General features: G+C 63.1%; 109 protein-coding genes, 1 other RNA gene and 2 pseudogenes (2 of these 112 only partly in view). 27 read left to right on the top strand and 85 right to left on the bottom strand.

All coding sequences use genetic code 11. The features are described 5' to 3' along the window. The 16 genes and pseudogenes from ftsA to rsmI all read right to left on the bottom strand — a co-directional run. Positions 1-927, bottom strand: partial view of a cell division protein FtsA gene (gene ftsA / locus F474_RS08055; protein WP_097088927.1) — the 5' portion only. Its footprint begins 333 nt before the window's first position; 927 of the gene's 1,260 nt are visible here — the first part of the coding sequence; it begins with the start codon at positions 925-927; the stop codon falls past the left edge of the window. Positions 928-942: 15 nt separating this feature from the next. Continuing rightward, complete coding sequence (locus F474_RS08050) at positions 943-1,809, bottom strand: cell division protein FtsQ/DivIB (RefSeq protein WP_097088925.1); 867 nt, start codon at positions 1,807-1,809, stop codon at positions 943-945. Positions 1,810-1,813: 4 nt separating this feature from the next. Continuing rightward, positions 1,814-2,770 (bottom strand): D-alanine--D-alanine ligase, encoded by a 957-nt coding sequence (locus F474_RS08045; RefSeq protein ID WP_097088922.1) that lies wholly within the window; start codon positions 2,768-2,770, stop codon positions 1,814-1,816. Continuing rightward, positions 2,762-4,185: pseudogene (murC, locus tag F474_RS08040) on the bottom strand (UDP-N-acetylmuramate--L-alanine ligase); the annotation flags it as partial. The gene F474_RS08045 and the pseudogene murC, both read right to left, overlap by 9 nt. A gap of 13 nt (positions 4,186-4,198) precedes the next feature. After that, complete coding sequence (gene murG, locus F474_RS08035) at positions 4,199-5,269, bottom strand: undecaprenyldiphospho-muramoylpentapeptide beta-N-acetylglucosaminyltransferase (RefSeq protein WP_097088918.1); 1,071 nt, start codon at positions 5,267-5,269, stop codon at positions 4,199-4,201. Beyond that, positions 5,259-6,473 (bottom strand): putative lipid II flippase FtsW, encoded by a 1,215-nt coding sequence (gene ftsW, locus F474_RS08030; RefSeq protein WP_097088916.1) that lies wholly within the window; start codon positions 6,471-6,473, stop codon positions 5,259-5,261. Before ftsW ends, murG begins: the two co-directional genes overlap by 11 nt. Then, the gene (gene murD, locus F474_RS08025) at positions 6,470-7,816 is read right to left on the bottom strand and encodes a UDP-N-acetylmuramoyl-L-alanine--D-glutamate ligase (RefSeq protein ID WP_097088914.1); all 1,347 of its coding nucleotides are present in this window, start codon (positions 7,814-7,816) and stop codon (positions 6,470-6,472) included. The genes ftsW and murD overlap by 4 nt, the downstream gene beginning before the upstream one ends. Before the next feature lie 5 nt (positions 7,817-7,821). Next, a complete protein-coding gene (gene mraY, locus F474_RS08020) occupies positions 7,822-8,904 on the bottom strand; it encodes a phospho-N-acetylmuramoyl-pentapeptide-transferase (protein ID WP_097088911.1) in 1,083 nt (360 codons plus the stop codon). Next, positions 8,904-10,271, bottom strand: a complete 1,368-nt coding sequence (gene murF, locus F474_RS08015) for a UDP-N-acetylmuramoyl-tripeptide--D-alanyl-D-alanine ligase (protein WP_097088909.1) — start codon at positions 10,269-10,271, stop codon at positions 8,904-8,906. Before murF ends, mraY begins: the two co-directional genes overlap by 1 nt. Next, on the bottom strand, positions 10,264-11,727 hold the full coding sequence (locus F474_RS08010; RefSeq protein ID WP_097088907.1) for a UDP-N-acetylmuramoyl-L-alanyl-D-glutamate--2,6-diaminopimelate ligase: 1,464 nt from the start codon (positions 11,725-11,727) through the stop codon (positions 10,264-10,266). The genes murF and F474_RS08010 overlap by 8 nt, the downstream gene beginning before the upstream one ends. Continuing rightward, the gene (locus F474_RS08005; RefSeq protein ID WP_097088906.1) at positions 11,727-13,469 is read right to left on the bottom strand and encodes a penicillin-binding protein 2; all 1,743 of its coding nucleotides are present in this window, start codon (positions 13,467-13,469) and stop codon (positions 11,727-11,729) included. The genes F474_RS08010 and F474_RS08005 overlap by 1 nt, the downstream gene beginning before the upstream one ends. Then, on the bottom strand, positions 13,466-13,759 hold the full coding sequence (ftsL, locus tag F474_RS08000; RefSeq protein ID WP_097088903.1) for a cell division protein FtsL: 294 nt from the start codon (positions 13,757-13,759) through the stop codon (positions 13,466-13,468). The genes F474_RS08005 and ftsL overlap by 4 nt, the downstream gene beginning before the upstream one ends. Next, a complete protein-coding gene (gene rsmH, locus F474_RS07995) occupies positions 13,756-14,703 on the bottom strand; it encodes a 16S rRNA (cytosine(1402)-N(4))-methyltransferase RsmH (RefSeq protein ID WP_097088901.1) in 948 nt (315 codons plus the stop codon). Before rsmH ends, ftsL begins: the two co-directional genes overlap by 4 nt. Continuing rightward, complete coding sequence (gene mraZ, locus F474_RS07990; RefSeq protein WP_097088899.1) at positions 14,700-15,155, bottom strand: division/cell wall cluster transcriptional repressor MraZ; 456 nt, start codon at positions 15,153-15,155, stop codon at positions 14,700-14,702. Before mraZ ends, rsmH begins: the two co-directional genes overlap by 4 nt. Positions 15,156-15,462: 307 nt before the next feature. Then, positions 15,463-15,824, bottom strand: an RNA gene (gene rnpB, locus F474_RS07985) — RNase P RNA component class A. A 41-nt stretch (positions 15,825-15,865) separates the two neighbouring features. Next, entirely contained in the window at positions 15,866-16,747 is an 882-nt protein-coding gene (rsmI, locus tag F474_RS07980) for a 16S rRNA (cytidine(1402)-2'-O)-methyltransferase (RefSeq protein WP_256577840.1), read from the bottom strand. 139 nt (positions 16,748-16,886) lie between these two features. On the opposite strand from rsmI, the gene F474_RS07975 reads away from it, so the two are divergent. The 4 genes from F474_RS07975 to F474_RS07960 all read left to right on the top strand — a co-directional run bounded on the left by F474_RS07975 (position 16,887) and on the right by F474_RS07960 (position 20,294). Then, positions 16,887-18,659: a penicillin-binding protein activator gene (locus tag F474_RS07975; RefSeq protein WP_097088895.1), complete on the top strand. Its 1,773-nt coding sequence runs from the start codon at positions 16,887-16,889 to the stop codon at positions 18,657-18,659. Further along, complete coding sequence (locus F474_RS07970; RefSeq protein ID WP_097088894.1) at positions 18,656-19,030, top strand: YraN family protein; 375 nt, start codon at positions 18,656-18,658, stop codon at positions 19,028-19,030. The genes F474_RS07975 and F474_RS07970 overlap by 4 nt, the downstream gene beginning before the upstream one ends. Positions 19,031-19,125: 95 nt before the next feature. Then, entirely contained in the window at positions 19,126-19,719 is a 594-nt protein-coding gene (locus F474_RS07965; protein WP_097088893.1) for a phosphoheptose isomerase, read from the top strand. Next, a complete protein-coding gene (locus F474_RS07960; protein WP_097088891.1) occupies positions 19,716-20,294 on the top strand; it encodes a BON domain-containing protein in 579 nt (192 codons plus the stop codon). The genes F474_RS07965 and F474_RS07960 overlap by 4 nt, the downstream gene beginning before the upstream one ends. A gap of 137 nt (positions 20,295-20,431) precedes the next feature. Here the strand turns inward: F474_RS07960 and F474_RS07955 are convergent, their stop codons facing one another. The 4 genes from F474_RS07955 to rplM all read right to left on the bottom strand — a co-directional run bounded on the left by F474_RS07955 (position 20,432) and on the right by rplM (position 22,498). Then, positions 20,432-20,854: a ClpXP protease specificity-enhancing factor gene (locus tag F474_RS07955; protein WP_097088889.1), complete on the bottom strand. Its 423-nt coding sequence runs from the start codon at positions 20,852-20,854 to the stop codon at positions 20,432-20,434. Positions 20,855-20,868: 14 nt separating this feature from the next. Then, positions 20,869-21,486, bottom strand: coding sequence for a glutathione S-transferase N-terminal domain-containing protein (locus tag F474_RS07950; protein ID WP_097088887.1), 618 nt, complete (start codon positions 21,484-21,486; stop codon positions 20,869-20,871). A 176-nt stretch (positions 21,487-21,662) separates the two neighbouring features. Next, positions 21,663-22,055, bottom strand: a complete 393-nt coding sequence (gene rpsI, locus F474_RS07945) for a 30S ribosomal protein S9 (RefSeq protein WP_097088885.1) — start codon at positions 22,053-22,055, stop codon at positions 21,663-21,665. A 14-nt stretch (positions 22,056-22,069) separates the two neighbouring features. Continuing rightward, on the bottom strand, positions 22,070-22,498 hold the full coding sequence (gene rplM / locus F474_RS07940) for a 50S ribosomal protein L13 (RefSeq protein ID WP_097088883.1): 429 nt from the start codon (positions 22,496-22,498) through the stop codon (positions 22,070-22,072). 294 nt (positions 22,499-22,792) lie between these two features. Here rplM and F474_RS07935 point away from each other — a divergent pair, with 294 nt between their 5' ends. Beyond that, a complete protein-coding gene (locus tag F474_RS07935) occupies positions 22,793-23,791 on the top strand; it encodes a GlxA family transcriptional regulator (protein ID WP_097088881.1) in 999 nt (332 codons plus the stop codon). 13 nt (positions 23,792-23,804) lie between these two features. On the opposite strand, the gene zapE is transcribed toward F474_RS07935, so the two are convergent. From zapE to F474_RS07920, 3 genes are all read right to left on the bottom strand, one after another. Then, on the bottom strand, positions 23,805-24,899 hold the full coding sequence (gene zapE, locus F474_RS07930; RefSeq protein ID WP_097089044.1) for a cell division protein ZapE: 1,095 nt from the start codon (positions 24,897-24,899) through the stop codon (positions 23,805-23,807). Between the two features lie 87 nt (positions 24,900-24,986). Further along, positions 24,987-26,333, bottom strand: coding sequence for a tryptophan--tRNA ligase (locus F474_RS07925; protein WP_097088879.1), 1,347 nt, complete (start codon positions 26,331-26,333; stop codon positions 24,987-24,989). Positions 26,334-26,348: 15 nt separating this feature from the next. Beyond that, positions 26,349-26,984: an alpha/beta hydrolase gene (locus F474_RS07920; RefSeq protein ID WP_176510738.1), complete on the bottom strand. Its 636-nt coding sequence runs from the start codon at positions 26,982-26,984 to the stop codon at positions 26,349-26,351. 148 nt (positions 26,985-27,132) lie between these two features. Here F474_RS07920 and F474_RS07915 point away from each other — a divergent pair, with 148 nt between their 5' ends. Then, complete coding sequence (locus tag F474_RS07915) at positions 27,133-27,573, top strand: YhcB family protein (RefSeq protein WP_097088876.1); 441 nt, start codon at positions 27,133-27,135, stop codon at positions 27,571-27,573. Between the two features lie 120 nt (positions 27,574-27,693). Here the strand turns inward: F474_RS07915 and cysN are convergent, their stop codons facing one another. The 3 genes from cysN to F474_RS07900 form a co-directional block, all read right to left on the bottom strand. Next, a complete protein-coding gene (gene cysN / locus F474_RS07910; RefSeq protein ID WP_097088874.1) occupies positions 27,694-29,595 on the bottom strand; it encodes a sulfate adenylyltransferase subunit CysN in 1,902 nt (633 codons plus the stop codon). Between the two features lie 18 nt (positions 29,596-29,613). Continuing rightward, positions 29,614-30,531, bottom strand: coding sequence for a sulfate adenylyltransferase subunit CysD (gene cysD / locus F474_RS07905; protein ID WP_097088872.1), 918 nt, complete (start codon positions 30,529-30,531; stop codon positions 29,614-29,616). 139 nt (positions 30,532-30,670) lie between these two features. After that, the gene (locus tag F474_RS07900; protein WP_097088870.1) at positions 30,671-31,429 is read right to left on the bottom strand and encodes a Nif3-like dinuclear metal center hexameric protein; all 759 of its coding nucleotides are present in this window, start codon (positions 31,427-31,429) and stop codon (positions 30,671-30,673) included. A 106-nt stretch (positions 31,430-31,535) separates the two neighbouring features. Here F474_RS07900 and algW point away from each other — a divergent pair, with 106 nt between their 5' ends. Beyond that, positions 31,536-32,708: a Do family serine endopeptidase AlgW gene (gene algW / locus F474_RS07895; protein WP_097088868.1), complete on the top strand. Its 1,173-nt coding sequence runs from the start codon at positions 31,536-31,538 to the stop codon at positions 32,706-32,708. Between the two features lie 25 nt (positions 32,709-32,733). On the opposite strand, the gene pdxJ is transcribed toward algW, so the two are convergent. The 11 genes from pdxJ to rpoE form a co-directional block, all read right to left on the bottom strand. Further along, positions 32,734-33,477, bottom strand: coding sequence for a pyridoxine 5'-phosphate synthase (pdxJ, locus tag F474_RS07890; protein WP_097088866.1), 744 nt, complete (start codon positions 33,475-33,477; stop codon positions 32,734-32,736). A 33-nt stretch (positions 33,478-33,510) separates the two neighbouring features. Then, positions 33,511-34,194 (bottom strand): DNA repair protein RecO, encoded by a 684-nt coding sequence (recO, locus tag F474_RS07885; protein ID WP_097088864.1) that lies wholly within the window; start codon positions 34,192-34,194, stop codon positions 33,511-33,513. A 12-nt stretch (positions 34,195-34,206) separates the two neighbouring features. Next, positions 34,207-35,103: a GTPase Era gene (era, locus tag F474_RS07880; protein ID WP_097088861.1), complete on the bottom strand. Its 897-nt coding sequence runs from the start codon at positions 35,101-35,103 to the stop codon at positions 34,207-34,209. Continuing rightward, positions 35,096-35,788, bottom strand: coding sequence for a ribonuclease III (gene rnc, locus F474_RS07875; RefSeq protein WP_097088858.1), 693 nt, complete (start codon positions 35,786-35,788; stop codon positions 35,096-35,098). Before rnc ends, era begins: the two co-directional genes overlap by 8 nt. Further along, positions 35,785-36,162, bottom strand: a complete 378-nt coding sequence (locus F474_RS07870) for a DUF4845 domain-containing protein (protein WP_097088856.1) — start codon at positions 36,160-36,162, stop codon at positions 35,785-35,787. The genes rnc and F474_RS07870 overlap by 4 nt, the downstream gene beginning before the upstream one ends. Before the next feature lie 28 nt (positions 36,163-36,190). Next, positions 36,191-37,045, bottom strand: coding sequence for a signal peptidase I (gene lepB, locus F474_RS07865; RefSeq protein WP_097088853.1), 855 nt, complete (start codon positions 37,043-37,045; stop codon positions 36,191-36,193). A gap of 9 nt (positions 37,046-37,054) precedes the next feature. After that, a complete protein-coding gene (lepA, locus tag F474_RS07860) occupies positions 37,055-38,851 on the bottom strand; it encodes a translation elongation factor 4 (RefSeq protein ID WP_097088851.1) in 1,797 nt (598 codons plus the stop codon). A gap of 136 nt (positions 38,852-38,987) precedes the next feature. Continuing rightward, positions 38,988-40,406, bottom strand: coding sequence for a DegQ family serine endoprotease (locus tag F474_RS07855; protein WP_256577839.1), 1,419 nt, complete (start codon positions 40,404-40,406; stop codon positions 38,988-38,990). Positions 40,407-40,583: 177 nt separating this feature from the next. Next, on the bottom strand, positions 40,584-41,549 hold the full coding sequence (locus F474_RS07850) for a MucB/RseB C-terminal domain-containing protein (protein ID WP_097088845.1): 966 nt from the start codon (positions 41,547-41,549) through the stop codon (positions 40,584-40,586). Between the two features lie 9 nt (positions 41,550-41,558). Beyond that, a complete protein-coding gene (locus F474_RS07845; protein ID WP_097088843.1) occupies positions 41,559-42,152 on the bottom strand; it encodes a sigma-E factor negative regulatory protein in 594 nt (197 codons plus the stop codon). Positions 42,153-42,183: 31 nt separating this feature from the next. Beyond that, positions 42,184-42,765: an RNA polymerase sigma factor RpoE gene (gene rpoE / locus F474_RS07840; RefSeq protein WP_003252049.1), complete on the bottom strand. Its 582-nt coding sequence runs from the start codon at positions 42,763-42,765 to the stop codon at positions 42,184-42,186. Between the two features lie 530 nt (positions 42,766-43,295). Here rpoE and nadB point away from each other — a divergent pair. Next, on the top strand, positions 43,296-44,900 hold the full coding sequence (gene nadB, locus F474_RS07835) for an L-aspartate oxidase (RefSeq protein WP_097088841.1): 1,605 nt from the start codon (positions 43,296-43,298) through the stop codon (positions 44,898-44,900). A 3-nt stretch (positions 44,901-44,903) separates the two neighbouring features. Here nadB and F474_RS07830 read toward each other — a convergent pair whose 3' ends face one another. From F474_RS07830 to F474_RS07815, 4 genes are all read right to left on the bottom strand, one after another. After that, complete coding sequence (locus F474_RS07830; protein WP_097088839.1) at positions 44,904-45,608, bottom strand: SDR family oxidoreductase; 705 nt, start codon at positions 45,606-45,608, stop codon at positions 44,904-44,906. Positions 45,609-45,691: 83 nt separating this feature from the next. Then, the gene (locus F474_RS07825) at positions 45,692-46,600 is read right to left on the bottom strand and encodes a LysR substrate-binding domain-containing protein (protein ID WP_256577838.1); all 909 of its coding nucleotides are present in this window, start codon (positions 46,598-46,600) and stop codon (positions 45,692-45,694) included. Then, a complete protein-coding gene (locus F474_RS07820) occupies positions 46,593-47,051 on the bottom strand; it encodes a protein YgfX (RefSeq protein ID WP_097088837.1) in 459 nt (152 codons plus the stop codon). The genes F474_RS07825 and F474_RS07820 overlap by 8 nt, the downstream gene beginning before the upstream one ends. After that, the gene (locus tag F474_RS07815) at positions 47,035-47,289 is read right to left on the bottom strand and encodes a succinate dehydrogenase assembly factor 2 (protein ID WP_097088835.1); all 255 of its coding nucleotides are present in this window, start codon (positions 47,287-47,289) and stop codon (positions 47,035-47,037) included. The genes F474_RS07820 and F474_RS07815 overlap by 17 nt, the downstream gene beginning before the upstream one ends. Before the next feature lie 157 nt (positions 47,290-47,446). Here F474_RS07815 and F474_RS07810 point away from each other — a divergent pair, with 157 nt between their 5' ends. Continuing rightward, complete coding sequence (locus F474_RS07810; RefSeq protein ID WP_097088833.1) at positions 47,447-48,388, top strand: folate-binding protein YgfZ; 942 nt, start codon at positions 47,447-47,449, stop codon at positions 48,386-48,388. Between the two features lie 44 nt (positions 48,389-48,432). Beyond that, positions 48,433-49,245 (top strand): HDOD domain-containing protein, encoded by an 813-nt coding sequence (locus F474_RS07805; protein WP_097089037.1) that lies wholly within the window; start codon positions 48,433-48,435, stop codon positions 49,243-49,245. Between the two features lies 1 nt (position 49,246). Here the strand turns inward: F474_RS07805 and F474_RS07800 are convergent, their stop codons facing one another. After that, positions 49,247-50,620 (bottom strand): sensor histidine kinase, encoded by a 1,374-nt coding sequence (locus F474_RS07800; protein WP_097088831.1) that lies wholly within the window; start codon positions 50,618-50,620, stop codon positions 49,247-49,249. Further along, a complete protein-coding gene (locus F474_RS07795; RefSeq protein ID WP_097088828.1) occupies positions 50,613-51,281 on the bottom strand; it encodes a response regulator in 669 nt (222 codons plus the stop codon). The genes F474_RS07800 and F474_RS07795 overlap by 8 nt, the downstream gene beginning before the upstream one ends. Before the next feature lie 193 nt (positions 51,282-51,474). Between F474_RS07795 and F474_RS07790 the strand changes: the two genes are divergently transcribed. Genes F474_RS07790 through F474_RS07775 form a run of 4 tightly spaced genes read left to right on the top strand, consistent with a single transcriptional unit; the run spans position 51,475 to position 55,499 of the window. Beyond that, complete coding sequence (locus F474_RS07790) at positions 51,475-52,461, top strand: tripartite tricarboxylate transporter substrate binding protein (RefSeq protein WP_097088826.1); 987 nt, start codon at positions 51,475-51,477, stop codon at positions 52,459-52,461. 46 nt (positions 52,462-52,507) lie between these two features. Next, positions 52,508-52,966 (top strand): tripartite tricarboxylate transporter TctB family protein, encoded by a 459-nt coding sequence (locus F474_RS07785; protein WP_097088824.1) that lies wholly within the window; start codon positions 52,508-52,510, stop codon positions 52,964-52,966. A 3-nt stretch (positions 52,967-52,969) separates the two neighbouring features. After that, positions 52,970-54,484: a tripartite tricarboxylate transporter permease gene (locus F474_RS07780; protein WP_097088821.1), complete on the top strand. Its 1,515-nt coding sequence runs from the start codon at positions 52,970-52,972 to the stop codon at positions 54,482-54,484. Next, on the top strand, positions 54,477-55,499 hold the full coding sequence (locus F474_RS07775) for an AbrB family transcriptional regulator (protein WP_097088819.1): 1,023 nt from the start codon (positions 54,477-54,479) through the stop codon (positions 55,497-55,499). Before F474_RS07780 ends, F474_RS07775 begins: the two co-directional genes overlap by 8 nt. On the opposite strand, the gene ung is transcribed toward F474_RS07775, so the two are convergent. The 7 genes from ung to ppc form a co-directional block, all read right to left on the bottom strand. Further along, entirely contained in the window at positions 55,490-56,188 is a 699-nt protein-coding gene (gene ung, locus F474_RS07770; protein WP_097088818.1) for a uracil-DNA glycosylase, read from the bottom strand. The genes F474_RS07775 and ung overlap by 10 nt on opposite strands. A gap of 95 nt (positions 56,189-56,283) precedes the next feature. Next, entirely contained in the window at positions 56,284-56,667 is a 384-nt protein-coding gene (locus F474_RS22630) for a hypothetical protein (RefSeq protein WP_165830284.1), read from the bottom strand. A 163-nt stretch (positions 56,668-56,830) separates the two neighbouring features. Further along, on the bottom strand, positions 56,831-57,691 hold the full coding sequence (locus F474_RS07760) for a DUF72 domain-containing protein (protein ID WP_097088816.1): 861 nt from the start codon (positions 57,689-57,691) through the stop codon (positions 56,831-56,833). After that, positions 57,688-58,020 (bottom strand): hypothetical protein, encoded by a 333-nt coding sequence (locus F474_RS07755; protein WP_097088814.1) that lies wholly within the window; start codon positions 58,018-58,020, stop codon positions 57,688-57,690. Before F474_RS07755 ends, F474_RS07760 begins: the two co-directional genes overlap by 4 nt. Positions 58,021-58,201: 181 nt before the next feature. Beyond that, positions 58,202-58,867, bottom strand: a complete 666-nt coding sequence (gene tsaB, locus F474_RS07750; protein ID WP_097088812.1) for a tRNA (adenosine(37)-N6)-threonylcarbamoyltransferase complex dimerization subunit type 1 TsaB — start codon at positions 58,865-58,867, stop codon at positions 58,202-58,204. 85 nt (positions 58,868-58,952) lie between these two features. Then, positions 58,953-59,600 (bottom strand): adenylate kinase, encoded by a 648-nt coding sequence (gene adk, locus F474_RS07745; RefSeq protein ID WP_097088809.1) that lies wholly within the window; start codon positions 59,598-59,600, stop codon positions 58,953-58,955. A gap of 251 nt (positions 59,601-59,851) precedes the next feature. Next, a complete protein-coding gene (gene ppc, locus F474_RS07740; protein ID WP_097088807.1) occupies positions 59,852-62,482 on the bottom strand; it encodes a phosphoenolpyruvate carboxylase in 2,631 nt (876 codons plus the stop codon). Between the two features lie 133 nt (positions 62,483-62,615). On the opposite strand from ppc, the gene F474_RS07735 reads away from it, so the two are divergent. The 3 genes from F474_RS07735 (at position 62,616) to F474_RS07725 (ending at position 64,315) form a co-directional block, all read left to right on the top strand. Further along, the gene (locus F474_RS07735) at positions 62,616-62,951 is read left to right on the top strand and encodes a pilin assembly protein (protein ID WP_097089035.1); all 336 of its coding nucleotides are present in this window, start codon (positions 62,616-62,618) and stop codon (positions 62,949-62,951) included. 144 nt (positions 62,952-63,095) lie between these two features. Beyond that, on the top strand, positions 63,096-63,491 hold the full coding sequence (locus F474_RS07730; RefSeq protein ID WP_097088805.1) for a DUF4398 domain-containing protein: 396 nt from the start codon (positions 63,096-63,098) through the stop codon (positions 63,489-63,491). Positions 63,492-63,538: 47 nt separating this feature from the next. Further along, positions 63,539-64,315, top strand: coding sequence for an OmpA family protein (locus F474_RS07725; protein WP_097088803.1), 777 nt, complete (start codon positions 63,539-63,541; stop codon positions 64,313-64,315). A gap of 94 nt (positions 64,316-64,409) precedes the next feature. On the opposite strand, the gene F474_RS07720 is transcribed toward F474_RS07725, so the two are convergent. The 11 genes from F474_RS07720 to F474_RS07670 all read right to left on the bottom strand — a co-directional run bounded on the left by F474_RS07720 (position 64,410) and on the right by F474_RS07670 (position 77,259). Further along, positions 64,410-65,075 (bottom strand): polysaccharide lyase family 7 protein, encoded by a 666-nt coding sequence (locus F474_RS07720; RefSeq protein WP_097088801.1) that lies wholly within the window; start codon positions 65,073-65,075, stop codon positions 64,410-64,412. 220 nt (positions 65,076-65,295) lie between these two features. After that, positions 65,296-66,798, bottom strand: coding sequence for a lysine--tRNA ligase (lysS, locus tag F474_RS07715; RefSeq protein ID WP_097088799.1), 1,503 nt, complete (start codon positions 66,796-66,798; stop codon positions 65,296-65,298). 112 nt (positions 66,799-66,910) lie between these two features. Beyond that, positions 66,911-68,006 (bottom strand): peptide chain release factor 2 gene (gene prfB, locus F474_RS07710; protein ID WP_097088796.1). Its coding sequence is split into 2 segments (ribosomal slippage): positions 66,911-67,933 and positions 67,935-68,006, totalling 1,095 coding nucleotides; the frame shifts between segments, so codons are not numbered across the junction. A gap of 82 nt (positions 68,007-68,088) precedes the next feature. After that, on the bottom strand, positions 68,089-69,096 hold the full coding sequence (locus tag F474_RS07705; protein ID WP_097088794.1) for a PleD family two-component system response regulator: 1,008 nt from the start codon (positions 69,094-69,096) through the stop codon (positions 68,089-68,091). Positions 69,097-69,150: 54 nt separating this feature from the next. Beyond that, the gene (locus F474_RS07700) at positions 69,151-70,161 is read right to left on the bottom strand and encodes a chemotaxis response regulator protein-glutamate methylesterase (RefSeq protein ID WP_097088792.1); all 1,011 of its coding nucleotides are present in this window, start codon (positions 70,159-70,161) and stop codon (positions 69,151-69,153) included. Next, positions 70,158-72,467, bottom strand: a complete 2,310-nt coding sequence (locus F474_RS07695; RefSeq protein ID WP_097088790.1) for a hybrid sensor histidine kinase/response regulator — start codon at positions 72,465-72,467, stop codon at positions 70,158-70,160. Before F474_RS07695 ends, F474_RS07700 begins: the two co-directional genes overlap by 4 nt. Further along, positions 72,464-73,147 carry a chemotaxis protein CheW gene (locus F474_RS07690; protein ID WP_097088789.1) on the bottom strand — a complete coding sequence of 228 codons (684 nt, stop codon included), beginning with the start codon at positions 73,145-73,147 and terminating at the stop codon, positions 72,464-72,466. Before F474_RS07690 ends, F474_RS07695 begins: the two co-directional genes overlap by 4 nt. Beyond that, the gene (locus tag F474_RS07685; RefSeq protein ID WP_097088787.1) at positions 73,144-74,409 is read right to left on the bottom strand and encodes a protein-glutamate O-methyltransferase CheR; all 1,266 of its coding nucleotides are present in this window, start codon (positions 74,407-74,409) and stop codon (positions 73,144-73,146) included. The genes F474_RS07690 and F474_RS07685 overlap by 4 nt, the downstream gene beginning before the upstream one ends. Continuing rightward, complete coding sequence (locus F474_RS07680; RefSeq protein ID WP_097088785.1) at positions 74,402-74,884, bottom strand: chemotaxis protein CheW; 483 nt, start codon at positions 74,882-74,884, stop codon at positions 74,402-74,404. Before F474_RS07680 ends, F474_RS07685 begins: the two co-directional genes overlap by 8 nt. Position 74,885: 1 nt before the next feature. Continuing rightward, the gene (locus F474_RS07675) at positions 74,886-76,508 is read right to left on the bottom strand and encodes a methyl-accepting chemotaxis protein (protein ID WP_097088782.1); all 1,623 of its coding nucleotides are present in this window, start codon (positions 76,506-76,508) and stop codon (positions 74,886-74,888) included. Between the two features lie 115 nt (positions 76,509-76,623). After that, positions 76,624-77,259: a tellurite resistance TerB family protein gene (locus tag F474_RS07670; RefSeq protein WP_097088780.1), complete on the bottom strand. Its 636-nt coding sequence runs from the start codon at positions 77,257-77,259 to the stop codon at positions 76,624-76,626. 323 nt (positions 77,260-77,582) lie between these two features. On the opposite strand from F474_RS07670, the gene F474_RS07665 reads away from it, so the two are divergent. Continuing rightward, on the top strand, positions 77,583-79,250 hold the full coding sequence (locus tag F474_RS07665) for a glucan biosynthesis protein D (RefSeq protein ID WP_097088778.1): 1,668 nt from the start codon (positions 77,583-77,585) through the stop codon (positions 79,248-79,250). Positions 79,251-79,317: 67 nt separating this feature from the next. On the opposite strand, the gene F474_RS07660 is transcribed toward F474_RS07665, so the two are convergent. The 4 genes from F474_RS07660 to F474_RS07645 all read right to left on the bottom strand — a co-directional run bounded on the left by F474_RS07660 (position 79,318) and on the right by F474_RS07645 (position 84,610). Further along, positions 79,318-81,015: an FAD-binding oxidoreductase gene (locus F474_RS07660; RefSeq protein WP_097088776.1), complete on the bottom strand. Its 1,698-nt coding sequence runs from the start codon at positions 81,013-81,015 to the stop codon at positions 79,318-79,320. Positions 81,016-81,137: 122 nt separating this feature from the next. After that, positions 81,138-82,244 (bottom strand): NADH:flavin oxidoreductase/NADH oxidase, encoded by a 1,107-nt coding sequence (locus tag F474_RS07655; protein ID WP_097088774.1) that lies wholly within the window; start codon positions 82,242-82,244, stop codon positions 81,138-81,140. Positions 82,245-82,304: 60 nt separating this feature from the next. After that, complete coding sequence (recJ, locus tag F474_RS07650) at positions 82,305-84,014, bottom strand: single-stranded-DNA-specific exonuclease RecJ (protein ID WP_097088771.1); 1,710 nt, start codon at positions 84,012-84,014, stop codon at positions 82,305-82,307. Positions 84,015-84,067: 53 nt separating this feature from the next. Then, positions 84,068-84,610 carry a YaeQ family protein gene (locus F474_RS07645; protein ID WP_097088769.1) on the bottom strand — a complete coding sequence of 181 codons (543 nt, stop codon included), beginning with the start codon at positions 84,608-84,610 and terminating at the stop codon, positions 84,068-84,070. Positions 84,611-84,768: 158 nt separating this feature from the next. Here F474_RS07645 and F474_RS07640 point away from each other — a divergent pair, with 158 nt between their 5' ends. Continuing rightward, positions 84,769-85,644 carry a TIGR02285 family protein gene (locus F474_RS07640; protein WP_097088767.1) on the top strand — a complete coding sequence of 292 codons (876 nt, stop codon included), beginning with the start codon at positions 84,769-84,771 and terminating at the stop codon, positions 85,642-85,644. A 159-nt stretch (positions 85,645-85,803) separates the two neighbouring features. Here F474_RS07640 and F474_RS07635 read toward each other — a convergent pair whose 3' ends face one another. The 12 genes from F474_RS07635 to ffh all read right to left on the bottom strand — a co-directional run bounded on the left by F474_RS07635 (position 85,804) and on the right by ffh (position 95,308). Then, a complete protein-coding gene (locus F474_RS07635) occupies positions 85,804-86,094 on the bottom strand; it encodes a DUF3509 domain-containing protein (protein ID WP_097088765.1) in 291 nt (96 codons plus the stop codon). 114 nt (positions 86,095-86,208) lie between these two features. After that, entirely contained in the window at positions 86,209-86,595 is a 387-nt protein-coding gene (locus F474_RS07630; RefSeq protein ID WP_097088762.1) for a response regulator, read from the bottom strand. A 138-nt stretch (positions 86,596-86,733) separates the two neighbouring features. Continuing rightward, positions 86,734-88,143, bottom strand: coding sequence for a threonine synthase (gene thrC, locus F474_RS07625; RefSeq protein ID WP_097088760.1), 1,410 nt, complete (start codon positions 88,141-88,143; stop codon positions 86,734-86,736). Positions 88,144-88,185: 42 nt separating this feature from the next. After that, positions 88,186-89,490, bottom strand: a complete 1,305-nt coding sequence (locus F474_RS07620; protein WP_097088759.1) for a homoserine dehydrogenase — start codon at positions 89,488-89,490, stop codon at positions 88,186-88,188. Positions 89,491-89,569: 79 nt separating this feature from the next. Next, on the bottom strand, positions 89,570-90,304 hold the full coding sequence (gene dsbC, locus F474_RS07615; protein ID WP_097088756.1) for a bifunctional protein-disulfide isomerase/oxidoreductase DsbC: 735 nt from the start codon (positions 90,302-90,304) through the stop codon (positions 89,570-89,572). Positions 90,305-90,409: 105 nt separating this feature from the next. Then, entirely contained in the window at positions 90,410-91,306 is an 897-nt protein-coding gene (xerD, locus tag F474_RS07610) for a site-specific tyrosine recombinase XerD (protein ID WP_097088754.1), read from the bottom strand. Between the two features lie 4 nt (positions 91,307-91,310). Continuing rightward, positions 91,311-91,718, bottom strand: coding sequence for an acyl-CoA thioesterase (locus F474_RS07605; protein ID WP_097088752.1), 408 nt, complete (start codon positions 91,716-91,718; stop codon positions 91,311-91,313). 91 nt (positions 91,719-91,809) lie between these two features. Continuing rightward, the gene (gene rplS, locus F474_RS07600; protein ID WP_097088750.1) at positions 91,810-92,160 is read right to left on the bottom strand and encodes a 50S ribosomal protein L19; all 351 of its coding nucleotides are present in this window, start codon (positions 92,158-92,160) and stop codon (positions 91,810-91,812) included. A 9-nt stretch (positions 92,161-92,169) separates the two neighbouring features. Then, positions 92,170-92,955, bottom strand: coding sequence for a tRNA (guanosine(37)-N1)-methyltransferase TrmD (trmD, locus tag F474_RS07595; protein WP_097088748.1), 786 nt, complete (start codon positions 92,953-92,955; stop codon positions 92,170-92,172). A 3-nt stretch (positions 92,956-92,958) separates the two neighbouring features. Further along, on the bottom strand, positions 92,959-93,495 hold the full coding sequence (gene rimM / locus F474_RS07590) for a ribosome maturation factor RimM (RefSeq protein ID WP_097088746.1): 537 nt from the start codon (positions 93,493-93,495) through the stop codon (positions 92,959-92,961). Positions 93,496-93,500: 5 nt separating this feature from the next. Then, positions 93,501-93,752: a 30S ribosomal protein S16 gene (rpsP, locus tag F474_RS07585; protein WP_097088744.1), complete on the bottom strand. Its 252-nt coding sequence runs from the start codon at positions 93,750-93,752 to the stop codon at positions 93,501-93,503. 179 nt (positions 93,753-93,931) lie between these two features. Next, the gene (gene ffh, locus F474_RS07580) at positions 93,932-95,308 is read right to left on the bottom strand and encodes a signal recognition particle protein (RefSeq protein ID WP_097088742.1); all 1,377 of its coding nucleotides are present in this window, start codon (positions 95,306-95,308) and stop codon (positions 93,932-93,934) included. Between the two features lie 176 nt (positions 95,309-95,484). On the opposite strand from ffh, the gene F474_RS07575 reads away from it, so the two are divergent. From F474_RS07575 to F474_RS07565, 3 genes are all read left to right on the top strand, one after another. Next, entirely contained in the window at positions 95,485-96,297 is an 813-nt protein-coding gene (locus tag F474_RS07575) for an inner membrane protein YpjD (RefSeq protein WP_097088740.1), read from the top strand. A 10-nt stretch (positions 96,298-96,307) separates the two neighbouring features. Then, complete coding sequence (locus F474_RS07570) at positions 96,308-97,534, top strand: transporter associated domain-containing protein (protein WP_097088738.1); 1,227 nt, start codon at positions 96,308-96,310, stop codon at positions 97,532-97,534. Positions 97,535-97,751: 217 nt separating this feature from the next. Next, a complete protein-coding gene (locus tag F474_RS07565; RefSeq protein WP_097088736.1) occupies positions 97,752-99,056 on the top strand; it encodes an MFS transporter in 1,305 nt (434 codons plus the stop codon). A gap of 67 nt (positions 99,057-99,123) precedes the next feature. On the opposite strand, the gene purT is transcribed toward F474_RS07565, so the two are convergent. From purT to F474_RS07540, 5 genes are all read right to left on the bottom strand, one after another. Further along, complete coding sequence (gene purT / locus F474_RS07560; protein WP_097088734.1) at positions 99,124-100,305, bottom strand: formate-dependent phosphoribosylglycinamide formyltransferase; 1,182 nt, start codon at positions 100,303-100,305, stop codon at positions 99,124-99,126. A 78-nt stretch (positions 100,306-100,383) separates the two neighbouring features. Then, complete coding sequence (locus F474_RS07555) at positions 100,384-100,851, bottom strand: VUT family protein (protein ID WP_097088732.1); 468 nt, start codon at positions 100,849-100,851, stop codon at positions 100,384-100,386. A gap of 43 nt (positions 100,852-100,894) precedes the next feature. Beyond that, positions 100,895-101,092 carry a DUF1289 domain-containing protein gene (locus F474_RS07550; protein WP_097088730.1) on the bottom strand — a complete coding sequence of 66 codons (198 nt, stop codon included), beginning with the start codon at positions 101,090-101,092 and terminating at the stop codon, positions 100,895-100,897. Beyond that, positions 101,089-101,616 (bottom strand): gamma carbonic anhydrase family protein, encoded by a 528-nt coding sequence (locus F474_RS07545; protein WP_097088728.1) that lies wholly within the window; start codon positions 101,614-101,616, stop codon positions 101,089-101,091. The genes F474_RS07550 and F474_RS07545 overlap by 4 nt, the downstream gene beginning before the upstream one ends. A gap of 21 nt (positions 101,617-101,637) precedes the next feature. Next, positions 101,638-102,237: a CoA pyrophosphatase gene (locus F474_RS07540; protein WP_097088726.1), complete on the bottom strand. Its 600-nt coding sequence runs from the start codon at positions 102,235-102,237 to the stop codon at positions 101,638-101,640. 122 nt (positions 102,238-102,359) lie between these two features. On the opposite strand from F474_RS07540, the gene F474_RS07535 reads away from it, so the two are divergent. From F474_RS07535 to F474_RS07515, 5 genes and pseudogenes are all read left to right on the top strand, one after another. Next, complete coding sequence (locus tag F474_RS07535; protein WP_097088724.1) at positions 102,360-102,914, top strand: NUDIX hydrolase; 555 nt, start codon at positions 102,360-102,362, stop codon at positions 102,912-102,914. Positions 102,915-103,123: 209 nt separating this feature from the next. Next, positions 103,124-103,543, top strand: a pseudogene (locus tag F474_RS07530) (murein L,D-transpeptidase family protein); the annotation flags it as partial. A gap of 121 nt (positions 103,544-103,664) precedes the next feature. Next, positions 103,665-105,326 (top strand): ShlB/FhaC/HecB family hemolysin secretion/activation protein, encoded by a 1,662-nt coding sequence (locus F474_RS07525; protein WP_125483371.1) that lies wholly within the window; start codon positions 103,665-103,667, stop codon positions 105,324-105,326. A gap of 33 nt (positions 105,327-105,359) precedes the next feature. After that, on the top strand, positions 105,360-109,904 hold the full coding sequence (locus F474_RS07520) for a hemagglutinin repeat-containing protein (RefSeq protein ID WP_097088718.1): 4,545 nt from the start codon (positions 105,360-105,362) through the stop codon (positions 109,902-109,904). A 99-nt stretch (positions 109,905-110,003) separates the two neighbouring features. Beyond that, the gene (locus F474_RS07515) at positions 110,004-110,798 is read left to right on the top strand and encodes an SDR family oxidoreductase (RefSeq protein ID WP_097088716.1); all 795 of its coding nucleotides are present in this window, start codon (positions 110,004-110,006) and stop codon (positions 110,796-110,798) included. Here F474_RS07515 and F474_RS07510 read toward each other — a convergent pair. The 3 genes in view from F474_RS07510 to F474_RS07500 are tightly spaced (at most 11 nt apart) and all read right to left on the bottom strand, a layout consistent with a single transcriptional unit that may run on beyond the window. Beyond that, positions 110,795-111,652, bottom strand: a complete 858-nt coding sequence (locus F474_RS07510) for an HlyD family secretion protein (RefSeq protein ID WP_097088714.1) — start codon at positions 111,650-111,652, stop codon at positions 110,795-110,797. The genes F474_RS07515 and F474_RS07510 overlap by 4 nt on opposite strands. Before the next feature lie 11 nt (positions 111,653-111,663). Continuing rightward, positions 111,664-111,864, bottom strand: a complete 201-nt coding sequence (locus F474_RS07505; protein ID WP_097088712.1) for a DUF1656 domain-containing protein — start codon at positions 111,862-111,864, stop codon at positions 111,664-111,666. Next, a protein-coding gene (locus F474_RS07500) for an FUSC family protein (RefSeq protein ID WP_097088710.1) crosses the window boundary here: on the bottom strand, positions 111,854-113,080 show its 3' portion. 927 nt of this gene lie beyond the right edge of the window; 1,227 of the gene's 2,154 nt are visible here — the last part of the coding sequence; its start codon lies beyond the right edge, outside the window; its stop codon occupies positions 111,854-111,856. The genes F474_RS07505 and F474_RS07500 overlap by 11 nt, the downstream gene beginning before the upstream one ends.

The raw sequence follows: 113,080 nt of genomic DNA, 5'->3' as shown, positions 1-113,080 counted from the left end.
CTGGATCAGGGTGAACAGCTCGTCGTAGCGGGGCTCGACCACTTCGGCCAGGGCCTGACGTGACAGTTCCCGCGGCGGGCGATCGCCGACGCTCGGCACCTTGATGGTTTCACCGGCGCCTGCAAGTTTTGCCAGGCAGCAGGCATAGCGGATCTTGATCTCTTCGGCGTACTGGGTCGGGGTACGCAGCGCCATGGCGATGTCGTTGGTAACCTGGTCGCCGGCGATCGGGATCACCGCGGTATGGCGAATGGCCCCTTCGGTGAAGATGGCGATGTCGGTAGTGCCACCCCCGATGTCCACCAGGCACACACCCAGCTCTTTTTCGTCATCGGTAAGCACCGAGTAGGCCGAGGCCAGCTGCTCGAGGATGATGTCGTCGATTTCCAGGCCGCAGCGGCGCACGCATTTTTCGATGTTCTGCGCAGCGTTCACAGCGCAGGTCACCACATGCACCTTGGCCTCCAGGCGTACACCCGACATGCCCAATGGCTCGCGGACGCCTTCCTGGTTATCGATCACGTAGTCCTGCGGCAGCGTGTGCAGCACGCGCTGGTCGGCAGGGATGGCCACCGCCTGAGCGGCATCGAGCACGCGCTCGAGGTCGGCAGTGCTCACTTCACGGTCGCGAATGGCAACGATGCCGTGGGAGTTAAGGCTGCGGATATGGTTGCCGGCAACGCCCACGAATGCCGAGTGGATACGGCAACCGGCCATGAGCTGTGCTTCTTCGACCGCGCGCTGGATCGACTGCACCGTCGACTCGATGTTGACCACCACGCCTTTTTTCAAACCACGGGAAGGGTGGGTGCCGATACCGACGATTTCCAGGGTACCGTCCGCCGCAACTTCGCCTACCAGCGCCACCACCTTGGACGTGCCGATATCGAGCCCGACGATCATTTTTCCGCTATGCGCGTTTGCCATTGTCCTGCCTCTTCCTCAATTCTTCGCCACGGCCGCCTGGGCCTGCGGGGCTGCGTTCGGGTCGCGCCAGCCTACGGCCAGGCCGTTGGAGTAGCGCAGGTCGACGCGAGCGATATTTGTCATCTGGTCTTTGAGCGTCTTGTCGTAGATGGCAATGAACCGGCGCAACTTCTCCACCAGATGATCACGCCCCAGCAGCAGCTCCATGCCCGGGCCGGCAGGGCCGGCACCGGTGGTCAGGAACCAACTGCCACGTTCGCGCAATTCCAGCCGGGCAATGGAAAAGCCCATCGGCCGGAGCATCTGGCTCAACACCTGGTACTGCTGCATTACCTGTTGCTGCGCCCGCTGCGGCCCATAGAGCTGCGGCAGGTGCTCGTAGTTGGCCAACTCCCGTGGCGCGAACGCCTGGCCCTGGTTGTTCAGCAACTGATCATCGCCCCAACGGGCGACTGGCAGTTGCTCCTCCAGGCGGATCACTACCTGATCTGGCCACACCCGACGTACTTCGGCGTGGGCAATCCATGGCATGGTCTGAAGGTCCGCGCTCAGCCCGTTCAGGTCGATGCTGAAAAACCGCGAATTCACGTAAGGCGCGATGCGCTGCTGCACCGCTTCCTGGCTGATGTAGCTCAGGTCACCCTGCACATTGATGTGGGTGATAGGGCGGTCGATGTAGGGCATGGCGTACTGGGTGCCATACCAGCTGCCAGCGCCGAGGCCCGCAACCAGAAGCGGCCACAGCAGCTTTTTCAGCCAGCCGGTCCCTGGGCGCGGGATACGCGCGCTCAAGGGCTCTTTGGCCACCATGCGGCTGGCGCCCCGAGGGGGCGCCTTGCGGCTGGGCAGCGGTTGCTGATGACGAATCGACGCGCCACGCATGTCTTTAACCCCGTGCCGCTACGCTGGCGGCAAGAATGGAAAGCACCAGTTGTTGGAAATCCAGGCCGGCGGCGCGAGCGGCCATCGGTACCAGGCTGTGATCGGTCATGCCGGGGGAGGTGTTGACCTCCAGCAGCCAGAATTCACCGTTTGCGTCCTGCATCACGTCCACCCGCGCCCACCCTGCGATGCCCAGCGCCTTGCAGGCCTGCAGGCATAGCTCAGCCAGTGCCTGCTCACGTTCGGGCGAGAGGCCGCAGGGCACACGATATTGAGTGTCGGAAGCCAGGTACTTGGCGTCGTAGTCATAGAATGCGTGGGAGGTACCCAGCGCAATGGCCGGAAGGGGCTGATCACGCAGAATGGCCACTGTGTATTCAGGGCCGTCGATCCATTGCTCGACCAAAACGTTCGAATCGTAGGTGCTTGCGTCTTTCCAGGCTTCGACCAAAGCTTGCAAACCCATCACTTTGGCCATGCCGATACTGGAGCCTTCATGGGCGGGTTTGACGATCAAAGGGAAGCCCAGTTCCTCGGCAGCGCAAAAACAGTCCGATTCGCTCGCAAGCACTGCGTGGCGTGGGGTAGAGATGCCCAAGCTGGCCCACACTTGCTTGGTGCGCAGCTTGTCCATCGCCAGCGCCGAAGCCAGAACTCCGCTGCCGGTATAAGGAATGCCCAGGCACTCGAGCAAGCCCTGCATGCTGCCGTCTTCGCCGCCACGGCCGTGCAGGGCGATGAAAGCACGGTCGATGTGCTCGCGCTGCAGCACCTGAAGCAGGTCATCGCCCACGTCGATGCCGAATGCATCGACCCCGGCGGCCTGCAGTGCCTGCAGCACCTGGGCACCAGAATTCAGCGAGACCTCACGTTCGGCGCTCTTGCCACCGTAGAGCACGGCGACGCGGCCGAAATCCGACGGCGTCATGTTGGCGATCAGTTGCGCGTAGTCGGCCATCATGCCTCCTTCGCCGCTGCGAACAGCGGGCTTTTCAGCAGCTGAGGCGCGATGGCACCGACATCGCCCGCCCCTTGGCACAGCAGGATGTCACCGGCGCGCAACACCGGCCGAACCACGGGAGCGAGCTCGGTGCCACGCTCGACGTAGATAGGGTCGAGCTGGCCGCGCTGGCGGATGCTGTGGCACAGCTGGCGGCTGTCGGCGCCAGGAATGGGTTCTTCACCTGCGGGGTAGACTTCCATCAACAGCAGCACATTGGCGTCGCCCAGCACTTGTACGAAATCGTCGTACAGGTCGCGCGTGCGGCTGAAGCGATGGGGCTGATACACCATCACCAGCCGGCGCTCCGGCCAGCCGCCACGAATGGCGTTGATCACCGCCGCGACCTCGCGTGGGTGGTGACCGTAATCGTCCACCAACATCACGCTGCCGCCTTCCACGGGCAGCTCGCCGTACACCTGAAAGCGCCGGCCTACGCCCTGGAAGCCCGACAGCCCCTGGACGATCGCTTCGTCGCTGATGCCTTCATCCGTGGCGATGGCGATCGTGGCCAGGGCGTTGAGCACGTTATGGTTGCCCGGCATGTTGACCGACACCTCAAGCGGCTCGCGGTCGCGGCGCAATACCGTGAAGAAGGTACGCATGCCTTGCTGGCGAATATTGATGGCGCGCACGTCTGCCTCTTCGCTTACCCCGTAAGTGACGGTAGGGCGAGCCACTTGCGGCAGAATCTCGCGCACGACAGGGTCATCGAGGCAGACCACCGCCAGGCCATAGAACGGCAAGTTGTGCAGGAACTCGACGAAGGTTTTCTTCAACTTGTTGAAGTCGCCTTCGTAGGTCGCCATATGGTCGGCGTCGATGTTGGTGACAACTGCCACCAAAGGCTGAAGGTGAAGGAAGCTGGCGTCGCTTTCATCGGCTTCGGCAATCAGGTAACGGCTGGTGCCGAGCTGGGCATTGGTGCCCGCAGCGGTCAGCCGGCCGCCAATGACGAAGGTAGGATCAAGCCCGCCCGCGGCAAACACCGAGGCGATCAGGCTGGTGGTGGTGGTCTTGCCGTGGGTACCGGCTACCGCAATGCCGTGGCGATAGCGCATTAGCTCCGCAAGCATCTCGGCGCGCGGCACCACAGGAATCCGCCGCTCCAAGGCGGTAGCCACTTCTGGGTTGCTTTTGTTCACGGCGCTGGAGACCACGAGCACATCGGCCTTGGCGGCGTTTTCCGCCTGGTGGCCGATGAAGATTTCGGCGCCGAAGGTCTTCAGGCGTTCGGTTACTGCCGACGCTTTCAGGTCAGAACCCGATACTTGGTAACCCAGGTTCAACAGCACCTCGGCGATCCCGCACATCCCTACCCCGCCGATGCCGACGAAATGAATGCGACGGATGCGGCGCATCTCGGGCTGGGCCATGGCTTTCTGGCTTTCAACCATGGGCCACCTCCAGGCAGGTTTCCACTACGGTGCGGGTGGCGTCGGGCTTGGCCAGGCGGCGTGCGGTGCTCGCCATGGCGCTGAGTTTTTCCGGTTGCATCAAAACCTCTTTCAGGCGCGCAGCAAGATCTGCGGCGCCGGTTGTCGCTTGTGGCAGCACGAAGGCAGCGCCTTCCCGGGCCAGGTAATCGGCATTGCGTGTCTGGTGGTCATCGATGGCATGGGGCAACGGCACCAGCATCGAGGGGAGCCCTGCGGCGGCCAGCTCGCTGATGGTCAGCGCACCTGCGCGGCAGATGACCAGGTCTGCCCAGGCGTAGGCCTGGGCCATGTCGTCGATGAAAGGCTCCACCTGGGCCTCGACGCCGGCTTCGCGGTAGCGGTCGGCCGTCGCCTGGCCATGCTGCTTGCCGGCCTGGTGGAACACTTCCGGGCGATACGCCTCCGGCACCTGCGCCAGCGCTTGCGGCACCAGCTTATTGAGGGGCTCGGAACCCAGGCTGCCGCCCATCACCAGCAAGCGCGGGCGGCGCCCTTCCAACCGCTGGCGCGGGGTTTCAAGAAACAGCTCCGGGCGCACCGGGTTACCGGTGGTGCGGCGCTTGGCCTGGGCTTTGAAGGTTTCCGGGAAGGCCTCGCACACGCGTGCGGCCAAAGGCACCAGCAGGCGATTGGCAGTGCCGGCCACGGCATTCTGCTCGTGCACGATCAACGGTACGCCTGCCAGGCGCGCGGCCAGGCCGCCCGGGCCGCTGACGTAGCCGCCGAACCCGACGACGCAAACTGGCGAAAGCTTACGGATTACCGCCCGCGCCTGGCCCAGTGCCTTGAGCAACACGAACGGTGCCTTGAGCAGGGAGCTCACACCTTTGCCGCGAAGCCCGCTGACATTGATCAGGTGCAGCTGGAAGCCTGCCTTGGGTACCAGGTCGTTCTCGATACCGCGCGGCGTGCCGAGCCAGTGCACGCGATAGCCGCGCGCCTGGAAGTCACGTGCACAGGCCAGCGCAGGGAAGACGTGCCCGCCGGTACCTCCAGCCATGATCAGCACATTACCGGCCATGATGAGGCTCCTCGGCGAAGTCGCTCTCATCGAACTCCACCTCTTCGCTGCCCAGGTACGTCCGGCTCTCCCACTCGATGCGCAGCAGCAAGCCCAGGCACGCGCAGCAGATCACCAGCGAGCTGCCGCCGTAACTCAGAAATGGCAGGGTCAGGCCCTTGGTTGGCAGGCGGCCCACGTTCACGCCGACGTTGATCAGGAATTGGCCGATCCACAGCATCGACAGGCCGTAAGCGCTGTAGGCCGCGAAATATTGCTTGGCCTTTTCGGCCCACAAACCGATGTACATGCCGCGCACGCATACGAACACGAAAAGCGCCACGGTGCACAGCGAACCCACCAGGCCCAGTTCCTCGGCCAAAACAGAGAATACGAAGTCGGTGTGCGCCTCAGGGAGGTAAAACTGCTTCTGTACGCTGTTGCCCAGCCCCACGCCCAGCCACTCGCCGCGGCCGAAGGCGATCAGCGCCTGGGTCAGCTGGTAGCCAGAGCCGAACTGGTCAGCCCAAGGGTCGGTAAAGGAGGTCAGGCGCGCCATCCGATAGGGCTGGGCATAGACCAGCGCCACGACCGCCAGCACCCCACCGATCACCAGCATGCCGAACCGCAACATACCCACGCCGCCAAGAAACAGCATCGCACCGGCGGCGCCCATCATCACGACCGTGGCACCGAAGTCTGGCTCCATCAGCAGCAGGAACGCCATAGGCAACAGCACGATCAGCGGCTTGAGAAAGCCCATCCAGCTCTCGCGAACTTCCTGTTGGCGGCGCACCAGGTAACCGGCCAGGAACAGCACCACGAACACCTTGGCAATCTCTGAGGGCTGAACGTTGAAGGCACCGAAACCGATCCAGCGCATCGACCCGTTGACTTCACGGCCCAGGCCCGGCACCAGCACCACCATCAACAGGCCGAAGGCTGCGAGCAGCAGCAATGGGCCAAGCCGCTGCCAGGTGGCCACGGGGATCATCATCATCACCCCTGCCGCGCCCAGGCCGATCACCAGGTAGATGATGTGCCGGATCATGTAGTACAGCGGGTTGCCCATTTGCGCGGCAGCCACTTCGGATGACGCGGAAGTGATCATCACCAGGCCCAGGCCCAGCAGCGCCAGGCAACCGGCCAGCATCGGGAAGTCCAAGTCGATGCCGCGGTTGCTGATCAGTGGCGACGGGTACGGTTTGATGATGTTGAAGATCATGGCAGGGCCCTCACCGCTTCGGCGAACAACCGACCGCGTTCTTCGTAATTCTTGAACATGTCCAGGCTGGCGCAGGCCGGCGACAACAGCACTGCGTCGCCCGGCTCCGCAAGCTCGGCGCCGCGAAGCACGGCTTCGTCCAGCGACTGCACCGCTACCTGCCTGCAGGCACCGTCGAGCACCTGCCCCAAACGCGGGCCGTCACGGCCCAGCAGCACCACCGCGCGGCAATGGGCCGCAACGGCAGGTTTGAGTGCGGCGAAATCGGCGCCTTTGCCATCACCGCCTGCTACCAGCACCACTTTGCCGGGAATATCTGCACCCAGCCCTTCGATGGCTGCCAGCGCCGCACCGACATTGGTTGCCTTGGAGTCGTCGTACCAGGCAACGCCTGCACGCTCGCGCAGCCATTGGCAGCGATGCGGCAAGCCAGTGAAGGCCCGCAGCGCGGCCAACATGGCAGGCATCGGCAGCCCGGCAGCGTGGCCAAGGGCAAGCGCCGCCAGGGCATTGGCATGATTATGCGCGCCGCGCATTTTCAGCTCGCTGACCGGCATCAGCCGCTCGAACGCATGGGCCAGGTATTTCTCGCCATTCTCTTCTCGCAGGCCGAAGGCGTTGAAGTCTGGCGCGTTCAGGCCAAAGCTGAAGCTGCGTACGCCCTCGACCAGCAGCGGCCGGGTCAAGGCGTCCTGGCGATTGACCACCACCTGGCGTGCGCCCCGGAAGATGCGGTGCTTGGCCAGGTGATAGGCCGGCATGCCGCTGTAGCGGTCCATGTGGTCCTCACTGACGTTCAACACCGTGGCCACTTCAGCATTGAGCTGGTGCGTGGTTTCGAGCTGAAAACTCGACAGCTCCAGCACGTACAGTTCGATGTCATCTGCCAATAGGTCCAGCGCTGGGGTGCCCAGGTTACCGCCCACCGCTACGCGCTTGCCTGCCGCCACCGCCATGTCACCCACCAGGGTGGTCACGGTGCTCTTGGCATTGGAGCCGGTGATGGCGATGACAGGCGCGTTGGCGTGGCGAGTGAACAGGTCGATGTCACCGGACATCAACACCCCTCGTGCGGCCGCTTCCTGCAAGGCAGGGGTAGCCAAAGCCAGGCCAGGGCTGACGTACAGCTCGCTGGCGCGACAGAGGAAATCCACATCCAGTGCGCCGCAGCGCACTTCGACCTGAGGGTAGTCGCGGCGCAGGGTCTCGAGCTCCGGCGGGTTCGCGCGAGTGTCGGCCACGGCGAAGCGCACGCCCTGGTTCGCCAGGAAGCGAACCAGGGACATGCCGCTCTTGCCGAGGCCGACAACGATGCGGAACTGGTCAGAAGCGATCAGGGACACGGTGCCTACCTCAGCTTCAACGTGGCAAGGCCAATCAGCACCAGCACCACGGTGATGATCCAGAAGCGGACGATCACGCGTGGCTCAGGCCAGCCTTTGAGTTCGAAATGGTGGTGGATCGGCGCCATGCGGAACACGCGGCGGCCGGTCAACTTGAACGACGCGACCTGGATCACCACCGACAGGGTTTCCATCACGAACACGCCACCCATGATGAAAAGCACGATCTCCTGGCGCACGATCACCGCGATGGTGCCCAGTGCAGCGCCCAGCGCCAGTGCACCGACATCGCCCATGAACACCTGCGCGGGGTAGGTGTTGAACCAGAGAAACCCGAGGCCCGCACCGATCAGCGCACCACAGAACACAATCAGCTCGCCGGCACCGGGCACATAGGGAATCAGCAGGTATTCGGCGAACTTCACGTTACCGGAGAGGTAGCAGAAGATGCCCAGCGCCCCGCCCACCATCACCGTGGGCATGATGGCCAGGCCGTCGAGGCCGTCGGTGAGGTTCACCGCGTTGCTGGAGCCGACGATCACCAGGTAGGCAAGCACCATGAAACCGGCGCCCAGCGGGATACTGGCGTCCTTGAGCATGGGGATGATCAGCGTCGTATCGATCGGATTGTTTGAGGTCTTGAACAGGAAGATGGCTGCGCCAAGGCCGAAGACCGATTGCCAGAAGTATTTCCAGCGGCTCGGCAAGCCCCGGGAGTTCTTCTCGATCACCTTGCGATAGTCGTCGACCCAGCCGATGGCACCGAACAGGAACGTCACCACCAACACGACCCAGACGAAGCGGTTGGACAGGTCCGCCCACAGCAGCGTGCTGATGCCAATGGCTGAGAGAATCAGGGCGCCGCCCATGGTGGGGGTGCCGGATTTGGAAAGGTGCGATTGCGGCCCGTCATTGCGCACCGCCTGGCCGATCTGGCGGATCTGCAGGGTACGAATCATCCACGGCCCCAGCCACAGCGCGAGGATCAGCGCAGTCAGCACACCCAGAATCCCGCGCAGGGTCAGGTACTGGAAGACCGCGAAGCCCTTGTAGAACTGTTGAAGGAATTCGGCCAACAGCAACAGCATCAGTGTTTCTCCCCGCCGGCACCGCACAAGCTCGCCACGACGTTTTCCATCGCAGCGCTGCGCGAGCCTTTGATCAATAGAGTGGTTTGGCTGCCAAGCTCGGCCCGAACGGCCTCGATCAGTGCAGCCTGATTATCGAAATGGCGGGCTTTCGGGCCGAACGCAGCGACTGCGTTGGCCATCAATGGGCCAACGGCGTACAACGCATCGACCTTCCCTTGGGCATAGGCGCCGACTTGGCGATGGCCTTCGGCCGCCCAGTCACCCAATTCGCCGATATCTCCGAGCACGAGGACCGTGCGGCCGGAAAAGCCGGCGAGTATATCAACAGCCGCGCACACCGAGGAGGGGTTGGCGTTGTAGCTGTCATCGATCACCAGCGCCCCTTCGGCGGTCATCTTGACGACGGTGCGCCCTTTCACTGGCTGCACGTTGTTGAGCCCACGGCCGATTACGTCCAGAGCGACGCCCATGGCACTGGCGGCGGCTGCCGCAGCTGTTGCATTGAGCACATTGTGACGGCCAAGCAGGTTCAGCTGCACCTCGACCTGGCCCGCAGCACATGCAAGGGTAAAGGCCGGGCAACCGCGCTCGTCGTTATGGAGGTCGAGGCTGCGGAAGTCAGCTTCAGGCTTATTCAAGGAAAAGGTCAGTACACGGTGGTTACCGGCACGCGTGCGCCAGGTCTCGAACGCCTTGTCGTCCAGGTTCAATACTGCAGTACCGCCCTGCCCCAGGCCCTCGAGAATCTCACCCTTGGCCTCGACGATTTTGTCCGGGCCGCCGAACTCGCCCACATGGGCGGTACCTGCGTTGTTGATCAGTGCTACCTGGGGTTGGGTCAGGCCAACGGTATAGCGGATCTCGCCGATACGGGAGGCACCCAGCTCGATGACCGCTGCGTGATGCTCGGGTGAGAGCTCGAGCAAGGTCAAAGGCGCGCCAAGGTCGTTGTTGAGGTTGCCGCGCGTGGCCAATGTTGGCCCCTGTTCACGCAGGATCGCGGCGAGCATTTCCTTGACGGTAGTTTTACCGCTGGAGCCGGTGATAGCGGCCACCGGCCCGGTGAACGCGCGACGGTTGAGCGCGCCGAGCTCACCCAGGGCCAGACGCGTGTCGGCCACCACCAGTTGAGGCAGTGGCGCACCCGGTACTTCCTTCTGCACCAATGCGGCGGCCGCGCCCTTGGCGGCAACCTCGGCCAGGTAATCATGACCATCGAAACGTGGGCCGGCCAAGGCAACGAAGAGCTGGCCGGCACCAATGGCGCGGCTATCGATACTCACACCGGTGAAAGGCATGTCGGCACCTACCAGGCGGCCTTGCAGGGGGCCGGCGATAGCGCTGAGTGTCAGGGCCTCAAGCATGATCGGCCTCCCATTTTGCCAGCGCCTGCTGAGCCCGTTGCACATCGGAGAAAGGGTGGCGCACGTTGTCGATCTCCTGATAGTTCTCATGGCCCTTGCCAGCGATCACCAGCAGATCACCTGCCGCAGCCTGGCCGATCGCCTGGTCGATCGCTTCACCTCGGCCCGAAATGAATGCCACCGCGCTGGCGTTGGCGAAGCCGGCCCGAATGTCGTCGAAGATGACCTGAGGTGCTTCAGTGCGGGGGTTGTCATCGGTCACCACCACCCGGTCGGCCAAGCGCTCAGCGATGGCAGCCATTTCCGGGCGCTTGCCGCGGTCACGATCGCCACCGCAACCAAATACGCAGACCAGTTGGCCCTGCACGTGCGGGCGCAGCGCCTGGAGAATCTTTTCCAGCGCATCGGGTGTGTGGGAGTAGTCCACAACGACACGCGGCACGCCGTTGCCGCCCAGCTGCTGCACCCGCCCCTCAGGGCCTTTGAAGCGGGCCACGATGTGAAGGATTTCATCCATCGGATGCCCCAAGGCAACGAGCACGCCGACCGCAGCCAGCACGTTGCTCAGGTTGAAGCGGCCCAGTAATGGGCTGCGCAGGGTATGGCGGCCATAAGGTGTCGCAAGCAACGCCTTCACGCCGTGATCCCCAAAGTCGGCATCACGGCAGAACAGCGTGGCGCGCTCGTCTTCCAGGCTGTAGGTGATCAGTTTCGACTCGTGCTCACGCCCGGCGAGCACACGCCCGAACGGATCGTCGAGGTTGATCACCCGGTGGCCCAGCTCGGGGCGTGTGAACAGTTTTGCCTTGGCCTCGCCATAGGCTTGCAGAGTGCCGTGGTAGTCGAGGTGGTCACGTGTCAGGTTGGTGAACACCGCCACGTCGAACGGAAGCGCCGCCACTCGGTGCTGGTCCAGCGCATGGGACGAGACTTCCATGGCCACCGCACGGGCACCCGCCTTGCGCAGGTCAGCCAGGTAAGCCTGCACCGAGACCGCGTCGGGGGTCGTCAGCTTGCCGGCCTGGATCGCCCCGACGAAGCCGCAGCCGAGGGTGCCGAGGGTACCGCACCGGTTGCCCAATGCATCCAGGCCCTGCGCGATCAGTTGCGTGGTTGTGGTCTTGCCGTTGGTGCCGGTCACGCCAATCAAGTCGAGATGGCGGCCCGGCTCGTTGTAGAAGCTGCCTGCGATAGCCGACAGCTGCGCCACCAACCCCTTCACGGGGATCAGCGGCACATTGGTCAACGGCAGCACCGTAGCCCCCTCGCTCTCATAAGCGACGGCAGCCGCACCATGAGCGAGCGCTTCCTCTATATGGTCACGGCCGTCGGCACGGCCGCCGGGGACCGCCAGGAACAGGTCGCCAGGACGCACCTGCCGGCTGTCGAGCGTCAGTTCACGGATCGATGGATTCTGGCTGGCCTGGGTGAACAGGTGGGTCAGTTGCTGGCTCATCAGCCGCGCCCTCCCTTGGCCTGGGTCGCCGGGGCATTGGCTGCCTGCTGGGGCGGCAGCGGCTGCAGATTATCAGGTGGCACGTTCATCAGGCGCAGCGTGCCAGACATGACCTTGCTGAACACCGGCGCCGATACCAGGCCACCGAAATAACCGCCAGCGCTGGGTTCGTCGATGACCACCACGATTGCATAACGCGGGTCGCTCATCGGGCCAAAGCCTGCGAACAGCGAACGGTAGGCGTTCTCGGTGTAGCCACGCGAGCCGACGGTCGCCTTGCGCGCGGTACCGCTCTTGCCTGCCACGTGATAGCCCGGCACCTGAGCACGATAAACGCCGCGCGGCGCTTCGATGACTTGTTGCAACATGCCCTGGATGGTGTCGGCCACCTTCTCCGGGATCACCTGGGTGCTGGCGGGGTCTTTGTCGACCTTGAGAATCGACAAGGGCACCAGCCGGCCATGGTTGGCCAGAGTGGCGTAGGCATGCACCAGTTGCAGGGCGGTTACCGACAGGCCGTAGCCATAGGACAGGGTCGCGGTTTCAGCCTTGTGCCATTCGCGGTGATTGGGCAGGTTGCCCACACGCTCACCCGGAAAGCCAAGGCCGGAATACTGCCCAAGGCCCACCGAGGCCATGACGCGGTAGATGTTTTCACCCCCCACGTCGAAGGCCACCTTGCTCATGCCAACGTTGGAGGAGTTGATCAGGATGCCGGTCAGGTCGAGCACCGGGCCTTCGGACTTGGACACGTCCTTGATGGTGTAGCGGCCCAACTGCAGCGAGCCAGGGTACACCTCGACCTTGTCCGTCGGTTTCCAACGGCCAGTTTCAAGCGCAGCGCTCATCGACAGGGGTTTCATGGTCGAGCCTGGCTCGAACACGTCGATGATGGCGCGGTTGCGCATGGCTGCCGGGATCATGGTGCGGCGGTTGTTGGGGTTGTAGGTGGGCATGTTGACCATGGCCAGCACCTCGCCGGACTTCACGTCCATGATCACCAGGCTACCGGCCTTGGCCTGGTTTTCCTGGATGGCCTTGCGCAGCTCGCGGGTAGCCAGGTATTGCAGGCGCAGGTCAATGGACAAGGCCAGGGTTTTCCCGGCCTTGGCATTCTTGGTGACCTGCACGTCGCGGATCAGGTGGCCGCGCCGGTCCTTGATGACCTGGCGCCGGCCCGGCACACCGGCCAGCCAATCCTCGTAGGCCAGCTCCACCCCCTCGCGGCCGTGATCATCCAGGTCGGTAAAGCCGACCATGTGCGCCGTGGTGTCACCTGCCGGGTAGAAACGGCGAAATTCCTCGATGCTGTACACACCGGGGATTTTCAGATCCATCACCGCCTGGCCCTGTTCGGGGGTCAGGCCGCGCACCAGATAGATGAATTCCTTGTTGGCGTTCGCTTCAAGCCGCTCGCTCAACTGCGCAGGGTTCTGCCCCAACGCGCGGGCGAGGTCAGGCCAGCGGTTCTTGTCGTTCTGCATTTCCTTGGGGTTGGCCCACAAGGTACTGACAGGGGTGCTGACTGCCAGCGGCTCGCCGTTGCGATCGGTGACCAGGCCCCGGTGGGCTGGAATCGGGATATGCCGCAAGCTACGGGCGTCGCCCTGCCCTTTCAGGAAGTCGTGATCGATCAATTGCAGGTTGACGATCTGTGCACTGATGCCCAGCACCATTACGCCCAGCAGGCCGAGAACGATGCGAAACCGCCAGGGGTAGAGTGCGCCTTCGAGCTTCATCATGGCGACACCATCCGGATCTCGGCGGCATCGGGTACACGCATCTTCAGTTGCTCGGTCGCCAGCGTCTCGATGCGGCTGTTGGCGGTCCAGGTACTCTGCTCAAGGATCAGCCGGCCCCATTCCGCTTGAGCCTTGTCGCGATCGTTGAGCTGGGTATAAAGGGTGTTGAGCAACTGCCGATTCAGGTGCGCGCTGTAAGCGACCGCAATGGAAGAAGCCAGTACGCCGATAAACAGCAGCAGCAGCAAGCCGGTGCCCCCGGGTAGGGGCTTGTCGAAGCGCTTGCTCATCGGAGCTTCTCCGCAACACGCATGACCGCACTGCGCGCACGGGGGTTGGCCGCAAGCTCTGCTTCGGAAGCGAACTGCGCCTTGCCCAAGGTGCGCAGCACTGGCTCAAATGGCTGGATGCGAACCGGTAGGTTGCGTGGCAGGTTGTCGGCTTCGCCCTTTTCCTGGCGGCGCATGAACAGCTTGACGATGCGGTCTTCCAGCGAATGGAAGCTGATGACTACCAGCCGGCCACCTACCTCGAGGGCATCCAACGCCGCCTGAAGCCCTGTTTCGAGGTCACCCAGCTCGTTGTTCACATGAATGCGCAAACCCTGGAATGCACGGGTTGCAGGGTGCTTGTTCTTTTCCCAGGCCGGATTGGCGTCCTTGAGCACCTGCGCGAGATCGGCAGTGCGTTCGAAGGGCTCGACCTCCCGCCGCTGCACAACGGCTCGAGCCATGCGCTTGGCGAAGCGCTCCTCGCCATATTCCTTGAATACACGCGCGATCTCGTCTTCGCCAGCGGTGGCTATGAACTGCGCAGCACTAACGCCCTGAGACGGGTTCATGCGCATATCCAGGGGGCCATCGTTCAGAAAGCTGAAACCGCGCAGCGGGTCGTCGAGTTGTGGCGACGAAACGCCGAGGTCAAGTAGCACGCCGTTGACCTTGCCCGCCAGCTCCAGTTCTGCAGCGACTTGCCCCAGCTCGGCGAAACTGCGCTGCACAATGACGAAGCGGCCGTCTTCGGCCGCCAGCGCTTGCCCGGTTGCAATCGCCAGAGGGTCTTTGTCGAACCCGATGAGCCGGCCCTGGGGCCCAAGCTGGCCAAGTATCGCTCGGCTATGCCCGCCCCGGCCGAAGGTCCCATCCATATAACAGCCACCCGCACTCACGGCCAAGGCATCGACGGCCTCGCCCAGCAGAACTGTGACGTGGGTAAAGCAGCTATCGGTGTTCACAGGATCAGATCACGCAAGTCTTCGGGTATGCCACCCGGTTGTTGAATCGCCTCGAGGTCGGCTGCGGAAACTGCGTTCCAGGCGTCCTCGTCCCACAGTTGAAACTTGTTCAGTTGCCCCACGAGCATCGCCCGCTTGTCGAGCTTGGCGTACTCACGTAAACGCGGGGGCACCAGGAAACGGCCACTACCATCGAGCTCCAGGTCTACCGCATTGCCAATCAGCAGACGCTGCAGGCGCTTGACGTCATCACGCAAGGAGGGCAAAGCCCGGAGCTTGGTTTCAATGATTTCCCACTCATCGAGCGGGTACACGTTCAGGCAGGGGTCGACAGTGTCGATAGTGATGATCAACTGGCCGGAGCTGCGCGAATTGAGCTCGTCACGATACCGGCTCGGCATGGCTAGCCGCCCCTTGGCATCGAGACTGATCGCATTCGCTCCGCGAAACACTATTGATTACCCCGTTCGAGTTCCCATCGCGCCCATTTTCCCCACTTCGTGCCACTTTCCACCACTGGCGCACACTATAGGAACCCACTCCCTGCATCGTCAAGGCGCGCACAGGCGGAAAACCCTTATAGATCGGTCATTTAGCGCGCAAATAACGGATAAACGGCAGGAAATGGAGACCCATTGACTCGGCCAAGCTTCGCAAGTCAATGAATTCCGGGGGAAACTTAAAGTAATACGTGAGGTTCAAGAATGTTTCGGAATTAAAACGAATGTTTCTGCTACCGAATGAGCAGAAGGGAAGAGGGTGAAGAGCCGATCTGTAAGCCGGGTTCTGTCGAGGACAGTCATTCCTCTACGGTGGCCATCACTGGACACCTTTAGCAACCTACCCGGTTCCGGCGCGGGCCACGCCTAATGGAACCCTATTTGGTCTTGCTCCGAGTGGGGTTTACCTTGACCACGGACTGTTACCAGCCGCGCGGTGCGCTCTTACCGCACCTTTTCACCCTTACCGGCGCCGAAGCGCTTAGGCGGTTATTTTCTGTGGCACTTTCCGTAGGCTCGCGCCCCCCAGGCGTTACCTGGCACTCTGCCCTGCGGAGCCCGGACTTTCCTCCCCCGCCTTATTGCGGAACAAAAGGCGGCAGCGACTGTCCGATCGACTCTTCAGGGCGCAAGGTTACGGCAATGCAGGCGGCGGTTCAACCTCAAACGCCTGGGGCTGAGCCCTTGCGCTCCACACCGGCCTGATACAAGGCGTTCTTGCGCACCCCTGTAATGCCCGCCGCCAGGGCAGCCGCCCGCTTGAGTGGCATTTCTTCAAGCAGCAGGTCGAGCACGCGCAGGGCCTCGGCGCTGACGGCCTCTTCGCCCTCCGGTGCGGTGTAACCCTGAACAAGCACCACGCACTCCCCGCGCTGCTGATTGCTGTCGGCTTCCACGAAAGCATGGAGCTCCGCCAGCGGGAGGCCTTTGAGCGTTTCGAACGCCTTGGTCAATTCTCGCGCCAGCACCGCGGGGCGATCCGCGCCGAAGGCCTGGGCCATGTCCGCCAGCGACTCCAGGATACGATGAGGTGCTTCATAGAAAATCAGTGTGCGTGGCTCCCGGGCCAATGCGTCAAGGCGTGCGCGGCGCCCGACCGCCTTGGCAGGCAGAAACCCTTCGAAGATGAACCTGTCAGAAGGCAGCCCGGCCGCTGATAGCGCCGCGATCACGGCGCAGGCCCCTGGCACGGGCACCACCTTGATACCCGCCTGGCGGGCCTGGCGTACCAGGTGATAGCCAGGGTCTGAAATCAGTGGGGTGCCCGCATCGGAAACCAGGGCCACATCATCCCCTGCCGCCAGCCGCGCGAGAAACCGCCCACCCTCGTCACGCTCGTTGTGATCATGGCAGGCCGCCAAAGGCGTCTGAATTCCGAAATGCTGCAGCAAGCGCAGGCTGTGGCGCGTGTCCTCCGCGGCGATCAAGGCAACGTCCTTGAGCACTCGCAGCGCCCGCGCAGTGATGTCATCGAGATTACCGATGGGCGTAGCAACTATATAAAGTGTGCCGAAAGTTGAATCCGCAGGCGCTGAAGCAGTCACATCCACACCTTGAAGCCAGGAAAAGCCGGCATTGTAGCAGTGCCAGGCAATGGCCGCGCCTTCATGTCGCCGCCATCGCGCCGGGGCCGCCCCTTGGTTACAATTCCCGTTCAATCGCCCACGTATCAGGAAGATGTTCATGACAGCTTGTTTGCGGCCGATCTGGGCCTTGTGCCTTGCCGTACTGCTGGCCGCGTGCGCCAGCTCGCCCTCGTCGCAGCTCGGCGAGCTGCCCCGCACACCTGACGCCAGCGTCGAGCAGCTGCTCCAGCAGGCCAGCAGCGCCAGCAACCCCGAGGCAGCCGCCCTGCTGCGCTTGTCTGCCGCTGATAAGGCACTGCAACAAAAAGACACCGCCCGCAGTACGCAGATTCTCGGGCAGGTCGACATCGCATCGCTCAAGCCCGCGCAACAGGTGTTCGCCAGCACCTTGCTCGCGGAGGTCGCACTCGCCCGCGGCGACGCCAAGGGGGCACTGGCCGCATTGCAGCATCCCAGCCTTCAGCACCTCGGCGAGCTGCCAATGGAGCAGCAGATCCGTACCGGCAAAGTCAGGGCCCAGGCCCTTGAAGCCGACAACCAGCCGCTGGCCGCTGCACGCGAGCGCGTCTTCATCGGGCCAATGCTGAGCCCACAAGACGCCAGCGCCAACAACGAAGCCATCTGGTCGCTGATGACGGCACTGCCCGCCGATCAACTGCAGCCCACCGGCAACGACGACCTGGCAGGTTGGCAAAGCCTTGCCCTGGCGACCCAGACACCCGGTACGCTCGATCAGCAAAAAGCAGCTATCACGGCATGGCAGGCGCAACATCCCAACCACCCGGCGGCCCATGCCCTGCCACAGGCACTTCAGCAGTTGATGTCGCTAAACAGCCAGCCAGTGACCAAGATCGCCCTCTACCTACCACAGCAAGGCCAGTTGGCTGGCGTTGCGCGAGCGCTGCGTGACGGTTTCATGGCCGCGCACTTCCAGGCTCGTGAAGCTGGCCAGCCCGCGCCGGCCATCGAAGTGTTCGACAGCTCCCGGCTCACCAATATCGACGACTTCTATCAACAGGCCAAGGCTGCCGGCGCCCAGCTGGTCATTGGCCCGCTGGAGAAGAACCTGGTCAAGCAACTGGGCAGCCGCCCGCAGCTGCCGATCACCACTCTGGCACTCAACTACAGCGACTCGACCCAGTCTGGCCCACCCCAGCTCTTTCAGTTCGGCCTGGCCGCCGAGGATGAAGCTCACGAGGTCGCCCGCCGCGCGCGTGCCGACGGCTATAGCCGCGCTGTGGCACTGGTGCCCAAGGGCGAGTTCGGCGAGCGCGTGCTCGCTGCCTTCCAGCAGGCCTGGACGGCAGAAGGCGGCACATTGGTGGGTTACGATCAAATCGACCAACCGGTGGCCATGGCTGGGCAGATCGCCCGCCTGCTGCAGGTTCGCCAGACTGGCAACGGTCAAGGCACTCACCGCCAGGATGTCGATTTCGTCTATCTCACTGCTACCCCTCAGCAAGCCCAGCAGATCAAGCCGACGCTGAACTATCAATTCGCTGGCAGCCTGCCAGTCTATGCGACGTCTCACGTATACAGCGCCAGCGGTGACACAGCCCAATACAACGACCTCAACGGCGTGCGCTTTTGCGAAACGCCCTGGCTGCTCGACACCAGCGACCCGCTGCGCCAGGCAGTCGTTCGCCAATGGCCGCAGGCCGCCGGCAGCCTCGGCCGCCTTTATGCAATGGGTGCCGACGCCTACGCACTGGCGTCTCGCCTAGATCAGCTCAAGGCATTACCGAACAACCGCGTCCAGGGCGAGTCAGGCAGCCTGAGCATGGGTGCCAACCAGCGTATCGAACGGCAACTGCCTTGGGCCGAGTTCAGCAACGGCCAGGTCAACCGCCTGCCGGACACCGCTCATTGACGGCAAAGCTTGATCGCCAACGCCGAGGCAAGGACGCCGAAGCCTACGCCCATGCATTGCTGACAGCGCATGGGCTCACACCTATCAGCTGCAACTGGCACTGCAGAGGCGGCGAATTGGATCTGGTCATGCTAGATGGCGATACAGTAGTATTCGTCGAAGTACGCTATCGCCAGTACGGGCAATGGGGTGGTGCACTGGAAAGCATCGATGCACGCAAGCGCCAACGCGTGGTTCTGGCAGCCGAGCATTTTCTCCATCGGTACCCTCAATGGGCCGAGCACCCCTGCCGCTTCGATGTCGTGGCCGTGGAAGGCAATCAGCCTTCACCGCCTGGCACGCATTGGATCAAGAATGCCTTCGATAGCTGAACACCGCTTGCGGCCAAGCGCCGCCCTTTTCCGCACCACGCTTCATGGCCGGCCGGCCAGGCTCTAACGCCTGCCCTGCCCTTAAGGTTAATCTGATGGACATGCAATCCCGAATCCGCCGCCTGTTCCAGGCCAGCATCGACGCCAAGCTCCAGGCCATGGACGTACTGGCCCCTCACATCGAGCTCGCAAGCCAGGTCATGGTCAATGCGATGCTCTGCGACGGCAAGGTACTGGCCTGTGGCAACGGCGGGTCGGCAGCTGATGCTCAGCACTTTTCCTCTGAGATGCTCAACCGCTTCGAGCGCGAACGCCCTGGCCTTCCGGCCATCACGCTCACTGCCGACACCTCTACGTTGTCGTCCATCGCCAACGACTACAGCTACAACGAAGTCTTCTCGAAACAGATCCGCGCCCTGGGCCACGCCGGCGATGTGCTTCTGGCGATCTCCACCAGCGGCAACTCCGCCAATATCATCCAGGCCATTCAGGCAGCCCACGATCGCGACATGACTGTGGTCGCCCTGACAGGGCGGGATGGGGGCGGCATGGCATCGCTGCTATTGCCAGAAGACGTGGAAATCCGTGTACCCTCGCAGGTGACGGCTCGCATCCAGGAAGTCCACCTGCTGGCGATCCATTGCCTGTGTCACCTGATCGACAGTCAATTGTTCGGGAGTGAAGAATGACCCCTAGCCGCATCGGCCTGCTGGCCATCACCCTTTGCGCCGCACTCAGCGGCTGCACCTCGGTTCTGACCGCCACACGTGACGATGGCATTACCGATGACCGTGGCACCCGCACATTGGGCAGCAAGATAGATGACTCGCTCATCGAAACCAAAGTGGGGGTGAATATCTCCAAGGCCAGCCCTGACCTGGCCGAAGGTTCACATATCGTGGTCAGTAGCTACAACGGCGTCGTGCTCGTCGCCGGCCAGACCCCCCGCGAAGATCTCAAACAACTGGCCGGGCAAGTAGCTGGTCAGGTTCAGAAGGTTAAAACCGTTCACAACGAGCTTCAGGTGATTCAGCCTTCTTCGCTCCTGGCGCGCAACAACGACGCTTGGCTCACCACCAAGATCAAGTCGCAGATGTTCGCGGACAACAGCATCCCAGGCTCACGCATCAAGGTGATCACCGAAAACGGCATCGTCTATTTGCTGGGCTTGGTCACTCAGCAGGAAGCCACTCGCGCGACCAACCTGGTTCAGGGTGTCAGCGGGGTGCAGCGCATTGTGAAGCTATTCGAATATATCAACTGATTAGCGCCACGCCGGCCAAAAACGACAATGCCAGTCAGTTGAGCTGACTGGCATTGTCGCTTCTGCACCAGATTAAGCAGCAGGCTCAAACCTGAGACCCGCCACCACAACCTGCCTGCCTCGGAAGGCCGCCTCTTTTACTTCACCACTTTCAAGCTCGGCTTGCCGCTGGGCCGAGGCGGCTGTGGCGGGCTGGGCTCGTCATCAGACCCCTGCTCCTCATCACCCAGCACCTCATCATCCTCAAGCACCGGCTCAAGCTCAAACACCATACCCTGGCCGTTCTCACGAGCGTAGATACCCAGAATGGCTTCAACCGGCACAAAAAGGCTGTGCGTAACACCGCCGAAACTGCCTTCGAAACTGACAGCCTTGTTGTCCATGTGCAAATGCCGAATAGCACTCGGCGACACGTTCAGGACGATTTGACCGTCGCTGGCGTAGCCTTGCGGCACCTGTACCTGCGGGTGCTCGGTAGTCACAAGCAAATGTGGGGTGCATTCGTTGTCGACGATCCACTCGTACAACGCACGGACGAGATAAGGGCGGCTCGAGTTCATAAAGGCTCCTGAAATTAGCGCATTTCTCGCTCAGCCGCAGATAGGCTGGCCCTGAAGGCCTCACGGGCGAACTGGCGATCCATATAGTCAAGCAAGGGCTTTGCCGGGCGCGGTAGCTCGATACCCATCGAAGGCAAACGCCACAGGATGGGTAGAAGGCAGCAATCGACCAAGCTGAAGTCTTCACTTAGAAAGAAGGGTTTGTCGGCAAACAGGGGAGACACCCCGGTCAGGCTTTCACGCAACTGCTTGCGCATATCAGCCCTGGCCTTTTCAGGCGTTCGCACATCAAGCAGCGGATCAACCAACGAGCACCAATCACGCTGAATCCGATGCATCAGCAGGCGGCTGTTGCCTCGGGCGACCGGGTAGACCGGCAACAACGGCGGATGGGGATAACGCTCATCGAGGTATTCCATCACCACCATCGGCTCATACAGCGCCAAGTCGCGGTCGACCAAGGTCGGGACGCCGCCGTAAGGGTTAGCCTCGGCCAGCGCCGTAGGCAGGCGCCCAGGTACTACATCGATGATTTCAGCGCCGACCTGTTTCTCGGCCAGCACGATGCGCACACGGTGAGAATAATGATCGGCAGGGTCGGAGAAACAGGCTAACCGGTTGGTCGCGCCCATGCGGCCCTCCACGATAAACATTTGAACAAAAGCACCCAGAGGCGCTGGCAATAAGGGCGAATCTTACACTATTGCGCCCCACCCCGCCTTATTACGACGTTTGCCCGGCTCCAAAATGCAGAAACCCGGCACAAGGGCCGGGTTTCTGTACAAGCCAGAGGCTTGAAGGCAGCGAATTAACGCTTGGAGTATTGCGGACGCTTACGCGCTTTACGCAGACCGACCTTCTTACGCTCAACTTCACGGGAGTCGCGGGTAACGTAGCCAGCCACGCGCAGGGCTTTGCGCAGGGACTCGTCGTACGCCATCAGCGCGCGAGTGATACCGTGACGGATCGCACCGGCCTGGCCGCTTACACCGCCGCCAGCTACGGTAACGTAGATGTCGAACTTTTCAGTGTTTTCGGTCAGTTCCAGAGGCTGGCGAACCACCATCCGAGCGGTCTCACGACCGAAGAAGGTGTCCAGCGGACGGTTGTTGATCGAGATCTTGCCAGTGCCTGGGCGCAGGAAGACGCGAGCGGTTGCGGTCTTGCGACGGCCAGTGCCGTAATTTTGAGTCGCCGACATAGTGAACTATTCCGTTAAATCTTCAGTTCTTGGGGCTGCTGAGCGGTGTGAGGGTGGTTGGCACCCGCGTAGACCTTCAGCTTACGGTACATGTCGCGACCCAGCGGGTTCTTAGGCAGCATGCCTTTGACCGCGGTTTCGATAACACGCTCAGGGGCCTTGTCGATCAACTTCTCGAAGTTGATTTCCTTGATACCGCCCGGGAAGCCGGAGTGGGAGTAGTACATTTTGTCGGAAGACTTGGCACCGGTGACTCGCACCTGCTCGGCATTGATCACGACGATGTAGTCGCCGGTGTCAACGTGAGGGGTGTACTCAGCCTTGTGCTTGCCGCGCAGGCGACGAGCGATTTCGGTGGACAGACGACCCAGGGTCTGGCCAGCGGCGTCGACGACGAACCAGTCGCGCTTTACTGTTTCCGGTTTAGCAGTAAAAGTTTTCATTCTTTATAGCCTCAGGGGCCGCCCTGCAAAAATAGACGGCGGAGCTTACTGAATAGTGCTTGCTTTGACAAGTCAAAGGCAGCCGAAGCCAGACGCAATTTGGGGGCTCGGGTCGGTGCGTCGACGTACGGCGTCTCTTACCGGGGGTGCATCACTTCCGCCCATAAAGAGCTGGCGAATTATCCGGATTTTTCTGCAAATGGCAAGCCTTGCCAGGGATCACTGGACAACCCCGCCCAAACATAAGACGATCTGGCCGCAACGTGACCACTATCACCTACAAGAACAACAGCCATGACCATCTTCACACCTTCGCTGCGCCGGGTCAGCATCCTGGCCACCGACAAGGTCTTCGCCTCCACCCTCATGCAGGCCAAGGACTTCTTTCACCTGGCGGCCCTGCGCCATAGCCTGAACCTCGACCAAGGGCTCAAGCCGGCCTTCGACATCCTGCTCTGCAGCCCGGACGGCCAGCCTGTCGATACGTTCAGCGGCGTGCGCGTGGACGTCGACGGCGGCCTTGCCGACACCGACGTGATCATCCTCCCAGCCTTCTGGGAGAGCTTCGAAAAGCTCCTGGAACGCTACCCGCAGGTGGTGCCTTGGCTGAAAGCCCAGCACGCGCGGGGCGCGGTATTCTGCGGCGAGGCCAGCGGGGTGTTCTGGCTGGCCGAGGCGGGCCTGCTCGATGACTGTGAAGCCACCACCTACTGGCGGTTCTTCGACAGCTTCAGCCAGCGCTTCCCCAAGGTGAAACTCAACCCGGACAAACACCTGACCGATGCCGGCAACCTGTATTGCGCCGCCGGCATGACCTCTGCCAGCGACCTCTACATTCACCTGATCGAACGCTTCTGTGGCCTGCGCGTGGCGCAGGGAGTAGCGCGCGATATTCTGTTCGAAGTACAGCGCAACTACTCCCCAGGGCGAATCGGCTTCGGCGGCCAGAAGCTACATCACGACCCGGCGATCCTGCAGATCCAGCAATGGCTCGAGGAGCACTACTCGGAGAAATTTCGTTTCGAAGACGTCGCGCGCGACCATGGGATGAGCATTCGTAACTTCATGCGGCGCTTTCATACCGCCACGGGCGACAAGCCACTGCACTATCTGCAGCGCCTGCGCATCGAGACTGCCCGCAGCCTGCTTTCGACCACACGGCGCAGCGTCAAGGCGATCAGCTACGAGGTAGGCTACGACGACGCCAGCTTCTTCGCCAGGCTGTTCCGCCAGCACACCGGCCTGACCCCGCATGCCTACCGCCAGCAATTGATGCCGGCGGGCGCAGCCTGAGGCACAACCCAGCTCAGGGCTTGTGAGCCCTGGCCAGGAACTCGTGGGATTGCATTTCCAGCAGGCGGCTCAAGGTGCGCTGAAACTCGAAGTTCAGGCGCCCACCGGAATACAGGTCCTTGAGCTCGACCTCGGCGGAAATGATCAGCTTGACGTTACGGTCGTAAAACTCATCGACCATGTTGATGAAACGCCGTGCGATGTCGTCGGTGGTCACGCTCATCTGCTCAACCTCGCTGAGCAGCACCGCGTGGTAGATCTTGCCCAGCTCGATGTAATCGTTCTGGCTGCGCGGGCCGTCGCACAGGTTGCGAAACTCGAACCAGGCGACATCATCACAGGTACGCAGCGCTTTGATCTCGCGGTTCTCGATCATCAGTACGTCGTTCTCCACGACCTTTTTCGAGTCGGCCGTCAGCGCCCGGAAGCTCTCACGCATGCTGCGCTCGGCCGCTTCATCCAGCGGGTAGTGAAACAGCTCGGCTTGCTCCAGGTGGCGCAGGCGGTAATCCACACCACTGTCGACATTGACCACCTCGGTGTTCTGCTTGATCAGCGCGATGGCGGGCAGGAAGCGCGCGCGTTGCAAGCCGTCCTTGTAAAGGCCGTCGGGTACGATGTTGGAGGTGGCCACCAGCGTAACACCGTGCTTGAACAGTTCCTCCATCAAAGTACCCAGGATCATCGCGTCGGTGATATCCGAGACGAAGAACTCATCGAAACAGATCACCCGCGACTCCTGTGCGAAGCGCTTGGCGATCACGGTGAGGGGGTTCTTCTCGCCGCCGAGGGTCTTGAGCTCCTCGTGCACCCGCTTCATGAAGCGGTGAAAGTGCGTTCGGGTTTTTTCCTGAAACGGCAAGGCATCGAAGAAGGTATCGACCAGGTAGGTCTTTCCGCGGCCCACTCCACCCCAGAAGTACAGGCCCTTGACCGGCACTGCATCTTTCTTTCCGAACAGCTTGCCGAACAGCCCGGCCTTTGCCGACTGCGCAGCGATCAGGTCATCGTATAGCCGCTGCAGGTGGCGAACGGCCTGCTCTTGAGCGGCGTCATGAAAAAAGTCAGGACGCTTGAGGTCCTCTTGGTATCGTTCTAGGGGGGTCATATTCTTGAACAAGGCGATCAAAACCGGGGCCGTCACTTTAAAGGCGGCCCGGGCTGCGCGCAATCACACGTGCGGCAAGTCGTCGCGTCAGGCCTGCGGTGCCAAGGCCTCGTGCAACGCCTGGATACCGGCATCGCGCGCGGGCTCATCGGCAAAGGCCGGGCTCACCGCCACACACTCCCCTTCAAGCCACAGGCCGAAAGCCAGGCCGTCGGCGCGCACATCCAGCTCGCCGCCCTGTTGCAGCTGCTTGCTGACCGCCCCTGCTGCCTTGCCATCGGCAAAGCTACGCGATAACAGCAGTTGCGAGCCGTCAGCGGCCAGCAGCCTGAAGCGGAAGCTACCGTCAGCATCGCGGAAGCTGACGAAACGCGCGGCCTTGCTGGCTTTTTTCTTTTCGCCGGTGGCGAGGGCGACCTGGCCCTTGAACGAGCGCAAGCCAACCGCCTCGCGCAGCGTCTGCAGAAAGGGCGTGGCGCTCTTGCGCGCCTTGGCGGCGCCCTGCTGCAGGATGTCTTCGAGCTCGTCAGGGCGTGCCATCAGCTGAATGTAGCGTTCGCGAGGCTGGGCAAGCTCGGCATCGAGCAGCTCGAACAGCCGCTGCTTGGCCTCGCCCCAACCCAGGCCGTCGACCAGTTCTGCACGAAAGGCCGCCGCCTGCTCACGGCTGGCGAAGGCGCTGTAGAGCGTGAACAGGTGCGAAGCGTCAGGATCTTTGGGTTCGCCCGGTAGGCGGGAATCGGTGACGATGCGGGCAATGCTGTCCTTGAGCTGCTTGGCACCGGCGAACAGCGGGATGGTGTTGTCGTAGCTTTTCGACATCTTGCGGCCATCCAGGCCCGGCAAAGTGGCGACACTTTCTTCGATCAGCGCCTCGGGCATCACGAAGAAGTCCTTGCCATTACCGAACAGGTGGTTGAAGCGCGCGCCGATATCGCGCGCCATCTCCACGTGCTGGATCTGGTCACGGCCTACCGGGATTTTGTGGGCATTGAACATGAGGATGTCTGCTGCCATCAGAACAGGATAGCTGAACAGCCCCATAGTCACGCCCGCATCCGGCTCCTCGCCCTGCTCCAGGTTTTTGTCCACTGACGCTTTGTAGGCATGCGCACGGTTGAGCAGGCCCTTGCCGGCCACACAGGTCAGCAGCCAGGTCAACTCTGTGATCTCGGGGATGTCGGACTGCCGGTAGAAGGTCACGCGCTCTACGTCCAGGCCCGCAGCCAGCCAAGTCGCCGCGATTTCCTGGCGCGAACGCAGGATACGCGCCGGGTCGTCGCACTTGATCAGCGCGTGGTAATCAGCGAGGAAATAGAAGGAGTCAGCGTCGCTCTGGCGGCTGGCGACGATGGCGGGGCGGATGGCGCCAGCGTAGTTGCCCAGGTGCGGGGTGCCGGTGGTGGTGATGCCGGTAAGAATACGGGTGGTCATGTTCGGATCGATCGTTCAGGAAGCCAGGCGGGGCAAGACCAGATCCTTCAGATCCGTCAGCTTGCCGTGAAAGAAGTGGCCGCATTCTGCCACTTTCAGGAGTTCATGGGGGCGAGAAAGCTGCTCGGACCAGTCGTAAACCGCCTGGGGCTCGACCACTTCATCGGCCTCGGGCTGAATCACCGTCATCGGCACCTGCGCGGGCAGCGCGTGCTCAGCGCTCAGCCGCATGACCGCGGGCGCGCACATGAACAGGTGCGATAGCGCCGCTCCGCTGCGCTCCAACCGCCCCGCCAGCGCTGCGGCCACGAAGCCGCCGAAGGAGAACCCCAACAGGGTCAGAGGCACCCCTGGGTGCTTGATGCGCAGCCAGTTGGCGGCCGCCTGGGCGTCGTCAACCTCGCCGCTGCCCATGTCATGGGTGCCGGCGCTGCTGCCAGTGCCACGATAGTTGAAACGAAGTGTAATAAAGCCGGCGTCACGAGCGGTGCGCTGAAGAGTGGAGATCACCTTGTTGAGCATCGTCCCACCCTGTACCGGGTTGGGATGGCACAACAGCGCAATGCCACGGGCGTCGGGCACTTCCAGATACAAGGCTTCGAGCTGGCCCACGGGGCCATCGAGCATCAAAGGGTTTTCGCGGATCAGCAAGGGGGAGCTCCGTGACCCTTTGTGGGGTCTATTCGTCTAGCTGTTGGATTATGCCTGGCATATCTGCCAACCTATTGCCGGCCCTGCCGTGTACAGGCCCGGCGCAAGCCGTTAACGTAAAGCAAAGCCGTTTATAGAGGAAGGACTCGTGGAACTCTCGCTTTTAGTTTGGTTGCTCCCGACGCTGGCCTTGGTGGTGGGTGTCGTGATCGGTTTCCTCATTGCCCGCCTCGCACCGAACGCTGTGCCCAGCAGCACCCAGCGGCAGCTGGATGACATCCAGGAAAAGTTCGACAACTACCAGCATGAGGTGGTCACCCACTTCAACAGCACGGCGATCCTGGTCAAGAAGCTCACCCAGAGCTACCAGGAAGTGCAGGAGCATCTGGCCGAAGGCGCCGATCGCCTGGCCACCGACGACTTGACCCGCCAGCGCCTGCTTGCAGCCCTGCACCCAGAGGCAGCCCCAGTGCGGGACCGCGAGCGCCTGAGCCGCCCGCTCAGCGATGAAGTTCCGAAGGATTACGCGCCCAAGGCGCCTGACTCGCCCGGCATGCTCGATGAGCAGTACGGTTTGAAACGCAAATGAAAACGGGGCCGAAAGGCCCCGTTCTCGTTTATGCTCGCCGCGTGGCAAGCCGCCCTCCCCCGGTGTTGAACTGCATCGAGCCTTAGGTGGGAGGCCGGCTTGCCGGGCGGTGGGCGGCTGCTAAACCGCGCCGCGCTGGCGCAGAACGTCCAGCACCGCCTTCACACCCTCTTCGACGCTCACCGACTGGGTATCGATGACCAGGTCCGCATTGAGCGGTACGTCATAGGGGAAAGAATCGCCCGGGATGTTATCCCCGCCAGCAGCGTACAGCCCCTGCGGGTCGCGCTGGGCGCAGATCGAAGGCGAAGCCTGTACGTACACGGTAATCACCCGCTCCGGCCCGATCAGCGCACGGGCCTGTTCGCGGCCTTCGGCATCCGGGGCGACGAACGCCGCCAGCGTAATGAGCCCGGCCTCGTTGAACTGGCGCGCCACATGTGCAGCACGGCGCCAGTTCTCGGTGCGGCCTGCGCGGTCCTGCGGCAAGCCCTTGTTCAGGTCATGGCGCAGGTTTTGGCCATCGAGCACGTATACCGCACGCCCCATGTCGAACAGGCGCCGTTCGAGTGCATAGGCCAGGGTGCTCTTGCCCGCCCCAGAGAGGCCGGTGAACAGCACAGTGGCCGGCTGCTGGCCGAAACGCAGTGCGCGCTCACCGGTGGCGACGTGTGCGCCCTTGCCGTGCCCAGCCGCCGTACCGTGCGGCACCACTGGCGGGGCGATGATCATGCCGGCGCCAACGGTGCCATTGGTGAGGCGGTCGATCACGATGAAGGCACCGGTGGTACGGTTGCTTTCATAGCCGTCCAGGGCGATGGCGGCGTCGAGGCTGACCTTGACCCGGCCAATCTCGTTGAGCTTGAGCTGGCTGGCTTGGTTCTTCTCCAGGGTATTCACATCCACCTGGTGCATGATCCCGGCGATCGACCCTGGTACGTAGCTGGTGGCGCGCTTGATGTCGTATTTCTTGCCCGGCAGCATGGGCTCTTCAGCCATCCATACCAGCATGGCCTCGAACTGGTCGGCAACAGGCGGCACGTTATCGGCGTGAACCAACAGGTCGCCACGAGAGATGTCGATCTCGTCTTCCATGGTCAACGTCACGGCCTGGCCGGGGCCGGCCTGTTCCAATTCACCTTCGAAGGTGACGATGGACTTGACCCGGCTGCTCTTGCCCGAAGGCAATACGACGACTTCATCGCCTTTGTGCACGACACCGCTGGCCAAGGTCCCGGCAAAGCCACGGAAGTTGAGGTTCGGGCGGTTGACGTACTGCACCGGGAAGCGCAGGTCGGTCAGGTTGCGATCGGCTGCCACCTCCACGGTTTCGAGGATGTCCATCAGCGTGGGGCCTTCGTACCACGGCGAGCGCTCGCTGCGGTTGACCACGTTGTCACCCTTGAGGGCCGACATTGGCACGAAATGCAGGGTTGTGGGAGCCAGGCCTATGGCCTCGGCGAACGCCAGGTAGTCGGCCTGGATGGCATCGAACACGCCTTGATCGAAACCTTTGAGGTCCATCTTGTTGATGGCCACCACAATGTGCTTGATCCCAAGCAGGCTAGCGATATAGCTGTGGCGGCGGGTCTGGGTCTGCACGCCGTAGCGCGCATCGACCAGGATGATCGCCAGGTCACAGGTGGATGCACCGGTGGCCATGTTGCGGGTGTACTGCTCATGGCCGGGCGTATCGGCGATGATGAACTTGCGACGGGCCGTGGAGAAGTAACGGTAGGCCACATCGATGGTGATGCCCTGCTCACGCTCGGCCTGCAGGCCATCGACCAGCAGCGCCAGGTCGACTTCCTCACCGGTGGTGCCGGATTTTTTCGAATCCCGTGTAATCGCCTCGAGGTGGTCCTCGTAGATCATCTTGGAGTCGTGCAGCAGGCGCCCGATCAGGGTGCTCTTGCCGTCGTCGACGTTGCCACAGGTGAGAAAGCGCAGCAGCTCTTTACGCTCGTGCTGGGCCAGATAAGCGAGGATGTCTTCGCTGATCAGATCGGATTGGTGCGACATGATGAAAAACCCTGAAGTTTAGAAGTAGCCCTGGCGTTTCTTGTCTTCCATCGAGCCTGCGGCATCGTGGTCGATGACCCGGCCCTGGCGCTCGGACGTACGCGTCAGCAACATTTCCTGAATGATGTCGGTCAGGGTATCGGCTTCGGATTCCACCGCACCGGTCAGCGGATAGCAGCCCAGGGTACGGAAGCGGACCTTCTTGTTGACGATGCGCGCTTTCTCTTCATCGCTCAGGTACTCGAGGATGCGGTCGTCGTCGATCATCAGCAGGGTGCCGTTCTTTTCGATCACCGGCCGTTCGGCGGCGAAGTACAGCGGCACGATCGGGATCCCTTCGAGGTAGATGTATTGCCAGATATCCAGCTCGGTCCAGTTCGACAGGGGGAAGACACGGATCGACTCGCCCTTGTTGACCTTGCCGTTGTAGATGTTCCACAGCTCGGGGCGTTGGTTTTTCGGGTCCCAGCGGTGTTTGCTGTCACGGAAGGAATACACGCGCTCCTTGGCGCGCGACTTCTCTTCATCACGGCGGGCGCCACCGAAGGCTGCATCGAAACCGTACTTGTCCAGCGCCTGCTTCAGGCCCTGGGTTTTCATGATGTCGGTGTGCTTGGAGCTACCGTGCGTGAACGGGTTGACGTTCTGCTCAACGCCTTCCGGGTTGATGTGGACCAGCAGGTCGAGGTTCATGTCCTTGACCATTTGGTCGCGGAACTTGTACATCTCCTGGAATTTCCAGCGGGTATCGACGTGCAGCACCGGAAACGGCAGCTTGCCTGGGAAAAAGGCTTTGCGCGCCAGGTGCAGCATCACGGCCGAATCCTTGCCGATCGAATACAGCATCACCGGGTTGTCGAACTCGGCGGCCACTTCACGAATGATGTGGATGCTTTCCGCCTCCAACTGTTTGAGGTGCGTCAGTTTGTCGACCATGGCTACTCACGGGTAAAGGCTTTACGTTATGACGGCCGGCGGGCCGTGTTCGAACGGCGCACTTTATCACAGGCCCTGTGTATATCCAGGCGAGGGGTTAGACCGGAAAGGCATTAGCATATGCCGGCTGGTTTCGCCCTCAAATGGGGTTGGGGCAGTCGATGAACACATGCTCCACGGCGAAGCGCCGCGCCAGGTATTCACCCAGTGCCTGCACCCCGTAGCGCTCGGTGGCGTGGTGCCCGGCTGCGATGAACGACACCCCGTTCTCGCGAGCGCTGTGGTAGGTCTGCTCGGACGCTTCACCCGTGAGATACAGGTCGACGCCCGCGGCGATGGCCTGGTCGATATACCCCTGCCCGCCGCCGCTGCACCAGCCAATACGCTGCACGGCCCGCTTGCCCTCCACCAGCAACGGTGCACGGCCCAGCACCCTCTCCACGCGCGCAGCGAACTCCTGAGCACTGACAGGCTCCGGCAACGCGCCGGCCAGCCCCACCACTCGCGGGTTGGCAGGGTCTAGCGGCCCCTCGACCTCGATGCCCAGGTGCAGCGCCAGTTGAGCGTTGTTGCCTACCTCCGGATGTACATCCAGTGGCAGGTGATAGGCCAGCAAGCTGATGTCGTGCCGCAATAATGCCTTGAGGCGGCGCTGTTTCATCCCCGTGATGCAGGGGTTCTCGCCCTTCCAGAAATACCCGTGGTGCACCAGCAGCAGGTCGGCGCGAGCCTCGATCGCGGCGTCTACCAGCGCCTGGCTGGCGGTCACACCGCTGACGATGCGCATCACTTGGGGCCGCCCCTCGACCTGCAGGCCGTTGGGGCAGTAGTCCTGGATGCTCGCCGCGTTGAGATAGCGGTCCGCTTCCTGAACCAGGGTATCGAGTGCTACGGCCATGGGAAGTCTCCGGAAAAAGGCTCTGCCAGGGGCGCCAAGCGCCCGTATAATGCCGGCCATTATGCGGTGCGCAAGCCCCGCCCCGCCAACCCTTCGGAACTGCTCCATGTTCAAGGCATTACGCTATCTTGGCTGGCCCCTGCTCACCGGTGTGCTGTTCGCGCTGCTGATCATCTTTCGCTTCCCGCAGTGGGTGGGGTTGCCCAGCCAGGATGTGAACCTGCAGCAAGCGCCGCAGACCGCCACCGTCACCCAGGGCCCGGTCTCCTACGCCGACGCCGTTGCTGCGGCCGCCCCTGCGGTGGCCAACCTCTACACCACCAAACAGGTGAACAAGACCTCGCATCCGTTGTTCGAAGACCCGCAATTCCGTCGCTTCTTCGGAGACAACATGCCCCGCCAGCGCCGCTGGGAGTCAAGCCTGGGCTCGGCGGTGATCATGAGCCCGGAAGGCTACCTACTGACCAACAACCACGTCACCAGTGGTGCCGAGCAGATCGTGGTGGCGCTCAAGGATGGCCGTGAAACCCTGGCACGGGTGATCGGCAGCGACCCGGAAACCGACCTTGCAGTCCTGAAGATCGACCTGAAGAACCTGCCATCGATCACCATCGGCAGCTCCGACAACATTCGCATCGGCGATGTGGCGCTGGCCATTGGCAACCCCTTCGGCGTCGGCCAAACCGTGACCATGGGCATCATCAGCGCCACCGGCCGCAACCAGCTAGGCCTGAACACGTACGAAGACTTCATCCAGACCGACGCGGCGATCAACCCGGGCAACTCCGGTGGCGCGCTGGTCGATGCCAACGGCAACCTCACGGGCATCAATACCGCGATCTTTTCCAAGTCAGGCGGCTCCCAAGGCATTGGCTTCGCCATTCCGACCAAGCTGGCTCTGGAGGTGATGAAGTCGATCATCGAGCACGGCCAGGTGATCCGCGGTTGGCTCGGCATCGAAGTCCAGCCGCTGACCCCCGACCTGGCACAGTCCTACGGAATGAAGGACAAGCCCGGGATCGTGGTATCAGGTGTGTTCAAAGGCGGCCCGGCGCAAAAGGCTGGCTTGCAGCAGGGTGATGTCATCGTGGCAATCAATGGCGAGCCTGCCGCCGACGGGCGCAAGTCGATGAACCAGGTCGCCCGCACGCATCCCGGTGAGCGCATTGGTATCGAGGTAATGCGTAACGGTAAATCGTTGAAGCTGACTGCCGAGATCGGCCTGCGCCCGCCGCCAGCACCGGCGGCGAACCCAGAGCAGGGTCAGGACCAGAACTAGGGCCGGCGCGCGCCGCGCCAGCCGATTACCGGCATGCGGCGGCGACGATCAGTGCCTTCATCTCGGCCACGGCGGCTGGGAAGCCAACGAACAATGCATGGGCCACCAACGCGTGGCCGATGTTCAGTTCGTTGATGCCCGCGATGGCGGCGACCGCCTCCACATTGTGATAGTGCAAGCCATGGCCGGCATTGACGATCAGCCCCTGCTGCAGGCCTAACGCCACCCCGTCGGCAATGCGCTTGAGCTCTGCGGCTTCTTCGCCGGGCGTATGGGCATCGGCGTAACGGCCGGTGTGAAGTTCGATCGCCGGCGCACCTACCGCTCGCGAAGCTTCGATTTGCCGCGGGTCGGCGTCGATGAACAGCGAAACCTCGCTGCCAACCGCACTTAAACGTTGCACGGCTGCTTCGATACGAGCGCGTTGCCCGGCGACATCCAGCCCGCCTTCGGTGGTGAGCTCCTGGCGAGTCTCGGGCACCAGGCACACATGGGCCGGGCGCAGGCGCTCGGCGAACGCGAGCATCTCCTCGGTCACGCCCATCTCGAAGTTCATGCGGGTTTGCAGCACATCCTTGAGCAGCAGCACGTCGCGATCCTGGATATGCCGGCGATCTTCGCGCAGGTGCACGGTGATGCCATCGGCGCCAGCCTGCTCGGCGTCCAGCGCCGCCTTGACCGGGTCAGGGTAGCGAGTGCCGCGGGCTTGGCGCAGGGTGGCGACATGATCGATGTTCACGCCCAGCAGGATGCGATTGGTGTTGGTCACGACGGGTCTCCTGTGTGTCGAGCGCACAGGATATCAGGGCTTGCGGAACAGTTCGCGGCTCACCAGCGGGCGGCCGCCCAGATGGGCAGCCAACGCCTGGCGCATCAGCCGCTTGGCAGCGGCCAAGGCACCAGGGGCTTCCCAATTCACTTCAGCCATCGCCAACAGATGCTGGCCGTCGAACACTCCCGGCTGGAACGCCGGCACCGGCTCGAGCCCGGCCTCCGGCCTGAGGCAATATAACCGGCCGGCCTCTATAGGTTCGCCATGCACGTCCTGATCCAGAGCGAAGGCGTATCCCAGTTCGTCGAGCAACCGCCACTCGAAACTGCGCAACAGCGGCTCCAGGCCTCGACCTTCAGCCAGTGCCTGCAAGGTCAGGCAGTAATGCTCGTACAGCGCGGGCTGCGCCACCTCCGCTGGCAGCAGGCGCACCAGCAGCTCGTTGAGGTACAGGCCGCTGAACAACGCATCGCCCAGCAGCCAATGGCCGTTGCCCATCGGCTCCATGCGGCCTACGGTGCGTAATTCGCCGCGCCCGCGCAGCTCCACCTCCAAGGGCACGAAGGGGCGCGCCAGGCTACCCACCTTGCCGCGAGCGCTGCGCAGCACGCCACGCACAACGCCCTGCGCCGACATGAAGTCGACCAGGGCACTGGTTTCACGATAAGGGCGGGTGTGCAGCACATACGCCTGGCGAGTATCGACAAGGCTCATGCGCGCGAGGGATCAGTCCGTGTATCCCAGCGAACGCAGGGCGCGCTCGTCGTCAGACCAGCCACCCTTTACCTTCACCCACAGGTTGAGCATCACCTTGGCGTCGAACAGGGTTTCCATGTCCTTGCGCGCTTCGGTGCCCAGGCGCTTGATGCGCTCACCCTTGTCACCGATGATGATTTTTTTCTGGCCGTCCCGCTCTACCAGAATCAGCGCATGGATGTGCAAGGTACGGCCCTGCTGCTTGAACTCTTCGATTTCGACGGTGACCTGGTACGGAAGCTCGGCGCCCAGCTGGCGCATGATTTTCTCGCGCACCAACTCGGCGGCCAGGAAGCGGCTGCTGCGGTCGGTGATCTGGTCGTCTGGGAAGAAATGCTCACCTTCAGGCAGCAAGTTGCCGATCACGGCCTCGAGGCTATCGAGGTTGTGCCCTTGCTGGGCGGAAATCGGCACGATCTGAGCCTTGGGCAACTGCTCCTGCAACCATTGAAGGTGAGGAATGAGGTCGGCCTTGTCGTCCATGCGGTCGACCTTGTTGACCGCCAGAATCAAAGGCCCTTCCACGTACTGGACGCGTTCGAGCACCAGTTGATCCTCGTCGGTCCAGCGGGTACGGTCGACGACGAAGATCACCACGTCGACGTCCTTCAAGGCAGCCGACGCGGTCTTGTTCATATAGCGGTTCAGGGCCTTGTCATTGGCCTTGTGCATACCGGGGGTATCGACATACACCGCCTGCACCGGGCCTTCGGTCTTGATGCCAAGCATGGTGTGGCGAGTGGTCTGGGGCTTGCGCGAGGTGATCGCCAGCTTCTGGCCAAGGATGTGGTTGAGCAAGGTGGACTTGCCCACGTTCGGCCGACCAACGATGGCCACGTAGCCGCAGCGGGTAGGGGTATCACTCATGGTTGCCATTCTCCACGCCCAGGGCGATCAGCGCCGATGCGGCGGCCACTTGCTCGGCGATACGCCGGCTGGCACCTTGGCCGCGGCTTTTTTCGTTTAGCAGCACCACTTCGCATTCGACGAAGAAGGTGCGGCAGTGCGGCTCACCCTGGATATCGACCACCTCGTATTTGGGCAGATCGCAACCACGCGACTGCAGAAACTCCTGCAGCCGGGTTTTGGGGTCTTTGTTGGTATCGACCAGGGTCAGGCGCTCGAACTCACCCGCCAGCCAAGCCAGCACGCGGGCGCGAGCCACCTCCATGCCAGCATCCAGATAGATGGCGCCGATCAGCGCCTCCAGGGCATCGGCAAGGATCGACTCACGGCGGAAGCCGCCGCTCTTGAGTTCGCCGGAGCCCAGCCGCAGGTAGTCGCCCAATTCGAAGCCGCGGGCCAACACCGCCAGGGTTTCCCCCTTGACCAATCGTGCGCGCAGCCGGGAAAGCTGACCTTCACGGGCCTGCGGAAACCGCTCGTACAGCGCCTCCCCCACGACGAAATTGAGGATTGCATCGCCCAGAAACTCCAGGCGCTCATTGTTGCGCCCGGCAAAGCTGCGGTGCGTCAGGGCCAGGATCATCTGGTCCTGATCCTGGAAGGTGTGGCCGAGCTGTCGCTCGAGCCGGCTTAACGAAACACTCACTGGCTGGTCACGCTCGTATCGTGCTTGAACACCAGAACCAGGTCGATATTGCCGGCCAGGTGTTCACGCTTTTCATAATTGAGATGGGCATTGATTACGCCACCTTGTTCTTCGACGACCAGCACCTGGTGGAGGTCCAGCCCGGAAATGCCATTGACGGTCAGGCCTCGCTGCACATGAGCAATGAAGTCGCCGGGGCCATCGAGGCGCTCATCCTTGTTGGCACCGGCGTTGTCCATCACCTTCTTCAGGGACCAGAAGTCCATGTAATGCGGTACCACCTTCAGCCCGATGGAGAACACGAAGGCCAGCAGTGCCAGGGCGAGAAGCCACCCAACGAGCGAAAGCCCCTGTTGACGCGCGACACTGTTCATCCTTGCCTCCGTGGCGCCAAGGCGCCGGTCACTTGATCATGCCGACCCGCAAGAACGAAGGGAAATGGCTGAACACCGGGCTCGGCCAGCTCATCCATATCGCGAACGCCTTGCCGACGATGTTTTCGTCCGGGACCATGCCCTGCATGTCACGAGGAATGCTGGGGTCATCCCAGTAGCGGCTATCGTTCGAGTTGTCGCGGTTGTCGCCCATCATGAAGTAATGCCCGGCGGGCACGGTCCACTGGCTGCCCGCCCTTGTCGGGCGTATGGCTTTGTGGATCAGGTGCTCGACATCGCCGATGCGCTCCTTGTACACAGCGATGTCTCCCAGTTCGGGGTCATAGGCCGTAGACAGTTGCTGGTCGGTGATCAATTGGCCATTGACGTACAGATGCTTGTCGTCAGTGTAGCGAATAGTGTCGCCCGGCAAGCCGATGACGCGCTTGATGTAGTTGACGCTCGGGTCGGAGGGGTAACGGAACACCATCACGTCGCCCCGGGCAGGCTGCCCAACCTCGATGACCTTCTTGTCGATCACCGGCAGGCGAATACCGTAGGCGAATTTATTCACCAGAATGTAATCGCCCACTTCCAGCGTCGGAATCATCGAGCCGGACGGAATCTGGAAGGGCTCGACCAGAAAAGAACGCAGCACGAAGACGATGAACAACACTGGGAAGAACGATTTGCCGTACTCCACCAGCACCGGCTCCTTGCCAAGCTTCTCCAGCACCTGCGGCTCGGGCTCGGCGACGCTGCCTTCATAGCGGGCGATCGCGGCCCGGCGCCGCGGCGCCAGGTAGACCAGGTCAAGCAGGCCGAGTACGCCACACACGGCTACGGCAATAACAAGCAACAGCGGTAGATTCAATGACGACATAGGACCTGATCATTCCAACCTGAGCACAGCAAGGAAGGCCTCTTGTGGAATCTCCACGTTGCCTACCTGCTTCATGCGTTTCTTGCCGGCCTTCTGCTTTTCGAGCAGTTTTCGTTTACGGCTTACATCGCCGCCGTAGCACTTGGCCAACACGTTCTTCCTGAGGGCCTTGACAGTGGTCCGGGCGATCACCTGGCCGCCAATGGCTGCCTGGATGGCCACATCGAACATCTGCCGAGGAATCAGCTCTTTCATCTTCTCGGTCAACGCACGCCCTTTGTAGTGGGCGTTGTCGCGGTGCACGATCAATGCCAACGCATCGACCTTGTCGCCGTTGATCAACACGTCCAGACGCACCAGGTTCGCCGACTGGTACCGATCGAAATGGTAGTCGAGCGATGCATAGCCACGGCTGGTGGACTTGAGGCGGTCGAAGAAGTCCAGCACCACTTCGTTCATCGGCAGGTCATAGCGCACTTGCACCTGGCTGCCGAGGAACTGCATGTCGCGCTGCACGCCGCGCTTTTCGATGCAGAGCGTAATCACGTTGCCCAGGTGTTCCTGTGGCACCAGGATGGTTGCCTGTACGATCGGCTCGCGGAAGTCCTCAACCGAAGACACATCCGGCAGCTTCGACGGGTTGTCGACGTAAATCGTTTCGCCGTTCTTGAGCTTGAGCTCGTAGATCACGCTTGGGGCGGTAGTGATCAGGTCGAGGTCGTACTCACGCTCCAGCCGCTCCTGGATGATCTCCATGTGCAGCATGCCAAGGAAGCCGCAGCGGAACCCGAAGCCCAGAGCGTCGGAGCTTTCCGGGGCGTACTGCAAGGAGGAGTCGTTGAGGGTGAGCTTCTGAAGCGCCTCGCGGAAATCCTCGAAGTCGTCGGAACTGGTAGGGAACAAGCCCGCGTATACCTGTGGCTGGATGCGCTTGAAGCCTGGCAACACGGCTACTTCGGGCGTGCTGGAAAGCGTCAGCGTGTCGCCCACCGGCGCACCGCCGATGTCTTTGATACTGGCAATGATAAAGCCCACTTCACCAGCCTTGAGCTCGGCGGTGCTGGTGTGCTTGGGCGTGAACACACCTACCGAGTCGACCAGGTGCACCTTGCCGGTGGACTTGACCAGGATCTTGTCGCCTTTCTTGACGCGGCCCTGGCGAACACGCACCAGCGAGACCACGCCCAGGTAGTTGTCGAACCAGGAGTCGATGATCAGCGCTTGCAGCGGCGCATCGATCTCGCCGGTAGGCGCCGGGATGACCTTCACCAGCTGCTCGAGCACTTCGATCACGCCCATGCCGCTCTTGGCGCTGCAGGGCACGGCATCGGTAGCATCGATGCCGATGATCTTTTCGATCTCGTCCTTCACCCGATCGGGTTCGGCCTGGGGCAGGTCCATCTTGTTGAGCACCGGCATCACTTCCAGCCCCTGCTCGATGGCGGTGTAGCAGTTAGCGACCGACTGTGCTTCAACGCCCTGCCCTGCATCGACCACCAACAGCGCGCCTTCGCAGGCCGCCAGCGAACGGCTGACTTCGTAAGTGAAGTCGACGTGGCCGGGGGTGTCGATGAAGTTCAGTTGGTAGGTCTTGCCGTCTTGCGCCTTGTAATTAAGCGTGACGCTGTGGGCCTTGATAGTGATGCCACGCTCGCGCTCCAGGTCCATGGAATCGAGCACCTGGGCTTCCATCTCGCGATCGGCCAGGCCACCGCACAGCTGGATGAAGCGGTCAGCCAGCGTCGACTTGCCGTGGTCGATGTGGGCAATGATGGAAAAGTTGCGGATATGGCTCAAATCACTCACGGATCAGCACTCGAAATGGCTTGGGGCCGGGCGCCCGACGAAAATAGCCGGGCATTGTAGCAGCTACAAGCTCGAAGCTGTAAGTCTGAAGCTGCAAGCAGCCAGGCGCCCGCTTGCAGCTTCAGAGTGGAGGCTTTTACTGCGCCAGCTTGAAGGTAATGAAGCTGGCGCGGCCCTGACGAACCACACGCATCGACACCGAGCGGTTTTTCGGCAGCGCCTTGGCAACCTCGGTGAACTGCTTGGCTGAGGTGACCGCCTGGTTGTTCAAGTGAGTGATGACATCGCCTGGCTGTAGGCCAATCAGCGCGGCCGGGCCGTCCTGAACGTCCTTGATCAGCACACCGTTCTGCACATCGAGCTGCTTTTTCTGATCGGCGGTCAGCTCGGCGACCGAAACGCCAAGGCGGTTGCTGTCGCGCTGGATCTGGCCGTCAGGGCCAGCGCTGGCGCCGTCTTCGCTGTCGTCATCCGGCAGCGCACCCACGGCGACCTCGATAGTGCGGTGCTTGCCTTCACGCACCACGTCGAGATTGGCCTTGGCACCAGCCTTCAGGCCGCCCACCAGATGGGGCAGGTCTGCAGACATGTTGATCGGCTGGCCATTGAGGCTGAGGATCACGTCACCGACCTGCAGGCCTGCCTTGGCGGCCGGGCCATCGGGCATCACTTGGGCCACCAGTGCACCCGCAGGCTTGTCGAGCCCGAAGGATTCAGCCAGGTCACGATTGACCTCCTGAATCACCACGCCCAGCCAGCCACGGTTGACCTTGCCACCCTTCTTCAACTGATCCGCCACATCCAGCGCCACATCGATCGGAATTGCGAAGGACAGCCCCATGAAGCCACCGGAGCGAGTGAAGATCTGCGAGTTGATGCCCACTACCTCGCCGTTCATGTTGAACAGCGGGCCACCAGAGTTGCCCGGGTTGATGGCCACGTCGGTCTGGATAAATGGCACATAGGAATCGTTCGGTAGGGTGCGCCCCTTGGCGCTGACGATGCCTTTGGTCACCGAGTGGTCGAAACCGAAAGGCGAACCGATGGCCAGGACCCATTCCCCAACCTTGAGCTTGTCGGAGTCGCCCAGCTTCACGGTGGGCAGGTCTTTGCCATCGATCTTGAGCAGAGCCACGTCGGTGCGAGGGTCGGTGCCGACCAGCTTGGCCTTGAGCTCGCTACGGTCGGAGAGACGCACTACGATCTCGTCGGCGTCTTGGATGACGTGATTGTTGGTCAGCACGTAGCCATCAGGGGAGATGATGAACCCCGAGCCCAACGACTGCGCCTCACGCTGGCGATCGCCACGAGGCGAACGATTGCGCGGCATGTTCCGCTCGAAGAACTCGCGGAACATCGGCGGCAGCCCTTCTAGGTCGGGCATCTGGCTGGACGCCACGCCACGGTCGGGGAGTTTCTGCGTGGTACTGATATTGACGACCGCCGGCGAAGCCTGCTCGACGAGGGTAGTGAAATCTGGCAACGCCTCAGCCTGTGCGGTAGCCAAGTGGCCCAGCATCAGCACAGCGGCGAACAGTGAGAGGTAGTGTTTCATGCGAGGTATCGACATACGGCTCCCGTGCACACGAGCGTGATTGAGCATTGGGGCCCGAGCCCCGAACGCATTGACCTAAAAAACAGGAGAGTTTGCAACAATAGCTTCGCACCTTTCATTTAGTGTTTTGCAACATGAAATGAATTTAAGGCCGCGCGCTTCGCCGATAGGTGGCGATCATTGCCTGGCCTGGGTTTCCAGAGGGTGCATCGACAGGGCAATTCGTTCCGCCGCGCCCAGTGGTACCTCGCCCACGACAGTGATCATGACATCACCTTTAGGCGTAACCTGGCGACGCGAAACGGCGACGGTAGCCCCTAATTGAGCCCGCGCATCGCTAGCCTCCCCCGTCACAGGCTCAAGAAACACCGAGACATTCGCCAGCCCATCGCTGTACATCAGGTGGGTCACTGGCAAGTGGCTGGCCTCATCAGGCCGAACACTGCTTGCGGTGAGCTCGAAGCCGGCGGGTAGCCAATCTGGGCGCCAGCCCAGCGACGCCGCCGGAACAACCTCGGCAGCGGGCGCGCGAGCGTCACGAACCGCCACGCAGTCAACACTGGCAGCCATGTCCTGCGCGCTCGGAGGGCTAGGGTCGAAATGGGTGAACTGAAAACGCTCTAGCAATTGGCCACGTTCGTTGATAAGCAGCGATTTGAGGGCTAACCCCGTTTGCTGATCAAGGTACAGTTCCAAAGCATAGCGGTTGGGGTCGTGCGGGCTGAGCGTGACAATCACCGCCGGCCGGCCGGCCACGCGGGAATAGCCAGCGACTTTCAGGTCGTACCAGCTCATGAGGGTCAGCGGGTCTGAAAAGCCACCCACAACGCCGGGGGGCATACTCATCGGTTGGGAGGCGCCAGCACTTATGCATGACGGGGTGGCACCGACGCGGACCACTTCCTGCGCCGGCCCATCCAGTTGAAGGATGCGCTCGGTGAAACCCGTACGCGTAGCATGATGCCAGATTGAGTGGGTGGAAAAACTGCCACCCTGCTCATACACGAACGTACCCTGATACCCCTGCTGAAACTGAGCTTTATCCAGACGCTCAAGCCACTGCGTCGCATCGGTGGCTGCCTGAGCCTTGATGGCCAGGCAGCCTGCAATCAATAAGCCACAGAAGAGGGGCAACGCGCGCAAGGCTGATCCTTAGCGGTTTTCCGTGCTCGCAGCGCGGGCGTAAGGCAGGGAAGACTCGGCACCCTTCATGGCTGCTTCCTGCGCGTGCTGACGCAGGTAACCCTGAAGGTGCTCACCTTGCCAGCCGGCTTGGTTCTCCAACACGCCATTGGCCATCGGCCCCTTGGCCGGCTCGGCGCTTTCGGTGTAGTTCGCCAGCACCGCAGGACCATGCGCCTGAGGAGCCACAACGCCCGGCTGGGCGGCCTGCTGTTGGGCAAGCTGCGCGCCGTTGATGTCGTCCTGGTTGTACAGGCGAACACCGGCGAGCACCGCAAAAGTCACCGAAGCAGCGACCGCCAGGCGGCCAAGGCTGCGCCAGCGGCGCGGTTGGGATTGTGCAGGCTGCGCTTCGTCTGCCAAAGCGGCGGACACGGCTGCTGCCAGGTCCAGACGCGGGTTGAGCAAGTCCTTGTGCATTGCAGCGCGGGCAATCTGATAACGGGACCAGGTGGCACGGTTTGCTTTATCGTCGATGGCATTCAACACACGACGTAATTCGAGTTCGTCCGCTTCGTTATCCATTACCGCGGACAGCGATTCCTGCAATGCTTCACGACTCATGGCGGTTCCTCTTTGGGCTGTTGCCGCTGTCTCAGGTTTCCTGCAGCAAGGGCTGCAGAGCTTTGTCGATGGCTTCCCGAGCGCGGAAAATCCGAGAGCGCACGGTGCCCACCGGACACTGCATCACGCTCGCAATGTCCTCGTAACTCAAACCGTCGAACTCACGCAGCGTCAACGCCGTACGCAGGTCCTCGGGCAGCTGCTGGATGGTTCGATGGACAGTGCCTTCGATCTCATCCCGCAACAACGACCGCTCCGGAGACTCGAGATCCTTGAGGCCATGGTCGCCGTCGTAGAACTCCGCATCCTCAGAACTTACATCGCTATCCGGAGGCCTGCGTCCACGAGACACCAGATAGTTCTTCGCCGTGTTGATGGCGATACGGTAAAGCCACGTATAGAACGCGCTGTCACCGCGGAAGTTGCCCAGCGCTCTGTACGCCTTGATGAACGCTTCCTGCGCGACGTCCTGAGCCTCATGGGTGTCGTGCACGAAGCGCACGATCAACCCGAGTATCTTGTGCTGATACTTCAGCACCAATAGATCGAACGCTCTGCGGTCGCCGCGCTGTACGCGCTCGACCAGCTGCTGATCTTCTTCCTGGGTTAGCATGAACACTCCTCGTTGTGCTCGCTGGAGCACCGCAAAGGCCGCGTATCAGGCTTGCAACCATAGACTCGGGCTTTTCGCAAAAGTTCTCCCCTCCAGCAAGTTTCCGTGGCCAACACTGCAAGGCTTTACGGAAAACGCAGCGCCGCCAGAGGCAGCCTGCGCTCTATCTTTATATTGACGCTCCGCCAGGCGTCAGCATCGATCGCAGGGCGGGCGCTGCGTCCGTTCGAAAGCGCAACCCCCTATGGATTGCGACGCCTCAAAAAAAGTTCCACCACCTTTGTAGCCGATTTCCTACACCGCAAGTGCAATACGCAATAGAGGGAGGACGGTTTTAGAGTGGCGGCACAGGGGGCGGCGCTGCTATAAAGAGCCCGTTTAGCCAGGCCCTTTGATTCCACGGTGCCACTAGGGCGCGCGCTCGTATTCTGCCGCCAGCTGTCGCGGTACGCCAGTGCCGGTTTGCCAAGGTGTGGTCCCTGTCAATAAGAAGCCGCTCAATTCCCACAGTGGCCCTATGGAACACGAGCATGAGTCAACATTTGCAATTCGATGTGCTGGTCATCGGCAGCGGCGCTGCGGGCTTGAGCGTGGCCTTGACCCTTCCCGACCACTTGCGTGTTGCCGTCTTGAGCAAGGGCGACCTCGCCAATGGCTCGACCTATCGCGCCCAGGGCGGTGTTGCAGCGGTATTGGACGACCGCGACACCGTCGACTCACATGTGCAGGATACCCTGGTTGCCGGCGGCGGCCTGTGCAATGAAACGGCGGTACGCTTCACCGTCGAGCACAGCCGCGAGGCCATCGAGTGGCTCATCGAGCAAGGCGTGCCCTTCACCCGAGACGAAGACACGGCCCCGCAGGAGCGGCATTTCGAATTCCACCTCACTCGCGAGGGTGGCCACAGCCAGCGGCGTATCATTCATGCAGCGGACGCCACGGGCGCAGCGATCTTCGACACCTTGCTCGCACGCGCGCGCCAACGCCGCAACATCTGCCTGCTTGAACAGCGGGTAGCGGTAGACCTTATCACCGCCCCGCGCCTTGGCCTGGAAGGTGAGCGCTGCCTGGGCGCCTACGTGCTGGACCGCGCCAGCGGCCAGGTCGATACCTTGGCGGCTCGCTTCACTGTGCTCGCCACCGGCGGGGCGGCCAAGGTCTACCTTTACACCAGCAACCCCGACAGTGCCTGCGGCGACGGCATCGCCATGGCCTGGCGCGCCGGCTGCCGGGTGGGCAACCTGGAGTTCAACCAGTTCCACCCCACGTGCCTGTACCATCCTCAGGCCAAGAATTTTCTGATCACCGAGGCGCTGCGAGGTGAAGGTGCGGTGTTGCGCCTGCCCAACGGCGAACGCTTCATGCCGCGCTTCGACCCCCGTGAAGAACTCGCCCCCCGCGATGTAGTGGCGCGCGCCATCGATCATGAAATGAAGCGCCTGGGCCTGGATTGCGTCTACCTGGACATCACCCACAAGAGCCCCGAGTTCATCAAAGGGCATTTCCCTACGGTATACGAGCGCTGCCTGAGCTTTGGTATCGACATCACCCGCCAGCCCATCCCGGTGGTGCCGGCCGCGCACTACACCTGCGGTGGCGTGCTGGTCGACGCTGATGGCCGAACCGACTTGCCCGGCCTTTACGCCGTAGGGGAAACCAGCTTCACCGGGCTGCATGGCGCCAACCGCATGGCCAGCAACTCTCTGTTGGAGTGCTTCGTTTACGCACGTTCCGCCGCATTGCACATCGAACATCATCTGGCCGAGGTGGCCACGCCCCCTACTCTTCCCGCCTGGGATGCCAGCCAGGTGACCGACTCGGACGAAGACGTGATCATCGCCCACAACTGGGACGAGCTGCGCCGTTTCATGTGGGACTACGTCGGCATCGTTCGCACGACCAAGCGGCTGCAACGGGCAGCGCACCGGGTCAAATTGCTGCTAGGCGAGATCGACGAGTTCTACAGCAACTACAAAGTCAGCCGCGACCTCATCGAGCTGCGCAACCTGGCTTGCGTGGCGGACCTGATGATCCGCTCGGCGCTGCAGCGCAAAGAAAGCCGGGGGCTGCACTACATGCTCGACTACCCCCAGCAATTACCCCAGGCCTGCGATACGGTGCTGGTTCCCCGCTAACGCTCAAATGCTGCGGGTCACGCCGCCATCGACCTTGATGTTCTGCCCGGTGATGTAGGCAGCACCGCTGCTTGCGAGAAAGGCAATGGTTGCAGCGATCTCATCACTGTGGCCATAGCGGCCCAGCGGAACGCTGTCGCGGCGCTGCTCCGTGGCCGGCAGGCTGTCGATCCAGCCGGGCAGCACGTTGTTGATACGAATATTATCCTTGGCATAGGTGTCGGCGAAGATCTTGCTGAATGCCGCCAAGCCACTGCGAAACACCGCAGAGGTCGGGAACAGGTCGACCGGCTCGAATGCCCACGCCGTAGAAATATTGATGATCGCACCACCGCCCTGGCGCTGCATGATCGGGGTGACCAAGCGGGCCGGGCGGATGACATTGAGCAGGTAGGTTTCCATCCCCAGGTGCCAATCGTCGTCGGTGATATCCAGGATCGGCGCACGTGGGCCGTGGCCGGCACTGTTGACCAGCACATCCACCCGCCCCCACTGGGCCATGGCCACATCCACCAGCCGTTGTAGATCTTCAACCGACCGATTGCTGCCGGTGACGCCGACCCCACCCAGCTCTTGAGCAAGCGCCTCACCCTTGCCAGAGGATGACAGCACCGCCACCTCGAACCCATCAGCGGCCAGGCGCCTCACCGTGGCCGCCCCCATGCCGCTGCCTGCGGCTGTGATTATTGCAACTTTCTTCTGTGCCATATGGCCTCCCACGTCGCATTGGCTGGATACAGGCAGCAGCCTAGCAGTGAGCTGCAGCCGGCAGAGAGGCAGCCGGCGCTGGCTTAGGCGATAGAAAAACTACTGCTCAGTGCCGCCTGCTCACGTAGCCACTGCCTGAGGTATGCCAGCGCTTGGGCAGGGTGGCCCTTTCGCGGCCAGGTGAGGTAGAAATGCTTGTCGACTGTCAGGGCCTGATCGAACACCTGCACCAGGCGGCCGCTGCACAGGTCTTCATGCACGAAGAGGTCAGTGACGAGCGCCACACCCTGGCCGGCCAAAGCCGCCTCGATGGCCAGCGCGGTCTGGTTGAAGCGCAGGTTACGCTTCGCGGCCTGCGCCCGGCCAAAAAGCCGGGCGAGGTAGCCAGGCCAGAAATTGTGGGCATCGTGCAATAGAGCCAGCCCTTGCAAGTGGTCAAGATCACTTGGCGCCCCGCCAGCAGCGAGCAGCGCAGGGCTCGCAACCGCAATCACACGCTGCTCGAAGAGCAGCTCGGCGTCGATGCCGGGCCCAAAAGGCGGGCGGCCATAACGCACTGCTATATCCACGCCGTCGGTGTGAAACCGTGACAACTGGTCGGTGGCCAGCACTCGCAGGTCGACGCCGGGGTGGGCCTGGGTAAACGCGCCCAGGCGGGGAATGAGCCATTTCGAGGCGAAGCTTGGGGTTACGCTGATGGTCAGGCTCGCCGGCTGTGGGCGCAGCGCTCGGGTGGCCTCCTGCAGCATCGCCAGCGCATCCCGCACACTCGTGCTGTAACGGCGGCCGGCATCGGTCAACCCCAGGCCCCGCGGTAGCCGGTCGAACAACCTTATGGCCAGCGCTGCTTCAAGCCCCCGGACCTGCTGAGCCACCGCGGCCTGGGTCACGCCCAGTTCATCTGCCGCCAGGCGAAAATTCAGATGCCGCGAGACCACCTCGAACACACGCAGCGCGTTGAGTGAGGGCAGGCCGGCGAATGGCTCAGGCACTGGCCGGTACCGCCCAGCGCCTGCGCCCGAATCGCAGATGCACCCTCAGGCGTCGATGGGCGTCGGCGGGCAGGCTCCCGGGCAACACGCAGACGCTGCGCACCCACCCTCGCCCGCCTATGCGGTAGCGCACAACTACCAGCGAACGCAAGGCGATGATGTCTCGGCGCAACTCTACCGAATGCCAGCCACGCGCTTGGCTGTAAAGCCACCAGCCGCGGCGGTCGTGCCGCAGCCCGGTGACTGACTCGCGGTGAGCCAACAGCACATGACGAGGCAGGCCCCAGGCGGCACACGCCAGGCAGGCAAGGGCCAACAAAACTTTGAGGATGAAGGGCAAGGCAAGGCTCAGGCTGGCGAGCACCGCCAGCGCCAGCATCAGCAGGCTGGCACCCAACAGCCGCGGCGAGGCACGCCAGCGGCACGTGAAGGCTTCACTTGGGCTGGACACGGTCCAGAATCATGCGAACCATGCGCTGCAGCTCTGGGTCGGGGGACTCACCGCGCTCCATGAACCAGACGAACATGTCCTGGTCTTCGCACTCCAGCAGGCGGCGGTACAGGTCGCGGTCGGCCTCATTGAGCTGGGCATAGGCTTCCTGTACGAAGGGCACCAGCAGCACATCAAGTTCAAGCATGCCACGCCGGCTGTGCCAATACAGGCGGTTGAGTTCTACGCTGTCGACCATGAGGCCCTCCTCGGAAAGTCGAGCATTATAGCGCTGCCCGCAGGCTGCGACACACTTGCCGAAGCGCCGTGCAGTAACATTGTTCATCCACACTCGGTAGGTTTTTTGTTCCACGGGCCTTATCATGGCGGCCAATCATTACGAGTGCCACGTGTCCATGGCCGATTCTGCCTTCTTCTGCCCGCTGCCTCACGAAGGCGTGCTCGCCGTTCGCGGCTCCGATGCACGCAAGTTCCTGCAAGGCCAGCTGACCTGCAACCTCAATTACCTCGACGAGCACACCGCCAGCCTGGGCGCACGCTGCACGCCCAAGGGCCGCATGCAGTCGAGTTTTCGCATCCTGCTCGACGACGGCGGGTGCCTGTTGGCCATGGCCAGTGAGCTGCTTGGCCCGCAATTGGCTGACCTGAAAAAATATGCAGTCTTCTCCAAGGCCACCCTCACCGATGACAGCGCACTCTGGCAGCGCTTCGGCGTGCAGGGCGGCGAAGCGGCGTTGGCTGCACTGGGGCTGGTGCTGGGTGACGGTGAAAACGCCGTGGCCCGTGCCGAAGGTCGGATCGCGGTGCGTGCCAGTGCAGGCCGCGTAGAGCTTTGGGTGCCCGCCGAGCAGGCGGAGGCTGCCCTTCAGGTACTCGGCACGCACCTGCCAATGGGCTCGCTCGACGCCTGGCTGCTCGGCCAGGTGCGCGCTGGGGTCGGGCAAGTGTTCGAAGGCACTCGCGAGCTGTTCATCCCGCAGATGATCAACCTGCAGGCGCTGGGCGGCGTGAGCTTCAAGAAAGGCTGCTACACCGGTCAGGAAATCGTCGCGCGCATGCAGTACCTGGGCAAGCTCAAGCGTCGGCAGTATCGCCTGCGCCTGGCCAGCAGCAACCTGCCCGCACCGGGCACACCGCTGTTTTCGCCCGTGCACGCCAGCGCTGTGGGCGAAGTGGTGCTGGCAGCTCCCGCCGAGGGCGGCGTCGAGCTGCTGGGCGTGCTGCAGGCCGATGCTGCCGAGAGTGGGGAAATCTACTTGGGCGAAGCCGGTGCCAATCCACTGGCCCTGCTCGATCTGCCTTACGAACTGGATCGCGACCGCGAAATCCAGCGCTGATCGTTGCTGTTCTGCAGCCCAGGGGGCATAGGTTAGAGTCGATGATCACCACGCTGGCTGAAACGGTTCAAAACGATCTGCTCGAGGCCATCGAGCACGACAGCCTCACCTTGCCCACCTTGCCCGAAGTGGCACTGGAGATCCGCCGTGCGGCCGAAGACAGCGAAATCAGTGTCAGTGCCCTGAGCCGCGTTATCGGCCGCGACACTGCGTTGAGCGCGCGCTTGATCAAGGTAGTCAACAGCCCGCTGCTGCGCCGCCATAGCGAGGTCACCAGCCTGCATACCGCCATCACTCGGCTTGGGGTGAACTACACCTCGAACCTGGCCACCGGGTTGGTGATCGAGCAGATCTTCAACGCACGCTCACCGGCAGTGGAGCGCACGATGCGCGAGTGCTGGGCCACCAGCGTTGCCGTGGCGGGCCTGGCCTATGAGCTGAGCCGCCGCACCCACAAGCTCAAGCCCGACCAGGCGGCCTTGGCCGGCATGGTGCATTTGATCGGCATGCTGCCCATTCTTACCTACGCCGAAGACCACAACGACCTGTTAGCCGACCCGGTGTGCCTGAACCACATCATCGACAACATCCACCCCCTGATCGGCAGCAAGATCCTGCGCAGCTGGGATTTCCCGCGAGCGCTGGCCGACGTGCCGCTGTTTCATCTGGACGTCCAGCGCGAGCAGGCCGCCGCTGACTACGCCGACCTGGTTCAGGTCGCGTCGCTGCTGAACCGCCCGCTAGAGCAAAGGCCCACCCTGAACAAGCTGCCGGCCTGGCAGCGGCTTGGCATGGACGACCTCGACCCGCCGTTGCTGAGCAGCGAAGTGCAGCAGGCCAAAGCCTTCCTGGCCTGAATCACGGGAATGTCACGCGCACCCGCAGCCCGCCGCTTGCGCCGTCATGCAGGCTGATTCGCGCGCGGTGGGCACGGCAGATCTCGCCGACGATCGCCAGCCCCAGCCCGGTTCCTTGCCCCCCGTGCCGATAGAACCGCTCGAATACACGATCGCGTGCGTCAGCAGGTATGCCGGGGCCGTCGTCCTCCACTTCCAGAATGCCCGGCGCCAGCGCCCGCAGAATTACAGTTCCGCCGGGCGGCGTGTGTGCCAGGGCGTTGTCCAGCAAGTTGCTGAGCAGCTCGTGCAACAGCGTCGCTTCCCCGCGTATCTGCACCTCGGGTTCAGCTTCCAGAGCCAGGGCGATACCGCGGGCATGGGCCAACGCCGCCATGGCCAGGCCCTGTTCGCGGGCCAGCTCATCCAGTGACAACCAGGCTACCCCGCCCTCGGCAATGGCCCTTGCGCCGTGCTCAACACGGGCCAGTGACAACAGTTGATTGGCCAGGTGAGTGAGCCGATCAGTGCCTTCCACGCTGGCCTGCAGCGTAGCGCGCCACTGCTCGGGCGCCTCGCCCCGCAGGCCTAACTCCATGCGGGCCTTGAGCGCGGCCAGCGGCGTGCGCAACTCGTGGGCGGCGTCGGCGATGAACTGCGATTGGCGCTCGAACTGCTGGCGCAGCCGCTCGGTGAAATGGTCGATGGCTTCGACCAAAGGCTCCAGCTCGCGCTGGGCATCCACGCGAGGCAACGGTTGCAGGTCGTCCGGCTGGCGCGCCTCCACCGCCGAGCGCAGCCGCTCCAGCGGGCGCAATGCGCCGCTCACCGTGATCCACACCAACAACACCGCGCCGGCACCCAGCATGCCAAGGCGCAACAAGGTGTCGGCCATCAGCCCGCGAGCCATACGTACGCGGGCCTCTTCGGTCTCGGCAACGCGTATCTCCGCCATGCCGACCATGTTCGGCTCGCTCACCGCCTTGAGCAGGCTGACCACCCGCACGTCCTGGCCCTGGTAACGCCCGTTGTAAAAACGCGCCAGCGCCGGGTAGTCATCGGTTCGCGGCGTATCGGCCGGGGGTCCGGGAAGGTTTTCGTAGCCTGAGATCAAACGGCGATCGATACCGTTGACCTGGTAGTAGATACGCCCGGCGCTGTCATAGGCGAAGGTGTCCAGCGCCACATAGGGCACATCAACACTGAGGCTGCCATCGCGCTGGGTCAGGTTGGCGGCGATGGTGCGCGCCGACGCCAGCAGGGTGCGGTCGTAAGCGGTGTCGGCGGCCTCGCGCCCGTTCCAGTAGGCCGAGAGCCCGCTGGCGAACATCAGCACGGTGAGCAACCCCACCAGGTTGCGAAGCAGCCGCCAGCGCAGGCTGCCTGGCTCACGCATCGCGCGCCTCCAGCAGATAGCCCAAGCCGCGGAAAGTAACGATCGCCACCGCCTGGCCCAGCTTCTTGCGCAGCCGGTGCACGTAGATCTCGATGGCATCGGCGCTGGCGTCCTCGTCCAACCCGAATACCTGGCTGGCCAGCTGCTCTTTGCTCATGACTCGCCCTGGCCGGGCAATCAGTGCCGCCAGCACCGCTTGCTCGCGTGAAGTGAGCACCAGCGGCTGGCCCTGCAGGGTAAAGCGCCGGCTATCGACTTCATACACCAGTTGCCCGCAGCGCTGGCTGCGTTCTCCCCCGAGCAGTGTGCGGCGCAGCAGGGCCTTCACCCGGGCTTCGAGTTCGCTCAGTTCGAAAGGCTTGGCCAGGTAGTCGTCGGCCCCCAGGTTGAGGCCATGCACACGGTCCTTCACGTCGCTGCGGGCGGTGAGCATCAGCACCGGCAAGTGCTGGCCGCGGTCACGCAGGCGCTGCAGTACCTGGAAGCCGTCCAGCCGCGGCAGGCCGACGTCGAGCACGGCCATGGCGTAGTCTTCGCTGGCCAGGGCGTGGTCGGCAGCCAGGCCGTCATTGAGCACGTCGACAGTCAAACCCTCTCCCTTGAGCATCTGGGCCAGGGTCTCTGCCAACTGTGGGTGGTCTTCGACCAGCAGCACGCGCATGCTTGTTCTCCGTTGTTCTAGCGGCTCGCTGGGGGCGAGTTTACCGGGCTGGCGAGCAACGCCAAGCCGGGTGAGGAGCGCAACTGCAAATATTTCAGATTGAAAGGCTGGTGAAAGGTTGGTCGTTTAGCGTCAACTGACGGCCCCCATGGGCCGGCCGAACCTCACAAAAACAACAAGAGTCGGAGACGTCATGAAGACTTTCTTGCGCCCCCTCGCACTGGCACTCGGCTGCACAGTGCTGGCCCCCTCACTGATGGCCGCCGAAGAACCCAAACGCCCCGAATGTATCGCCCCAGCTTCCCCGGGCGGCGGGTTCGACCTCACCTGCAAACTGGCGCAAAGTGCGCTGGTCGACTCCAAGATCCTGAGCAAGCCGATGCGTGTCACCTATATGCCAGGCGGCGTGGGTGCAGTGGCCTACAACGCCGTGGTTGCCCAACGCCCGGCCGATGCCGGCACGCTGGTGGCGTGGTCCAGTGGCTCGCTGCTCAATCTTGCCCAGGGCAAGTTCGGCCGCTTCGACGAAAATGCCGTGCGCTGGCTGGCCGCCGTCGGCACCAGCTACGGCGCCATCGCGGTCAAGAAAGACTCGCCGTACAAGAACCTCGATGACTTGGTCCAGGCCTTGAAGAAGGACCCCGGCAGCGTAGTGATCGGCTCTGGCGGCACCGTCGGCAGCCAGGACTGGATGCAGACCGCGCTGGTGGCCAAAGCTGCCGGCATCGACCCACGCAAGCTGCGCTACGTTGCCCTGGAAGGGGGCGGCGAGATCGCCACCGCCCTGCTCGGTGGCCACATCCAGGTGGGCAGTACCGACATCTCCGACTCCATGCCGCACATCGAAAGCGGCGACATGCGTATTCTGGCGGTGTTCTCCGACAAGCGCCTTGACGAGCCGGCGATGAAAGACATCCCGACCGCGAAGGAACAGGGCTACGACATCGAGTGGCCAGTGGTGCGTGGCTTCTACCTGGGGCCTAAGGTCACCGACGAAGAATACGCCTGGTGGAAGGCGTCCTTCGACAAGCTGCTAGCCTCCGAGGATTTCGCCAAGCTGCGCGACCAGCGCGAGCTGTTCCCCTTCGCCATGACCGGCCCGGAACTGGACGCCTACGTGAAGAAACAGGTGGCCCAGTACAAGTCGCTGGCTCAGGAATTCGGCCTGATCCAGCAGTGACAGCCCCCAGCGCCCGGGCTGCCGGGCGCCCCTGGAGACACTCCCCATGCTTGTACAACGTGTGTTCGCCGCGGCCATGCTGGCCGTGTGCGCGGCGCTGGCAGTGATGGCCTGGCCCTACCAGGCGCCGTTTTCCTACGAACCGGTCGGGCCCCGCGCCTACCCCTTGCTGATGCTGGGCTTGATGGGGGCGGCGCTGCTGTATCTGTTGATTCGCCCCACCCCTATTGCCCACAGCGAAGACGAACCACCGCTCGACGGCCCGACCCTCAAGAAGATCGGGGCCTGCACGGTGCTGCTGCTGGTGTTTGCCGGGCTGTTCGAACCGCTGGGCTTCATCCTCGCCAGCGCCCTGATCGGCATCCCGATGGCACGCCTGTACGGCGGCAAATGGCTTCCGAGCATTATGATCGTTGGCGCCATGAGCGTGCTGCTGTACCTGCTTTTTGACCGCGTCATGGACGTGCCGCTGCCGCTGGGTGTGCTCAGCGCCCTGGAGAACTGAACAATGGACACTCTTGGATACCTGGGCCAGGGCTTCGGCGTGGCCATGACCCCCTACAACCTGGTCACCGCCCTGAGCGGTACCCTGATCGGCACCGTGGTCGGCCTGTTGCCAGGCCTGGGCCCGATCAACGGCGTGGCACTGCTGATCCCCATCGCCTTTGCTCTGGGCTTGCCGCCTGAATCGGCGCTGATCCTGCTGGCAGCGGTGTACCTGGGCTGCGAGTATGGCGGGCGCATCAGCTCGATCCTGCTCAACATCCCCGGTGAAGCCTCTACCGTGATGACCACCCTGGACGGCTACCCCATGGCTCGCCAGGGCCTGGCGGGCGTTGCACTGTCGTTGTCGGCCTGGAGCTCGTTCATCGGCGCCCTGATCGCCACCTGCGGCATGGTGCTGTTCGCCCCGTTGCTGGCTAAGTGGGCGATTGCCTTCGGCCCTGCGGAGTACTTCGTGCTGATGGTGTTCGCCATCGTCGCGCTGGCTGGCATGGCCGGCAATCGGCCGCTGAAAACCTTCATCGCCGCGCTTATCGGGCTGTTTCTCTCGGCAGTGGGCATCGACGCCAACAGCGGCGTATACCGCTTCACCGGCGACAATATTCACCTGGCTGACGGCATTCAGTTCGTGGTGCTGGTGCTGGGGCTGTTCTCGATCAGCGAGATTTTCCTGCTGCTGGAAAAAACCCACCATGGCCACGCGGTCGTCAAAGCCACCGGGCGCATGATGTTCAACCTCAAGGAGGCTGCCTCCGTCGCCACCGTGAACCTGCGTTGCGGCCTGCTGGGCTTTGTGATGGGCGTGCTGCCCGGTGCCGGCGCTACCCTGGCCAGTGCTGTGGCCTACATGACCGAGAAACGCATCGCCGGCGACAGCGGCCGCTTCGGCCAGGGCGACGCCCGCGGCCTGGCAGCACCGGAAACCGCCATCGGCGCCTCGGCCTGCGGCGCGCTCGTGCCGATGCTGACCCTGGGCGTGCCGGGTTCGGGTACTACGGCAGTGATGATCGGCGCCTTGACGCTCTACAACATCACCCCTGGGCCGTTGCTGTTTCAACAACAACCCGACATCGTTTGGGGCCTGATTGCCTCGCTGTTCATCGCCAACATCATGCTGGTGATTCTGAACATCCCGATGATCCGTATCTTCACGCGCATCCTCGCAGTGCCGAACTGGGCGCTGGTGCCGGTGATCGCAATCATCACCGGGATCGGTGTGTACGCAGTGCACGCCACCACCTTCGACCTGTTCCTGATGGTTGGCATCGGTATCTTCGGTTATATCCTGCGCAAACTCGATTTCCCGCTGTCGCCGCTGCTGCTGGGGTTCATCCTCGGTGGGCTGATGGAGCAGAACCTGCGCCGGGCGCTGTCGATCTCCAATGGCGAGATGAGCATCCTCTGGAACAGCCCGATCAGCATGGGTGTATGGGCGCTGGTGGTGGTGATGCTGTTGATGCCGCTGCTACGCATCTGGCGCAAACGCAGCAAGGCACGCCGCGCACTGGCCAATGCCTGACCTGCGAAGCACCTGGTACGCAACGCCACTGGTGGGCCTTGCCGGTGGCTGGTTGGCCAGCCTCGTCGGCTGGCCACTGCCATACATGATCGGCGCATTGCTGGCCGTGATTCTGGTGCGCTGCCTCACGCCCTGCCAGCTACAGGAAATCCCCCACGGCCGTAAGGTGGGGCAATGGGTGGTGGGCATTGGCATCGGCTTGCACTTCACCCCTACCCTGATGGAGCAGGTGCTCGCCCACTGGGGGCCAGTGCTGGCGGGGGCGCTGATCACCACGGCGTCCAGCGTGCTGGGCGTGTGGCTGATGCTGCGCAGCGGTGAAGACCGCCCTACGGCCTTTTTCGCCAGCATGCCCGGCGGTTCGGGCGAAATGGTCAACCTGGGCGCACGCAACGGTGCCCAGTTGGGCCAGGTTGCAGCAGCGCAAAGCCTGCGTGTGTTGCTGGTGGTGCTGTGTGTGCCGGCGCTGTTCACATTCCTGCTGGGCGAAGGCACGCTACCGGCGCACAGCCTGGCAGTGCGCTGGGGCTGGCTGGCGATGCTGTTTCCGCTGGGTGCTCTATTGGCGTGGGCCTGGCAGCGGCTGGGCCAGCCTAACCCCTGGCTGTTCGGCCCGCTGCTGGTGGCTGCCGCCGCAGGCGTCGCCTTCGACCCCGTCACGCGCCTGCCAGACGGTGCCAGTGCGGTAGGCCAGTGGCTGATCGGCAGCGGCCTGGGCTGCCATTTTTCCCGCCAGTTCTTTCGAAAAGCGCCGTTATTCCTGGCCCGCACACTGGTAAGCACGGCGCTCACCATGCTGTTGGCTGCCCTGGCCGCCTGGGTGTTGCATGCTGTGACCGGGCTGGACCTGCGCTCGCTGACTTTGGGCATGATGCCCGGCGGCATCGCCGAGATGAGCCTGACCGCCGAAACCCTGGCCCTTTCAGTGCCCCTGGTAACGGCAATGCAGGTGATGCGGTTGTTTTTGGTGCTGTTTCTGGCCGAGCCGATCTACCGTCGCTGGGCTCAGGGCTGAGCTGGGAGGGCCCAGTCCACCGGCTCGCGGCCGTGGTCTTGGAGGAAGCGATTGGCCTGGCTGAAGTGGCTGTTGCCCAGAAAGCCCCGATAGGCCGACAGCGGTGACGGGTGTGCGGAGGCCAGGATCTGATGCCGCGTGGTGTCGATCAGCTTGCGCTTGCTCTGCGCATGGGAGCCCCACAACAAGAACACCACAGGCTTCGCTTGCTGGCTGACCAGCTCGATGATGCGGTCGGTGAAGATGTCCCAGCCACGCTTGGCATGGGAGGCCGCCATACCCCGCTCCACGGTCAGCGTGGTGTTGAGCAGCAACACGCCTTGGTCAGCCCAGTGCTGCAGGCAGCCATGGCTGGGGATCGGTACGTTGAGGTCGCGCTGCAGTTCCTTGTAGATGTTCTGCAACGACGGTGGCACCACAACGCCTGGCTGCACCGAAAAGCACAAGCCGTGTGCCTGGCCAGGGCCATGGTAAGGGTCTTGGCCAAGGATCACGGCCTTGACCTGCTCCAGCGGCGTAGAGTTGAGCGCATTGAAGATCAGCGGGCCGGGCGGGTAGATCTGCTTGCCGGCCGCCAGCTCCTGGCGCAGAAAGGCACGCAGCTCGGCCATGTAGGGTTTGTCGAACTCGGCACGAAGGGCCTGCTTCCAGCTGTCTTGCAGTTTGATACGGTCGTCGTCGGTGGTCATGGGGCTTATTCGCAGAACGGTGAGGGCACGTTAGAAAGCATGGGCGCGGCTGTCAATCCACAGCCGCGCCCAGTGTCACGGCGCCCCCCCTGTCGTCAACGCCAGCCAGGCGGCGGTGGGCCGCCGTGCCAGCGCGGGCCACCAGGAGGCGGCGGGCGGCCATGCCATCCCGGGCCGCCAGGCGGCCCCCAGCCGGGGCGCGGGCCATGGCCCCAGCCAGGCGGCGGTGGAGGCCGAGAATAGACCGGTGGCGGCCGGTAATACACTGGCGGGGGCCGGTAGTACACCGGCGGCGGCACGTAGTAGCGCGGCGCTGGGCGCACATAGTAGGTGCCGCCATAGTAGGTGGGCGGCGTAGCGTACACACCGGTGTAGACCGTGCTGCTGGTATAGACCGCCGGGCTGTCATAGGCCGGGTCGTAGGCACAGCCGGCAAGGGGCAGGCTGAGCAAAAGAATCTTCAACAGTTTTCGATACATGGCGGCCTCCTGAGACCGCGGAACGGGGTGCCGGCAGGTGGAACGCAGGCATAGGTTAAGACCGGGTATTCGGTGCCCAGTGCCCATGTTTTCAAGGGTTTACACAACCTTTACCGAGGTGAAAGTTTCGTCGGCGGCTCCCGGGCACTGTTTGACCAGGTCGTTACAGAAGTCCCAATTGCTCGGTGGTCTCCGGCTCACGCTCTGGCAGTGCCGGCAAACCCGGCAGGCGTGCCATCAGCTTGCGGTGAAAGCAGCGCGCCAATGCGGGGGCGTGGCGGTTATCGGCCGTATGGAAGAACGTATAGGGATGGCGCCCTTCTTCTATCCACTGGGCGACTTTTTCCACCCATGGCAGCAGGAAGGGCGCGTTGGGCGCCAGCTCAGGGTGGCCGATGAAGCGCACCTGCGGCGTGTGCGTGAAGGCGGCAGGTCGCACTGGCACTTTGGGCTTCTTGCTCTGGGCATGCAGCACTGCAGGTGCCTGTGAGGTGCAACTGAACAGCGCCCGCGGGTCCAGGCAAATGCGCTCCACACCGCGCTCCAGCAACATCCGATTGAGCAGCCGTTCCTCCTGGCCACGGGCGAAAAACGCGCCGTTGCGCACCTCGACGGCAACCGGTACGGGCATTTGCTCGATGAACGTGATCAGCTCGGCCAGGCGGGCCGCGCCGAAACTGGCAGGCAGCTGCAACCAGTAAGGAGAGACCCGTGGGCCCAGGGGTGCCAGCAAGCGAATGAAATCATGAGCCGCTTCCAGGCGATCGCGCAGGTCCCCTTCATGGCTGATGTCACGCGGGAACTTCGCGGTGAAGCGAAAATGCTCAGGCGTTGCCTCGGCCCAACGCTGCACCGTGCTGGGCGCAGGGCGGGCGTAAAAGGTGGTGTTGCCTTCGACGGCGTTGAGCAGCGCCGCGTAGTGCGACAGAAAATCTGGCGGCCGAGCATCGCTGGGGTAAAAGTCTTCTCGCCAGGCCGCCTCGCTCCACGAGGGGCAGCCCAGGTGATAAGGCAGGGTATTCAAATGCGGACGTCGAGCCCTAGCACTTCGCCATCCCACTCCACGAAGGTCGCGGTTGTGAGGTAGCTGGAAAGCGCTTCTGCGACGCGACTGCTCATTGGGCGGCGGGCATCTGCGAAGTTCTCGTCGTCTTCGTTGCGCGCACGGGCAGGCATGCGGCTCACAGCACCACCGCGGCTGGCGCCGGCAGTGCTCTGCCGAGCCGCCGGCTGTTCGACCTGGACCTCACCCTCTACCCCCTCGATGACCGTATCGTCATCCAGGCGCACCAACCTTTTTTGTGGTTTGCGCTTGATGGGATAGGAATGCGAGGAAAATCCGTCTACGCGCATACACCACACTCATATACAGTGATGGCAATTTAGAGTCACCGCCATGTGCCTCGCAATTGCCCGAGTGATAACTGGACCACAAATACGACCAAAGGTTGGCTGCTGGCTAGCCCATGTTATGAAAAAGCCCACAAAACACCCCTTTGCACGACGAACGGGGAGAAATGAACGGCCGATCGCATCAGGTTCGCTTAGGGGTCGCAACGTTGTCTCGCAGGTAGACCGGCAGCGCCTTATCAGCTTCGACCGCCTCACCGCGGGCCCAGGCAAAACTCGCCAGGGCCAATACGTCCTGGGCGTGGGGCAAAGCACCGGCATCGTGGCCCAACTCTGGTGCCGGCAGGCGACCGGCGTACCCCCAGCCAGTGCCGGCGCCGTACCACGGCCCGGCAGGCAATGTCACCGACTCGGGAGCCAGCACCGCCTCGGCGCCCTCCAGGCGCATCTCGCCGCCCTGCTCGCGGTAGCACCCCCAGTACACCTCATCCATGCAGGCATCGATCGCCGCGGCCACCTGCGCGCTGCCATGCTGACGCCAGGCACCTTGGGCCAGGGCCGCGAGATTGGACACCGGTAGCACCGGGCGCTCCAGCGCGAAGGCCAGGCCCTGCACCACGCCCACTGCGATGCGCACGCCGGTGAACGCGCCAGGGCCACGGCCGAAGGCAATCGCTTCCACGGCCGACAGCGGCACACCCGCCTCGCCCAGCAAAGCCTGAATCATCGGCAGGATCTTTTGCGCATGCAACCGTGGGATCACCTTGTAATGGCTGCTCACGCGGCCGTCGTGCAACAGCGCGACGGAACAGGCTTCGGTGGCGGTATCCAGGGCCAGCAAGGTGGTCATCGGGGCAACACTCGGCGTTGAAAAAAGGCGCCGATTATAAACGCGAAAAGGCCCGCATGCGGGCCTTTTCGGTGAACGGTTCAGCTTACTTGAGCGCGGCCAGCACCTTGGCGGTGATCTCGGCGACGGTACCCACACCTTCGATGTGAGCGAAGGCAGGCTTGCCTTCCTTGGCGTTCAAGTTCTGGTAGAAGCTCACCAGCGGCTTGGTCTGCTCGTGGTACACCTTCAGGCGCTTGCGTACGGTTTCTTCGGTGTCATCCAGGCGCTGCACCAAAGGCTCGCCGGTCATGTCGTCGACACCCGCTACCTTCGGCGGCTTGTTGGTGACGTGATAAACACGGCCGGAGGCTTCATGCACGCGGCGCCCGGCAATACGCTGGACGATTTCTTCATCGTCGACATGGATTTCGACCACGTGATCCAGCTGGATACCAGCCTGCACCAGCGCCTCGGCCTGAGGAATCGTGCGCGGGAAACCGTCGAACAGGAAGCCCTTGGCGCAATCGGCCTGAGCGATGCGCTCCTTGACCAGAGCGATGATCAGGTCGTCTGAGACCAGGCCACCGGCATCCATGACGCTTTTGGCCTTGATGCCCAGCTCGGTGCCGGCCTTGACCGCCGCGCGCAGCATGTCGCCGGTCGAAATCTGGGGAATACCGAACTGCTCGGTGATGACTTGGGCTTGAGTACCTTTCCCGGCTCCGGGAGCTCCCAGCAGAATGACGCGCATCGATGTGCTCCTCACCTTTGTTATTTGTACGGAAACGAATGCCGGCCAGGGATCTTCGGATCACCTAACCCCCTGACAGCATTCCAGAAAATCGGGGATGGTGGTTTGATCAAAATCACCGAGGGCTGCCCAAGATACACAGCAGGCAGCAGGCAGACAAGCCACCAAAAGTCGCAGGCCGGGCGGCCTGCGGTCGTACCTCCAAGGGGCGAACCGAGGCCCGGCCCGCCCACCCCGAGCCGGCCCCCCCATTACCCGGTGTTGCGCAGCCCCGCCGCGATGCCGGCAACGGTCACCAGCAGCGCCTGCTCTAGATCGCCGCCCTGCCCGGCCTGGCTGGCGCGCGAGCGGCCAAGCAGCTCGGCCTGCAGGCGGTGCAGCGGGTCCAGGTAGGTGTTGCGCAGCTTGAAGAACTCAAGCGTCTCTGGCTGATGGGCCAACAGCCGGTCGCGGCCGGTCAGCGCCAGTACGGCGCCTACGCACTGCGACAATAGGTCGCGCAGATGGTCGCCTAACGGCAGCAAGGCGTCGCTCACCAATTGTTCGTCGTATAGGCGGGCGATATCGGCGTCGGCCTTGGCCAGAACCATTTCCAGCATGTCGATCCGTGCGCGGAAGAACGGCCAGCGCTCGATCATCGCCTGCAGTTGCTCGCGCTCGCCCCGCGCTACCGCATTGCTCAGGGCCACCTCCCAGCCCAACCAGGCAGGGAGCATCAGGCGGGTTTGGGTCCAGCCGAAGATCCAGGGGATCGCCCGCAGGCTCTCGATGCCACCCTGGCGCCGCTTGGCCGGCCGGCTGCCCAATGGCAGGCGGCCCAGCTCCTGCTCAGGTGTAGCCTGGCGGAAGTATTCGACGAAATCAGGGTGCTCACGCACCACCGCGCGGTAGGCGGCTACGCCATCGGCAGCCAGCTCGTCCATCAATTGCCGCCAGGCCGGTTCAGGTGGTGGTGGGGGCAGGAGAGTGGCTTCGAGCACTGCCGAGAGATAGAGGTTCAGGTTCTGCTCGGCGATGTCCGGCAAACCGAATTTGAAACGAATCATTTCCCCTTGCTCAGTGGTGCGGAATCGCCCAGCCACCGAGCCAGGGGGTTGCGAGAGAATTGCCGCATGGGCTGGGCCGCCGCCTCGCCCTACCGTACCGCCCCGGCCATGGAAAAGCACCAGCTCTACGCCCTGCTCGGCGCATATCCGCACCAACGCTTCCTGAGCCCTGTACTGCGCCCAGGCGGCCGCGGTGGTGCCCGCATCCTTGGCCGAGTCGGAATAGCCGATCATCACTTCCTGGGGGCCGCTCAGGCGTTGCCGATAATCGGCCAGGCCAAGCAGTTGCTCGATGACCGGGCCGGCGTTGTCCAGGTCTGCCAGGGTCTCGAACAACGGCACCACACGCATGGGCCGGCGCACGCCCGCCTCCTTGAGCAACAACTGCACCGCCAACACGTCAGAAGCGGCGCCGGCCATGGATATCACATACGAGCCCAGCGATGCCGCAGGGGCCGCAGCAATCTCGCGGCAGGTGGCAAGCACCTCGGCGGTGTCCTGGTCCGGTTCGAAGTCAGCTGGCAGCAACGGGCGGCGGCTACTCAGCTCGGCCAGTAGAAACTCGACCCGTTCAACCTCGCTCCAGGTGTCATAGCGGCCCAACCCCAGGTAGTGGGTGATTTCGCTCATCGCCGAGGCATGCCGCGTGGAATCCTGGCGTACATCCAACCGCACCAGGAACAGCCCGAATGTCGCTGCGCGGCGCAGGCAGTCGAGCAACGGGCCGTCAGCGACCACCCCCATGCCGCAGGCATGCAACGAGTCGAAACACAGCTGCAAGGGTGCGATCAACTCATCGTTATGCTGCAGCACGGCATCGCTGGGCGCCTGCGCATGGCTGAGAGAATCATGTGCCCACTGACGGGTAGCACGCAGCCGCTCGCGCAGTTGCTTGAGCACCGCGCGATACGGCTCTGGCGTGTCGCCGGCCTGCGCGTGCAGCTCGGCGCTGGCCGCCTGCATGGAAAGATCACCCGCCAACTGGTCGATGTCACGCAGGAACAGGTCAGCGGCCATCCAACGGGCCAGCAGCAGAACCTCACGCGTGACCTTGGCGGTGACATTGGGGTTGCCGTCGCGGTCTCCGCCCATCCACGAAGCAAAACGAATTGGCGCTGCGGCCAGCGGAAGGTGTTGCCCGGTGGCCTCGAACAGGGCGCGGTCGACATCGCGCAGGTGGTTGGGAATGGCCTGCCACAGGGAGTGCTCGATAACGGTAAAGCCCCATTTGGCCTCGTCCACCGGCGTGGGCCGCACCCGGCGGATCTCCTCCGTATGCCACGCTTCGGCGATCAGGCGCTGCAGGCGAGCTTCCAATGCCTGGCGCTCGGCGGGCAGCAAGTCGCGATGGTCCAGCGCCGCGAGCAGCGCCGCGATGGCGTCGTATTTCTGGATCAGGGTGCGCCGGGCCACTTCGGTAGGGTGGGCGGTCAACACCAGCTCGATGTCCAGCGCGGCGACTTGGCGCGCAAGCTCGGCCGGTGCGTGGCCGCTTTCGCCCAGCCGCGCCAGCAGGTTGGCGAACACGGTGTTTTCGAAGGGTTCGGGTTGGCCGGGATCACGCCGGCGAATCAGCTGGTACTGTTCGGCGATGTTGGCCAGGTTCAGAAACTGGTTGAACGCACGCGCCACCGGTAGCAGTTCGCCCTCCCCAAGGGCCTTGAGGCTGTTGCTCAGGGCATCCTCGCCCTGGCCTCGGCGGTCGGCCTTTGCACTGCTGCGAATGCGCTCGATCTTCTCCAGAAACGCCTGGCCGTATTGTTCGCGCACGGTGTTGCCCAACAGCTCACCCAGCAAATGAACGCGTTCTCGCAGGCGCGCATCGATGATCGTCATCGGCTTTCTCCTTGTGCACGGCAGGGGCCCGAGCGTTCGCGGCGGGCAATGAACGAGCAAGACAGTTGCCGCTCTTAACAACAGAGTGCCGCTGCACCGGCCGCCTGACAACCCGCCAGCCGAAGAGGGCTTCATGAAAATTCGCCAACTTGCCCAGCATTGGGAACACACAGCCAAGGGCCACCTCAGCCAAACGCCCTACACCATCCACCTGGATATCGAAGCCGCCGCGCGCCTGGCAGCCTTGAACCAGATGTATCCGAAACAGTCGCCCGAGGCGTTGCTGGGCGAGTTGATCGGTGCGGCGCTCGAGGAGCTCGAAGGCAGTTTCCCCTATGTTCAGGGCACCCGAGTGATCTCCACCGATGAGCAAGGCGACCCGCTTTTTGAGGACATCGGCCCTACGCCGCGCTATCTGGCGCTGGCGCGTGAGCACCTGGAAAGGCTCAAGCAGGCCGATCCAGAATGAAAATACTGGCCAGTCGAACAACTTTCTGAACTATTCAAAAATCTCTTGAGTCCCAAACGTTAGCCATAACAGCAACCGGCGAATTCACGCAATTGGACTGTCATGGATTGAACGTTTTCAGCGTTATTCGAGGAGTTGAAGATCATGAAGACTTGCACTGCCACCTCTCCCAACGCCGTGCGCGGCTTCAAGCTCGCCCTGCTGGCACTGGGCAGCAGCTTTATCCTGGCTGGCTGCGCGGGCAACCCGCCGACCGAGCAATACGCCTTGGCCCAGAGCGCGGTCAATGACGCGGTGAGCAACGGCGGCGTCGAGTTCGCCCCGGTAGAAACCAAGTCGGCCCAAGACAAGTTCCACCAGGCTGACATCGCCATGCATGATGAAAACTACGACAAGGCCCGGATGCTCGCCGAGCAGGCTGAATGGGACGCCCGCGTCGCCACTCGCAAGGCTCAGGCCGCCAAGGCCCAGAAGGCCGTGCAGGACGCGCACCAAGGTGTGCAGGACCTGCGTGAAGAGGGCATGCGCGGCGCGCAGTGAGCCTTCACACACCATCGCCTTCTGAGTACTGAATAAGGAATATCACTATGCGCAATCATGTAATGATCCCCGCCCTGCTGGCTCTGAGCGTTGGCCTGGCTGCCTGCTCCACCCCGCCTAACCCTGCCCTGGAACAGGCTCGCAGCAACTACACCTCGCTGCAGACCAACCCCAAGTCGCAGACCTACGCGGCGCTTGAAACCAAAGACGCTTCGGAGTGGCTGGACAAGGCCGACAAAGCCTACCGCAACGATGACGACGCCAAGAAAGTCGACCAACTTTCCTACCTGGCGAACCAGCGTGTTGAGTACGCCAAGCAAACCATCGCCATGAAAAGTGCCGAGGACGAGCTGAAAAATGCCGCTTCCGAGCGCGCCAAGGCTCAGCTGGCTGCGCGTGACGCTCAGATCAAGAAGCTGCAGGACAGCCTCAACGCCAAGCAGACCGACCGTGGCACCGTGGTGACCTTCGGCGACGTGCTGTTCGACCTGAACAAGGCCGAGCTCAAGGCTGCGGGCATGAACAACGTCGCTCAGCTGGCGCAGTTCCTGCGTGATAACCCAGAGCGCCAGGTGATCGTCGAAGGCTATACCGACAGCACCGGCAGCGACAGCTACAACCAGAGCCTGTCCGAGCGCCGCGCCAACTCGGTGCGTGCTGCACTGGTCAAAATGGGCGTTGAGCCAAACCGCGTGATCGCCCAGGGGTATGGCAAGGACTACGCCGTTGCTGATAACAGCAGCGCGTCGGGCCGCGCCATGAACCGCCGCGTGGAAGTCACCATTTCCAACGACAACCAGCCGGTCGCCCCGCGCACCCACTGATTTAGTCAGTGGCGTTGCTAGCGCCTGGCGCTAAGCAAGATCAAAAGCAGGTTCAAGGCATGCCTTGGCCTGCTTTTTTTCGTTCAGCTCAACGCTACTTGCTTGCCGGCAGATGGGTGGTTTGCAGCTTGGTGTAGGTCACCTTCCCGCCTTCGTTGGCATAGCCCACATTGTCCAGCGTGTACACGCCGGCTTTGAAGTAGAAGTTGTAGCCATACCATGCAGGGTCAAGGGTGGCTTGCACGCCGACACCGTTGATCAGCACATTGAGCTTGCCGCTTTGCGCCATCTGAATCTGGTAGCTGAAGCTTTGATTCAGCGCCATCGGCACGGTGTAGATGACCGGGCTTTTGGCATCGGCAGGCTTCACCCGGTATTCCAAGTCGATGAACCCAGCCTTGCCGGTGTAGCGATACACCATCTTCAGCAAGGGCGCGACAGCGTCCTTGGCGTGAATCTGCGCGACCACGACGCGCCCGGCTGAGGGCACCTGGTTGACCGACAGCGCGCCGACCATGGTATTGGTGCCGCTGTTGTACAACCAATTGCGCGCCTTGCCATCGCCGGTGGTTTCCCGCAGCTCGGTTCGCGGGAAGTCACTGCTGCCCGAGTGAGAACCGGTCACGGGGGCCCACATCACGATGCGGTCGGCACCGACCTGAAAATAGGGCGTGTTGTAGGTGCGCACCTGCGCAGTCGCCACGGTCAGGGCCGGGGTCTGAATCGGGAGGGTCAGGTTCCAAGTGCTCAGGTCAATCATGTTGGCGCTCTCGGCAATGCACCACTTACGGCTGAGGGTGCTGGCCGGGTTAACGGCGAGAGGCCAAGGAGGATGAGCGAAGGCAGATCGGCGGTGATGCCGCTGGTCGTATTGGCGCTGCCGGCTCTGAGCAGCAAACGTTGAGTCAAAGCGGGCTTCGTTTCGACGAAGACCCGCTTTTCACTTGAAGGCAGGAGCTATTGGCTGGACGCCAGAGGCTTCACGCCTCCGGGCGCATGTGAGGGAAGAGGATCACGTCACGAATCGACGGGGAGTCGGTCAGCAGCATCACCAGGCGGTCGATGCCAATGCCTTCACCGGCGGTGGGCGGCATGCCGTATTCCAGTGCACGGACGAAGTCGGCGTCATAATGCATGGCCTCGTCATCGCCAGCGTCCTTCTCGGCCACCTGTGCCATGAAGCGCTCTGCCTGGTCTTCTGCGTCATTGAGCTCGGAGTAGGCATTGGCGATTTCGCGGCCACCGATGAACAGTTCGAAGCGGTCGGTGACGTTGGGGTTGTCGTCGTTGCGACGCGCAAGCGGCGACACTTCGAACGGGTATTCGGTGATGAAGGTCGGCTGCTCAAGCTTATGCTCGACCAGCTCTTCGAAAATCATCGTCTGCAGCTTGCCCAGGCCCTCGTAGCCCTTGACCGCCGCCCCCGCCCGCTTGGCCAAGGCGCGAGCCTTGTCGACATCGAGCAGGTCGCCCTCGCTGACCTCAGGGTTGTACTTGAGGATCGAGTCGAATACCGAAAGGCGCTGGAACGGCTCGCCAAAATGGAAGAGCTTGCCTTGGTACGGAACGTCAGTGCTGCCCAGTACCAACTGTGCCAGCTCGCGGAACAAGGCCTCGGTGAGGTCCATGTTGTCACGGTAGTCGGCGTAGGCCTGGTAGAACTCGAGCATGGTGAATTCGGGGTTGTGCCGCGTCGAGACGCCTTCGTTGCGGAAGTTGCGGTTGATCTCGAACACTTTTTCGAAGCCACCGACCACCAGGCGCTTGAGGTACAGCTCCGGCGCGATACGCAGGAACATCGGCAGGTCGAGCGCGTTGTGGTGGGTTTCGAATGGCTTGGCCGCTGCGCCACCGGGGATGGTCTGCAACATGGGGGTTTCAACTTCCAGGAAACCACGCTGGGCCAGGAACTGGCGGATGTGGGCGATGACCTGCGAGCGCACCCGGAAGGTGTGGCGCGTTTCTTCGTTGACGATCAGGTCGACGTAGCGCTGGCGATAGCGCACCTCGGTGTCGGTCAGGCCGTGATGCTTGTCGGGCAGCGGGCGCAAGGCCTTGGTGAGCAGGCGCACCTGCTGCATGTCGACGTACAGGTCGCCTTTACCCGAGCGCGCCAAGGTACCCTCGACCGCGATGATGTCACCCAGGTCCCAGGACTTGACCGCGGCCAGAGTAGCTTCGTCCAGTGCCTTGCGGTTCACGTACACCTGCAGGCGCCCGGTAGTGTCCTGGATCACCATGAACGCGCCACGGTTGAGCATGATGCGGCCAGCCACCTTCACAGGGATCGCAGCTGCCTCCAGCTCTTCCTTGGTTTTGCTGGCGTACTGCTTCTGGAGATCATCGCAGAGGCTGTCGCGGCGGAAGTCGTTGGGGAACGCCTGGCCCTGGGCGCGCGCGGCGGCCAGCTTTTCCTTGCGCAGGGCGATCAGCTTGTTTTCTTCCTGTTGAAGGTCTTGCGGGTCGTGTGGTTGGTCGCTCATGTCAAATCCAAAAAAGTGGGTGAAGCCTCAAGCTGCAGGCTTCAAGCTCGACGGGGGGCTGGTCTGCCGCTCCACCCTGCAACTTGAAGCCCGAAGCTTGAAGCCAGAAGCTTCAGAGCCCTTGCTTGAGGCTGGCCTCGAGGTATTCGTCCAGGTCGCCGTCCAGCACCTTGTCGCAATCGCTGCGCTCGACGCCGGTGCGCAGATCCTTGATGCGCGACTGGTCGAGCACGTAGGAGCGGATCTGGTGGCCCCAGCCGATGTCGGACTTGGAGTCTTCCAGCGCCTGGCTCGCCGCATTGCGCTTCTGCATCTCCTGCTCGTACAACTTGGCCCGCAGCATCTTCATGGCGGTGTCCTTGTTGGCGTGCTGGGAGCGCTCGTTCTGGCAACTGACCACGGTGTTGGTGGGCACGTGGGTGATACGAACCGCCGAATCGGTGGTGTTGACGTGCTGGCCGCCCGCGCCTGAGGAGCGGTAGGTGTCGATACGCAGGTCGGCAGGGTTGATCTCGATCTCGATGTTGTCATCGATCTCGGGGGAGACGAACACCGCGGTGAACGAGGTGTGGCGGCGGTTGCCGGAGTCGAACGGGCTCTTGCGCACCAGGCGGTGCACGCCGATCTCGGTGCGCAGCCAGCCGAAGGCATACTCGCCCTTGACGTGCAGGGTAGCGCCCTTGATGCCTGCCACTTCGCCTTCGGACAGTTCCATGATCGTGGCGTCGAAACCGCGCTTGTCGGCCCAGCGCAGGTACATGCGCAGCAGCATGTTGGCCCAGTCCTGCGCCTCGGTGCCGCCGGAGCCGGCTTGAATGTCGAGGTACGCGTTGTTCATGTCCATCTCGCCGGAGAACATGCGGCGGAATTCAAGCTTTTCGAGGATATCGCGCAGCCGCTCTACCTCGGCAGATACGTCGTTCACGGCGCTTTCGTCATCTTCGTCGACGGCCATGTCGAGCAGCTCACGCGAGTCGGCCAGGCCGCTGTTGAGCTCGTCGAGGGTCTCGACCACGGCTGCCAGCATGGCACGCTCGCGGCCCAGGTTCTGGGCGTATTCGGGGTTGTTCCAGACGTTCGGGTCTTCGAGCTCGCGGTTTACTTCGACCAGGCGATCATGCTTGTGATCGTAGTCAAAGATACCCCCGAATGGTTTGCGAACGCTCGGAGAGGTCCTTGATGCTGTTCAGGATCGGGTTGATTTCCATGGCGGCCACACTCGTGCTTGGCGGATCAAAAGCTGGCGAGTATACCACGGCTTGGCCAGGCCGCACGCCCGGCCGAAGGGCTTCACTCGGCCACGCCGACCTGGTTGCGGCCATTGTTCTTGGCCAGGTAAAGGCCCTTGTCGGCGGCGGAAATCAACTGCCGGCAGTTGCTGCCCATTGCCGGGGTAACCGTGGCAAGGCCGATGCTCACGCTCAGTGTGGCCCCAGGTTCGGGGGTGTTGTGCTCGATGCCCAGGGCGGCGATCGTCTGGCGCAACTTTTCGGCTACCAGCCGCGCCCCACCCGGTGAGGTATTGGGCAGCACCAGGGCGAACTCTTCGCCGCCATAGCGTGCTGGCAGGTCACTGGAACGGCTTGAGGTGCCCCGAATAGCTTCGGCTACCTTGCGCAGCGCTTCGTCGCCTTCGAGGTGGCCGAAGTTGTCGTTATAGGCCTTGAAATAGTCAACATCGATCATCAGCAACGACAGCTGGCTCTGGTCGCGCATCGCCCGGCGCCATTCCAGCTCCAGGTATTCGTCGAAATGGCGGCGGTTCGACAACCCCGTCAGGCCATCGGAATTCATCAGGCGCTGCAACACCAGGTTGGTGTCGAGCAACTGCTGCTGGCTGACACGCAAGGCGCGATAGGCTTCATCCCGTTGCAACAGAGTGAGGTAGGAGCGTGAGTGGTAGCGGATACGCGCCACCAGCTCGATGGTATCGGGGAGCTTGACCAGGTAGTCGTTGGCACCTGCACCAAACGCTGCGCTTTTGATCACCGCGTCTTCTTTGGTGGAGAGCACGATGATGGGGATGTCACGGGTGCTGGGGTGGTTACGGTACTCGCGCACCAGCGACAGGCCATCGAGGCCCGGCATGATCAGGTCTTGAAGGATGACCGTAGGCTTGATGCGCATCGCCTGAGTAATGGCGTCACGGGGGTCGGCGCAGAAGTGAAAGTCGATGTTGGCTTCGCTGGCCAGGGAACGCCGGATCGCCTCGCCAATCATGGCCTGGTCGTCGACGAGCAGCACCATGCACTTGTTCTCGTCGGTGGACTGGAAAGCTTCGATCTGCAAGTCAAACATGCGTTGTCACCTGGTCACGGCCACGTCGGCGGCTACGGCTGAATAATTGAAGGCTCATTTCCTGAAAACTTCCATGAGTCGCGGCGCGATGCTTTCCAACGGTTTGACCTCCACCGCTGCATCAATCGCCACAGCCGCCTTCGGCATGCCGTAGACTGCGCTGGTTCGCTGGTCTTGCGCGATGGTGAGAAAACCTCGCTGGCGCAGGGCCTTGAGCCCATTGGCACCATCGCGGCCCATGCCGGTCAACAACACACCGACCACCTCGCCGTTCCAGTAACTGGCCACACTATCGAAAAACACATCGATAGAAGGCCGATAAATTTCGTTCACCGGTTCCGCGGTGTACGCCAAATTACCATTTTTCAACATTCGAAGATGATGATTCGTACCGGCCAATAGTACTGTACCCGGATGTGGCTGTTCGCCATCACGCGCAAGACGAACGGGGATATCCGCCACACCGCTGAGCCATTCGGCCATTCCCTGGGCAAAGACTTGATCGACATGCTGTACGAGCACGATGGCCGGCTCGAAGTCACGCGGCAGGCCTTTGAGCAGTACTTCCAACGCCGCAGGCCCCCCAGCCGAGGAACCGATGGCCACCAGTTGCCGCCGTTGCCCTGGGTTGCGAGCGGCCGTCTGAGCGGGCTTGCCCGGGGCATTGCGCTGGCCGATCAGCCACCCGATATTGAAGATCTTGCGCAGCAGGGGTGCTGCCGCTTCCCGCGCATTTCCCACGCCTAGCGCAGGCGTGTCGACTACGTCCAACGCGCCATGGCCCATGGCTTCGAACACCTTGTGCACGTTCTGCTTCTGGTCGGTGGTCACGATGACGATGGCGCAGGGTGTTGCCGTCATGATCTGGCGAGTAGCCTCTACCCCGTCCATCATCGGCATGAACAGGTCCATCAGTATCAGGTCCGGCGTATCTACCGCACATAGATGAACCGCCTCGGCGCCGTCGTGGGCGACCCACACCAACTGGTGCGCCGGTTCGAACGCCAGCGCACGGCGCAGCGCCTCCACCGCCATGGGCATGTCGTTGACGATGGCGATCCTCATCCCTGGGCCCCTCCTATCAGCTCCTGCACTGCATCGATCAAGGCGTCGTCATGAAAGCTGGCTTTGGCCAAGTAGTAATCGGCGCCCGCGTCCAGGCCGCGGCGGCGGTCTTCTTCACGGTCTTTGTAAGACACCACCATCACTGGCAGCGATTGCAGGCGGCTGTCACGGCGCACCAGGGTCACCAGCTCGATGCCATCCATGCGCGGCATGTCGATGTCGGTAATGAGCAGATCATAGGACTCACCGCGCAACGCATTCCAGCCGTCCATGCCATCGACCGCCACGGCCACTTCGTAGCCCCGGCTGCTGAGCAGCTTGCGCTGCAGCTCGCGCACCGTCAGCGAGTCGTCGACCACCAGCACGCGCTTGCGGGGCACCTCCTGGGCTTGACCGGGGCGCCGGTCGATACGCTCGAGGCGGCCGGTGGTCAGCAGTTTTTCCACCGAGCGCAGCATGTCTTCGACGTCCACGATCAGCACCACCGAGCCGTCGTCGAGCAGGGCGCCGGCGGAGATGTCCTGCACCTTGCCCAACCGCAGGTCCAGCGGCATCACCACCAGCACGCGCTCGCCGATGAAGCGTTCCACGGCAACCCCGTAGAGGTTGTCTCGCTCGCGCACAACGATGACCCGTAGCTCACCGTCGCTGACGGGGCTGGCGGGGCGCTGCAGAAGCTGGCTGGCAGCGACCAGGCCGACATGCCGGCCTTCGTACCAGAAATGCTGGCGCCCTTCGATCTGCACGATGTCGGCGCTGGGCAGGTTCAGGCTGTGCTCGATGTGCGCCAGCGGAAATGCGTAGGCCTCCCCGCCCACTTCCACTACCAGGCTGCGCACCACCGAGAGGGTCAATGGCACCTCCAGCACGAAGCGGCTGCCCTGCCCGCTCACCTGGCGCAACTCGATCGAGCCCCGCAGCTCGCGCACCATGTGGTGCACTGCATCCAGCCCTACCCCACGGCCGGAGACTTCCGTGACGGTGTCGCGAAGGCTGAAACCGGGTAGGAAAAGAAATGTCATCAGCTCTTCTTCACTGAGCTGAGCGACGGTATCTTCGGTAGACAGGCCGCGCGCCACGATCACCCTGCGCAACCGCGCAAGATCCACACCGTTGCCATCGTCAGCCAACTCCAGGCGCAGCATTCCTGCGCGATGGCTGGCACGCAGGCGCACCGTGCCTTCGGCAGGCTTGCCCAACAAATTGCGCAGCTCCAGCGTTTCGATGCCGTGGTCCACGGCATTGCGCAGCAAATGAGTCAACGGCGCTTCAAGTTTCTCCAGCACATCGCGATCGACCTGGGTTTTCTCGCCTTCTATTTCCAGGCGTACCTGCTTGCCCAGCGAGCGGCCAAGGTCGCGCACCATGCGCGCCTGGCCGCCAAGCACGTCAGCGAACGGGCGCATGCGGCAGGCCAGGGCGGTGTCGTACAGAGACTGAGCACGCTGGCCGGCTTCCCAACCGAAGTCATCCAGCTCGGCGGCTTGTTGCAACAGCAGCTCGTGGGTCTGGCCGAGCAGGGTTTGGGTCAACACCAGGGCTTGGCGCGCTTCGGCGCTCAGTAGGCCGGAATCGATCTGCTGCTTGAGCCCGTCCAGCGCGCGCATGCTCTGAGCCTGAAGGCGTTTGAGGCGTTGCAGGGTGGCCAGGTAGGGCTTGAAGCGCTGGCTGTCGACTAGCGATTTGCTCGCCAAGTCCAGCAGCGCATTGAGCCGCTCGGCAGTCACACGCAACACACGCTCGCCGCCCTCGCCTGCCTTGCGCCCCGCTGTCGGAGTAGCGTCAGCTGGCGGCTCATCCATGGATACGGTTGCGGGCTCAGGTGCAGCGGTCGCAATTGCAGGCGGCTGCTCCAGGGCATTCAATACCGCCGGCACCGGCACGGTCGGCAAGCGGCTGAAGGTGCCTGCCGCCGCGTGAGGGTCGAGCAGCGCAGCCATCTGGGCAAGGAAGCTTTCGACGTCGGCCTCTACGGGCGCCCGGGCCGGGGAGCCAATGCGCGCCAGCAGGTCAGTGCCCTGAAGCAGCGTATCGATGTGCTCGGCCTTGAGCAGCAGGCGTTTTTCCTGCGCGCTCACCAGGCAGTCTTCCATGACATGCGCCACGCGCACGCCCGCATCGACCCCAACGATCCGCGCCGCGCCCTTGAGCGAATGCGCGGCACGCATGCAGGCTTCCAGCTGCGCAGCGTCGGTAGGGTTGCGCTCCAGCTCAAGCAAGCCAGTGTTGAGCACGGCCGTCTGGGCTTCGGCTTCCAGCCCGAACAACTCCAGCAGCGAGGCATCACGCATCTGATCGGGGGTCATGTGAGGCTCCGGGCCAATGCCTGCAGCAATGACACTTCATCGAGTACGCGCAGGCTGCGGTCGCCGTAGGGCATGACAGCGGTGGTAAACCGAGGGCTGGCGGCATGTGCAGCAGCTTGGAGCGTGGCGAGGTCGAAGCGGTGGATGCCGTCGACTTCGTCTACCGGCACCACCACCGCCCCGCCGGGCGCAGCGAGGATGAGCATGCGCGCAACCACCCGCCGTGCCGGGGCCGGCGCCGTGGCGGCGTCGATCCCCAGCAATTCGATCAGCGACAAGCACGGCACCAAGGCGCCGCGTACATTGGCCACCCCTTGCAGGGCGCGGCTACGCTGATGGGGCAAGGAATGCACCGGTTGTGCCGGGGCCACTTCGCTCAGGCAACGCGACGCCAGGCCTAACCATTCATCGTTGAGGCGAAACACCACCAGCGAGCGAGAGGCAACGGGGTCGGGGGCAGGCACCGGCGGCGGGGGCAAGCTTTCGCGCTGCAATGCGTAGCGATCCAGCAAACGCGTGGCGGCCGCCGCATAGACGGGGCAGTTCAGGCACCGAATGTATTCCACCAGCTTGGGGCAGGATTGGTCCCCTCGCACCCCTATGCTGTTCCAGCAAGTCACCAGCGCAGCATCGTCCCCGTCGCTAACCGCCAGGCCTTGAAATTCGTGGTCGTGGCTCATCGGCGATCACCTGCGACGCGTGCAGCACGCTCCTGCAATCGCCGGGCCCCGGCGGCATCGCCCTGGGCGGCCAGCAACATGGCCAGATGCGCCAGCGCTTCGGCATGCTGGGGCTCAAGGTAGAGTGCCTTACGATAGTGCCCCTGAGCCTCCAAACCATTGCCGCTGACATCTGCCAGCAAGCCAAGCCAGTAGAACACCTGGGCTTGCGGCGGATGCTCGCGCAGAAACTGCTCACAGGCCAAGCGCGCCTCGGCGGTTTTCCCCTCGTTGGCAAGCAGGGCAATACGCGCCAGCAATGCCTTGGCATCCTCGGCGCCGGCGGTTTGGGGCGCCCCAGCCGAGAGCGGCCGAATGGGCGCTCGCACCACAGGGATCGGTAACGGCGCAGGGATGCGCGGCAAGGGTGCCGCCTGGGATGGCGGCACAGCCATCGGGCGAGGGGCAGGTGCCGGGGCCTGCGGTTGTTCGCGCATAAAGGCAAAGGCCTGGGGAATACGCATCGGGCGCATGCCCAGGCTGGCGAGCAGGCTGCCTTCGGCAGGGCCAATGAACAATACGCCGTCATCGTGGAGAAACCGCTTGAGGGTTTCAAACACGCGCCGCTGGGTTGCCTGGTCAAAGTAGATCAGCAGGTTACGACAGAACACGAAATCGTAGACGCCCTCCCCTTGCAGCAGGTTGGGGTCGAGCACATTGCCCGGTTGCAGGCGCACGCAGCGGGTAACGGCCTCGTGCAGTTGCCAGGTGTTGTCCGCCACCGCGTCGAAGTGTCGCTCGCGAAAGGCCGTGTCGGTACCGCGGAACGAATTGCGCCCATACACTCCCCGCTGGGCCTTGGCAACCGACTGCGGGCTGATGTCCACGCCATCGACACGAAAGGCGGTGGGCGCCAAGCCGCCGTCGAGCAGCGCCATGGCAAGCGAATAAGGTTCCTCCCCCGTGGAACACGGCAAGCTGAGCAATTTGAGTGGGCGCAGCCCCCCCAGCTCGACCGCCCGCTGGCGCGCCAGCCCTACCAAGGCTGAAAAGGATTCCGGGTATCGCATGAACCAGGTTTCAGGGACGATCACCGCCTCGGTCAATGCGAGCTGTTCACTGGCCGATTGCAGCAGCAGAGCCCAGTAATCATCCAGCGTCGCGGCACCCGACTGCTCCCGTCGCTGCTGCACCGCCCGCCCGATCATGGGTGCGCCCACCGACGCCACGTCCAGGCCAATGTGCCTATAAAGAAAGTCGATGAACCGCTTTTGCTCAGCCATCACTGCCCTCCGGGCTGTACAGCAGCTCACGCACACGTTCGTCGAGCAGCGCCTGCACCTTGACCCACTGCACAAGCCCCTGTTCGGTCTCGCACACCGGGCCCATGTAGGACGCCTCCGGCGTGGCCATGCCCAGCGGCCGGAAATGCGCCAGTGGCAACCGGCGAGTATCGCTGGCATGTTCCAGGATCAGCCCGAGCAAGCGCGTGCCGGGGTAGTTCACCAGCACCAGGCGCGTGCTGGTGCGCTGCGCCGAAGGCTGGCCAATGGCAAGGTGAGACAGGTCCAGCACCGGCACCATCTGGCCTCGGTAGGAGAAGACGCCGGCGACCCAAGCCGGCGCCTGGAGCACCGGCTTGAGTGTGATGCAGGGCAGCACTTCGGCAATTTCGGTCGCAGCCAAGGCATACCGCTCGGCGCCGATGCTGAACAGCAGAAACAGCGCGGCAGCGCCAGCCTCGCGGGGCGTGCTCATTTCAAACCTTGAACCGTGCCACGCCGCCGCGCAGGCCGGCGGCAACCTGGCTGAGCTCGTCGATGGCAAAGCTCGCCTGGCGCAGCGACTCGACGGTCTGGCTGCTGGCGTCGCTGAGCTGAGCCAGTGCGTTGTTGATCTGCTCGGCGCCTGTGGCCTGGGCCTGCATACCCTCGTTGACCATCAGCACCCGTGGTGCCAGGGCCTGCACTTGGTGGATGATCTGGTTCAGTTGCTCACCTACCTGTTGCACCTCGAACATGCCACGGCGAACCTGTTCGCTGAACTTGTCCATGCCCATGACCCCAGCCGACACCGCAGATTGCATCTCGCGCACCATCTGCTCGATGTCGTAGGTGGCGACCGCCGTCTGGTCGGCCAGGCGGCGCACTTCCGTGGCGACCACGGCAAAACCCCGGCCGTACTCCCCGGCCTTTTCTGCCTCGATGGCAGCGTTGAGTGACAGCAAGTTGGTCTGGTCGGCCACTTTGACGATGGTCACCACCACTTGGTTGATGTTGCCGGCCTTCTCATTGAGGGTCGCGAGCTTGGCGTTTACCAAGTCAGCAGCGCCCATCACCTGATGCATGGTTTCTTCCATGCGTGACAGCCCCTGTTGGCCATTGCCGGCCAGGGATGACGCCTGGTCGGCGGCGCTGGCCACCTCGCCCATGGTCCGTACCAGGTCGCGCGAAGTTGCGGCGATCTCCCGTGACGTCGCGCCAATCTCAGTAGTAGTGGCGGCAGTTTCAGTCGCAGTGGCCTGCTGCTGCTTGGAGGTGGCAGCGATCTCGGTCACCGAGGTGGTGACCTGAACCGAGGAACGCTGAGCCTGGGCCACCAGCGTATTGAGCTCGCCCAGCATCTCGTTGAAGCCGGTTTCCACCGCGTTGAATTCATCCTTGCGCTGCAGGTTCAGCCGCACCGACAGGTCGCCAGTGCCCATGGTTTCCAACACATCGAGCAGCTTGCGCATCGGTGCCATGATGTTGCCCAGCAGCAGCCAGCCGCAAACGCCAGCGGCGATGATCGCAATCAGCAATGAAACGCCCATGCTGACCTTGGCCTGTACCACCGAATCGGAAATGGCGTTGCTGGCATCGGTAGCGGCCCGGGAGTTGTAGTCGATGATCGAGTTGACCTGCTTGCGGCCCTCGTTCCAGACCGGCGCCAACTCCTGCTGGAAGATGTCCTGAGCGGCACTGAAGTGGCGCTGGCGATAGGCATCGAGGGTTTTTTTGAGGGTAGCGTCATACAGCGCATGCAGGCGCTCGAACTCCTGCAGGTTGGCCTGATCCTGTGGGTCGAGCAGCGTGCCACGGTAGGCGGTGATCTGCGCCTGCAGCCGATCGGCGAAGCCTTTGTACTGGTCGTCGTCGGCGCTGACCAGTTCACGCTGGTTGCTCAGGCCGAGCAACTGCTGGGTGTAGACGAAATTGTCGACCCAGGCACTGCGGATCATCGAGCTGATGGCCATGCCCGGGATGCTGTCGGTACGAACCGCATCGGCATTGCTCTCGATTTTCGCGAGCCGGGTATAGGAAACGAGGATCATCAGCAACATCACGGCGATGACCACGGCGAAGCTTGCCAAGATGCGTTGGCGCAGACTCCAGTTTTTCACGTTAACCCCTTCGTTTTTTACGCCCGGCTCAGTATAGCCACCGGCTGCAAGGCCCGGTGGCGCTACTTTCCGTCATATCGAAGGGTAATACCAGCCGTCTGGGTACAAAGTGCTATCAGGCGGCGTTTCGCGCCTGCGTTTCCAGCTCGGCCTTCAGGCCCGTATCGAGGCTCAGTTGCCGAGCCAGTTCATCCAGGTAAGCACGCTCCATGAACTGCTCCTGGTCGATCACCATGACGCTGGCCAGGTACATCTCCGCGGCCATTTCCTCGGTGGTGGCGGCGCGAGCCACTTCTGCCGGGTCCAGTGGGCGCTCCAACTCCTGGTGCAGCCAGGTGTCGAACCCTTCACCTTGCCCCAGCCGGGTGAACTCGCCTTCGATCAGCGCCCGCTCCTGCGCGTCGACATGCCCATCGGCCTTGGCGGCTGCTACCAAAGCCTTGAGCACCGCGTGGCTGTGTTGCTCGGCTTCGGCAGGAGGTACGCGGTCAAGCGTGCGCGGCTCGCCACGCGGCGCGGTGGCCTGGCGGGCTTGCCAATTGCCGTAAGCCTTGTAGGCCAACAACCCGAGGGCGGCGGCGCCCCCATACAGCACGGCCTTGCCGCCGTACTTGCGGGCTTTCTTGTTACCCAACAGCAGGCCCAGGGCACCGCCGGCAAGGGCGCCCTTGCCAGCGGAAAGGCCACCTTGCTTGCCGAGTGCCTGTTGGCCTGCACGCAGCAGTTGGTCGAGCAAACCTTGGGTATTCATCGTAGCGATGCCTCTCTCATACGGAAACTATGGCCTCGACTCTAGCGCCGTTCGATCTCGTGAACCGGCAACTAAATGCTTCGGGATATTGCAAACGCTCATTTTTTAACCAGATGTCACAATTTCTACGCGCTGAAAGGTGCCAGCTCCCCTTCAAAGCGCATGCAACCGACATTTTTCTTGGGTATCGTGCGAACCGATCGAGCCAATGAGGTTCTGTGTAAAGGTCCTTTGCCCGGTCGATGGCTTGCCCGGGCCATTTCAGTCGATCCCTTCGCTGCACGAAGCAGCCGGATCACTTCTTATAAGGAACAGGTTTCTCTATGCAACGCAGGAGTCTGCTCAAAGCGTCCGTGGCCCTGGCGGCCTACACCGGCCTTTCTTCCACCACCTTTCTGGCTGCCCAGGCGATGGCCGCGGAACCGGCCGATGGTGAACTGGAATCGTTCGATTTCGACATACTGAAAAAGCACGCCAAAGAACTCGCCGGCAAGCCCTACGTCGACCGCAAGCAGGTGCTGCCGCCGACCCTGGCCAACATGGAGCCGTTGAATTTCAACGCTATCCGTTACGATGCCGACCACTCGCTGTGGAACGAGAACAAAGGCCGTCAGATCGATGTCCAGTTCTTCCACGTGGGCATGGGCTTCAAGACGCCGGTGCGCATGTACAGCGTCGACGCCAAGAGCAAGCAGGCGCGCGAAATTCACTTTCGCCCGGAGCTGTTCAATTACCGCGACAGCGGTGTGGACGAAAGCCAGCTCAAGGGCAAGACCGATCTGGGCTTCGCCGGGTTCCGCCTGTTCAAGGCCCCGGAGCTTGGGCGCAATGACGTGGTTTCGTTCCTGGGGGCCAGTTATTTCCGCGCCATTGACAAGAACCGGCAGTACGGCCTTTCCGCTCGTGGCCTGGCAGTGAATACCTACGCCGGCGGCCCCGAGGAGTTCCCCGACTTCACCCGTTTCTGGTTCGAGGCCCCGACCAACCCCAACGGCACCCGTTTTGTGGTCTATGCCCTGCTCGAATCGCCCAGCGCGACCGGGGCATACCGGTTCGACATCGACTGCCAGTCCGAGCAGGTTGTGATGGACGTACAGATGACCGTGAACGCCCGCACCGCGATCAAGCAGCTCGGCATTACGCCGATGACCAGCATGTTCAGCTGCGGCACCAACGAGCGCCGCATGTGCGACACCATCCACCCGCAAATCCACGACTCTGACCGCCTGGCGATGTGGCGTGGCAACGGCGAGTGGGTGTGCCGGCCGCTGAACAACCCGCTGCGCATCCAGTTCAACACCTTCGAAGACACCAACCCCAAGGGGTTCGGCCTGGTGCAGACCGACCGTGCGTTCGAAACCTATGAAGACACCATCGACCAGTACGACAAGCGACCCAGCCTGTGGGTAGAGCCGACCACTCCATGGGGCGAAGGCTCTGTGGACATGATGGAAATGCCCACCACCGGCGAGACGCTGGACAACATCGTGGTGTTCTGGTCACCCAAAAAAGCGGTGGAGCCTGGCGATAGCCTGAGCTTCGGCTACAAGCTTTACTGGGCGCCGATGCCCCCCGTAGGCACGCCGCTGGCCCATGTACGCGCGACGCGCACCGGCATGGGCGGGTTCCGGGAAGGCTGGGCACCGGGCGAACATTATCCGGAAGTGTGGGCACGGCGCTTTGCCGTCGATTTCGTCGGTGGGGGCATCGAGCGCCTGCCCAAGCAGGCCCTGAACAACAACCTCACCACCATCCCCAGCATCGAGCCGGTGTTCACCGCAAGCCACGGCAAGCTGCAGGATTTCACCATCATCGACCTGCCCAAGGTCAATGGCGTACGTGTCCTGTTCGATTGGTACCCCACCGACGACAGCGTGGAGCCAGTCAACATTCGCGGTTTCATCCGCGCGGGCGAGCGCACGCTGTCGGAGACTTGGCTGTATCAGTACTTCCCGCCAGCCCCAGCCAAACGCAAGTACGTCTACGAGTAAGCCTGCAGCGCACGCTTGAAGCTTCAAGCCAGAGGGTCGCCCCTCTCGGCTTGTCGCTTGAGGCGGCTCAGGGGACGCTCAAAGGAATCGACAGCTCGCTTCGAAACACATTGTGGGGGTCGATCGCGCGCTTAGTGTCGATCAACCGCCTCGCCAGGTCGCGCCCGTAGTAGAGCTCCAGCCAGCGAGTGTCCAAGGTGCCGCCCTGATGGTCGAGGTATTTCATGTCGACATCGGGGTAGTTGATGTAACAGCCTTCATAGTTGCCATTGTCCGCATAAGGCTTGCCACCCTGGCGTTTGAAGTAGTCGATGTAGAACGCCCTGCACCAGTTCAGGCATGCCTGCTCATGCTCGGGCGATGCCCAATAGACCTGGAGCTGCGACTTCAGCAATGAGTGGCGTTGCGCAACCGAGGTCTGGGAGCCTTGATGGTCGAAGTGATTGATCGCGCCGCCATAGGAATCGATCTGCAAGAGCGCCTGGCTGAGCGCTGGGTCGGTGCTCTCATAAAGGTGTTCCCATATCGCATCGATCTCTTCGGTGCCGAAGTTGGTGATCTGATAGAACGACTTGTACTTGCCGCACTGGTTGCTGCCAGAGCCATTGATCATTTGCGTGAGGTACAGCCAGTCCATCAGGCGTGCATGCTGCAACGGGTCGCTGGCCTTGCACAGTGATTGCTTGGCTGGGTGCCGGTGAACCGGGCCGTGCAGTATGTGATGCGGGCTGACATGCGGGTCGCTGCCCGCCGCCTGGATCATGTGCTGGATGAAACGTTCGAAGGGCTCGGTCTGGCCCTCGCCATCGACACGCCCGTCGACACCGGTGTACTGGACGAGCAAGTTGATATCCCCTGTCGAACGGTGCTGAAGCTTGAGCAGGGAAAACAGGCCGCCATTGGCCTCGTGTGGCGCCGAACTGTTCCAGTGAGCATCGTGGTCGCTGAACCACTGCCAATAGGCCCGTAGGAAATGGCCAAGCTGCGCGGCATTGGCAAAGCGCTCCCATGGCCAGGAAAGCGTCAGCCAATAGCTTTGCTCGGGGGCTTTGGGCAGATCGTCGAAATAATAGTTGAGGATGATCCCGAAATTGCCGCCGCCCGCGCCGCAGCAGGCAGTGAAAAGCTGCTTGTCGACCCCGTCGCTGCGGCGGTGAACGTGCCGAGGTAACAGCGCTTTACCCTCGGGGTCGGGCACCAGGATATCCACTGCGCTGAGCCAATCGACGGTCAGGCCATGCAGGCGTGACAACAGCCCATAACCCCCACCGCAGATGTGGCCACCGGCACCGACGCTGTAGCAGGAGCCTCCAGGAATCACGCGGTTGGCGGCTTTATAGAGTGCAACGTAACCCGCCCAGTTCTGGCTCCCAGCCGCAATGCGAAAACGGTAGCGAGGTACATCGTTGCCGTAAAGCCAGGCGAGATACTTGGGCGCGGTGCGGTAGTAAGGCGAGGTTATATTCCTGGCTTCGTCAAATGCCATGCCGGTCATCTGGCCAATGTCGATGATGGCCAGTGGCAGGCCCTCCTCGCCCGGCAACTTGTTAGCGACCAAACCTTCGTAGCAGTGCCCCCCAGAGCGCACGGTGATTCTACAACCGCCGGCCAATGCGTCATTGGCGGCGTCGGCAACCTGCTCGGCGGTACTGCAGACATAGATGAAATCGGCTCCCCCACCGGCCGTAGGCCAGCGGAGGTTAAAGCCCTTCTGCAAGGTGACGTGGCGAGTGTCGTGGGTGTCGATCTTGACGTATGACGGCATGGCAGCGGCTCCGATGCGCTTTATGCAATACGTCAAGGTCTAGCGCACCTTACCGCTACGCCGTTGAAAACCACTTTGCACGCAAAGTCATTTTCAACGGCGCCGCAGCTGACGCTCGGGAATCAGTCGCGCAGGTCCGACTCGTGGATGGGCTGGTCTCGGTGCGTTGCTCGCTGGTATTGCGCGGGCCACACCGCCTTTCGCCCCCCCAGGTCATCGTCGGCATGCAGCGGCCAATAAGGGTCGCGCAACAGTTCGCGGGCTAAAAAGATGAGGTCGGCCTGGCCGGTGCGCAGCGTGTGCTCAGCCTGGGCAGGTTCGGTAATCATGCCTACCGTACCGGTAGCGATCTGCGCCTGTTCCTTGACCTTGGCGGCGAATGGGGTTTGGTAACCCGGCCCGGTGGGGATTTCGGCATTGGCCGCTGTACCGCCGGAGGACACGTCGATCAGGTCCGCACCCAAGTCACGCAGGCGCCTCGACAGCTCCACCGTTTCGTCGGGGTTCCAGCCATCCTCGACCCAGTCGGTGGCCGAGACCCGTACAAACACCGGCAGTGCCGCTGGCCATACGTCACGTACTGCCTTAGTGACCTGGCACACCAGGCGGATGCGGTTCTCGAAACTGCCTCCGTATTGGTCATCGCGCCGGTTGCTCAGCGGTGAAAGAAACTGATGCAGCAGGTAACCATGCGCAGCATGCACCTCCACCACTTCGAAATTGGCTTCCAGGGCTCGCCGGGCAGCATCTACGAAGGCCTGGATCACTTCTTGAATTTGCCCTTCGGTCAATGTTTCAGGAACCGTATGCTTGGGGTCGAAGGCGATGGCCGAAGGGCCTACCGGCACCCACCCGCCCTCTTCGGCCGGCACGCTGCCCGATTTCCCGATCCAGGGCCGCCAGGTGCTCGCCTTACGCCCGGCGTGGGCGAGCTGGATGCCAGGAACAGCGCCCTGGGCGCGGATGAACCGGGTAATGCGCTGCAGCGGTTCGATTTGCTCGTCGGCCCACAATCCGAGATCTTCGGGCGTAATGCGGCCGCGGGCAGTCACTGCGGTTGCTTCTGTGAACACCAGGCCCGCACCACCCACCGCGCGGCTACCTAGGTGCACGAGGTGCCAGTCGTTGGCCAAGCCGTCGACCGAGGAGTACTGGCACATCGGGGAGACGACGATTCGGTTGGGCAGTGTTAGCTCACGCAGAGTGAGCGGTTCGAGCAGCAGACTCATGGGGCACCTCGCAGGCTGTATGAAATCAGTTGATCCAGACTGGCCCTCAAAGTTGCGCCGTCAGCGTGGCTGCATATGGGAAATCATCAGTTGCACCGACTCCACGCCCCGAAAGGCGTTCAGATCGAGCTTGTAGGCCAGCTCAACCCACTTCACCGAAGCATTGGGCCAGAGATCCAGGTCGACGCCAAAGCAGATACCGTCCAGGCGGGCGCGGCCGCATTCACTCTTGAGCTGGACCTTCAAGTGCCGCTCGCCTACCAGGCGCTGGTCGACCAATTGGAATACGCCATGAAACTGCGGCTCCGGGAAATGCTGGCCCCAGGGGCCGGCATGGCGAAGTGCCCGAGCCATGTCGGCATGGAACTCTTCAACCGCCAGCACGCCATCGCTGTAAAGCCGACCGGTCAGGTCACCCTCGGCCAATTGCTCACGGACCTGAGCATCGAACGCTTGGCAGAAGGTCTGGAAATTTGCCTGGGGCAACGTCAGCCCGGCAGCCATGGCATGGCCGCCGTACTTGGTCATAAGCCCGGGATGCAGGGCATCGACCGCGCTCAGGGCATCGCGAACATGAAAACCGGGCACCGAACGCGCCGACCCCTTCAGGGAACCATCACCGGCGTCGGCGAAAGCAATGGTCGGCCGGTGGTAGCGCTCCTTCAGGCGCGAGGCGAGGATGCCGATCACGCCCTGGTGCCAATCAGGGTCGAACAGGCACAGGCCGAAGGGCATGTCCTGCTCGGGGAGGTCCTTGAGCTGAGCCAATGCTTCGCGCTGCATGCTCTGCTCGATGGACTTGCGGTCCTGATTCAAGCCATCCAGCTCGGCGGCCATGTCGCGGGCCAGTGCCGGGTCTTCACACAGCAAGCACTCGATACCCAAACTCATGTCGTCCAGGCGGCCAGCGGCGTTCAGGCGAGGGCCGAGGATGAAGCCCAGGTCGGTGGCGGTGATGCGTGCAGCCTCGCGCCGGGCCACTTCCAGCAACGCCTTGATGCCAGGGCGCGCGCGGCCCGCGCGAATACGCTCGAGCCCTTGGTGCACCAGGATGCGGTTGTTGGCGTCCAAGGGAACGACATCCGCCACGCTGCCCAGCGCCACCAAGTCCAGCAGCTCGCCCAGGTTCGGCTGTGGCCGGGTAGCGTACTGGCCCATGTCACGCAAGCGAGCGCGCAACGCCATCAGCACATAGAAGATCACCCCTACCCCGGCCAGCGCCTTGCTGGGAAACTCGCAACCCGGCTGGTTGGGGTTGACGATCGCGTCGGCCTGCGGCAAGGCTTCGCCAGGCAAATGGTGGTCGGTGACCAGCACCTTCAGCCCCGCTGCCTTTGCAGCCGCGACACCATCGACGCTGGCGATGCCGTTGTCGACCGTGATAAGCAACTGCGGTTGGCGCTCCAGGGCGACCGCAACGATTTCGGGCGTAAGGCCATAGCCGAAGGTGAACCGGCTGGGTACCAGGTAGTCGACGTGCGCAGCGCCAAGCAAGCGCAGGCCTAGAACGCCGACGCTGCTGGCAGTGGCGCCGTCTGCGTCGAAATCGCCCACGATCAGGATGCGTTGGCGTTGTTCGATGGCGGTAACCAGCAGGTCTACCGCTGCGTCGATGCCCTTGAGCTGCTGGTAGGGGATCAACCGTGCCAGGGTTTTATCCAGCTCGCTGGCGCAGGTCACGCCACGGGCGGCGTACAGCCGAGACAACAACGGGGGCAAGTCACCCAGATAAGGCAACTCGGCAGGCACGGGGCGAAGTTCGATACGCATAGGGGCAATCAGGCCGGCAACAGATTCGGTAACAAAACAGGCGCCACCATGCCTCAGCCACGCTCCCCCTTCAACCATTCGAGCTGCACTTCGTGCTGGCCCCGATCATCGGTCACGAATACGTTGCCGTCGCTGATCATGACGTCCCACTTGATGGTGCGCGGCATGTCCTGGGCGAGCACTTCAAGCGCTTCCTGGGGCACGGCGGCGATATTCAGGTTCTTCAAGTGCTGGGCCGCGTCAGCCACCTTGGTGCGCCATACGCGCAGGCTGCCATAGGCCAGCAGGCTGGTGCGTTCAGTACGCCGGGAGCACCAGGTAAGGCGATCGAGGTCTGGCTGGCCGACTTCGATCCAGTGCAGCACTCGGTCATCCAGGCTTTTTTCCCACAAGGCCGGTTCGTCTACGTCTGAAAGGCCGCGCCCGAACGCCAGCTGCTCGTTGTACCAGAGGGCATAGGCCAACAACCGCACCGCCATTCGCTCCTCGGTTTCCGACGGATGGCGGGCGATGGTGGAGCGCACGCTTTCGTAGACGCCTCGGTCAATGTCGGTGAGGTTGAGCTCGAATTTATACGGGGTCGACGGCTGGGCCATGGGCACGCTTCTGCTGGCGAAAAGGGGGCACAGTCTACCGCATGGAGGCGGGCCTTGCCTGGCGGTAGGGCCGCTGTGGTAAAAGGTACGGCTTCGGCGCGGGCCCAGCCGGTCTGCCTCGGGCCCTGGGCAGCGTCCGTTCAGTAGGTGATTGCGGTATGAAATCAAAGTTGGCTTGCGTCTGTACGCTGGCGTTACTGGGTTTTTTCCCCGTGCCGGCAGCATGGGCGCTGCCCACCCTTACGTGGGCCATGCGCGAGCTTCCGCCGCTAACGATCTTCGATGGCCCGCAGAAAGGCCAAGGGGCGGTAGATCAGATGCTCGCCCTGCTTACCCAGGCCATGCCTGAATACGAGCACAAATTTGTGCGCATGAACCGCGCGCGGAGCATTCAGATGCTCAAGGAAAATCACCTCACCTGCGATCCAACCCTGCTATGGACAGCCGAGCGCGCGGGCTTCGCGACATTCTCGATCCGCGCCTTCGCGACCCTGAGTAACGGCCTTATCGTGCGAGCTCAAGACGTGGAGCTGTTCGCCCCCTGGCTGGTGGACGGCGCTATTGACCTGGCTGCGTTGATCAACGCAGGCACGCTACAAGTGGGGATGGTCCCAGGCCGAAGCTACGGTGAAGCGATAGACCCTCTGCTGGCAAATGCACCTGCCCAGGTGCTGGTACCTCACTACGGAAATGACGCCACGGGCAACCTGCTGCAAATGGAACAAATGGGGCGGCTGCACGCGTTTCTGGGTTACTGGATAGAAGCACGCTACCTGGCAACCCAACAAGGCATCGACCCCACGAACCTGCGTTACCTGCCTATCCGCGGCGACAGCCGCTACAAATTCACCTACGTGGCTTGCTCCGATACGCCCGAGGGCCACAGCGCCATCAAATCGATCAATGCTCAGCTGCGCGTACTGCGGCAAAGCTCATTGCCGCTTCTCTACGCGCAATGGCTGCAGCGGGATCAGCAAAGCAGCTATTTGGCCGATGCCCAACGATTTTTTGCGCACGAAGACAGCCACCCCTGAACCCGCAAAAAGAAACCCCGCGCGGTGGGGAAGGCCGCGCGGGGTCAATCAAGTGCCGACCTTCGGCACCTGCCAGGTGAGCCCTGGCACCGGAGCACAATGCCAGGGCAACGCCCTTGAAAATTGAGAACCTGCCTGCAAGAGAAGGTTCCGGGAGATTTAGCGCAGGGTCGCAGCATATCCGCGGTGAGCGGCAGCATGGCGCAGTGCAGCAATCATCGAAGGCTCGAGGCGCCCTTCGGCAACCATCAGGTCACGGTGCAGGCCATCGACGACGTCGGTCAGGGAGCGCGTATCCTCGAGCTGAATGCGATGGAACTCGCGAGCCAGTACCGTGGAGCCCAATGGGTCGCTGACCACCAACATGACATGGGCCTCACGACCGGCTGGCGAAAGGACCACCTGATAAGGTGCCAGCGCTTCGCTAAGCAGTTGGCTGATTGTTTCCATGTATCACCCTCTTGTAATGAGCGAATGGCCGCTAATCAATGACCCTGGGCAGCGGTTGAAAGTTCGCTGGCAGGTGGCCATTTGAGGATCGCTGGCGAAAGTGACTGGAATATGTCAGCCCTTGGGGGCTCGAGGGGTAGTTTGGCGATAATGCTCGAGCATCGCATGCAGCGGGCGAGTGGCGGGCTGCAACGGCAGGGTGCCAAGTACACGGATGCCCTCCTTACGCGCCTTGAGCTCCAGAGGGCTCGCCCTGCCCTCGCCTCGCACGATCAATGACATTTGGGGCGGGTATTCGAGCAGGGCGCCTACCAGGGTGCGGTCGCAGCGGCTGTCGACCAAGGCGATATCGGGCGCCCAGCCCCCTTTCAGCGCCTGAGCCAGTGCCGTAACGCCCTCGGCCACGCGCACGTTGAAGACGCCGCAGGCGTTGAGCGCCTGATGCAAGTGAAGTACCTGGGCGGGGTGCTCTTCGATGATAAGCACATTGAGAGAATGCATGCAGCCTCCAGCGAGCAGTGGCGAAACTGCCGGCTACCTTAGGGGGCGACGCAGGTGCGAGCTATGAGACCTTTCCTAAAACGATGTAAGACGCTTCCGAAGGCCTCGAAGCCGGATTGCCCGGCTCCGAGGGCTGGATCAGAGCGGTTTGCCCCGGTTACCATGCTCGGCAACGAAGGCCTGCACGGCGCCCAGGTCGTTGGCCAGCACCGTGCAGCGCTCGGGCCGCTCGAACAGGTCAGCTAAGTGGGCGGGCAAGGCCATGGCCTGGGCAACGCCGGCTTTTTCCACCGCTTCGGGGAATTTTACCGGGTGCGCCGTGCCCAGCACTACCATCGGGGTGTCGAGGCTGCGCCGGCATTCGCGGGCGGCCTTCACGCCGATTGCGGTGTGCGGGTCGAGCACTTCACCGGTAGTGGCGAACACGTCGGCGATGGTCTGGCACGTCGCCTCGTCACTGACTGCCAGCGAATCGAACAGCTTGCGTGCTTCGGTCCAGCGGTCGGGCTCGACGCTGAAACCACCACCGAGCTTGAAGCTTGCCATCAGTTGCGCAAGCACCTCGCCGTTGCGGCCATGCAGGTCGAACAGCAGCCGCTCGAAATTCGACGACACCATGATATCCATCGAGGGCGAGAGGGTCGGGTGCAGGGTTTCCTTCACATACTGGTTGCCGCTCATGAAGCGGTGCAGGATGTCATTGCGGTTGGTTGCCACGATCAGTTGGCTGATCGGCAAGCCCATGTTGCGCGCCAGGTAGCCTGCGAAGATGTCGCCGAAGTTACCGGTGGGCACCGAAAACGCCACAGAGCGCGCTGGGCCGCCTAGCTGCAGGGCTGCGTGGAAGTAGTAAACGATCTGGGCCATGATCCGGGCCCAGTTGATCGAGTTGACCGCCACCAACCGGGTACCCTTGAGGAAGCCCTGATCGGCGAAACTCGCCTTGACCATTTCCTGGCAATCGTCGAAGTTGCCTTCGATGGCAATGTTGTGAATGTTTTCACCGAAAATGGTGGTCATCTGCCGACGCTGCACTTCGGACACCCGTTGGTGCGGATGCAGAATGAAGATATCGACATTGTCGCACCGGCGGCAGCCTTCGATTGCCGCCGAGCCGGTATCACCGCTTGTTGCGCCGATGATCACCACGCGCTCGTCGCGTTTGGCCAGAATGTGGTCGAGCAGACGGCCAAGCAGCTGAAGCGCGAAGTCCTTGAACGCCAGGGTCGGGCCGTGGAACAGCTCCATCACCCATTCGTTGCCACCCAGTTGGCGCAGCGGCGCCACGGCCGCATGGGCGAACTGGCCGTAGGTTTCTTCCAGGATCTTCTTGAAATCGGCGTCGGCGATGCTGCCGGTAACGAACGGGCGCATTACCCGGAAGGCAAGCTCGTGATAAGGCAAGCCGGCCCAGGAAGCGATTTCCTCCTGGGTGAAACGCGGCAGATTCTCCGGCACGTAAAGGCCGCCATCGCTGGCAAGGCCCGCCAGCAATACATCTTCGAAGTTCAGGGCCGGCGCTTTGCCGCGGGTGCTGATGTAACGCATGGTGTCATCCTTCAGGACGGCGGCTCGGCGAGCCGCCACCGGTTAGCTCAGTTGTTCGACGCGGATGCGCACGACCTTGTCGTTCACACCTTCCAAGGCTTCCAGCGCAGCGATGGCGTCGTCGATGCGGCGCTCCACCACGCGATGGGTCAGCAGAATGATCGGCACCAGGCCGTCCTGCTCCTCGGCTTCTTTCTGCATGATCGATTCGATGTTGATACCGCGCTCGGACAAGATGCTTGCCACCTGGGCGAGCACGCCGGGGTGATCCTTGGCCTGGATGCGCAAGTAATAGGCGCTCTCGCAGGCCTCGATCGGCAGGATCGGGTGCGCCGACAGCGAGTCGGGCTGGAAAGCCAGGTGCGGCACGCGGTTTTCCGGGTCGCTGGTCATGGCGCGCACCACATCCACCAGGTCGGCCACAACCGCCGAGGCCGTAGGCTCCATGCCCGCGCCGGCACCGTAGTACAGGGTCGAGCCCACGGCGTCGCCGTTGACCATCACCGCATTCATCACGCCATTGACGTTGGCAATCAGGCGGTCAGCCGGGATCAACGTCGGGTGCACGCGCAACTCGATACCTTCGGCGGTGCTTCGCGCCACACCCAGGTGCTTGATGCGGTAACCCAACGCCTCTGCGTAGTTCACGTCAGCCGTGGTCAAACGGGTGATGCCCTCGGTGTAGGCTTTGTCGAACTGAAGCGGGATGCCGAAGGCAATGGACGCCAGGATGGTCAGCTTGTGCGCCGCGTCGATGCCTTCGACGTCGAAGGTCGGGTCGGCTTCTGCATAGCCAAGTGCCTGAGCCTCGGCCAGTACATCGGGGAAGGTACGGCCCTTCTCACGCATTTCGGTGAGGATGAAGTTGCCGGTGCCGTTGATGATGCCGGCCACCCAGTTGATCCGGTTTGCAGACAGGCCTTCACGGATCGCCTTGATCACCGGGATGCCACCGGCTACGGCCGCTTCGAACGCAACGATCACGCCCTTCGCACGGGCGCGGGCGAAAATCTCATTGCCGTGTACCGCGATCAGGGCCTTGTTGGCCGTGACCACATGCTTGCCGTTGTCGATGGCCTGCAGTACCAGGTCACGGGCGATGGTGTAGCCACCGATCAGCTCGATGACGATGTCGATCTCGGGGTTGCTCGCCACGGCGAACACGTCGGAGCTGGTGGCGGTGCCGGTAATGTCGCAGTGAGGGTTTTGCGAGCGCAGCGCAATCTGGGCGACTTCAATACCACGCCCGGCACGGCGGGCAATCTCCTCGGCGTTACGCTTGAGTACATTGAAGGTGCCGCCACCGACGGTACCTAACCCGCAGATCCCTACTTTGACCGGTTTCACTCTGAACTCCCCATGAAACGACCGGCACTGTGGCCGGCCGCGAAAACCGCCACCCCCTCGGGCGACGTTGTTGATTCGATTAACCCTTGGCGTCGAGCGCCAGCTTGCCCAGCTGCGCTGCCGGCTGATAGCCCGGGATCATCTGGCCATTTTCCAGAATGATCGCCGGCGTACCATTGATGCCGATCTGCTGGCCGAGGGCGAATTGCTTGCTCACCGGGTTCTCGCATTTGGGTGCGTCGACGCTCTTGCCATTGATCAGCTTGCTCAATGAGGCGGGGCGATCCTTGGAGCACCAAACGGCCTGCAGCTGCTCATCGCCTGGCGAATTCAAGCCCTGCCGGGGGAAAGCGAGATAACGCACCTCGATGCCCATGGCATTGAGCTTTGGCACCTCGGCGTGCAGTTTCTGGCAATACGGGCAGGTGGTGTCGGTAAACACGGTAATGACCGATTTCGCCTTACCACCCTGAGCCGGGAACACCACCATCTGGTCCTGCGGGATGGCACCGATCAGCTTGGCAACGCCGGCACGCTCGGCGCGCTCGGTGAGGTTGACCGGCTTGTCGCCCTGGACCTGGTACAGGTAGCCCTGCATCACATACTGGCCGTCGGCACTGGCGTACAGCACTCGGCCGCCTTGCAGGCGTACCTCATAAAGGCCGTTGAGCGGCGCGGGGGCCACGCTTTCGACGGGCACGTCCAGTTGCAGGGTGGCGAGGGTTTTACGGATGGCTTGCTCGGCATTGTCGGCCAAGGCAAAGCTGCTGGCCAGCATCAAGGCAGCAGCGGCAAAAAGGCGAGTCACGCGCATGGGCACTCCTGAAGCAGCGGACAAAGGGCACCGCACCGGGGTTTTCCCAGGGCGGGCCGCGAAACCGTGCAAGCCTACCATGAAATCCGCCACCAAACCCCTGCCTCAGCCGCGTGGATGATGGGCCGCATGCAGCGCCTGCAAGCGAGCCTTGGCCACATGGGTGTAGATCTGGGTAGTGGAAAGGTCCGCATGGCCCAGCAGCATCTGCACCGAACGCAAGTCCGCGCCGTGGTTGAGCAAATGCGTGGCGAACGCATGGCGCAGTGTGTGGGGCGACAGGCTTTTATCGATGCCAGCGACCTGGGCGTGCTGCTTGATCCGGTGCCAGAAGGTCTGGCGGGTCATCTGCTCACCCCGCAGGCTGGGAAACACCACATCGCTGGGGCGCTCGGCCAGCAGCTCGGCCCGGGCACTGCGCATGTACCGCTCAAGCCAGGCGATCGCCTCCTCCCCCATGGGCACCAGGCGCTCCTTGCTGCCCTTGCCGGTGACGCGCAGCACCCCCTGGCGCAGGTTGACTTCGTCTAGGCGCAGGCCCACCAGCTCCGACACCCGCAGCCCGCAGGCATACAGCACCTCGAGCATGGCCCGGTCACGCTCGCCCAGCGGGGTGCCCAGGTCAGGTGCCAGCAACAGGGCCTCGACGTCTTGCTCCGACAGCGACTTGGGCAACGGCTTGCCCAGGCGCGGCATGTCCACCAGCAGGGTCGGGTCAACTTCGATCAGCTCCTCGCGCAGCAGATAGCGATAGAAGCCTCTGGCCCCGGACAGAAAGCGCGCCGTAGAACGTGGTTTGTAACCGTTTTCGACACGCCAGGCCAGGTGGTCGAGCAGCGCGTCCCGGCTCGCGGCGTCCAGCGCCACGTTCCGCTCGGCCAGCCAACCGTTGTAGAGGGCCAGGTCGCTGCGGTAGGCGCTGCGGCTGTTATCCGAGAGGCCTTTCTCCAGCCATAGGGCATCGAGGAATTGATCGATCAGCGGGTGGTCCAGGGCGGGCATCGGCTCAGTACCCAGGCAACACCGGCACCGGCCGCTTCTGCTCGTCGATGGCCACGAAACAGAACACGCCCTCTATCGCCTTTTCCCGGGCTTCGCTGTACATGCTTTCGACGAACACCTCAACGCGCACCTTCAGGCTGGTATTGCCCACATGCACTACCGTGCCCACCAGCTCGACGATGCTGCCGGCGGGTATGGCATGGTTGAAGTCGATCCGGTCGGTAGAAACGGTCACCAGCGGCAGCCGGCAGAAACGCGTCGCAGCGATGAACGACACCTCGTCCATCCAGGCAAGCGCGGTGCCGCCGAACAGGGTGTTGTGGTGATTGACGGTGCCGGGGAACACGGCTTTGGTTACGCGGCTGACGGAAAGCTCCGCACGGCGCTGGATTTCGGCTTCACGCAAGGTCATGGCGGGTACACACACTGGGCAAACAGCGGGCAGTGTACTGCCAGAAACGAAAAAAGCAGCCCGAAGGCTGCTTTTTTTCAAACCGGCACTATTAGGCCAGTTTTTCCTTGATGCGTGCGGCCTTGCCGGACAGATCGCGGAGGTAGTACAGCTTGGCCTTACGCACGTCACCACGACGTTTCACGGTCAGGCTGTCGATGGTCGGGCTGTAGGTCTGAAAGGTACGCTCTACGCCGACACCGTTGGAGATTTTGCGCACGGTGAATGCACTGTTGACGCCACGGTTACGCTTGCCGATGACGACGCCTTCGAAGGCCTGCAGACGGCTACGCTCGCCTTCCTTTACCTTTACCTGAACGATAACGGTGTCACCCGGGGCGAAAGCCGGGATTTCTTTGGTCATCTGCTCTGCTTCGAGGGCGAGAATGATCTTGTTGGTCATGCTGTGCTCCTAAGATGAACCGCCAGGTTCACCATCGATACGTTGTCTATCGTCCCGCTCGCGGAGGTATTCCGCCAGCAGCTTCTGCTCTTCTCCAGAAAGCGAGCGACTTTCCAGAAGATCGGGCCGCCGTTCGTGCGTCCGGCCAACGGACTGCATCAAACGCCAACGCCGGATGTGTGCGTGATTGCCACTGAGCAACACGTCGGGTACACGGCGTTCCGCATACACCTCAGGTCGGGTGTAGTGCGGGCAATCGAGCAAGCCGTCGGTGAAGGAATCTTCTTCCGCCGAGCCTGCATGCCCTAAAGCTCCGGGCAGCAACCGCGTAACCGCATCGATCAGGACCATGGCCGGCAGCTCCCCGCCAGACAGCACGTAATCCCCAATCGACCACTCTTCATCGACATGCGCTTCAATGAACCGCTCGTCGATGCCTTCGTAACGCCCGGCGATGAGAATCAGGGATTGCTCGTTCGCCAGTTGCTTCACGGCCGCCTGCGTCAGCCTGCGACCTTGCGGGGACAGGTAGATCACCTTCGCCGCCTCCCCCGCTGCCTGCCTTGCATCCAGCAGGGCGTCTTCCAGGGGCTTGACCTTCATCACCATGCCAGGGCCACCGCCAAAGGGCCGGTCATCCACCGTGTGGTGCCGATCCGTGGTGTAGCTTCGCGGGTTCCAGCAGTTGACTTGCATCAACCCTTGGCGAACCGCGCGGCTGGTAATGCCGTGTTCCGTGATGGCCGAGAACATCTCGGGAAACAGTGTGATGACATCTACGCGCAGGTTAGCCATTGCCTAGAAGTCCGCATCCCACTCCACCCGCATTTCGCCAGCGGCCAGGTTTACCTCGAGCACGCAGTCGTCCGTATAGGGCAACAGGCGTTCGCGGTCATCCAGGCTGCCCGCGCAGGGCTTGACCACCATCACATCGTTCGCGCCGGTTTCCAGTAGGTGATCGACCTTCCCGAGCAATTCGCCGGGGCCGTTGATAACCTTCAGGCCTTCAAGCTGATACCAGTAGTAATCATCCTGAGCCAACGCTGGCAGCAAGCTGCGCTCGATGCAGATTTCGTAACCAGCGAGCAGGCGAGCCTCTTCGCGGTCATCGAGACCTTTCAACTTCGCGACCAGGACCTTGTTCTGAGAACGGCCGCTGGCCAGTACCGCCTGCTTCACGTCACCTTCGAGCCGGAGCGTCCAGTGCTTGTAGTTCAACAGGTTGTCGATTGGGTCGGTAAAGGAGTAAACCTTCACTTCACCCCGAACGCCGTGTACCGAGACGATCTTGCCGATGACGATCAGGTCAACCGCAGGTGCTGGTGTGGCGTTCATACTGCTCAGGCCGCAGCCTTGGCAGCTTCCTTCAGCAGCTGAGCAACGCGCTCAGACGGCTGTGCACCAGCAGCCAGCCAGTAGCTTACGCGCTCCTGGTTGACGGACAGGCGGATTTCACCACCGGTAGCGACCGGGTTGAAGAAGCCAACGCGCTCGTTGAAACGACCGTCGCGCGCATTGCGGCTATCGGTCACGGTCAGGTGGTAGAACGGGCGCTTTTTCGAGCCGCCACGTGCAAGACGAATGGTTACCATGTGAACATCGTTCCTGTTGTCGGTGCTGCAAATTAAAGGCACAGCCGGGCACTCACGCGCCCGAAAGGCCGCATATTCTCAAGGAATACACGCACTTTTGCAATTGCCTTTTTCCAAATGGCCGACAGGCCGCTCCCTCTCCAGGAGCGGCCGATAGCCAACTTCCTTCACCAGCAGGGTCACAGCCGAGGCATGCCGCCGCCGGGCATCATGCCACCCAGCCCACGCATCATCTTGGCCATGCCACCTTTGGTGGAGAATTTCTTCATCATTTTCTGCATTTGCTTGTGCTGCTTGATCAGCCGGCCGACGTCCTGCACCTGAGTGCCGGAGCCCAACGCGATACGACGCTTGCGCGAGCCGCTGATGATGTCGGGATCGCGGCGCTCGGCCGGGGTCATGGAACCGATGATCGCTTCCATCTGCTTGAACTGCTTCTCGGCCGCGCCCTGGGCGTTGCCCATCTGCGAGAGGTTCACCCCGCCGATGCTGGGCAGCTTGTCCATCAGGCCACCCAGGCCGCCCATGCTCTTCATCTGTACCAGCTGATCGCGGAAGTCTTCGAGGTCGAAACCCTTGCCCTTCTTGAGCTTCTTGGCGAGTTTCTCGGCTTTGTCCTTGTCGAGCTTCTGCTCAGCCTGCTCGATCAGGCTGAGCATGTCGCCCATGCCGAGGATGCGCGAGGCGATGCGGTCGGGGTGGAACGGCTCGAGCGCTTCGCTCTTCTCGCCCATACCGATGAACTTGATCGGCTTGCCGGTGATGTGGCGCACCGAGAGCGCGGCACCCCCACGAGCGTCACCGTCGACCTTGGTGAGCACCACGCCGGTCAGAGGGAGCGCGTCCCCGAATGCCTTGGCGGTGTTGGCGGCGTCCTGGCCAGTCATGGCGTCGACCACGAACAGCGTTTCTACCGGCTTGACCGCAGCGTGCAGCGCCTGGATCTCGGCCATCATGTCGGCATCGATGTGCAGGCGGCCGGCGGTGTCGAGGATCACCACGTCAATGAATTTGAGCTTGGCCTCGCGGATGGCCGCTTCGGCGATGGCCACCGGCTTCTGCGAGATATCGGACGGGAAGAAAGTCACGCCGATGTCGTTGGCCAGGGTTTCAAGCTGCTTGATCGCTGCCGGGCGGTAGACGTCGGCCGACACCACCATCACGCTCTTTTTCTTGCGCTCCTTGAGAAAGCGCGCCAGCTTGCCGGCGGTGGTGGTCTTACCCGCGCCCTGAAGGCCGGCCATCAGCACCACGGCAGGGGGGGCAACGTTGAGGGCGAGGTCTTCGTTGGCCGCGCCCATCACCGACTCGAGCTCGGCCTGAACGATCTTGACGAACGCCTGGCCCGGCGTAAGGCTGCGCGAGACCTCGGTGCCGACTGCTCGCTCCTTGATGGCGTTGACGAACTCCTTGACCACCGGCAGCGCGACATCGGCCTCCAGCAGCGCCATGCGCACTTCTCGCAGGGTGTCCTTGATGTTGTCTTCGCTGAGCTTGGCCTTGCCGGTGACATGGCGCAGCGTCTGCGACAGACGCTCGGAAAGATTCTCGAACATGGGTGATCCTATGCGGGCACGGCAGCCGTGCGGGAGGTAAACGCCTCCCCGGCGGAAAAAATGGCCGCGAGTATAACCCAGAGCGGCGCGCGGCCGACAGCCACCGGCGTGCAGTCTTTCGTGCCATCGGCTTTGTGTGCCACACTCGCGCCTCTATTGGCCGCTCGTCAGTCCCTATGCTTCCTTTGCCTCCCAGCCTGTTCCCCAGCCTTGTGGCGGTCGTGCTCTACGCCGTGGCAACGCTTTTCCAGGGCGTGCGCCTGGCGCGCGGCGCCAAGGCCGACAAACGCATTCTCTGCGGGCTTGGCGCAGTGGCGGTGGCCGCCCATTCGATGGCGCTCGGTAACCAACTGCTGACCCCGCATGGGCTCAACCTGGACTTCTTCACGGCCGCCAGCCTGATCAGCGCGGCGGTCATTGCCCTGACGCTGCTGGCATGCGCCAGCCTGCCGGTGGAAGTGCTATTGGTGCTTCTCTACCCCCTGGGGCTGGTGACGGTGCTGATCGCCGAATTCGCCCCTTCGGGCACGGTGCAGCAGATCGACGAGGAGCCGGGCATCCTGGCGCATATCTTGTTGTCGATCCTGGCTTACGGCCTGTTCACCATCGCAGTCTTCCAGGCGCTGCTGCTGAGGGTTCAGAATTATCAGCTCAAGCACAAGCACCCCACGGGGCTGATCCGCGCCTTCCCGCCCCTGCAAACCATGGAAAGCCTGCTGTTCGGCTTCCTTTGGGCGGGCTGGATCCTGCTCACCGCCTCGTTGGTCTCCGGCTGGCTGTTCCTCGAGAACATGTTCGCCCAGCACCTGGTGCACAAGACGCTGCTGTCCTGCCTGGCCTGGGTGGTGTTCGCCGTGCTGCTATGGGGTCGCCATCGGCTGGGCTGGCGGGGGCACACGGCGAGCCGCTGGACGCTGGCCGGGTTCTGCCTGCTGATGCTGGCGTACTTCGGCAGCAAGCTGGTCCGCGAATACATCCTGCACATCTGAAGGCCTGCCCATGACTTACCTGCCCATGGCCCCGGCCTTTTGCCTGCTGGCCCTGGTGGTGTTCTGGTCGGCACTGCTCAGCGCCATCGACATTGCCCGCCACCACCTGCCCAAGCCCAATCGGCAGACGCGCGGCCATGCGCCCCGGCGCCTGCGCCTGCGCGTGCCGGTGGGCAGCCTTGTGCTGTGCAATACGCTGTGCCGCGCTGCTGCGCTGGCGCTGGGCGTTGGCCTGGCGTGGCAGTACTGGGGTGCCAGCATGGCCTGGCTCGGCGCGCTGGCCACCGCACTGTTGCTGACCGTGGTCGCCGAGTTCATTGGCCGTACACTCGGGCGGCAGCATCCGGAAGCTTTCGTGCTCACGGCCAACAGCCTGCTGCGCCTGCCCATGCGCCTGGCCTGGCCGCTGGCGTGGTTGTTGGAAGGGTTGGCCAACCTGGTGATGCTGCCATTGGCGGCCAAGTCAGGCGCGCAGCCCGGGCATCCTTCCACATCAGCCGGCACCGAACCTGAAGCGCGCCACGAAGAGCCCGCCCGCGCAAGCGCACTGGGCAGCATCCATGCGCTGGAACGCATGACCGTCAATGACATCCTGGTGCCGCGCAGCGATATCGATGGTGTTAACCTCGACGACCCGCTGCCACATATCATGGACGTTCTGATCGGAAGCCGGCACACACGCCTGCCTGTCTACCGTGGCGACATCAACCAAGTCGAGCGTGTGCTCAACACTCGCCAGATCGCGCACCTGCTGCCCGGCCGCGAGCTGACCGAGAACGCGTTGCTGGCAGCCTGCTACGACGCGTATTTCGTACCGGAAGGCACCTCGCTGCAAATGCAGCTGCTCAACTTCCACAAGCAGCAACGCCGGCTCGGCCTGGTTGTGGATGAGTACGGGGAGGTCATGGGCCTGGTAACACTGGAAGACATTCTCGAGGAGATCGTCGGCGAGTTCGAACACGAGCAGGCCGAGCGCAACCCTCATATCCATCCGCAAGATGACGGCCGCCACGTGGCCGATGGCGCCATTGCCTTGCGCGATTTGAACAAGGCGCTTGGCTGGCAGCTGCCCAGCGACGGCCCGCGAACCCTCAACGGGCTGGTCACCGAGGCCTTGGAAAATATTCCGGAAAGCGCTGTATGCCTAAAGATTGGCCGCTATCGCATGGAAATTCTCGAGACCATCGATAACCGCGCGAGCAAGGTGCTGATCTGGCAGGCGCCTGCGCGCCTGTAATCTTCGTTTACACCTTCGCCGGCCCGTTCCTATAATCCAGAGGCTTACCAAGCCCAGCCGGGCCCTGTGCTACCCGCACTCGGGGTGCCCGGCTCAGTCAGCCAGCCTGGATGCTTTCCTTCGCGCTCGCCCTACCCCGGCGGCGCCCTGCCGCCCCATATGGGCGTGCTTCAGTGCTGCGCCACATAACAATTCGCACTGACTGCAGGGACACACCATGACTGCCTCCACCCTCTCGGCCACTCAGGCCGACGCTGCACCGGCCAATTCCGCCGCCCGCGTAGCCACTGCCAGCTTTATCGGCACGGCCATCGAGTTCTATGATTTTTACGTGTACGCCACAGCGGCTGCCCTGGTGATCGGCCCGGTATTCTTTCCGCAGGGCTCGGGCACCGCGCAGATGCTTTCGGCCTTCATCACGTTCGGCATTGCGTTTATGGCCCGGCCGATCGGCTCGGCGCTGTTCGGCCACTTCGGTGACCGCATCGGCCGCAAATCGACCCTGGTGGCTTCGTTGCTGCTGATGGGTTTGTGCACCACCTTGATCGGCGTGCTGCCCGGCTACGACCAGATCGGCTTGTGGGCGCCTGCCCTGCTCTGCCTGTTGCGTTTCGGCCAGGGCCTGGGCCTGGGCGGTGAATGGGGTGGCGCAGCACTGCTGGCCACCGAAAATGCGCCGCCGGGCAAGCGCGCCTGGTTCGGGATGTTCCCGCAATTGGGGCCTTCGATCGGGTTTCTGGCGGCCAATGGGCTGTTCCTGGCCCTGGCGCTAGGCCTGAGTGACGAGCAGTTCCGCGCCTGGGGCTGGCGCCTGCCGTTCCTGCTCAGTGCGGCGCTGGTAGTGCTGGGGTTGTACGTGCGACTCAGGCTGGCTGAAACACCCGTATTCGCCAAGGCCATGGCGGCGCACGACAAAGCCAAAGTGCCGGTGGTGGAGCTGTTTGCTCGTCACAGCTTGCCGGTACTGCTGGGCGCTCTTTCGATGGTGGTGTGCTATGCGCTGTTCTACATCTCTACGGTGTTTTCGCTGAGCTACGGCGTTTCGACCCTGGGCTACAGCCGCCAGGGGTTTCTGGGGATGTTGTGCTTTGCGGTGTTGTTCATGGCCTTGGCCACACCGATATCGGCCTGGCTCAGCGACCGCTTCGGCCGTAAGCCGGTGTTGCTGGTCAGCGGCCTGCTCGCAGTGGCCTCTGGCTTTGCCATGGCGCCACTGCTCACCCAGGGATCTAGCGCCAGCGTCACGCTGTTCTTGTGCATCGAGTTGTTTTTGATGGGCGCGACCTTCGCACCGATGGGCGCACTGCTGCCGGAGTTGTTCCCCACCCGAGTTCGCTACACCGGCGCTTCGGCGGCGTACAACCTGGGCGGCATCGTCGGCGCCTCGGCAGCGCCGTTCTTTGCACAGAAGCTGGTGACGATGGGCGGGCTTGGCTATGTAGGCGGGTACGTTTCCGGCGCTGCGCTGCTGAGCGTGATCGCCGTGTTGTGCCTGAAGGAAACACGCGACAGCACGCTTTGATGGCGCAGTTTGCGGGGTGGGTGCTCGGCCGTGCCGGGCGCCCACCCCGTGATGCAGTGCAGGAGCGTTACAGCTCGACGCTGATTGCCTGCGAAGCCCGGGTGGCCTTGGCGCGCGCAGCCTCGATGCTTTCGTCGCGGGCCAGCGCAACGCCCATGCGCCGCTGCCCATTCACTTCAGGCTTGCCGAACAAGCGCAGCGCCGTGTCCGGCTCGCTGAGCGCTGCGCCCAAATTGGCGAACGCAGTCTGTGTCGACTGGCCCTCCACCAGCACCACCGCCGAGGCCGACGGCCCGAACTGGCGAATCACCGGCACCGGCAGGCCCAGGATGGCACGTGCGTGCAACGCGAACTGGGAAAGGTCCTGGGAAATCAGCGTTACCAAGCCTGTGTCATGGGGGCGTGGCGAGACCTCGCTGAACCACACCTGGTCGCCTTTGACGAACAGCTCTACGCCGAACAGCCCGCGGCCGCCCAACGCCTCGGTGACCTTGTGCGCCACCCGCTCAGACTCGGCAAGCGCGGCCGGGCTCATGGCCTGGGGCTGCCAGGACTCCTGGTAATCGCCTTTCTCCTGGCGGTGGCCGACCGGCGCGCAGAAGGTGGTACCGCCGGCATGGCGCACGGTCAGCAAGGTGATTTCGTATTCGAAGTCGATGAAGCCTTCGATGATCACCCGGCCCTTGCCTGCGCGCCCGCCTTCCTGGGCGTAGTCCCACGCTTTGCGCAGGTCGGCCTCCGAGCGCAGCAGGCTCTGGCCCTTGCCCGACGAGCTCATCACCGGCTTGACCACACAGGGGTAGCCCAGCTCGGCCACCGCAGCGCTGTATTGCTCGAAGGTATCGGCAAAGTGATAGGGCGAGGTGGGCAGGCCCAGCTCTTCGGCCGCCAGGCGGCGGATGCCCTCGCGGTTCATGGTCAGCTGTGCGGCGCGGGCGGTCGGGATCACGGTGTAGCCTTCGCTTTCCAGCTCCACCAGCGTAGCGGTGGCGATGGCCTCGATCTCGGGAACGATGTAGTGCGGCTTCTCGGCTTCGATCACGGCGCGCAGCGCGGCGCCGTCGAGCATGCTGATCACATGGCTGCGATGAGCCACTTGCATGGCAGGCGCATCGGCGTAGCGATCAACGGCAATCACCTCCACGCCCAGGCGTTGCAGTTCGATCACGACTTCCTTGCCCAGCTCGCCACTGCCGCACAGCAGCACGCGGGTGGCCGTCGGCGACAGCGGGGTTCCGATACGGGTCATGTCAAATCCTCGAGAGAGCGGATGGGCCTGGCCGCGCCGCGGCCTGCGAAAGCGGCGGATTCTACACCAAGGCGCGGCTCAGCGCGGCACCGGCTGACGGCGCGCGCGTGCGGCCATCACCCCCCATACCGCAGTGACGCCGGCAAACTTGGAGAGCAGCGACACGCCAACGACCGCCGGGGTCAGCGCGCCGATCATGCCGAAGAAAATCAGGGTGTCGACCGGGATGCTCAGCGCCGAGCTCAGCCACAGGCGATCACGCAGGGGCCGCCGAGTCACGCTGAACACCAGCCAGTCGATCAGCTCGGAGATCCCGAAGGCCACGGCGCTGGCCAGGGCGATCGCAGGCTCGGCGGTGAAGTACGACAGCAACAGCGCTGCCAGCATGGCCAGCAGCGCGCCATGGCCGAAACGGGCCTGGACCATGTCGCGCAGGATGAACACCAGCCCGCCCCAGGCCGACCAGAGCACGTCAAGTGACGGCGCGGCGGAAAAGGCAAAGTTGATCAGCACCACGCTGCCGATATAGAGAAGCAGGAACATCATGGAGAAGGGGCACGCCGGCGCGAAAAAAGGGCCGGCGATTGTATCACTGCATCAGGCCCTGCGCCCGCGCCCGCTCAGCCAGTTGAGCCAGCACCTGGCGCCGCTCATCATTGTTCATTCGGCCCCAACCGCTGATTTCGCTGGCGGTCCGCTGGCAGCCCAAGCACAGGTCGTGCTCATCCAGCGCACAGATGCTCACGCACGGGGAGCGCACCGGGCGCTCGCGCTCGGTTTCGATCATGGCTGTTCGTCCTCGGCCAGGTCACGGGCGTAGCGCCGGGCGTTTGCCACGTAATGCGCGGCGCTTGCCTCCAGGCGCTGCTTTTGTTCGGCCGTGAGCTCGCGCACCACTTTGCCAGGTGAGCCCATCACCAGCGAGCCATCGGGTATTTCCTTGCCTTCGGGTATCAGTGTGTTTGCGCCAATCAGGCAGTGCCTGCCGATGCGGGCGCCGTTGAGCACCACCGCGTTGATGCCGATCAAGCTGTAATCGCCGACCTGGCAACCGTGCAACATGGCGTTGTGCCCAACCGTTACGCCTTTGCCCAGCGTCAGCGGCTGGCCGGGGTCGGTGTGCATCACACTGCCGTCCTGCACGTTGCTGCCTTCGCCGATGTCGATCAGCTCGTTGTCGCCACGCAGCACCGCACCGAACCAGACGCTGGCATCGGCTTGCAAACGCACCTTGCCAACCACCGTGGCACCCGGTGCGATCCAGCTGCTTGCGTGCGCCTCGACGCGCGCCTCACCCAGGCGGTATTTCATGCTTCAGCCCTCATCGTCAGTTCAGACCGCCACATAGCCGGCCGGTGGTTCATGCATCGAGATGCCCGCATCGAAGGCCACGTTCATCAGCTCGACGATCATGATCGCCGACAGCCCCCAGATCTTGAACCCCTGGTAGCGATAGCTGGGCACGTACCAACTGCGCCCTTGATAATCGATGCGGTGAGTATGCTCGCGCGGGTCATTCAGAAAGAACGACAACGGCACACTGAAGACCGCTGCGATCTCCGCATCATTGGGCCGGTATTCAACGTAATCGGGTATCACCCCTACCCAGGGCGTGACCTTCAACCCATGCTTGGACACCAATGGGCTGAGCGGCCCTGCCACCTCGACCATGCCCGGCGGCAGGCCGATCTCTTCCTCGGCCTCGCGCAGGGCGGTGAACAGCAGGTCTGTGTCCTCCGGGTCGCGGCGCCCGCCGGGAAAGGCCACCTCGCCACTGTGGGTCGAAAGGCCCTTGGCGCGCAGCGTGAGCACCAGCTCCGGCTCGTCGGCGCGGGTAATGGGCATCAACACTGCCGCCTCAGGATAGCGGGCGTCGCTGTGCAACGGCCGCGGGGTATAGCCACTCAGTCGAGTCAACAACTCATCGAGCATGGGGCATGTCCATTCTTGAACGCTTGTTTCGAATCATGCCGCAAAGCGCCGCGCCGCCCAAGCCCCCGCTTGCCCTGTCGACGGCAGGGCTTCAGGATAGGCGCAAGCGAGGACCGATCACGATGAAATTCTGCAGCCAGTGCGGCAACACCGTTACCCACCAGATCCCGCCGGGCGACAACCGCCCGCGTTACGTATGCAGCCACTGCGCGCATGTCCATTACCAGAACCCCAATATTGTCGCCGGCAGCGTGCCGGCCTGGCAGGGCCGGGTGTTGCTGTGCCGGCGCGCCATCGAGCCGAGGCAAGGCTACTGGACCCTGCCCGCAGGCTTCATGGAAAACGGCGAGAGCCTGGAGCAAGCGGCGCGCCGGGAAACCCTTGAAGAGGCCTGCGCGCACTTGGGCCAGGCCCAGCTCTATACCCTGTTCGACCTGCCGCACATTAATCAGGTGCACGTGTTCTTCCGTGCCGAGATGGCCAGCGAACACTTCGAGGCAGGCCAGGAGACGCTGGAGGCGAGGCTGTTCAGCGAACAGGAGATTCCTTGGGCAGAGCTGGCTTTCCGGACGGTCGCGCGTACTTTAGAATGCTTTTTCGCAGACAGGCTGGCCAATAGCTACCCTGTTCGCAATGAAGTGCTGCCGCCGTTGCCCTTACCGCCGGCGGATTCCTGACAGCCCGTTTTCGGGGGCCAAGGCCCCAGGGTTCTGCTTCGATGCGTACGTTATTCGCTGTTTTCGCTGTGCTCGCCTTGCTGAGCGCACCCTGGCCTGCCATGGCCGCCTTCACCGAAACCATCATCACTCGGCCGCTGGCCAAGCCTGTGCCACCTCCAACGGCACCGCCGCAAGCCGCGCCCGTTCCGCTCAAGAGCCACGGGCTGATCGACAAGGTGGTGGTAATCAAGTCCAGCCGCCAGCTCCAGTTGATGAGCGCAGGCGTGTTGATGAAGAGCTATCGGGTATCGCTTGGCAAACAGCCCAGGGGCGCCAAGGAGCGCGAGGGTGACCGGCGTACTCCCGAAGGGCTCTACTGGGTCGATTGGCGCAAGACCAGCGACAAGTTCAACCTGGCCATGCATATCTCCTACCCCAATGCCGCCGACCTGGCCCGGGCCCAGCGAGACGGGGTCAAGCCCGGCAGCATGATCATGATTCACGGGACGCCGATCAACGAAGAGTACCCGGAATGGTACTTCGCCTCGTTGGACTGGACTGATGGCTGCATCGCCATGACCAATTCCGATATGCGTGAAGTCTGGGGGCTGGTGAAAGATGGGACGCTGATCGAAATCAAACCCTGACGTAGGAAGCGCCCTACAGCAAATAGTCGGGTTTCCTTCAGACGCATCAGAACCTTCCTAACTCAATCGAATACCTGAAAGTTTATTGTTCATTCGAACGAATAACTTTCAGGTGTCATCCGTGCATGCCGTTTACACCCTTTTGATCGCGGGGGCGCTGGCATTGTGGCCAACGCCCTCGGCCGCCGACCAGGGCTCGAGCAACGCCTGGCAGCAACTGGATGCGTTCGCGCGGCAGCGGGATCGCGACGAGCTGGAGAGGCGCCAGCGCCAGTTGCTGGCACCCGCGCCCGCTTCGGCGCCCCAGGCCAGCAAGGCACCTGGCCGCTGCGAACCGATCCAGGGCCTGCGGCTGCACGGCAATCGGCTGCTCAGCGACGCCCAGCTACGCCTGAGCGCAGCCCCCTACCTGGCGCCCTGCATGTCGCCAGTGGCCATCAATCAAGTGCTTGAGGCAATTACCGCGCAATACGTGCTGGCCGGCTACATCGGCGCGCGGCCGTACCGCCTGGCGCCGCGCGAGTTTGGGGGGCCGCTGCAGGTGCTGGTGGTGGAGGGCGAGGTCGAGGCCGTGGAGGTCACTGACCCAGACCTGCCCCTTTCGCTGGGCAACGCCTTCGGCACCCTGCCCGGCAAGCCCCTGCACCTGCCAACCCTCGAGCGCGGGCTCGACCAGCTCAACCGCCTGCGGGTGCTCGACCTCACTGCCGATCTGCTCCCCGGCCAGCGCACCGGCGGCACTCGCGTCCGCCTCAGCCCCCTGAGCCACCCGCCGCGCGCCTGGCCCACGGTGCTGCTGGACAACCGGGGTTCGGCCAGTAGCGGCCGCAACCGCGCCCTGCTGACGTTCAACCTCGACAGCCCGGCACGCTGGAACGATGCCCTGGTACTGGGGGTGCAACGCACGCTGCCGGCCGGCCCGAATTTCAACCGTAGCTATTTCGGCGGCTACAGCGTGCCGCACGGGCCCTGGCAATTGAGCCTGAATGCGGCCCGCTATGCCTATCGCAGCCGTAGCCCCGCCGCCCATGGCGCAGTCGTCAGCCAGGGCAGCGGCACGGTGTATGGCGCAGCGCTGGAACGCCAGCTCTGGCGAGACCGCAGCAGCCTGTACAGCACCACCCTGCGCGCCACCCACAAAGCCATCGAAACGTACGTGCAAGGGCGCCTCAGCGGGCTGCAAAGCCCCACCTACAATAGCCTCGGCCTGCAGCTCGATGCCTTGTGGTCAGGCCACGGCCAGTGGAACGCGCAACTGCTGTACAGCCGGGGCCTGGGCGGCTGGCGCGCCGACGACGGCATGCCACGCCAGGGCCCGGCATCGCCCAGCGCCACGTTCGGCCTGTGGCGCACCACCCTGGGCCATACGCGCAGCGGCCGGGTGTTGGGCCAGAGGTGGCACTGGGGCAGCCAGCTCGGTGCCCAGTACACCCGCGCCACTCTGCCGGGCCCCGACCAGCTCTACCTGCCGGGCGACCTGAGCTTGCGCGGCTTCCGCGACCTGCCCGCCAGCTTCGACCGCGGCGCCTATTGGCAGAACACCCTGAGCCTGCCACGCCCGCTGCCCATGGGCCTGGCCCTCGTACCCCGCGTGGGGCTGGACATTGCCCAGGGTGATGGCCGCCGAGGCCAGCGCGGTGAGCGCCTGGCGGGTACCGCGCTGGGCGCAAGCCTGAGCCGCGGCGAGTTGGCCATGAGCTTCGACTACCACCACCCCCTCTACCGCCGCCAGGGCGAGCGGCCCACCGGCTACTGGCAATTGCAGTTGCAGGCCCGCCTTTGAAACGCTCCTCAAGAAGAAGAAGGAAACCGCCCCATGAAACGCAAGCACCCGACCCGTGTCCCCTCGAAGCTTGCCCGCGACCCCCTGCGCTGGGCGATCGCCACCGTGCTGCTGGCACCGGCTGGGGTATCGGCCCAGGGCATCGTGCCGCAGGCCGGCCCTGGGGGCACACCGCAAGTGGAGCAGCACGGCGCCACCGCCCTGGTCAACATTGCGCCGCCAGTCAACGGCACTTCGCACAACCAATATCTGGGCTATGACGTCAGTGCCGGTGGCGTGGTGCTCAACAACGCCACCGCCGCCGGGCAATCGGTACTGCTGGGCGAGCTGGGCGCCAACCCGCAGTTCAACGGTGCAGCCGCCGGCATGATCATCAACGAAGTGGTGGGCAGTGCTGCCTCGCGCATCAACGGCCCCCAGGAGATCTTCGGCCAGGCCGCCGACTATGTACTGGCCAACCCCAATGGCATTCACATCAATGGTGGGCGGCTGATCAACGCACCGCAAAGTGCCTTCCTGGTAGGTACGCCTGAGGTGGTCGACGGCCGGTTGGTCGGGCTGAACACCTTCGATGCACCCGGATTTCTACAGGCCGACGGCGCGGGCCTTTCCAGCGACGGTGCCGTGCGGCTGATCGCGCCACGGGTCGACATCAATGGCGCAATGGAGCTGCCCGGCGAGGTAACGGCGATCATCGGGCGCAACCGCGTTTCTACCGACGGCCAGGTACTGGAAACCCACCAAGGCGGTGAGCAGGCAATCGACGCACAGTTGCTCGGCGCCATGAAGGCCGGGCGGATTCGGGTGATCAGTACCCGCGAAGGCGCCGGCGTTCGCATGGCCGGCGCCCAATTCATAGGCCAGGCCGGGGTCGACGTGGAGTCCGCCGGCACCCTGGACATTGGCGACACACAGGCGCTCACCGGCATTGCGTCTACCGCCGGCGACGTCAACTTACGGGCCGACGGCGACCTGACCATTACCTACGCCCACCTGGCCGGGCGCGACGTCCGCGGCCGCACCGGCGGCAACTTCAGGCTGCAGCCGGGGCAGCACCAGAGCGAAGAGAAGTCGTGGCCCGAAGACTGGGATAGCCAATTCCTGGGCATAGTCACCGAACGCTACCTGGTGAGCAAGCAGACCCAAAAAACCCAAGTTCTGGAGTCGGTCGTCACCGCGAGGAACAACCTCAGTTTCGAGGCCAAGGGCAACCTCGACGTGATAGCCGCCGACCTGAAGGCCGACGGCGACGCCAGCCTGACCAGCGGCGGCGACCTGCGGCTGGACGCTGGCACCCAGCGGGTCGATAGCCGGACCCAGACCTATCACCGCAAGCACCTGTGGTCGAGCAAGCGGGACGAGCATGATACGCAGGAACAGAACGTGCCCACACGGCTGGAGGCACGCAACATCACAATGAGCAGTTCCGGCGACACCCAGGTGCGGGGGTCTGTGGTCAAGAGCAGCGAAAACACCACCATCAGCGCTCGCAAACTGGTAGTCGAAAGCCAGGTGCTTAACGGCGAAGAGGGTTACACGGAAAAGGCCGGCGACGTGCTGGGCGGCCTGGTCTCCAAGCGCCGCGCCGACAACACCGGCAGCAGCCAAACCCATGCCGGCAGCCGTGTACACGCCGATGGCACGCTCAGCGTTACCGCCGACGAGATGCTGATCAAGGGCAGCCAGGTTCACGGCGCCCGAGGTGCCGAACTGGTCAGCGGGAAAGGCACGATTTCGCTGGAAAGCAGCCACAACCTCGTGCTGAAGCACAAGGACGAGAGCCAGGGGGCGATGTACGGGCTGACGGGCACGCGCGACGACACCCGCCAGCGCACCGAGCAGGCGGTGCGCAGCGAAGCAGGCTCGGGAACCAACCTCACCCTGAAGGCAAAAACCGATACCAACATCACCGGCGCACAGCTGGCTGCCAAGGAAGCGGTCAACGTCCGGGCCGAAGGCGACGTCAAGATCGCGCCAGACATCAACCGCGACCAGCTACAGAGCCAGGTGAGCGACCGCCATTTCGTCGCCACCGCCCAGCAGACCCAGGAGGCCGAAGACAACAAAGCGGCCTCCAAGCAATGGGCTGCCGAAGTGGGGTTGCAGCAGGTCGATACGCGGGCAAGCACCGAAGCCAAGACCGTGCAGCGGCCGACCATCGAAGGCGCCAGCGTTGCCATCACCGCCGGGAAGACCTCGACGCTCCACAGCGCCGACATCACCGCCCATCAGGGCAAGGTGAATATCGACGGCAAGCAGGTCGTACTCGGCAGCACCAGCGACAGCCACAGCAAGACGCAGAACACCCGCACCACCGGCGGCGGCATCGGTGTTACCGCCGGCATGGACCGCAGCGGCAGCTATTCCTGGGGCGCCCATGAAGCGACCGATATCCGTGAACAACGCACCGTCGCCCAGACCACCCATATCTCCAGCAAGGCCGATACCCAGCTAACCGCCGATCACGGCAAGGGCCATGTCCAGAACACAGGCGCAAACGTCGAGGCGGGCGGCGTCGTAGAGGTCAATGCTGCCAGCGTGAATAACGTTGCCGCGCGCGATACCGAGGAGAGGGCCGAGGCGCGCAAGGCGAGCAAAGGTACCGCCGGGCTCAACATCGAAACCCGCTTCCTGACCCGGCCGATCGAGAAATACCTCACCGGCCAAGACCAAACGGTGTTCCAGAAAGGTGTCGAGGAGGCGTTGGAAGCGCCTAGCCTGGGGATCGACTTGGCCGGCAGCCATACTTCCCGCCTGGAGGAAACCGCCCGCGATACCGCGCGGGTCAGCCAGTTCGAGGGCAACACCGTGCAAGCGCAGGTGCACGGGCACCTGAAGGACGAAGGCACCGTTTACCTCGCCCGGGAAGGCGCCGTGGGCATCCGTGCGCGCAGCCATGAGGCCAGCGCCGCCCACAACAACGAAACCAGCCACATCAAGCGCCTGGACGTCGAAGGCTCGGGCCGCCTGGACACCGTCACCAGCACCGACGTGAACGGCCGGCTGATGGCATCGGGCGGCTCTTTCGAGGAGGAAAAAACCAGCTCGGCCGCAGTACCGGCGTTGATCGATGGCGCACAGGGCATCGCCATCCAACTGGGCACCGACGGCCGCTACGAAGGCACGCACTTCAATAGCCATGAAGGAGTAACGACGGTGCAGGCTAAAGGCTCAATCACCCTGGATCAGGCCAACGACACCCAGAAGCAAACGACCAGCACCCTCGACGGCTTCGGCTGGGGGCGGTTGGGCACCTCGCCGGACAAGGCCCGCAATATCGGCGCCGGCGGCGCACTGACCTACGACCAGATCACCCGAGAAGCCAGCGTGGGCAGAGGCGTTGACCTGCAGGGCAAGCAGGCGCAGTTCCTGGCCGGGGGCGATTTCCGCTCTGAGGGGCTCAGTGCCGGCAGGGAGCAGCCACTGGAGAAAGTCCGGATCGAAGCCGGTGGCAAGGCCAACCTCGGCGCCGGGGTCAACACCTCCAGCGCACAAGGCCAGCGGCTCGGTGGCGGGATCCAGGTGAGCACTTCCACCGCACCGGGCAGCCTCGGCGGCGGCCTGGGCGGCCACTTCGACGCAGGCCGAACCCAGGAGCGGGTTCGGGAGGAAACCCACAGCGCCCTCGATACCCAGCACCTTCAAGTGATTGCCAACGCACGGAGCGCTGAAGCCGTGCGCCTGGATGGCGTGCAGGCCAATGCCAGTACGATCGACCTGCAGGCACCCAATGGCGGCATGCTGGTAGACGCCGCCACCCGCACCGAGCACAAAGGCAACCTGGCCATCACCGCAGGCCTTGGCGCCAACACGCTCAAGACCGGCACCAAAGACACCGACACTTCGGGCTTGCATGCGCGCTTGAAGGTGAAGGTCGACAACCTCGACAGCACCACCCACACCAACGCAAGCCTGAAGGCGGACGGGGTCAACCTGGTCAGCGCGGGGGATACCCACCTCAACGGTGTGGTCATCGACGCCAACCAGGTAACCGGGCAGATCGGCGGCCACTTGCAGGTGGCCACCCGCCAGGACCGGGTCAAGGGCACCGAGGTGAACGTTGACGGGCGCATCAGCCAAGAGCACAACCCGCAAGGCTTGCTCAATGCGGTTTCTGCCGTGGCCGGGCCGTTCGCGAACAAGGTCGGCAACCACGCCGCCGGCATTCGCAAGCTCGACGCCAACACCAGCCCGGGCATTTCCGTAGACGTTGTACGCACCGACCGCACCACGGCCGCGCAGCAAACCATGGTCAGCGGGCGTGAAGGTGTCAGCCTGGAAGTGGCAGGCACCACCCACCTCTCCGGCTCAGTAATCAAGGCTGCCCAGGGGCAAGTGGCGCTGGCCGAGGGCAAGGTCCAGCAACATGACCTGAGCGGGCGCGACTATCGCTCGGACCTGAGCATCAATGCCTCCAACTCGCCCACCGAGTTGCTGAGCACCGTGCTCAACGAAGCCACTTCCGACAAAGGCGCCCAGGCCGCGCAGGACCAGCACGTCAATGCCGGCTTCTACCGCAGCGGCGGGCATGACACCACTGAAGTGCTCAAAGCGCAGATCGAACAGGCCTCACGCTGATTTCGCCTCAACTTCCGGCCCTTGGCCGGCGCCCTCCCCTTTCCCCGGCAGCCTGGCCTTGGCTATGCTGCCGGGTATCCACCCTCCAGGCCTCGTTCCATGCCCATCACTTTGATCACCGGCTGCTCCAGCGGCATCGGCCTTGCCACCGCCCGCGCCCTGAAGGCCGCCGGCCACAGCGTATGGGCCACGGCCCGCTCGCCCGAAGATGTCGCGAGGCTGGCCGCCGAAGGTTTTGTTGCGCGCCAGCTCGATGTGACCGACAGCGATACCGTGCAAGCGCTGGCCGCCGAACTGCCCGAGCTGGACGTGCTGATCAACAATGCCGGCTACGGCCTGATCGGCCCGTTGCTCGACATGCCCGACGCAGCCCTGCGCGCCCAGTTCGACACCAACCTGATCGGCCTGCTCAGCATGACCCGCGCCTGCCTGCCGGCGCTGCGCCGTCGCCAAGGGCTGGTGGTGAACATTGGCAGCGTGTCTGCGCTGATGGTCACGCCTTTCGCCGGTGCCTACTGCGCCTCCAAGGCGGCTGTGCACGCGGCCAGCGATGCCCTGCGCATGGAGCTCGCGCCCTTGGGCGTGCGGTTGATGGAGGTGCAGCCGGGTGCCATCGCCACGCGCTTCGCCGAACAGGCCGGCCTTCAGGCTGAGCAAGTCATTGATGAGCAGTCGCCCTGGTGGCCATGGCGCGAGCAGGTGCGCAAACGTGCCCAGGCTTCGCAGCAGCACGGCGCGGCGCCCGAAGCGGTAGGCCGGGCCATCGCCGATGCGCTGAACCGCGCCCCCCGTGTGCTGCGAGTGGGCAACGGCAGCCGGGCTTTGCCTTGGTTGGTGCGCTGGCTACCGGGCCCTTGGCTCGACCGCATCCTGAGCCGGCGTTTCGGGCTTTAAGTTCGGGGCTTGACCACCACCGTACAGCTGGTACCCGCCGCCAGCAGCATCCCCTCCGGCACCTGATCGATATGAATCCGCACCGGCACCCTTTGGGCCAGCCGCACCCAGTTGAAGGTTGGGTTCACATCGGCCACACCCTCACGGCTTTGCGGGTTGTCACGGTCGTAGATGCCGCGGGCGATGCTCTCCACATGGCCCTGCAGCACCTCGCCGCTCATCATCTGGATCTCGGCTTCATCCCCTACCTTCACGTGCGGCAGCTTGGTTTCTTCGAAAAAGCCATATACCCAGAACGAGTGCTCGTCCACCACCGCCATGCGTGGCTCCCCGGCATGGGCGTAATCACCCGGGTGAACGTTGAGGTTGGTGACGAAGCCATCGACCTGCGCGCGCACCTGGGTGCGGTCCAGGTTCAGTTGCGCGGCGGCCAGCTGCGCCTGGGCCTGCTGGTAGTCGGCCTGAGCGGCGCTGGCCAGGGTGCTAGCATCGTCGCGGCTCTCCTTGGAAATCACCAGCGCGTCCATGTCGGCGCGCCGGCTGGCGTTGGCTTTGCGCATCTCCCAGGTGGCCTTGCGCGAGGCGACCAACGCCTGGGCCTGGGCCACGGCGAGGCGGTAGTGTTCAGGGTCGACGCGCATCAGCACATCACCTTTTTTCACCTGCTGGTTATCGCGAACCGGCACCTCGACCACGTAGCCGGCCACATCGGCCGCCACGTTGATGATGTCGGCGCGCACGCGGCCGTCGCGCGTCCAGGGAGTGTCCATGTACTGCACCCAGAGGGTGCGGCCCAGCACCACGGCCAGGGCCAGGATCAACAGGGTGCCGAGCAGGCTGAACAGGCTTTTCATGGGGCGTCTCTTCAGTGGTAGAGCGGCAGCGCCAGCGCGCTGCACAGGCAAACGAACAAGCACAGGCGCAGCAGCGCCGGATGCCAGAAGTAGCGGTACAAATCCAGGCTGGACAACCAACGGTCCAGCGCCCAGGCAAGGCCCATGGCAAGCAGGAACAACACGGTGAGGCTGGGCATGTACAAGCCGTGAAACGCGATTTCACGCGGCATGAGGGGCTCCGTGGTGGCCGAGCTCGGCCAGGGGTGAGCGAGGGTCGAGCAGGCTGGATCGGATGAAATGCAGGTAGCTCTGCACCCGCCGTAGCACCGAGGTATCGAAGTGGCGGGCGAAGGGCTCGTCGGCCGCCTGCACTTCGGCGATGGCCTGTTCCAGCACGCCCAGGCTGCGCTCCAGGTTCACGGCGCTGGGCTGGATGAACAGCCGGATCAACGAACGGCCCAAGGCGCGAATCCCCTGCCGCCAAGGCTGGCGCTCATGATAGGCCGGGTGGATCGGCAGGCCGTCCTGCTCACGGCGTAGCTCAATGATCGCGTGGCCGATCTCCAGCACCGTGAACATCCAGCGCAGCAGAGAACGCTGCACTTGCGGCTGGCCAGCCGAAAGGCCGTAGGCCTGATGCACCAGGTCGCGCACGCGGCTGTCGAAGCCGCTGCCCAAGTGCAGGCCTGGGCCGCTGATGGCAAACACCACCAGGCCACGCAGATCCTGCTCGAGCCTGCGCCACAGCCAGCGGCTGTTGGGTGGCAGGATGATCGCTCCGGCAGCGGCGCAGAAGAGCATCCCCAACAGCATGCCGAGGTAGTCGTTGACGAAGGCATACGGGTCGAACAGCGTGAGGTTGCCCGGTACCGATCCGATCGAGAAGAAGATCAGCAACCCCATCCCATAGCCCACCCACTGTGGCCTGGAGGCCAGGAAGGCGCCGAACGCCAGCACGGGTGAAAGCACTAGGCACAGCAGCGGGAAGCCGTCGATCTGCGGGTACACGAAGAACATTTCGACGAACCCGGCCAACGCGCCGAGGCACGTGCCGCAAGCCATCTGGAAGGAGAACCGGCGGGGGTTGGGGGTAGCGGCCGACAGGCCCACCGTCGCGGCAGCCACCAAGGTCATGGTTGCGCCGCTGGGCCAGTCATTGAGCAACCAGAAACTGCCCAGCGCCAGTAACACCAGCGCGCCTCGCACGCCCGACGCTATGCAGGCCCACAGGTTGGTTTGCGCGCGCCAGGGTTCGCGCCACTGTTCGCGAGCATGGCGGTGTTCGGCCAGTGAACCGTGGGTTTCGGCGTAGCTGTGCAGCTCCAGCACGAAGCGGTAGAGCAGCTCGAAGGCAGTGTGAAAATCCAGCAGGTCCGCCTCGCTTGGCGCGCGCGCCAGGAACAACTCGCGAAGGCGCCTCACTTCGTCGGTAAAGCCCGCTTTATA

The organism is Pseudomonas sp. URIL14HWK12:I12 (assembly GCF_003097135.1).
Lineage (GTDB): Bacteria > Pseudomonadota > Gammaproteobacteria > Pseudomonadales > Pseudomonadaceae > Aquipseudomonas.
The sequence above is the reverse complement of the archived record's forward strand: the minus strand, read 5'-3'. Positions and strand labels throughout refer to the sequence as shown.

Excerpts from the sequence above, each read along its gene's own strand:
- F474_RS08050 (WP_097088925.1), bottom strand. The coding sequence starts at position 1,809 with ATGCGTGGCGCGTCGATTCGTCATCAGCAACCGCTGCCCAGCCGCAAG.
- F474_RS08045 (WP_097088922.1), bottom strand. The coding sequence starts at position 2,770 with ATGATGGCCGACTACGCGCAACTGATCGCCAACATGACGCCGTCGGAT.
- murG (WP_097088918.1), bottom strand. The coding sequence starts at position 5,269 with ATGGCCGGTAATGTGCTGATCATGGCTGGAGGTACCGGCGGGCACGTC.
- ftsW (WP_097088916.1), bottom strand. The coding sequence starts at position 6,473 with ATGATCTTCAACATCATCAAACCGTACCCGTCGCCACTGATCAGCAAC.
- mraY (WP_097088911.1), bottom strand. The coding sequence starts at position 8,904 with ATGCTGTTGCTGTTGGCCGAATTCCTTCAACAGTTCTACAAGGGCTTC.
- murF (WP_097088909.1), bottom strand. The coding sequence starts at position 10,271 with ATGCTTGAGGCCCTGACACTCAGCGCTATCGCCGGCCCCCTGCAAGGC.
- F474_RS08010 (WP_097088907.1), bottom strand. The coding sequence starts at position 11,727 with ATGAGCCAGCAACTGACCCACCTGTTCACCCAGGCCAGCCAGAATCCA.
- F474_RS08005 (WP_097088906.1), bottom strand. The coding sequence starts at position 13,469 with ATGATGAAGCTCGAAGGCGCACTCTACCCCTGGCGGTTTCGCATCGTT.
- ftsL (WP_097088903.1), bottom strand. The coding sequence starts at position 13,759 with ATGAGCAAGCGCTTCGACAAGCCCCTACCCGGGGGCACCGGCTTGCTG.
- F474_RS07975 (WP_097088895.1), top strand. The coding sequence starts at position 16,887 with ATGACAGCTTGTTTGCGGCCGATCTGGGCCTTGTGCCTTGCCGTACTG.
- F474_RS07965 (WP_097088893.1), top strand. The coding sequence starts at position 19,126 with ATGGACATGCAATCCCGAATCCGCCGCCTGTTCCAGGCCAGCATCGAC.
- F474_RS07960 (WP_097088891.1), top strand. The coding sequence starts at position 19,716 with ATGACCCCTAGCCGCATCGGCCTGCTGGCCATCACCCTTTGCGCCGCA.
- F474_RS07955 (WP_097088889.1), bottom strand. The coding sequence starts at position 20,854 with ATGAACTCGAGCCGCCCTTATCTCGTCCGTGCGTTGTACGAGTGGATC.
- F474_RS07950 (WP_097088887.1), bottom strand. The coding sequence starts at position 21,486 with ATGGGCGCGACCAACCGGTTAGCCTGTTTCTCCGACCCTGCCGATCAT.
- rpsI (WP_097088885.1), bottom strand. The coding sequence starts at position 22,055 with ATGTCGGCGACTCAAAATTACGGCACTGGCCGTCGCAAGACCGCAACC.
- rplM (WP_097088883.1), bottom strand. The coding sequence starts at position 22,498 with ATGAAAACTTTTACTGCTAAACCGGAAACAGTAAAGCGCGACTGGTTC.
- F474_RS07935 (WP_097088881.1), top strand. The coding sequence starts at position 22,793 with ATGACCATCTTCACACCTTCGCTGCGCCGGGTCAGCATCCTGGCCACC.
- zapE (WP_097089044.1), bottom strand. The coding sequence starts at position 24,899 with ATGACCCCCCTAGAACGATACCAAGAGGACCTCAAGCGTCCTGACTTT.
- F474_RS07925 (WP_097088879.1), bottom strand. The coding sequence starts at position 26,333 with ATGACCACCCGTATTCTTACCGGCATCACCACCACCGGCACCCCGCAC.
- cysN (WP_097088874.1), bottom strand. The coding sequence starts at position 29,595 with ATGTCGCACCAATCCGATCTGATCAGCGAAGACATCCTCGCTTATCTG.
- cysD (WP_097088872.1), bottom strand. The coding sequence starts at position 30,531 with ATGGTCGACAAACTGACGCACCTCAAACAGTTGGAGGCGGAAAGCATC.
- F474_RS07900 (WP_097088870.1), bottom strand. The coding sequence starts at position 31,429 with ATGGCCGTAGCACTCGATACCCTGGTTCAGGAAGCGGACCGCTATCTC.
- algW (WP_097088868.1), top strand. The coding sequence starts at position 31,536 with ATGTTCAAGGCATTACGCTATCTTGGCTGGCCCCTGCTCACCGGTGTG.
- recO (WP_097088864.1), bottom strand. The coding sequence starts at position 34,194 with ATGAGCCTTGTCGATACTCGCCAGGCGTATGTGCTGCACACCCGCCCT.
- era (WP_097088861.1), bottom strand. The coding sequence starts at position 35,103 with ATGAGTGATACCCCTACCCGCTGCGGCTACGTGGCCATCGTTGGTCGG.
- F474_RS07870 (WP_097088856.1), bottom strand. The coding sequence starts at position 36,162 with ATGAACAGTGTCGCGCGTCAACAGGGGCTTTCGCTCGTTGGGTGGCTT.
- lepB (WP_097088853.1), bottom strand. The coding sequence starts at position 37,045 with ATGTCGTCATTGAATCTACCGCTGTTGCTTGTTATTGCCGTAGCCGTG.
- F474_RS07855 (WP_256577839.1), bottom strand. The coding sequence starts at position 40,406 with ATGAAACACTACCTCTCACTGTTCGCCGCTGTGCTGATGCTGGGCCAC.
- F474_RS07845 (WP_097088843.1), bottom strand. The coding sequence starts at position 42,152 with ATGAGTCGTGAAGCATTGCAGGAATCGCTGTCCGCGGTAATGGATAAC.
- rpoE (WP_003252049.1), bottom strand. The coding sequence starts at position 42,765 with ATGCTAACCCAGGAAGAAGATCAGCAGCTGGTCGAGCGCGTACAGCGC.
- nadB (WP_097088841.1), top strand. The coding sequence starts at position 43,296 with ATGAGTCAACATTTGCAATTCGATGTGCTGGTCATCGGCAGCGGCGCT.
- F474_RS07830 (WP_097088839.1), bottom strand. The coding sequence starts at position 45,608 with ATGGCACAGAAGAAAGTTGCAATAATCACAGCCGCAGGCAGCGGCATG.
- F474_RS07815 (WP_097088835.1), bottom strand. The coding sequence starts at position 47,289 with ATGGTCGACAGCGTAGAACTCAACCGCCTGTATTGGCACAGCCGGCGT.
- F474_RS07810 (WP_097088833.1), top strand. The coding sequence starts at position 47,447 with ATGGCCGATTCTGCCTTCTTCTGCCCGCTGCCTCACGAAGGCGTGCTC.
- F474_RS07800 (WP_097088831.1), bottom strand. The coding sequence starts at position 50,620 with ATGCGTGAGCCAGGCAGCCTGCGCTGGCGGCTGCTTCGCAACCTGGTG.
- F474_RS07795 (WP_097088828.1), bottom strand. The coding sequence starts at position 51,281 with ATGCGCGTGCTGCTGGTCGAAGACCACCCACAGTTGGCAGAGACCCTG.
- F474_RS07790 (WP_097088826.1), top strand. The coding sequence starts at position 51,475 with ATGAAGACTTTCTTGCGCCCCCTCGCACTGGCACTCGGCTGCACAGTG.
- F474_RS07785 (WP_097088824.1), top strand. The coding sequence starts at position 52,508 with ATGCTTGTACAACGTGTGTTCGCCGCGGCCATGCTGGCCGTGTGCGCG.
- F474_RS07780 (WP_097088821.1), top strand. The coding sequence starts at position 52,970 with ATGGACACTCTTGGATACCTGGGCCAGGGCTTCGGCGTGGCCATGACC.
- F474_RS07775 (WP_097088819.1), top strand. The coding sequence starts at position 54,477 with ATGCCTGACCTGCGAAGCACCTGGTACGCAACGCCACTGGTGGGCCTT.
- ung (WP_097088818.1), bottom strand. The coding sequence starts at position 56,188 with ATGACCACCGACGACGACCGTATCAAACTGCAAGACAGCTGGAAGCAG.
- F474_RS22630 (WP_165830284.1), bottom strand. The coding sequence starts at position 56,667 with ATGTATCGAAAACTGTTGAAGATTCTTTTGCTCAGCCTGCCCCTTGCC.
- F474_RS07755 (WP_097088814.1), bottom strand. The coding sequence starts at position 58,020 with ATGCGCGTAGACGGATTTTCCTCGCATTCCTATCCCATCAAGCGCAAA.
- tsaB (WP_097088812.1), bottom strand. The coding sequence starts at position 58,867 with ATGACCACCTTGCTGGCCCTGGATACCGCCACCGAAGCCTGTTCCGTC.
- adk (WP_097088809.1), bottom strand. The coding sequence starts at position 59,600 with ATGCGCGTCATTCTGCTGGGAGCTCCCGGAGCCGGGAAAGGTACTCAA.
- ppc (WP_097088807.1), bottom strand. The coding sequence starts at position 62,482 with ATGACGATCATCGATGCGCGCCTGCGAGAACGCGTTCATTTGCTGGGT.
- F474_RS07735 (WP_097089035.1), top strand. The coding sequence starts at position 62,616 with ATGAAAATTCGCCAACTTGCCCAGCATTGGGAACACACAGCCAAGGGC.
- F474_RS07730 (WP_097088805.1), top strand. The coding sequence starts at position 63,096 with ATGAAGACTTGCACTGCCACCTCTCCCAACGCCGTGCGCGGCTTCAAG.
- F474_RS07725 (WP_097088803.1), top strand. The coding sequence starts at position 63,539 with ATGCGCAATCATGTAATGATCCCCGCCCTGCTGGCTCTGAGCGTTGGC.
- F474_RS07720 (WP_097088801.1), bottom strand. The coding sequence starts at position 65,075 with ATGATTGACCTGAGCACTTGGAACCTGACCCTCCCGATTCAGACCCCG.
- lysS (WP_097088799.1), bottom strand. The coding sequence starts at position 66,798 with ATGAGCGACCAACCACACGACCCGCAAGACCTTCAACAGGAAGAAAAC.
- F474_RS07705 (WP_097088794.1), bottom strand. The coding sequence starts at position 69,096 with ATGTTTGACTTGCAGATCGAAGCTTTCCAGTCCACCGACGAGAACAAG.
- F474_RS07700 (WP_097088792.1), bottom strand. The coding sequence starts at position 70,161 with ATGAGGATCGCCATCGTCAACGACATGCCCATGGCGGTGGAGGCGCTG.
- F474_RS07695 (WP_097088790.1), bottom strand. The coding sequence starts at position 72,467 with ATGACCCCCGATCAGATGCGTGATGCCTCGCTGCTGGAGTTGTTCGGG.
- F474_RS07690 (WP_097088789.1), bottom strand. The coding sequence starts at position 73,147 with ATGAGCCACGACCACGAATTTCAAGGCCTGGCGGTTAGCGACGGGGAC.
- F474_RS07685 (WP_097088787.1), bottom strand. The coding sequence starts at position 74,409 with ATGGCTGAGCAAAAGCGGTTCATCGACTTTCTTTATAGGCACATTGGC.
- F474_RS07680 (WP_097088785.1), bottom strand. The coding sequence starts at position 74,884 with ATGAGCACGCCCCGCGAGGCTGGCGCTGCCGCGCTGTTTCTGCTGTTC.
- F474_RS07670 (WP_097088780.1), bottom strand. The coding sequence starts at position 77,259 with ATGAATACCCAAGGTTTGCTCGACCAACTGCTGCGTGCAGGCCAACAG.
- F474_RS07665 (WP_097088778.1), top strand. The coding sequence starts at position 77,583 with ATGCAACGCAGGAGTCTGCTCAAAGCGTCCGTGGCCCTGGCGGCCTAC.
- F474_RS07660 (WP_097088776.1), bottom strand. The coding sequence starts at position 81,015 with ATGCCGTCATACGTCAAGATCGACACCCACGACACTCGCCACGTCACC.
- F474_RS07655 (WP_097088774.1), bottom strand. The coding sequence starts at position 82,244 with ATGAGTCTGCTGCTCGAACCGCTCACTCTGCGTGAGCTAACACTGCCC.
- recJ (WP_097088771.1), bottom strand. The coding sequence starts at position 84,014 with ATGCGTATCGAACTTCGCCCCGTGCCTGCCGAGTTGCCTTATCTGGGT.
- F474_RS07645 (WP_097088769.1), bottom strand. The coding sequence starts at position 84,610 with ATGGCCCAGCCGTCGACCCCGTATAAATTCGAGCTCAACCTCACCGAC.
- F474_RS07640 (WP_097088767.1), top strand. The coding sequence starts at position 84,769 with ATGAAATCAAAGTTGGCTTGCGTCTGTACGCTGGCGTTACTGGGTTTT.
- F474_RS07635 (WP_097088765.1), bottom strand. The coding sequence starts at position 86,094 with ATGGAAACAATCAGCCAACTGCTTAGCGAAGCGCTGGCACCTTATCAG.
- F474_RS07630 (WP_097088762.1), bottom strand. The coding sequence starts at position 86,595 with ATGCATTCTCTCAATGTGCTTATCATCGAAGAGCACCCCGCCCAGGTA.
- thrC (WP_097088760.1), bottom strand. The coding sequence starts at position 88,143 with ATGCGTTACATCAGCACCCGCGGCAAAGCGCCGGCCCTGAACTTCGAA.
- dsbC (WP_097088756.1), bottom strand. The coding sequence starts at position 90,304 with ATGCGCGTGACTCGCCTTTTTGCCGCTGCTGCCTTGATGCTGGCCAGC.
- xerD (WP_097088754.1), bottom strand. The coding sequence starts at position 91,306 with ATGCCCGCCCTGGACCACCCGCTGATCGATCAATTCCTCGATGCCCTA.
- F474_RS07605 (WP_097088752.1), bottom strand. The coding sequence starts at position 91,718 with ATGACCTTGCGTGAAGCCGAAATCCAGCGCCGTGCGGAGCTTTCCGTC.
- rplS (WP_097088750.1), bottom strand. The coding sequence starts at position 92,160 with ATGACCAACAAGATCATTCTCGCCCTCGAAGCAGAGCAGATGACCAAA.
- trmD (WP_097088748.1), bottom strand. The coding sequence starts at position 92,955 with ATGGCTAACCTGCGCGTAGATGTCATCACACTGTTTCCCGAGATGTTC.
- rimM (WP_097088746.1), bottom strand. The coding sequence starts at position 93,495 with ATGAACGCCACACCAGCACCTGCGGTTGACCTGATCGTCATCGGCAAG.
- rpsP (WP_097088744.1), bottom strand. The coding sequence starts at position 93,752 with ATGGTAACCATTCGTCTTGCACGTGGCGGCTCGAAAAAGCGCCCGTTC.
- ffh (WP_097088742.1), bottom strand. The coding sequence starts at position 95,308 with ATGTTCGAGAATCTTTCCGAGCGTCTGTCGCAGACGCTGCGCCATGTC.
- F474_RS07575 (WP_097088740.1), top strand. The coding sequence starts at position 95,485 with ATGCTTCCTTTGCCTCCCAGCCTGTTCCCCAGCCTTGTGGCGGTCGTG.
- F474_RS07570 (WP_097088738.1), top strand. The coding sequence starts at position 96,308 with ATGACTTACCTGCCCATGGCCCCGGCCTTTTGCCTGCTGGCCCTGGTG.
- F474_RS07565 (WP_097088736.1), top strand. The coding sequence starts at position 97,752 with ATGACTGCCTCCACCCTCTCGGCCACTCAGGCCGACGCTGCACCGGCC.
- purT (WP_097088734.1), bottom strand. The coding sequence starts at position 100,305 with ATGACCCGTATCGGAACCCCGCTGTCGCCGACGGCCACCCGCGTGCTG.
- F474_RS07555 (WP_097088732.1), bottom strand. The coding sequence starts at position 100,851 with ATGATGTTCCTGCTTCTCTATATCGGCAGCGTGGTGCTGATCAACTTT.
- F474_RS07550 (WP_097088730.1), bottom strand. The coding sequence starts at position 101,092 with ATGATCGAAACCGAGCGCGAGCGCCCGGTGCGCTCCCCGTGCGTGAGC.
- F474_RS07545 (WP_097088728.1), bottom strand. The coding sequence starts at position 101,616 with ATGAAATACCGCCTGGGTGAGGCGCGCGTCGAGGCGCACGCAAGCAGC.
- F474_RS07540 (WP_097088726.1), bottom strand. The coding sequence starts at position 102,237 with ATGCTCGATGAGTTGTTGACTCGACTGAGTGGCTATACCCCGCGGCCG.
- F474_RS07535 (WP_097088724.1), top strand. The coding sequence starts at position 102,360 with ATGAAATTCTGCAGCCAGTGCGGCAACACCGTTACCCACCAGATCCCG.
- F474_RS07520 (WP_097088718.1), top strand. The coding sequence starts at position 105,360 with ATGAAACGCAAGCACCCGACCCGTGTCCCCTCGAAGCTTGCCCGCGAC.
- F474_RS07515 (WP_097088716.1), top strand. The coding sequence starts at position 110,004 with ATGCCCATCACTTTGATCACCGGCTGCTCCAGCGGCATCGGCCTTGCC.
- F474_RS07510 (WP_097088714.1), bottom strand. The coding sequence starts at position 111,652 with ATGAAAAGCCTGTTCAGCCTGCTCGGCACCCTGTTGATCCTGGCCCTG.
- F474_RS07505 (WP_097088712.1), bottom strand. The coding sequence starts at position 111,864 with ATGCCGCGTGAAATCGCGTTTCACGGCTTGTACATGCCCAGCCTCACC.